The following is a 113,565-nucleotide window of genomic DNA, read 5'->3' as shown; positions in this document are numbered from 1 at the left end:
GCGCCCTCGTATCCGATAGTCATAAGCTGTGCTTTGACGCTATCGCCTACTTGGTCAAACATGGTTTTCTCCCTAACTGGTCAAATCTTATTTTTGTTGTGCAATTTGTAGTACGCAAAGTACGACAAAGGCGACAACGCCGTTACGACATGGGCCAAATGCTGCCCGACTCGTGTCTGTATTGCATCAACGGATCTATGAAAGATTGACAGGTCTCACGGACCGCATCCCAGCACCCTGACCGTTGTCAGATCCTCCGGTTTGGGCCAATCTCGAAACTTTGCAAAGTCCGCTTCCTGCGCTTCGCTGCCATTGGGGCGGGACGCGGCATCAGATCGGGCAGCCTGAAGCCGCTGAGTGTCTGCTTTCGGGAAACCGACCTTCAAATCTCGCAGATGCAGCGTTGGGCGCGAAGCACGCCATATGAGGGACCGCTTTGGGCTGTTAGCAATGCGCCGCTTAGAACACTGAGCCGCCATTTAGATTGGTCGATGTGAACTTGCTTCAGCTACCGTAACTCCAGCGGATCACCAGAGAACGGCAACAAATACCAAGCGCTAGGCTCGCGTATTTCTAGCAAACCTCTCATCGAAGTTTCGGATAATTCACCGGGCACATATATCAAAAGACCAATGTCTCCCGCACCAAAAACAATTCCTGGCTGGTCGAACCTTTCCGAAATTACTCTTGCTTCTTGGCGTTTCGCATGGCGCTCAGCGGCAATGCCTGCAGAATATGCGGAAGTTGAAATCATGGTTGCGAAAAGAATCAATCGCACAGTCTGGTAGTTCTTGATTTCTGCAATCGCGTTTTCATCCTCTACCTTTTTCAGTTTTCGAAGCAAGACCCGATCAGTGGTTTCAAGCAGCATCACTCCAAACAAAACCCACCCTCCGACTATCACTAAGCCTTCAGTCGAAAAATGCAGGAATCTCACCCAAAAAACCAAGATAGCTAAAAGAAGAACTGCCTTAAGCGGTGCCGCAGCGATTTTGATAGCGGCATCGTCAGTTTTTTCGGCTGCATGCTTAAACTTATCTGCATTTAGATTAGACAAAATACCACCGGCTATTGAGACCATCACAGAAATCAGGATCAGCATAACTTTTGCGGAGATATACGAAAAAGCCGCGCCAAACCCTGCTTGCAGCCCAAGTGTCAATGACATGTCTCGCCCAAACACAACAAACACCTCGCGCGGCATATCGGCGGTGTAACCAACAACGAATACGGTCGACAGGCCGATCAGCGCCAGAAAAAATACCCCTATGGCAAAAGGGTAGGAATTCGCTTCCACTGTTTGCTCTTTGCTCTGAGGCACGCTTCACCTTATCGACTAAATCTAGTCTTCAAACATTACATGTCTTGCCCGAAGAGCAGCACAAGAAATGTTCGGATCAGGTGATGGATAAAGCGCATCACGGGTCACACGGAGCCGTTTTCGGAATGCCCATCTTCAAAGGCAATCTCGAAGACAACATTTGTGTTCATCTGCGCTAGAACTAGCCCGCCGACCACTTTTAGAAATTCTTCCGGCGTATCAAATTCACCAGCATCCACCTCGAAAGATTGATTGGGTTGAATTTTCCCATCTTTAAAATGGTGAAACCCTGACATCCCCAGAAGTTGATAACCTGCTTCCAAGCAATCAGCCAGATATCTAAGAGCATGAATCGGCTTCAAGACGGGGGCAATAAATCCTTCGCTATACTTGCGAACCGAAAATTGCATATACTTTTCAGAAATTGCTTCGAGTCTCATATTGGTGCCGCCATCAAGGTATGTATGGATCAGTGATGCTTGGATCAGGAATCCAGTTCGGGTCATTCCGATTGCTCATCTGCACTAGATCACCTGTTACGTTATCGCGGACAACGTAATTACCGCTGTTATCAAAGTAAGCTGTTGCCGGATTTCCTGTCGCGCGATTGGTCGCCGTACTCGTATGAACTGGGCTATTCACTACAGTGTCGATGTAAGACTGATCCCATCCTCTTGAGGTCAACTGGTTGAACTTCCGACCAGAGGTTGGAATGTTTGTCGGCACTACGCTATTTGGGGCATCTAAACAGACATCAAAACCAAAGCTCGCCACTTGGGTTTCATTCCCATGCATGATGATACAGTTGCCTTGCTCAGCAACAGCAGTACCTGTAACCGCAACATTGGTCGCCGCTAACGGTGGTGCGCGTGCTGCGAAGTGAACGCTTGTGTGTTCAGCTACCACCGCTTCTTGATATGGGAAAAATTCAACTTGGTGTGATGCCGATGGCGCAACTGGCATAGCAACCGCACTCAAAATCGAAAGCAGTATCGTAGCAATCAACCCAATGATTTGGCGAAGAAACCTCATGCCTTAGGTTTACACTCCCTAATTGTCTCTATGCATGGCTTTCCATTCGGCAATCAGTTCGAGCACACGCTCGTCCATATCTGCTGTGGTCAGGCCGTGAGTAGTGGTTGCACCTGGCCGAATCCATCGCGATACAAAAGTCCCTGCATGCCTGTAAATGCCTGGAAATTCTTCCATCATAAACCCAGCAAGTTGGCCCCCTGATAAGCTAGGGTCAATTTCCAGTACTTCTAATAAAAGCTCCGACGGTTTAGCGCCATCGTCAACTCTACTTGCCCAGTTCCGCTGCATACTACGGCCTCACGAACTCAAAATCGATAACGTTACTCCCAGGCCTGGTCGTCTCAACAACTTCCGTATAGCCATGGCTGGCTGCGATGCGTCCAGTCCATGTATTCCTGGCTGCGTCGGTTCGAGTCAAACCTGAATTCACATTATTAATGAACTGCGAATAGTTATCGCTGCCCGTACCTGGAATCCAAACCCCTTGCACTCTATCAACTACTACACCGTCACGTTGTAGGCGAAGTATTGCACTATTGAACATGTCTGTCCCTGACCCAAGCGCCGCCGCATCACCACCCGCTGCTACATTGAATTCCAATGAGCCATTTTGAACCGTAATCTCGATTCCATGACCAGAATCAGGGTCTCGGTAAAGGTATTGAGCATCAACATCAGATCGATTGATACGGTTTAGGTCATCAGAAATATCAACACGCGGTGGCAACGGTCCAGTATTTGGGGCTTTTCCAACGATTCTAATGCCGCCACTTGCCGCGCTAAGCACACCGGTTATACCTGTGACAGCGAAGGCACCCTCAATGAAAACCTTGCTACGGATTGCGTTAGCCCTTTTGATTGAATCCGCAGTTCCAAGGGCTTCAAGCCGATCTGCCTCAGCAAGGTCAGCCTTAATACTTTTATCAATCGCTGTGAGTGGATGCAGGAACGCATCCTTGACCAACAGCAATTGAGCTTGTGCCTGAGGGTCACCAGCTGCGGCGCTTAGGGTTATTGCAGCAAGGTCGATTAATCCTGTGGCATTATCAATCGGCAGTTCCAGCAGAGCTGTAGCCGCAGCCTGACTCATTTGGGTACTAAGATAGGTGCCATAAGTATTTGCTACGCCGTTGTCTGGGTCGATATATTCACTCTGTGTTCCATCGTAGCTAAGCGTTCCGTTTTCATATGCGGTTTGATAGCTATCGAAAGCCAGCTTCAATTTTGCAATTTCAACCCTACAAGCAGCACCGCTGGTGTAGCCGCCACCGCAGGCGGTGTCCAATGCCGCATCGCGTTGTTGGTCAAGCTCATTGAGAGCATTAAGCTCCGAAACAATTTCATCACTTTCTTCTGCTGAGCACGCATCTGACGCATCGCATTCATATTTTAGGTTACGCAGTTCTGCGCGCCGCGCGGCTTCTACATGAAAAAGATAGTTATTGCGGAAACCGGACAACGCGATAGCAGAAGCAGTCGAAACGTTTTCAGCCCTGCCTCCGGAGAAAATATAGCCAACGAGCGCACCGGTTAGTTCTGAGTTATTTGCTTGTTGCTGTTCTGTGAGAACTGAACCCTGGTTATAAAGACCGGCCAATATTGCTTGCGAAACGCCACCCGCGGCTCCCGCCCCACAACTCGCGCCCTGCAGTTCCGCCGCAGCACACCCCGCGATGCCATGCAGGAGTACGTGCCCGACCGAGCCTTCACCGCCGTTTTGACCAGCCGCAAAGACGCCGCCAATTCTATTCTGGGTATCGGCAAGACCGAGAGCAACGACGGAGCGGATCAGTGAGTTGCTGAACCCTCTGCCAAAATCATTCCCGTAGACAGCGGAGCTCAAACCGGCATTCAAAGCGCCGTCGAGAGCTTGCTCGGAGAGGTTTGCCAGATTCAGGTTGCGAAGCCCTGGCAGGCTGCCACCGACTTCTCCGTACCGCAGATTGGTCCGGACATAGCTCATCAGCGAATTTGAGTTGTTGACCGCCTCAAGTGACCCTTCGACATCACCGGCAGCGCGTAGGTTTATGGACTGGGCGAGGAAGGATTGCGCAGCAGAAAACGCAGCATTCTTCAGAATGTCGTCCAGTTCCAGCTCGCCGGATACGGCCCCGTTTGTCGCGCCGATAAGGGAGGACGCCGCAAATGCCTTAACTGCATTCCCGGCTACAGAAAGCGAAGTGTTGCTGGTCGCAAGGGCTTTTACGGCGGTTGAAGCGCCAGGTGCCGCTGCGGCATTTAGAATTATCTTTTCGATGCCGACGCCTGCGACAATCGTCGCCAATGCCATGAATGCAGGTGAAAGTGACTTGCTTTCGTCGTAGAAATATTCATCAGCAAGTTCGCGGTCGAGCAGGACGAGGCTGGTCAGTGCCAGCAATTCATCCGGATAAACCTCCGATGCTTTTGGACCTGTAACGTTCGGATCACCGTAAAGCGTAAGGAAACTGTCCCCCCCGACGGTGATGTTTACGTCGCCCTGAGCATTGAACGTGGTCCGGACGGCCGTTTCACGGAACGAATTTTCAGTGACTGTGCTTGCGACAACCGCGCCAAGCTTGCTTTCAAAAAAGTCCGAGCGTTCGCTATTGATCGCGGCAAGCACCCTTAGGTCACCGCCAACGTTCAGGTTCAGGTCGTTGCCAGCAGAGAGTTGCGCGCCGACCAGTTCAGTGTCGGCACCGGAGACAAGAGAGAGATCCAGGGCGGATAATGCCGTTGTTCCTGTCGCAAAGCGTTGCGCTGTCGATGAGTTGCGGGTTGAGCCGAAGAGCCCGAAAAATGATGAGCTCCGAGAAAAGGACGACTGTTCATTGATATCAGTATAGGTCCCTGCGAGAACGTCGCCCTGTGTGGCCGAAATGCTGATGTCGCCACCGCTGCTAACAAGACTGCTTCCCGCGGTTGTGACATTCCCAGTTTGAGATTCAAGCTCTAATGCCCCACCCGCGGATAAGGAAGAACCCTTGTTCGTCACAACCGTACGCGTATTGCGGGTCGTCTTATTGGAAAGCAAGCTACTATTGTAGGTCCGATGATCGTAGTCATAGACGTCTTGCGCAGCGGCAAGGATCAGATTGTTCAGTGCAGCGAGCCTGACTGAGCCTGCTGCGGTTACTTGCGTACCTTCCAGCGTTAGATTGCCCTGCGCCAGGGCTCTGAACGAGCCACCGATGTCAAAGTCTGCGAGATGCGACGTGATCTCTACGCGATCAGTGCCATTTTCTGCATTGCCTGTATGATATTCGATCACGGACTGCGTAGAGGACAGCGTCAGATCTTGATCAGATGTCAACAGTGCGTCCCCGCCGGTCCGCGCCTGCAGACCGCTCAACGTCACATCACCGCCTGCTATGACCGACAGGTCTCCACCGGCATCAATGGATGTCATCTCATGTGAGATAAAGGTCTCGCCAGGGAGGATCGGGCGTGCATCTGTCGCAAGTGTTCCAATAATCAGTGCAGGGTTGGTGTTGCTGTCATATTCCGTGCCAAGGGACATAACCTCCGCATTGCCGCCAACAGCCGCGCCGAAATTATTCTGGGCTTTGGCAAATGAGCCGTAAATCGCGAGGTCGCCACTCCCAATGACATCAACATCCCGGGCGTCGAGGGTGGCTCGTTCAAGAGCAATATTCCCAAGAGACAACACCGATAGTTCGCCCTTGCTCTTAAAGTCACCGTGGGCAAGATGGGCGTTTCCTGCTGTCGACAGAGACAAGTCACCTTGAGATGTCACAAGGGCTCGCGGCGTTTCCGCCAGATCGTTCAGATTGCTCGCAGCACCGAGCCGCCAAGCGGTTGCACCGATAAAGGCATCTTGTTGTGATTTGGTGTCGGAGATGAGAACATTTGTCGAGGGAACGCCATCGAAGTAGGTCTCTGGTGCCAAATATTCTTCTGTCCCCGTAATGACCCAGGTAGGACGGAGTTCCTGAACATAATATGTTTCCCAACGCGGGTAACAAATCTCGTCGCCACCTCTGTTGCGGTGACATTTGGGAACATTTCGTTGTTTGGCGACATTCTGAAGCCGATCCTGATACTCACCAATCTCTCTGCTCGCCGTGACCAACCGGGTTCTGATTTGGTCACCGTCACGAGCATTTTTCAGGAACCCGTCGGCGTCTGAAAACACATCCTGTGTCAGCGCAAGTTCTGGAAAAGCGTCATTCGTGAGGGCAGTTGCAAGCGACTTCTCTCCTTCTACGACGGTCCCTTTCACAATTGCTCCGGCGCGGATTGCGTCTGCAGCTGCTCGATGGCTGACCACTCTTTCCGCTGCCTGATTTGCTGATTGGAGTTGCGCATAGAGCGTGCCCAAAAGGACTTGTTTTTCCTGACCAAGAGCTTCGATATCTGAATAAAAACGCGTCGATCTCGCTGATATTGACTGCGCAATTCCCTCATCGGAAACGGATGCCTGGGTTAAGGCAACATTGGCATCATGTAGACTGTTTATGGCCGCAAGATCTTCGACGCGTAGTGAATTGGCTTGCGCGTCAGCAGCATTCTTGAGTGAGAAGTAGTGAGCATTAGGAGTATATACCCATTTGTAAATGGGATACCGATCGCGACCGCCAGCCCATCGTTCGATCACCTGGTGCCGATCATACAAATAGGGACCATACTGGGCTTGATTGGCGGCAAGAGCAGCCTGATAGGTACTTTCTACTTGTGAGGTATTGACCTGGCGCTCTGCTTCCAAAGTGTCCAACTGGGTTTGGATGGATGCCGTGCGTTCAGCATCACTAAGATCGAGGCGACTTGTAAAGTCCGCGATATCCGAACGGAACTCTTCGTGGCTTTGCGTGATGATCTGATCATGTACTTCGATCTGGCCATTAATCGTATCGGTGACTGTGTTGACCGCTACCTGCGCTTCGGCGTTCAGCGTTTCAAGTTTACTGTTGTCAAACAGTGACGCGTAAGACTGAACCCCCACAGATTTGGCGATGTCTTTGATGTCCGCCCCGGTGTCGGCGCGGCGAAGGGCCTCTACCGCTGTCAGCAAATTGTCGTCTTTGAGCAGTGCTGCGTAGACCGCTGCGTTCTCCTGCCCGGCGCTTTCTGCGGCAGTTTCTGGAGAGGCGAATATCTTTCCAATGTCTTCCTCGGGCAGTTCGACCAGTTCTACGCCGCCAGGGTAGCTGTCGCTCACCTCATTGGGGACATCATTGGCTGAAACCAAAAGAGAGCCTTCGGTCGAAATCAGACTTAGATCACCGGTCGCGACAAGCCGGGTGCCTGGGAGAACGATATCCTCCTTTGCAAGAATTGTTACATTCTTCCCCAGAACGTCAGTGGAAGCGGTCGTCAATTCCCAAGAGCGGCCACCATCGACGGTCACAAAGCGAGTGCTGGTGACGCAATCGCCGTTCTCACTCGACCCGGTACACTTTTGATAAGTTTGGGCGATTTCTCCGGTACTGCTTGCTTCCACGACATCAATGAAGTTCGACAGCAGTACGCGGCCTCCGGCATTGATATCCAGATCCTGCCCAGAGGACAGAACAGATCCGAATGAGACAAAGTCTCGTTCGGCGTCGATTGTCACATCACCATAGAGAGAGACAATATTGCCCCGTCTGAAAATACTCTTCTCCAGGGTCTGTGTGCCCGTGCGCTCCTGGGACTGGTACCCGGTGTAGCGTTGGCACAAATAATCTCTGCCCTCACGCTCACAAGTCTCGGCGCTGTAGGGAACTGCCACCGTAATCGGAATTGTGCCGGTCGCGCTGTAAGTAGACTGCCGCAGGAAGTTGAGAACATCCTGCCCCGCATTTAGGGTGATTAAATTGGCGGCGGCGATATCACTTGCCTGGTTTTCGACATTCTGACCAGCAGACAGTGTCAGATCATTGCCAGCAAGGATTTCCCCTGCAAAAAAGTCGGTTCGATATCCGCAATTTCCTGCCGGACATCCATCGTCTGCCCCCAGTCTGGACCGTAGCGTCAGGAAATTATTGATAATGTCCACGCCCGCAGACAATACGACATCATTTGTTGCACCAACTGCGCCGCCCGTGTTCGTCACGCTGCCCGCATCTGACGAGATCGACACATTCGTGGCCGTCGCTGTTGCGCCGCGATCGACGTATTCTTTGACGATATCATACTGGCTTGCGCGTTGGATCATGTCGGCAGCGATGTCCGCTTCTGCTCCGCCAGCAATCAATTGCGCATAGTAGGCCTGCAGATACTGCTGCAAGGCTGGATCGAAATAGATGTCATATTCGCGCGCTATTTTGCGTTGTTGCGAGAATCCCTCCAAGGCGCTGACGACAAGTTCGCCATCCGCCATCAGAAAGCCGGTATTTGTGAGAGAGCCGTTCGAGACATCAACAGTCACGTCAATGCCCGAAACTTCACCGGCAATCACCACAAAATCTCCGGCATTGATGGAGATATGACCATTGTCTCCTGCCACTGCATCACCGGTGACTTTGTCATACCCCGATGTTATCTTGCGGCCCGAATAAAGGGTGAAGCTCGTCCCATTTACACTCACGTTGCCTGATGCAGCCAGGTCACCGTATTGTCGAATACTTTCGCCGAAGATGGATACCCCTGCTTCTACCTCCACATCTTTGTAAAACAAGTTTCCCGCAGACACGGCTGACAATGATCGAGCGTTCACATCACCGTAGAGGTTGACGCCCTGCCCGGCCTCCCGGTTGACGATGCGAACATTTCCCGAAGTCAGCGTTCCACGCTCAGCGGCGTCGACGGCAAAAGGTGATGTTTTTGATGCAAGACCTGGAGCAGATACAATATCGGTGTCGTTGAGCGCAGCGATCTCGATACTGCTGACACTTTGTGCACCGCCGGAAATCAACAGATCATTCTGTGCTGTTTGTCCGATCGTAGTAACGGGTCCGTTCACAATGACATGCCGTCCAAACACGCCGCCTTGCTGGCCTGCCTCAAACCCGTCGGGACCGATGGTGATCGTACCTTTATTGACCAGTAATCCGACGTTTGAACCGTCGACCGTGGGCACCCCCGTTGCCAGTATGGATGCTGAGGAGTTTATGAATGCGCATCCATTGCAACTAATACCGTTGGGGTTTGCGATAATCACGGCGGCTTCTTGGCCGAACACCTCAATTGTGCCCAGCAGTGACGAGGATGCCGCGCCGGTGATCTCATTGACAATCGTGTTGGCGGGTCCCGACACCATCAGGTTTGGGTTTGCGGTGACGTTTTGACCGATGACACTCATTCCATCAGTCGTGGAGTTATTCAAAACAACTCCTTGGCCGCCTACGTCAAAATTCTTGAACTTATTGACAGAAACACCGCTTTGGGGCGCTGCAATATCAACCTGCGGTGTCCCATTTCCGGTGACCAGAAACGACGTGCCAGGTGCAGAGGGGTCGACAATAATCGCCTGTGCATAGGACTGTGTGACCGCGCTGAGAAGTATCGCAGTAGAAGAAATAGTGACCACCAGAGCATGGCTCATTGAGCGGACCAGGTGGCCTTTGCGATTTCTTAAACTCAGCATATTCACAGTCCCTGTCAGGAACCAACAATCGTTGGCTTCAATTAGTCTTTTTTGTTTTTACGGGCCGCCATGATCGGGCACGTTCTTGCGCGCGTGCGACCTCAGAGGCAGTCATTTGGTTTTGCAGTACGTTGCGGGCTTGTGCAGCCAAGGGATGGTCAAGCGCGGCCGCCAGATTGAAATAGGCATGTGCCTGTATCACGTCCTGATCAACCCCAAGTCCAGCCGCGTGAACCTGCGCTAGCGCAAAAAGGCCGGCTGGACTGCCGCCGTTGGAGGTTTTTCGAAGAAGTTCTACTGCCTGGGTTAAGTTTTGCTCGACAAACCTGCCTTCAATCAAACCCAACGCATACTCGTTTGTGGCGTCGGTATGACCAAGCTCAGAAGCTTTTGCCAACCACGCGTAAGCCGCAGTTTCGTCTTTTTCGACACCGCGTCCTTCGCGGATTAACAGTCCGCAATTATAAGCGCCATTCACGTCCCCCAGACTGGCCGCGTCGCAGACAAGCTGGGCACCTTTTATGAAATCCTGCAAAACGCCATTGCCTTGAATGTGCAAAACGCCAAGACGGTTTTTTGCTGGAGCCGATCCTTTTTCGCTTCCCGCCTTGTAAAGGCCGATGGCAGCTTTTCGGTTTGGGTCACCGGCGACGCCCAGTTCGAGCATCCGCCCAAGATAAAAAGCCCCATCCGCGTCACCTGTTTCAAAGGCCTCGGAGAAATGTGCCGTCGCCGCGCTGAAATCTTGTATCTCCAGAGCGTTCAAGCCTTGAGACACCAGGCTGACATCTTCACTGGATTGCGCCGGTGGCGCTACGAATATCAGGGCGGAAAGGATCAGCTGGGTCGGCGTCACAAAAACTGGAAAAAAGCGGTAAAACAAGGCAGTACTTCTGAATAGTTGACAGTCGTTCGACACGACCGCTCTCTTGAGCGTGATTTTTGTATCAGAATATTTTTATGGTCAATCCCACAAATGCCTGGAAATCATCAACTTCGCGCCGCGCATCGTCTCGAAGAGGAAATGCCAAGGTTCCGTTCAACGAGGTTGCGCCTACCTGCGTGGAAAATCCGACCCCCGCGCTGAAAAAAGAAGCCGATGAGCGAGTGGCACGTGACGTCACGTAACCTGCATCTGCAAACAAGAAAGGCCGGAACCCGCCCTTCGCATTTTGCAACGGATTCCACAGGTTGGTATTTTCGAGAGGCTTCCCGAATCTGCTGAAATCCAAGGAGATGGTTCTAAAGGAGAGCTCGCTGCGGACAAACGCGCCGGAATCACCCGAAGAGGAAAAACCTGAGTAACCGCGTACGCTTTCCCAACCGCCGATAGAGAGTTGTTCGTTAGAAAAAAGCGCGCCATTCGCTAGCTGACCAACAACAACAACCGAAAGCTGCCTGCCTGAGTCAAACGGCCGGATGTAGGTCACGTTGCTCTCAATCTTTCGGAAATCCGTTCGTGGCACACCGGGCAGACGCTCTACAGGATCTCGATCTGCACCAAACAAACCACTTCCAAAGGAAATTGACGTATTTGTCGCGATGACAGACTTCAGCCCACGATACTCAAAGCGATGTCCTACGCGAAAAGATGATCGATGTTGCGGCGTAAGGGCGGCAATATTTACAAAGCGTTCGTTCCAATAGCTGCTGACAGAGATATATCCGAAACTCTTGGTTCGATCATCCCGGGAAAGCAGACGTTCGGCACGTAAATTCAGATTTGCCGTTTGCGTGAACAGATCAGATGTTGGCGTCACGGGTGACAAAGATTCCGAATACGATCCGCTGGCGGAAAACAACCAGCGCCGATAGGGTGCCGAAAGGCCAAATGCGACCGCGTTGCTATTCTCTGATCCTGAGTATGAAAGTGAATAGGTGTCGTTAATGCCCAAGACATCATCTGCTTCCAGATTTAGTCTGATTTGTGTTCGGCCAGTCACCTCATCTCCGCGATTGTCAAAACCGACAGTGCCGCGAACAAGGTCGTTTTTGCGCTCTGTGACGACGATCTGGCTGGTGCCGGGGGCAGCGCCCGCGATCAGATTGGCATTAGCCTGCGATGAGCGCAGGCGGTTCATCTGCTCAAGTCCATGCTCAAGGTCACGCAGTTGAAATACATCGCCTGAGCGTTGCGGGAAGGCACTCTTTATCTTGCGGGGTTTTCCAGGTTTTGAAGGTTTGGTGCCCTGGGTCTGTTGGTAAGCAATGGCCTCAATACGGCCCTCCAATATCTCGATGACCAATTGCCCTGAGCTGACATCCTGGCCTGGTACATAGGCGCGTGACGTGATGTAGCCCTTATTTGCATAAAGGCCTGACAACCGTTCGAGGAGGTGACCTATGCTGACTTGCCCCAGACATTTTTCTTCGAACTCTGCAAGAACTTCAGCAAAACTGGAGGCTGGCAATACGGTCGAACCCTTAATGACGATTTGCTTGATGGGAAAGCAAACCGCCTCCTCAACTGGACCTTTTGCGGCGTCAATTGAAATACTCTGACCAGCACCATTGCGGGCCAGGTTTTCCTGCTGCGCACGCCTTCTTTCTTCCTCTAGAAGACGTTCGCCCGGATCGTTCTCCTGCGCCACAGCCAGTTGCGCCGATACGGTCAGTTGTACTGCCGCCAGAATGGCCAAGAGTCTTCGAAACATGCCCTAGAAAGTACTTCCAAAGAACCCGATCGGTCTGCGTTCGAACACACGCTGCACAGTTGGCAAAGTGGATTCTACCCGGCTTCCCGTCACAATGACTTCGCCCAAGATAAATAAATCTGTTGCGCCCAGGTTCGCATCGCCATTGATGCGAACCGATCCGTTGATCGACCTTAAACTACCATAAGACAAGCGGGTCTGAAGATATCCGCGTCGACCTCGGAAAAATCCCGTCAATCCAGCCGGGTGCTCAATGAGTGCGGCAGAAAACGCTGGAATAAATACCGTTTCGGGAGCGTTGATAAAAATACCAATATTGCCGCTCAGTGTCCCGGCAACGTTTGAAATCTTTGATCCGGCGGTAAGGGTCAATGTCTGTGAGGCATTGACAGCCCCCCCAATCATGCGAAGTGACGACGTTCCGGAAGTTTTGCAGAATAGCTTGCAAGTTTGACGAAAACTGAAGGAGCCGACTTGCTGTGAGCTATTCAAGAAGCTGTTTGCGGCGGTTACAGAAACCGTCGCGCCGCTAACATCCGCGCCGGTATTTTCCACATTATTGGCTTCTATCGACACGTCGCCAATCCCTAATATGAACGACCGCTCGCCAGCGATGGCTTCCTGCCCATATACGGCCTCAGCAACAGTCGTTCGCTTGCGCTTCAAAAATAGGCTGCTGGCCAGCCGCTGACCCTGCAATTGCCGAATTGCAAAGGGCGTTCCTGATCCATTGACGACGGTTGTGTTCAGAACATCGCCACCTGATCTCAACATCACATTACGGTTTGAGAAAAGACGCGCCGTCTCATTCACGATATCGCCGCCCACACTGACAAAAAGATCATCAGCTTCACCAAAAGCCACCGCAAGCCGGTCGACGGAAAGGCTGGTATTTCGGAAATCTCCGGTCGCTCGAATTGTCAATCCTCCGAGCGAGTCAGCATCACTTTCAGTTCGCGCATTCCCCTGCAAAAGACTTCCATAATTCAATATGTTCCCGGACAATGCGCTCAGAACCACACCACCCTCAAATGCTGTGAGCGTGGTTCTAGTCTCGGAACGGATGTCTGATCCGAATTGCAATCTTGATGCGTCAAGGCGAATGTCACTTTGGGCATCCAAAGCCGAGCTGACAATTCTTGTCGCTGCTCCAGAATTCAATCTGAAATCTTTTCCGATGCTGCCGCCCACCGTGCTAAGCGAGATCGACCTGCTTGCCGACACGCGCCAGTCATTGGTGGCTGCCACTTCAACCCCATCAAATACGACGTCCTCACCAGCTGACAGAACAACATCACTGTTATCTAGCTCGTTCGGGAGAATGCCAGCGTCAGAGATCAAGGCGGCGGATCCGAGCTCACCATTTCCTGCATAAATACTTCCCGATGCCGTGAGAGTGACGCCCCCGGAAGACGCCAGACTGTCAGAAGCAATGATGCGCCCAAAAATCCGGGAGGTGCCCAGATCGATATCTCCATCTTGTGCTTCAATCACCACACCGCTTTCTTCCGAAGAAATAGATGAGCCAGACAACTCTGTCGCAGAGATTGTCACCGCGCCAGCACTGACAGCGACCGATCCTCCCGCCTCAATATGACTGTTGGTCAGTTCCAGTTGACCGGAACTCGTCAGGCGAAAACCGCCCGATGTCGCGAAATCTGAATCGGCAATACGCACGCCCGCGCCCTGATCTGTCACTGTCACACTAACGCGTCCGGAGGAGATGCTCCCCGCACCCGTGATATCGACAATCACCTCGCTGACGTTGGAGCTTCCAACTTCAGTCGCGAGCGCCCATGGGAGAATTCCAGAACCATCTTGCCCAAATCCACTCCGGTCTCGATCAAAACTCACACGGCTGTCACCAGTAATTACATTCAGTTGCGAGGCGTGATCTGCTCGGTAAAACGTGAGGGGGCCGTCGATGCGTAACGTCTTTGAAATTAACGCCAGTTCTTCCATTGTGCCGCTGAGCCCAGCCGTACCAATATCAATCGAACCTGACGCAATTGTCGCATTTAATCCACCGCTAGCATCGATCCCTATTGATCCGGTTGTTAGCGCGACATTTCCAGTATTGAAGAACTGGCCGCCATTGACAGTAATGCCATTTGGGTTCGCAACGATGACATCTGCCTCAGGACCGATGACTGTCAGCGGACCTTCAATCCTCGTGATGCTGGACGACGTCACTTCGTTTACAATCGTGGCAGCATTTACCCCCAGATTGTTCAGCTCCACGCCAGCACCCGGGACTGAGAACCCGGAGTATGTATTCAAACTAACTGAGGCTGCATCGGCAGGCGCGAGCTCAACCGATATCACCCCAGAAGCTCCAGTTGAGGTCGTTGTCGCTGTGTTTCCATCTGGAACAACAGATTGTGATTGAGCATATGACGCTGAGGACAAGATCAAGGCCGCAGACGTGCCAAACAGATTTGCTGAAAATCGCGGAGACCCAACTTGCGCAAAAAAGTTTCTACTGATCTTGAACGAAAGTCGGGTCTTCATCTGGATACACAGTCTGCAATTCGTTAACAGATGACATCCTTCGCCTAAATCCGAGCGCTGTTCAAGATGTCTTCACTAGTGAGAATGAGTTTCCAGAGCTTGTTGGTCCTAATGCTATTTCCATCCTTTTCCTATGCTCAGGACAAGCCTTTAGAAGAAGAAAGAACCTTCGACGACTGGTTCGTGACGTGCTCGAGTGGTCAAACCTGTCGGATGGTGCAAACGGTCATACAGCCCTCAACAGGCAGATTGATTTTACAGGTCAAAATCATTGCGGGGGAAACCACCACCGCCTTGTTTACGTTCCCATTGGGGGTTTTGCTAAGTACGGGATGGAGCTACGACATTGATGGTAGACGTCAACGCATCTTACCATTTGAGGTGTGCAACACGGATGGGTGCCATGCCGGGTTGAAACTTTCAATGCGAGAGTTGGACGCTCTGAAACGTGGCAATCACTTGAACCTGCGATTTCATGATGCGGCCGCGACAGAAGTGCCAGTGCAGGTTTCCTTGGCGGGATTTACAAACGCATTTAATGCTTTGAAGTAAAATATTATTTCCACGTAATCCAGATCAACGTGTTGCAATCTTAGTCACTGATGTTGCCGAATATGATGCTTGGACGTCAAAAAGAGCGCGGGCACCCCGGAGGTGCCCGCGCGAATTTTCCCGCCCTTTGCATAACACCCCCAGCACCACGTGGGTGCGGCGCTGGGGGTATTGTTGTTATTCCGCCGCCAGTGCCTCGGCGGGTGCGTCCGCATCGCCTTTGCCTGCCTCCTGCGCGCCGACATACATCTGCATCGGAAAGCGCATATAGCGCGGTGACCAGTTTTTGACCTTGGCTTCGCGTGTGCCATCCAGACAGGCTTGGATGACCGCCTTCTGCACCTTGGCGGTGGAGGTGATGTGCTGGGCGGCAACCTCCTTGCCAGCCAGTTCTGCCACCATCGCGTTAAGGGCGGATTTGTCGCGCATCAGGTCAATGAAGGTTTGATCGGGTGACCAGATGGCGGTCATGTCGATCTCCTGCTCCGCGCCAAGGATTTCAACCAACGCGGAGTGCGCAGGCAGGCATTCTGCCACCACAAAACTCAGGATGCGCATGACGTCTTCATCGCTCAGGCCGCGCAGGGTTTTCATCAGGCCAACAAGATCACGGGTTGCCCCATAATCCTCGCGGCGCGGCACCAGTGTCTGCCCTCCTGCCAGCGGGATGTCCAGCAGTGACGCAATCGCGGCGCGTTCTTTGGCAAATGCCGTTTGCGCTGGGTTTTGCGCCAGACTTTCTCCTGTCGCGTCTTTTGCCACCTTTTGCGGATCGGCTTGGCACTGCCAGAGGTCTGAACCTGCGATGATCTGCGCCATCGCCAACCGCAGGACAAGGCCCTGCTGCGCGATCAGGTTCTGACGCACGGCGGCATGTTTGTGCAGCCCGAGGTAATTCTGCATGGCTTGGGTCAGTTCGGGCTTGGCGATTTTGGGCGCGTCGCCCGTCTGGCGGTCACGTGCCTTGATAGCCGTGAGCGACAGTTGTCCTTCATGGAAGGTCACTTCGCCATCATGCGCGATCTGCACATAGATTTTGCCGCCCTCTGACTTGGCAGTGTCAACATAGTCCCACGACGGGAAGTATTCCCCCAACTCCAGCACAATGACATCAGACCAGCCATCGGCAAGATAGGCATCTTTCGCCGCCGCAATCGCCGTGTTCTGCAACGCCCAGAAAGCTTCACTGTCACCAAAATAGCTGTCCTCGCCAAAAAGATCAGAGACAATCGCGCCCTTGTAATCTGCCAGATCAAACAGCGCATTGTCGGTGACGATCCCTGCCCCACCAAAAAGCCATGCTTTCAGGCGATGCCCTTCGGGCGCGTAATCCTCTTCGCTTTTGAGGAGTTTCAACCATGCGCGTTGTTGTTTCTTGGTTGCCATCGTGAGAATGCGCAGGGTTTCAGGATGTATCTTGTCCTCACGATAGGCGGTCAGGATGGGGCTGAGAAGATTAGCAATTGCCAGTCTTTGTGTCACCAGCCGTTCCGTCACACCGAACTGGCTGGCGATGTCAGCAGGGGTCTGCCCCTGTTTGATCAGTGCCGCGAAGGCTTTATACTGGTCAGTCTCATCCATCGGCAGACGGGCGACATTCTCTGCCAAGGAGGCTTCAATGGCTTTGGCATCATCGCCCGCCGTCATGACCAGACAGGGCACGTCCTGGGGGGTGTCCTGTTCTTCGGCAAGGGCGCAGAGCGCGTGATAGCGGCGCTGTCCCGCAACGATTTCAAAGCCATCTTCCTTTGGGCGCACCAGAAGCGGTTGCAAGAGCCCGTGGGCGCGGATGCTGGGCAGAAGGTCAGCGACCTCCTTACCGCCGCGTTTGCGGACATTGACGGTTGCGGGGGTGAGATCGGTTAATTTGAGGTGTTGTAGTTCCATGAGGTTTCTCCTGTGTTTGGGGGTGAACCGTGCAAAAGCGCACGCCGAAACCGCCGATCACAGCGATTTGGGGGCGCGCTCCTGCTCAGGAGGCGCGGTAGACAAAGCGGTCACCTGCAATGGTGATTTCGGAATACTCAAAGCTCAGATCACGCGCGAAGGCGGCATAATCGAAATAAGGGCGTATGTTGTCGGGAATGTCGCCCAGCATGCCGTCATCAACGAGTTGCTCGGCAAAGGCGCGCAGAGTGTCCACGTTATAGATATCGATGTCGTAGTCAGAGGGGTCTTTGTCCGCATCGAAGGTATAGCCGCACTCCCCCACCGCGAGGATGACGAGGGTTTTTTGCCAGTCCTCCCAATCCTCGCAACAATTGATATATTGCGCCACATTGGCTTGGGTCAGACCAATCGCGGATGCCAAGGCGCAATCCAATTCGTCGCCATCAATGAACTGAATCTCAAATTCCTCGACCCGCTGACCGTGGTCATTGCGCAGGGCGTTGGCTTTTGTGTCGAAGGTGTCAAGGCTGTCAAAGAAGAAGCCAGTGGCGGAGATATCATAGGGTTGGGCATGAAGGTGGGGCATGTCGATTGTGCTTTCTGTTTTGGGTTCTCGCCCCGTCTTTTCAAAACGGCGCGCTTGAACCTCTGCCCAGCGGCGAGCGTCCTGCCCTACTCAAAGAAAGAAATGCCGCGCCCTACGGGGCGCGTCCGCTCAGGACGGCTCGATCAACATGCGGGGATGGGGCAACAGGTTTTGTGGGGGACCGTTTAGATGTTTCCAAAACCGCAAAGGTTTTGGGACAAACATCTTACGGGTAAAACCTGTTGCCGCGCAGCCGGAGGCGTCCCCGCATTTGATGTAAGCTGAAAGTCAGGTTCCAAGCGTGCGACCCGCACGCGCTACAAAGAAAAAGTAGCGGCAGCGCCGCTTCCATCACACTTCGCGCCAGGGACCGACGCCGAATGGCCGAAACCGCGCCCTTCAGCGGGTTCGGTTCACAAGGGCCCGACCCCAAAGGGGGGCGCAAATATAGTTGGTTAAAATCCAATAATACTATAAGCTTAGAAAACTCTGGACGAACAATCATGACCAAAAACACACTGACCGACGATGCCCTAAAACAACTAACCAAACGCCTTGTGGTCAATTGCGTGCGCACCCCTCTGGAGCCGTTCCATGCGGGACGTAGCCCTATCTCCCTAACCGGTGATGATAGCGATGTCTTGGTCACCGATGCCAAAGGTCAGACTTTCGCCCTCAATGAGATATCTCGCCTCTCGGACCCCGAGATGAAGGCGCTGATGCAATCCGTTGTGGATCGGGTCTATACCTTCCTGTCAAATCTCGAAGATCCCGAATTCCTGGAGATGATGTCGCAATACGACGCGTCCATCGCCAGATGGGATACGCCAAAAACCGATCAACGGATGCTGGCACGGAAATATTTCCGCAAACTCAAGGAACTTGACGCTGAAGCTGAAGGATAAATCCACGGATTGTGCGGGGCTATCCAAACGAGGTCGTGCAGATATGCGGCGCCTTTGCGGCTGAGGCATCCTTTGGTTTTGCCGGTGCGGTGGCGGACGGTGGCGAAGGTGCTTTCGATTGGATTGGTGGTTCGGATGTGCTTCCAGTGTTCCGCTGGAAAGTCGTAAAACGCCAGCAGCACATCGCGGTCTTTGACCATTTTGGCGACGGCTTTTTCGTATTTCACGCCATAGGTTTCGACGAAAAAGTCAAAAGCGGCATTTGCTTCGGCGCGGGTCTCAGCCTGCCAGATGTCATGTAAATGGCCCTTGGCTTTGGCCTGAACGGATTTTGGCATGGCGTTGAGTACGTTTCCGGTTTTATGGAACCAACAACGCTGTTCACAGGTGTCTCCAAACACCTCGCGCAACGCGGTCCAGAACCCAAGCGCACCGTCGCCGATGGCCAGATCAGGGGCATGTGAAAGACCGCGCCGTTTCAGATCAATGAGCAGTTCACGCCAACTCTGGGTGCTTTCACGATAGCCGTCCGTCAGGCCCAGAATTTCCTTGCGCCCCCATTCATCCGCGCCGATCAGCACCAGAACGCATTGTTTCTCTTCCATTCTGGGGCGGAAATAGACACCATCCGCCCAGACATAGACGATGCGCCGTGCGCTGAGATCCCGCTTTTGCCAGCGCTCGTAATCCTCCCACCAATCGGCTTTGAGACGCGAGATGGTCGTGGACGACAAGCCCGCCGCATTCGGACCCAGGAGCGCGCCTAGGGCCTCCTGAAAATCGCCGGTGGAAATTCCCTTGAGATACAGCCAGGGCAGTAGTTCCTCAACAGATTTGGCCTTGCGTAAATACGGCGGCAGGATCGACGAGGTGAACCGGACCTTCTCAGCCTGCGACCCACGATCTCGCACACGCGGCACCTTCACGGGGACCGGGCCCGCCGGTCATGATTTCTCGCTCAGGCATGTGGCCATGCCGAACAAGCCGCGCATGACCCGCCGGCGTCCTGTCATCGGAAAACTGGGCAAGCAAAGCGCCCAGCTCAGCCTCAAGCGCCTGTTCAATCAACCGCCGCGCCCCCGACCGGATCAGATCGGTCAATGGATCGGCTGAAAATCCGTTTGGATCAGGCAAGGCGGTCATGGTATCTTTCGTCATGTGGCATATCCCTTTCTCTATGAGAATTGACGGCGTTCTGAACACCGCCATGATATGCCGCCCCTCAGGGCCATCACCAACTTTCAGCTATTTCTCGTTTTCGTGTACGGGATAGTCAAATAGGGTCGGATGGAGTCAAGCAGGCTGGTGCCCGATTTGACGAAATGAAGAGCACCTATCAAGCCTTGATAGATTGGGTGCACGACGAAAACGATTTTCAACCCATCGCACTTCTTGGCGGATACGGTTCAGGTAAAACCAGCGTTGCCAAAAAGATTGCATCTGAACTCGCGAAGCTAAGCGTCCAGGACTACACGGTTAGAAGGCCGATCCTGATTAGGTTAGGCAACATAACTCGGTATTCGGCAGTAGACGGTATTTTGGGAGGCTTGTTTACCAGTGAAGTTCCGGTGCGGAACTTCAATCTCCCGAACTTTCAGAAACTGAACGAGAAAGGGCATTTTCTGATTATTCTCGATGGTTTCGACGAGATGAAACACTCTATGAGCTGGGCAGACTTCAAAGCTCAAGTCCAAGCGTTGTTGCAGCTCCACAAGGAGCGCTCAAAAGTTCTGCTCTTAGGTAGACCAAGTGCATTTCTTAGCGAAGACGAAGAACGCCATATTCTGAAAGGACAGCGTCGGCTGGACGAGAATTGGGTTCGGCTACCAAATTGGCCAAGTTTTCGAGAGTTGGAATTGCGCGAATTTACGCCAGCACAAAGACGCGATTTCGTTGTTAAATACATAGCCCACAATGGTTCGGCGAACCTTGGCCGCTTGATGAGGGCACGGTTTTTCTGCCCGTCGATTTCCAGGTTGCGGAAATGGCGGCACCTGAGCCGAAGCCCGCTCCTGCCGTGCCACTTGAACTTCGCTTGCAGGGCGGACGCTGTCTACGGTTCGATAGTTCCATCGATGAGGTCGCGCTGACACGATTGATCCGAGCGGTAGACGCGGCGTGATTGGTCCGGGAACTGGGGTCACCTATGGCAACATCGTCAACGTATCTGCCGGCGCTGACGAAACCGTCACCGCACTGACCGACGACGGCATCGCAGAGCTGAAGGACATGATCGGCGACGCCCGTATAACCACCAAAACCTGGCATGAATTCCTTGATGACTTTGTAGATGACGCTGAACTTGTCGCCAGGGTCAAGGCTAGATCACTGCGGTAACAATGGAGCGGTTACGGACCAACTAAGTGAAAACAACGATTGTCTATCAGCCTAGCCTGGCATTATCGATCACTGCTTGCGCCTGAGCTACAGTCTCAGAAACGCGTTGTCTGACACCTCCCATGACCACAACAGCGTTCGTATTCGGTGAGGTTTCACTGGCTCTTGGTGCTTCAGCGTCCCTTGCTTTGGTTGCTTCGAACCAGATACTGGCATTGTTAGGTGCATGTAGCTCTGCAAAACTTGGCACCTCAACCATGAGAGCCGGACCGACGACCTCAATTGCCTCAAGCACCAACTGCTTGGGCTTGAAGAGCGCAGTGCCGATGTGGTCAGGTTTTCCGAATATCTCACGTGGAATTGTCGGTCTCGCTCTGGCAATTTCAGATGCGTCGACATCAATTGTAGAACCGTCTGGCCGTGTAAAAGTTGGCATTATCTTGACTCCAATTCACTAATGGAATGGGCGACACGATAACATAACAAGCTGTGCCAGAAACCGTTTTTCCGATGTCGTCCTTGCTGAGCCAAGCTTTAAGCCATCTTTGAAGATCGGCTTTGGGGAAGCTGCGTCGCTGCATCGGCTTTCATTGTGAGCGGTTGCTAAGGGCCGTCCTCATCGCCATAGCCCGCGCTCGACAACATTACTCTGCGCCAGAACAGACGGCGGATGTGAGCCCTATTGACGAATGCTGCGCGCATTGTTGAGTGCCCGCTTTCTCATGATGAGCGAATGCAATGCCAGTTTAGGCTCAATCCTTCAAAAAGATTTCGACCTTTGCGGTTAGGCGACAAAGCTGCATGGTAGCCTTAGATCAAAGCTTTGATCGTCACCATGTGCCTAAGCGGCTTAACCACAACTCCAGGATGCAGAACGCCCATGATTGTAAAGTCGCATAACTTATTGCTGAAGCAAAGATTTGGGTCGTCAGTCCTGAAGCTCAATAGCAACAATCAGAGCTTCGATCACCGGGTCATCTACCTCTGTTAACTTGACATGGAGCGTTATCAAACTTTCTCGAAACTTGCTTTTTTTGAAGGATTTGATCTAATATTTGGTCATTCAATTTAATCGAGGTGATTTATGGCCAAGGGCAAGACAACGAACCCATTAAGCATTAAACGCCGGAAAGATGCTGCTGCCGAGCAAGAAAATTCACATCACATCTATCACAAAAATAGTGTATGTGAGACGGACAGTTTGGGTCACCCAAACCCGCTGATCCCGCGAACACCGACAGAGATCGTCGTCGATGCGACGGATGGATTTATTCCTTTGTGGAAGCAAAACGTTGTATTGCGTTGGCGCTTTCAAGACAGATCAATGAGCGTGTTCAGAGACGTTGAAGCTGCCAAATCATACATCCGAGAGATTTTTGCCGAAGGCATCCTATTGTGGGGCGATGCCGTTCCGGTCAAATTCAAAGAGGTCGGTGTTGGCGATGTCTGGGATTTCGAGACCGTTTTTAGTGCGGAAAGAAAGTGCATTGCTCCTGGTCGTTGCACTTTGGCTAGTGCGTTCTTTCCAGATGGGGGCCGGCACGAACTACGTCTATATCCTAATCTTTTCGAGCAAACTCGGCAGGAACAAATCGAGACAATGGCTCACGAGCTAGGTCATATCTTTGGCCTGAGGCACTTTTTTGCCAACATTACAGAAACAAAATGGCGAAGTGAGATTTTTGGAGATCACGAGCCTTTTTCTATCATGAACTATGGCGAAGACAGCTTCATGACTGAAAATGACAAATCTGACTTAAAGCGACTGTATGAGCTGTTATGGGGCAATAGCCTGACTGAGATAAATGGCACGCCAGTGCGTCAAGTAGCACCATTCAGTTCGTTTGCGTCGAACGTGAACCCCAATCTGGCGTTTCTGAGCATGTAGTTTCAAGGACATCGAGCCAATGCCGTATGATCCAAGTTTCATAAACGGAGTGTCCGTTCCACTACCGCAGCTGTCGGATGCCGTTATTGGCAGCGCGTTGGATGATGGCGGGTTTGTCCACCATTCAAGATTTTCCTTGGTCTTCAATCAAGACCGCGGATTTGCAGCCTGCGTCGCTCATAACGTAGACGGGCAAGCATTGCTCTCAGAACAACAAACCAGTCGAAGTTTTAAATTGGATCCCAAGATATTACCGAAAACTCTACAGGTCGGAAATAACAGGGGGTATAAGCACAACGATTGGGACCGAGGTCATATGGCCCGGAGAAAAAGCCTGTCTTGGGGCGACGAGGATGAAGCTGCTATTGCTGAACGCGAGAGTGATTTCTACTCAAACATTTGCCCGCAGCACGAAAACTTGCATGACGACGCATGGGGTGAAATCGAAGACTGGATGCTCGAACGCGCCATTGATGATGGTCGCGCATGCGTGTTTACAGGCCCGGTTTTTACCTCGAACGATCCAGAAATCATAAATCTACCGGGCCAAAGCCCGATTAAGATTCCGGCAGGCTTTTGGAAGATCATCGTGATTCGGGTTTCGGGTGATTTGCGAGCGGCTTCATTTCTGGTTTGGCAGAGGGATTATGATAGCTCGAGTCCTTTGTCGTTTTCACCGGTTTTGGAGCAAGTTCGCTTAACGACGATCGAAGTGCTAACCGGACTGATGTTTCCCGCGCTTCGCACATTTGATCCACTCTTGTTCGATGGCAATCAGGACTTAATCAGTGACAGTCTTGCTATGGCGCGAAGTTCTTCTGGAGTTGTTTTTGGGCGATCGTCGCCGCTTGAATTGACGGATGAAGCGCTGGTTCGAATTAATGGTCTTCACACCGCTTCAAAATCCGGAAGCAGTGTGTTTTCTCCGCACGATATCGTTATCTAGTTGCTTAGAGGTTGCTGGAAACGAGTGCTCAGCGGCGCTTCCCGGCCAAGAAACTGGTGTTGTTCAGCGACGACACACTGCCTTCGGACTCTCATCCTCCGAAACTTAGCAACTGCATTTTGAAGAAAAGCAGTCATTCAAACAGAAATGATCAGTCGCAACTAAGTCTGCACCCCAGCCCTCGGTCGTCGCTAGCACCGAGCGCGCGCGGCGAACGGCAGCTTTGACGCGCCTCGCCGCAGCATCTTGACCGTAGACTCAAGGTCGGCTTTGGGCCGCCTATCAACACGATTCAGCTGAAACAAAATCAAATTGAAAGGGCGATGATTAGGGCAGGACATATGCTGCAAAGGTGCCTGCACGGCTACTGGTTATAAAATCAAATGGATTCTTGGCGAGTGCGTCTGCGGACCCTGCAGCTTTCCCAATGAAAACGTCGATGTGATTTCCAGTAATGGCACCTCCAACGTCGTCGCACCTGAATTTTCCGTCGTGGACAGTTCCGTCCGGAAGTCGGACACCATCAGCATCTGGTATGTAGATGATTTGCCCAAATTTTGCATACCCACCGTTTAGCCATGGCGTCGAGTTCGACACTGTTCCCAAGTCACAGGCCAACGAAGTCATAGGTACGAGGGGATTGTTGGCGGACCCAACGCCAAATGGATGTTGGGAAACATCCCACCGCACACGTTCGCTTGGATTATGGCTGCAGTCCGCTTGCCGTGGGTTCCGAACACCAGCATAGTTGTAAACGGTATCTTCTATAGAGACAGTACCTTCAATCGCCGCCAGGCACCAGTTTTTCGGAGACAGGGATGGTCCAATGACATTGTTCCTCATATCTCTAAGTGGCACGGCTGAGGCGGTCGATGAAGCTGGTGCTTCAAGAACGTAATAGATCGTCGACCATAGTTCGACCTTGGTTGCAGCGGCCAAATCCATCTTTTCAACAGGTTGGTTTGAGAAACACCCGTCTATTATACACATTTCGACCGACTACTATTCTGCCAAACCTTACCTGAATTCAAGCCGGAGGGATGCAACGGGAGCGCGCAGCGAGCTCCCTTGCCAAGAGGTTTTGTAATACAAAACACAGCTTGCCTCACCAATTTTCACATGACCGGTTCGTCCAAGAATGCTGTCCAGTTTCGTGCAAAACCACTTGCCGGTGCGGCAGCACACAGCTTGCCTCACCAATTTTCACATGACCGGTTCGTCCAAGAATGCTGTCCAGTTTCGTGCAAAACCACTTGCCGGTGCGGCAGCACACAGCTCGCAGCCGGTGCTGATCATTCCTATCCGCAGGATCACGTCTGTCACCAAACTCGCCCAGCACACACGTTCCAGCCTGTGCTGCTTCCTCTTTTCAGAAAGATCAAGCTTCAATCTGCGTACTATCGAGCACACATGTTCCAGCCTGTGATTTCATCCCTTCCCAGAGCTAAGGTACGGCGAAAAACATTGTTATCGCAGGATCAATAGCTCGTTCACCCATCAAGACCATTTAGCCACCCCGAAAACCCCAACTCATTCAAAATATCACCTAATTGCTTTTGAATAACTCCATCCAAGAACGGAACCGCAGCTACAAATAGCTTTACCGCCGCCAAGAGTAACAACGCTCCCATTGCCAATTGTAAGGTTTGTGCAAAAGACTGAAGGAGAAAGTTAGTTAATAGCCAGATGGTGGAGCGCTCTTTAGGCTTGTGACCATTCGCTAACTCCTCCTTAATGATGCCGCGCGATTTGTGCACAAAAATCCCTGTGAGTTCGCCCAGAACCTCTTGGGTCGCATCCTTTTGAATTTTTTGAAGAAACTTTTGGGCTTTTTCGCAGTAATCTTTCAAATCGGAATCGCCCGCGATAGTACGTTTGGTTTGCTCGACCACTTCATCGTCAATTCGGCTTCCATCAATGAGATTTCGAGAAAGCGATATCTTCTTTTTTTTAGAATACGCAGTATAAGCGACACATGCGATTGCTTCGCGCGTAATCTCAGACTGGTCTGCGTAGTGATCATCCACGTAATCCAGCAGTCGAGTCAGTACGAGAGGGGAATTTTCAGATAGCGCACTTGCAGCGTCACGTAGCTCATGTTCTGCCGTCATTTCGACACCACGCCTCTGATCCTACTGAATGATAGACACGATACTAGGGATTGTAAGAAACTCCGAAATAACGCTTCCAGATTCGGTTCATCGCCTGAACCGCTTCACGGTTTATTTCTTCAACCTCTTTTTCGCTACCATCCCCATTATCGGTCAAGATATCCAAAGCTTCGTTCTCCGCTGAATCGAAACGATCTCCGGTGTGAGGTCGGGCGCGTTCAAATGCCTTCGCTGTCATAGTATCTTTATTTTTCATCAAAAATCGTAGCTCACCTCAGATGACAGAAGGAAGTCTGCCAGTCTAGACGAACTGTATTTAAGGTAGCTTAACTTGACATTCAACTCAACAAAAAGTTAACAAAGTTTTGAAACTTTGACGCTTATTTTGAAAGTTCCTGGGAGCGGAGATGACGGCCGCCAAAGATAGTAGCGCTGCAATCATGCCAGACCGGCTAATAGCGAAGCTATGTTTTTTGGCATGTAACGGCAAACTCGATGAAGTTGGCGAGCAACTAAAAAATCTATTGACCATGTACAACAAATTTAGGGGGCAAGATCTTGTGTCTAATTCTGCCATCGGCGGATGGTTTCCTCCAAATTCGTGGCGTCCGACTAGAGCAGAAGCAAGGGGTTTCATATACTTCTTCGTAAGGGAAAGAGTTATTTATGAGGACCTCTCAAATGATCAAAAAAAGGTATATCGACAGATACTTGACGGATTGGAACCAATTGCGCTGAACATATCTGCGGAAACAAAGATTAGCGATCCATCTCCTGGTGTGCATTATCAGAAGAATGGATCACTGGTTCTCCCAGCTCCTCAAAAGGATATGCGCGATGATTTTCTTCGCAGCTGGCAGGGTGTCTATGTTTCCTTCCGTAGAAGGCTTCTTAGCAGCCAAGATCAAGTCATCTCGCGGGAAGTGGTGCAGATTTCCCTCCACAGAAAGCACATACGATACCAGCATTGGCACCTCAAGGACGGCGAAACTCTCTCATTTTTTAGTGGTGGCGTTTGCATTACTAAGACAACTTCCTGGTTTGTGGGCGAGTCTAATGAAGAAAACAGACTTCGTGTATGTCAATTCAAAAACAACACCACGCAGAATCAGAACTTGAATCGGATTCGCTGGGGACTGATGCAGTCTGACATCCCGATTGATTCATCTCGCGATCCGGCAGCCGCTAGGATTGTTTGGATAAAGGAAAGCCAAGCCAACCTTAATTTGCCCAACCACATCAGCAAAACGGTTGGTTATGTCAGCCAAGCTGAGATTCAAACACGATTTAAGGACTTCCTTTTGCCAGCCATAAACAATGCGGGTTGTAGCGATGTGTTGGTTGATGGCACAGTTTTGCGTGACGGTCCCGATCCAATACTACGAGTCAACCAAGCTGCAGTTGAGAATTTTGCTCTTTCAAATTCAAGTTAGCCGTTCCTGATTGTCTTCAGGTCTAAACCTACTAGTTCAAACTGAGTCATAGAAATTTTGAGCTATTCTGAATCCTGTCTTTTGAGATGCTCAGGGGATGAGCATGGCGAACTGGCTCGAAATCGAGATTTGCTTCAAAGTCCCGAATTCGCAAAAAGCTAAGCTGCATGCTTTACGTAGCCAACCCCCTGCCCTACTTCAGGTCGTTTTTGGCCAGCCCGACTGCCGGAGTACGCAGGAATACATCGAGGCAGGAAAGTTTGCGGCGTGTAGGTTTCTGAGGTCGGGAAAATTCTCCATCATTTATGTGGGTAGAACGAAGATCATCAACCAATTTCACCCGCCCATCTTTGTCAGGATTGAGGCAGTTTTTGATCCAAGCATAATTTAGATGGACGAACGCACTCCCTTCGGAATGATAGGTACCGCCTTGTCTTTGGTATTCATCTATTCGTTTCCAAGACAAGTCTACTATAGTTCTGCCCGTAACGACAGGACGGTCAGTCGATTTGAGATTAACACTGTTTGAACGAAGCTGCCTGGCAATTTCATTGATGTTTTCAATTTGCTTGGCGAGTTCTGCTGAATGAATAGCAGAACTGTAGTAAGCGTCATCGTGGATTTGAATTGGCCGTTCAAATGATGGGTTTTTTCGACCGGTAGATCTATTTCTCTCCACCGTCACGCAGGGATGACAAACCAAGCGTCGGCACTCTATGCAGTGTTTTCTAACTCGGGCCATGGCAACCACCCGAACAAAGACCGTCTTCGTCGTTGCGACGAGTCCAGATCCGACGCTTTGTATGTGCTGTAGAATTACTCGTGAGGTTCGTGCTTTTTTTGGAATACTTCATCGTTAGGTCCCTCCAATTGACGCGCAACAACTAAAAGCTGTACGCAATTTGATCATACACTTTTTGAAAGATTATGTAAACTTATGATATTAAATTCCTACATATCGATTTCAGGATTTCGCACAATGGCTGAGGTGACAGCAACAAGATCAGAGATGTCAAAATCATCAATATGCTCACGAAGAACATTGACGATCTTCCTCACTCGGTTTTCAGAAATGTCGGATTTGCTTGGAAGCGCCAAGTCATCCTCTGGGTGTCTGTGCGGACTGATCCACTGCGCGTATGCATTGTACAACATCCCATCCAAAGATCGTAGCGCTGGACTGGTCAGGAGCAGGTGCTCAGGCGGATCATAGTCCTCAGTCCGCAACCATTGAGAGTAGTGCTGCTCAATCCACTGGACCGGTGTGAGACCGCGCTTGCTCTCTCGTTCAGACCAGAGAACTGGTGCTTTTGTAGGCAGTGGCGGAACTGTATTTTCCATTTCCCGCACGAGCAAAACTCGCTCAAGAACGGGCGAAAGTGCCTTTGATGATGCCAAAAAATCTTCAAGAAGGAAAAGGCGCATTTCATCAAACTCAGAAATTGTGTCATTCAAAATCTTTGTTCTTTCGCCCTTTGATTTGGGCGGGCACCAAGGCTGGTCAATGTGTCTTTTCAATGGGGTATATTGATACCCCAAAAAACTTTGCCTTGGCAAGTGCTTTTTATCTTGATAGTCGTTAAGTCTCCAAATGCCGATACCTGTTTTGTGACCCAAATGTTCTTCGGAACATTGGTCTGGATATAGCAGACGTGTTTCCCGTTTAGTTTCCGTTTTCTTATGGTTCGTGATTTTCCGCATCTTGGCAATCTCTTTCAGATCTATGGATTCGCTCTTCTCCAGCGCGTCGTGCGCTTGCGAAACGCTGCTAGGATCAGCGCTCCTAAGACACCAGGTTTGCCCGGTTCTTCGTTGGGACCGTAGCGATCCGGAATGATATATTTCTGCGATGCCGCGTATCCTTCTTCAGGATAGCTGGCTCGATTGACAAGCTCGTCAAAAGCCTTTCTTGTTTTGTCAAGAAGTCCTTTGACACTCATTACGCGGCCGCCGAGAACGATTTGGTTCGGAGCAGATACGGCTGTGATCACCCAACATAAGTGCGCCAAATAGTGTGCTTGCCGGTCCCAAACAAAATGACCAACTTTCTCACAAACAGTATCGAACGGTGCATCCGCCACTCGTTCCAACGCGGCTAAACTTGCACAAGATTCAATTGTTGCTGGATCGCTGACGCGCCATGGATCACCCAAATCCAATCTTTGGTGTTTCTGCCATCTCGGAACATAGACTTGACCGATTTCGCTATGGTAGGTCCCTATTGAGGGTTCGACATCTGAGACGATTGCGCCTCCAATACCCATTGATACTTTTACATATGCAATGACTTGGTCTCGACCATCATGATTGAAGGAAACGTCTTGCTTCCATTTTCCACCGTTGGAAAACACCGCAAACTTGTGACCAAGTGCCGCACATCCAACATCAGTTTCAATGGTAATGCTCGGGAGGCTTGAGTGCGAATGGTTAGACGTCAGCTTCGCGATTGCGCCCTCAAGCTCCTTTCGAATATTGCAACCTTCAAAAAGTCGCCCCATGCCATCACCAACAAGTTGTCCATAGTTTGAATGGCTTGCATCACGTGTTTCAAAAGGTCCGTACACACCAACACAAATTGCATTCACGTTGGGACATAATTGCAGAATTTGATCTGCAATTGCCGCAAACACATCTCCTGGGTTCGAGAACTGATCAAGATGAATCCGCTCTGGACGCCATTCGACCTCATCAGCATCATACCAGCTGATTTTGATGTCTCTCGAACTCCGCACTTCTGGCTCTAAGTCCAGTCCGCACAAAACATCGACAAAACTGCTTGAAATGTATACCCCAGCAAGGTCGGGGTGACCGCGATGCGCCATCGATCTTTCTCCAAATTTCTGACCGATCTATCGCTGCGACATTCGATCTGCTTCAGGGGTGCGCCTGATGCCTTTTGATGGCTCTTGAAATACTCGATGGAGCCATACCATAGAGATCACCGAGCGCGGTCAACGTCATCGTACGAGTCTCGATCTTTTTTGTGATAAAGCAAATGTCTTTCTTTGACAACTTTTCCGGTCTCCCAAGGCGCTTACCTCTCACTCTTGCGGCGGCGAGACCTTCCTTTGTTCGTTGGCTTGCAAGTTCGCGTTCAAATTGGGCAATTGAAGCGATGACTGTATAAATCAACATTCCACTAGGGGTGTTGGTATCAATGTTTAAATTGACGATCTTTAGTGAGACGTCGCGCTGCCGGAGGTTTTCGATTGTTTGAACTGCATCGACGACACTTCGGAAGGCACGGTCTAAGTCCAGAATGATTAGTTCAGATCCTGGCTCCAAACTCTTCAAGACCAATTCGAAAATTGGGCGCTTTAAGGTCGCAGCCGATGCTTTCTCCACATGCAATTCATCACAATGTTTGCTGAGAGCATCGACCTGCCGGTCTGGTCTTTGCTCAACAGTGGAGACGCGCAGATACCCAATCTTCTTCATGAAACTCCTCAATCATCAAAACAACTTCCGCACGCAAGCGTAACCAAATTGACCCTTTCTGTGCGTTTGCCGGAATCCGATTGTCTTGCCACCCCATGTGGCGAAAATCTCAAGTTTTCCGGTTATAAATACATCATACCTTAATTCACAGCGTGTTACAAATTTATGCAACAAAAACCGTCGTTTATGTTGAACAGGGTAGAGAGTATCAGGCGCGGGATGGAAGTACTGGCGTGCAGTCTTGCCCTAATATCTCCTTCGTCAGCGACCGCCACAGAACTTACCGCCGGTTACGTCGCCCTTGAGATGGCACCTGACGCCCGCTTTCCGTTTATTTCCGGCATTGTCGAAGGGATTGCGCAAGTGCGTGTTCGCAGTGACGACGGTGAAACAGAAATGACAGGCTGCATCTATCACTGGTTTTACGAAGAGGAAAAGTCCTACGACATTATTCTGGCGGCCTTTGCGAAGTTTCAGGATCGCGCACCGGGTGCAGTCGTAGATGCGTTGATCCGCAGGAGGTGTGGTGCATGATGACAGATTTTGAAACAGCGCTGGACATGGCCCGAAGCGTCAAGTCGGACGTTGCCGACAAGCTGCGCGAGGAAGGGTTTCGTCGCCAAGGCGAGCGGATAGAAAAACGCGCCGAGAAGACCAGAGACGAGCAGGCTGAAACCTCACATCTGCTGACGGCGATCCTGGCCAGTGGTGACACGAAATACGCGGCCCGCCTCAAGGAATTGAATGATCGCATTGGCCTGCACCACAATGCCGCAATCGAGGCACTTCTGGAAAATCAGGAACGGCTGGATGCGGTTCAACTTCGCGTCGACCAGCTGCTCTCAGAAGCATATGTCCTCCCCGACGGACGCCGGGTCTTTAAATCTCAAGACGGTATTCGGGTCGAAGATGAGTTCGGCGTCGTCGTCACGGAAAGTGAACTAGATCCAAATTCGATTGAAGACTACAGGCCGACATTGGAAGTCTGGGAAGCCACGTGGGAAGAAAAACAAACTCTGAACAAAGAGCGTGAGGAATTGATCGCGTATCAAAACAATCTGGATCAGGCGCAAACACTGATTGATCAAGGCGGCCTCAGCGACGATGACTTTGCCGATCTTGACGATCTGATGACAAGTAATGTGCCAGACGCGGTGCGCTCCCGTCTTCCGGGGTCTGATCCAGCCTATCGTGCTGAGAGCCGACAAGCAGAGGCTCGGAATGACAGCTTTGAATTGGACGGATTTGACACTGGTGACCCAAAATCTTCGCGCTTCGGCTTGAAGTAGCCCAATGCACTGCACTCCGCGTCCCTTAGTTACATGTCACAAAGGAAACGCGCGATCACTGGCCCTCCGAGCTTCTCTCACTGGACATAATCTGTCCGATTTTTATCAGATGGTAGATCAGAAAAATGGTCTCTGAGAGCATCGCAACGGGGCTTTCAATCATGACATTGTATGTGAGCCAAAGTCCGGTGGTGACCACCATGAAGCCGCGCACGACAAGAACATCCTGGAAAAAATTCCCAATCGTTCCCGTCAGAAAGGCCAGTTTCGACAATACTGAGCTGTCCAATGTTTGGGTGGCCCAGGAATAAATAATGCCGACGCAAATGAATATCAGCGGGCCCAACAAACTCCAAAAAGACGTGTCGGAAAGCAGAGATGCTGCGAAGAAGCGGGCCGCTGTGATCAAGGCTGCTCCCGCTCCGATTGGCTCGGACAACAGGAATAGATGAATGGTGTTTGCCAGAGCAGAATAGCACCACCGGCGCAGCATGACATTCCTTGGCATCGTATTGATGGCCCAGATCCCAAGCGCAAACGCCAGAAATGAAAATACTTGCGACATCACCCATTGACCGCCCAGCAAACAGATTGCATCGGATATGGTGCAAAGGATTTCGTCCACAGCCGCCTCCGGTTGATCGACGCAATTCCGCGTTGGACATTGGATACTCTTGGTATTCCGCCCGCTAAACGCCCAGTTCATCACCGCGAGCCTGTCACCTTTGAAGCATCACTTCAAAGGAGAAAACGACATGAAAAAATCTTCCAAGAACGGACGCGATGACACCAGACCACTGAAACGAGTGCCCAAAAAGGTGGGCCTGCCCTATGATCAACGGTTATTGATTTTGGGTCCGCTTATCTCTGCATTGCTGGCAGCCCTGGCAATCCCGGATCTGATAGGTGCTGAGACCGCATTTGACTACGTAAAGGCAATTCTCATCGCGATCTCAGCGGGTTGTATTGCCTACGGTATCAATCGACTCGCAATTGAGCGCGGTGCAATGCACACGGCAATTGGTACGCCAATGGCAGGGATTGTAAGCCTTGGCTCCATCCTTGTTGTCGGCATCGGTCTCTATGCGGCAACCTTCGGCGGCCTCGTCAAAGATGCGACCGACATTCTGCGCTACGAACAATTTGCGCAAAAGATGAGCGTCTACGTCGATGATAACGTTCGATCCGCGCAGACCTCCGCGCAGGTCATGCCCGTCATCGGCGCAATCGTTTCTGATCTCTCCGCCAAGGAAGCTTGCGAGCGTGACAGTGGTTGCCTTGGTCCCAGCAATGTCGGTGGCACAGGGCCGACATATCGCGCCGTGAGCGGCAAACGGCAGCAGGCTGAGGCCATCTCTGCCGCTGTTTTGGAGCTGCAGAAAACCCGCAACACCGCAGCGGCGCGCCTCGCAGGGTTGCTTTCCGAGATGCACAGCATCATCGGCAACGATGATCTCAGCGGCGCGGAGCAGCGAGAGCAGTTGCAGGATGTTGCAGCTGAGATCGGTCAAACGATCAGCAGGCTGAAAGAGGCCGTACCGACGGCGCTGATTGCGTCTTACGCGGAAGATCTGCGTCAGGGGGTGCTGGTGCCGCGCAATGAAGAAGCGTCCCAGAACCTGACGGATATCCTGCGAGGTCACGCCAGAACCCTGTCAGCCGTTCTGAATGCGGCTGAAACACAGGCGGGAACACCGCCGGCATTTCCGGCCAAAACCGGTATATCGGACACGTTCTCCTACATCTTGTTTTTCCTGCCGTTGGCGCTGATCATCCTCGTGGTGGAGCTCGTGTTCCCCAGCGTACTTTTTTGCTACACCGTGTTTGCTTTCAAGCAGCGGGTGACGCGCGAAGAGGACTGATCTGCCGCCTTCAAACACTGCTTAAAGCGCCCGCATCTCACCTATGCGGGCGCTTTTCCGCGGTTAGGTTTCGGGAACCGAAACCCACAAATGCTCAGGTGTCCCCATATCGAAACGAAGAGTTGGTCGGTGGCAACCTACATCAAGCGGCCAAACACATCTTCGGGTCAAAACCGACCACGCCGCTCCGGTCAGGTGAAGAAACATTCCCTACCCGGACGTCTGGAGCAGTGCGCGGTTTCGTCGGGCACCCAGTTTGACGCACCCGATTTACACAAAACCGCCCGGATATCGCCCAGGGGTCTGTCTGGCCCCCGCTAAAGCGGGGGTGTGGGATGTCCCACGATATTTTGAACCTCAAACAGAAAGGACGAAGAAGATGTCTTTTGATACATCAGGACTGCCGGTGACAGGCGGTGTGTTGCTGGCGGCGGCGGTTGTGGTCTGCACAAGTGTTGTCACAGGCCAGGAAATGGCCCGGCGGCAGATTGATCTGTCGGGATGGGATACGCAGTGTCCGGTTGAATTGGTCGCAAACGCCCGTGCGGATCTGCAGGCCAAGCGCAAGCCGCGCGAGATCGTTCCAGAGAAACGTTGCAGTTCCGAAGCAGACAAGCTGATTTTTCTGCCGCGGGAGTATCGCGACCTTGGCGTGGCGATCTGTGACCAATTTGGAGATCCCGATATCAACGGCGCAGCGCGGGAAGCAGAAGATGCGATGCGCTATCGCCTTGATGCGCTGGAGGCACAGCGCATTGCACGTATCAAGGCAAAATCCGGATCGCAGTGCGCCTGCGCCAAGAGTGAATATCTGCAAAGGAGCCTGATCCAGAATGCGGTTCAAGCGGCGACAGTCCGTGTCGTTGCCTTGCCAATGGTGGCCAATCGCAAGCAAGAACTCAAAACCGCGTTGCACAGCACTGCCTGCGCGGCATTGGCGGAGGACATCCAATGACCTTCGGCAAGTTCAGAATTACCCCGCATGCGGTCGAGACCCCGCAGAACAGCTACCGCATCGAGCTCTTGAGCGTTGTATCTGTCCGACGGCCTTTTCTGCCGTTGGGCGTTATCGCTCTCTTTGGCGGCGCGGCTTTTGCCTGGCGGTTCCAGGATTTGCTTTATCCGCATGAGCTTCTCGCCATGGCGGTGGTGATTCCACTGCTGGCAATGGTCGGGGTTGCGCTCGGGCACATGCAGTTCCTGAGCCGGGATCTGCGCGGCACGCCGCAGACTGGGGCCGTGTGGGGCACAGCGCCGCATCTCAATCGCCTGCGACGCCAGATTATGCGCGCACGCGATGAAATCCAAACGGAGCCTCAGACATGAGCGGCGGCGGGTTCATGAATGCTCTGGCATTTCTGGGCAACGGGGTGGCGGCACTCGCCACCTTCGTTGCCTTTCCGCATGTCTATGACTGGAGTTGGGGATGGCTTCTGACACATGTTCTCGGCGGCTACAGCGCGCAAATGCAAAGCTGGGCGCCCTGGGTCTGGAGCGGCATCCTGATCTGGGTGCTCTTTGCCCTGACTAAAACCGGCTTTCTGCTTCTTTTGTCACTCGGCGGGATCATCGCCATCGTCAAGCTATTCTTTCGCAATCGCGAGGATGATGAATGATGTCCAGATCCTCCAAGCGAGATAAAAAACGGTTCGGTTCGGCCCGGTTTTCCTTTGAAGCTGAATTGGAAGCGGCGGGTTGGTTCGACTACGCCGACGACGCGATTTATTGCGGCAAAGCCTTCGGGCGCAGGCTTTGGTACAAAGGTCCCGGCGGCGTAACAATCGTGGCCGGTGCCAGATCAGGCAAATTGGCTGGGCTGCTTGGATACACCATTTGCCAGGGCATTCTCAGCGCGGAAACAATCGTCGCCATCGATATCAAATGCGAACTGGCAGCCATCAGTCAGGATCAGACAGGGGATAAAAAGCACTGCATCTACTGGAACCCACAAGGTAAATTTGGTCTTCCCCAGCACCGAATAAACCCTGTGGGCAATCTGCGATGGTCAAGCACATCTCTAATCTCTGACCTGAAACACTATCTCGCAGGGTTGCTGCCGGAAACCGGTGCGGGCAATGCCAAGTATTTTGAGCTTACTGCGCGCCGCGTCGGCGAAGGACTGGCGCTCAGCCTGATAGAAGCTGTCGGCGTGCTGACCCTGCCGGAACTCTATTATTGCATCTTGGCGCTGCAGGCAGGCGGCAAGGCATGGAAGCCCTATGCTGCAGAAATGCGCTCATCCTCTCATATCGAAGTGCGCACACTGGCTGAAGAAATCGAAGGTGCACGCACAGACACCAGCGGTGGTTGGAAAGGCGTGCTGGGTGAGTTGGGCGCGGCCTTCAATTGTCTGTCCGATCCGCAATTGCGCCGCAGCATTTCGGCCCCGTTTGATTTTCGATTGGAAGACATCACCGCAGACGACCAAAAGTTCCAACTTTATTTGATGTGCCCGGAAGACATGGTTGCGCTTTGGGCGCCCGTCCTGAAAAGCTACATGACAACCATACGCACTCTGAAGGCAAAAGCTCCCGAAGCCCCGCGTCAGACCTGGATCATTGACGAGGCGGCCCGCTTCGAAAACTACCCGGAAATCGCCGATCTTTTTACAATTGGAGCGGGAATCGGCATCCGACCCATCGCGGTGTTTCAGGACATCAGTCAGATGAATGACCTCGCGCCCAATGCGCAGCGCAAGATCTTCTCATCGGCGCAGGTGCAGCTCTACTTTGGCATCCGCGATCTGGACAGCGCGGAACACGTCTCCAAACTGCTGGGCGAAGAGACGTTGGAATATGATGATCCACTCGACCAAGGGCGCGCGTCTGTCGAGCTCTGGCGCTTGCTAGGCTCTTTTCTGAACGGCACCAGCCTGAACGGCATTCTCTTCGGGTTGCGGCAAAAGCACTACGAGACCCGGCACCTCAGCCAGCAAAGCCGCATGCTGGAGACCGCCGATGAAGTGCTGAACATGGCCCCGCAAGACATGCGGATGATCGCAGACGGTTTGCATCCGACCAAAGGGTTTCTGCCGTTCTACTTCACTCAAAGATGGATGGACGGACGATATCTGCCGAACCACTACCATCCGCCGATAGACAAGGTGCTTGTCATGACGCGACGAGGACCGAGATACCGCCCCGTTGTCGCCCGCAAAGTGCCCGAGACGTTCAAGGATTACCCGCAATATGCCAGCGGTACCGGACTTTTTGTCGGAAAGGGAATTGTGCGATGAACCAACTATTTGCGAGTGATCTTACCCTTGATCAAAGCATCTTTGTCGAGATCGGGAAAGCGCGCCTCAAACTCGGTGCGCAGGGTCTTGGCGTCGTCCTCCATCAGATAGCTGTGCTTGTAGAGCGGCACCGGTCCCCCCTTCATCGCCGCCTCGGTGCTGAGCTGACGCAGAATGAAGGTGACCGTCTCGTGGTCCAGGCCAGCAAGCAACACGGCATCAGAGCGTGCGCTGATGTCGTGCAGAAAATCATTTTGAAGTTTGTGTAAATCAGGGGGTTCTAACATGTCGTTCTCCGATGAAATTGATGATGAAAACAAAGACACCATTCTACCTGACTTCGATGACGGCACGCAAATTTGTGATACCGAGAAGCTGCGCCAGCAAATTGCGGCGATAAAGGATGAAGAACAGCGTCAGATCTGCCAAGCGCGGTTCTCAAGTGCCGAAGAGCATATCGAACTCTCCAACCGGCAATACGGGCTTGAGGAAAGCTGGTACATCGACAAGCACCTGAAGCTGGAGCCCTCTTTGGACCTCACCCCGTTGCCGGATGAGCGAACATATGATGAGCGCGTCCAGCAGCTCAAACACGGCTTCGCGCAAACCGAGCGCGCAATAGATCTCCGCGAGTCAGCTGAGGCGCGCACCGAACAACTTTGGTCAAATCTACAGATCTTCGTTGAGACCTTCACGCTTGAAGGCACCCGCACATCGCCTGGGGTTGATCGCGACCAGGACAAATCACAAGACCGTCTGAGTCAGACGTTCCACAACATGACGCGGCACTAGTGGGGCATGTAACCCATTATGGAAAAACAATATTCCTTGAGAATTTATTCCTATCTGTGATATGTTCTATGTTTGTTCTTTCGTGCGCATGGGGGTGGCACGGAAGAACATCCTCTTCAACCCACCCCGCAAAAAGGAGATCCACATGGATCAAAACAGACCAATCGAAACACTAAGAGATGGCAAATTGAAAATCGCTGTTTGGGAGAACACTAGTTCTAAGGGTGAGACCTATTACACGATGACGCCATCTAAACTCCATGAAGACAAGGATGGGCGCTTGCAAGATAGGCACTCGTTTTCACTTGGAGACGTTTCAAGATTAAAAGATCTGATGGCCGACGCTCGCGTTGTGATCAAAGCGCATGACCGCGAATTGTCGCTGGACCGAAACCAGGATCAGGCACCGTCCCGGGAGGGACGGCAGGATCGGTTTCAGGGGCGGTCTGAAGACCGCTCTGGCCCGGGCATGGAACGCTGAGCTGTGAGCACGGCAAGACGGGCGGTTTCTTCACAGAGCCGCCCGTATTTTTCCGATAAAAACGACGAAAGGACGTTGCCATGAAAGAAAAGGACAAGATCCCGCCCCCGTCCGCAAACGATCCTGATGCGCTTGTTGCGCGCTACGGCCACCTGCTGGACCCCGAAGTGCGTGTGCCGCAGCAACCAATCGTTCTGGCCGCTCTTTGCCTCATAATGCAGGGCTTTGTCGATCTGGGCCTTGACGTCGAGGTCGGGAAAAAACTGCACAAAAACAGTGATATCGGCATGGATGATGTGCTATACTATATCTGCCGCGAAGAGACAGCGCCTGAAACAGTGGCTCCCCCAGAATCCCGAAATGGAAAGGAGCCGATATGAGTACAACGTCCCCCCAACGAGCCGTCATTTACTGCCGCGTCAGTTCACGTGCGCAGGAGACCGAAGGCCATGGGCTGCAAAGCCAGGAGACCCGATGTCGGCAATATGCCGACAGCAAGGGCTACGCCATCGCTGCCGTCTTCCCGGATACCTTCACCGGTGGCGGTGACTTCATGCAGCGCCCCGGTATGGTGGCGTTGCTGTCTTTTCTGGATGCCCAGCCGGAACAGAACTTCGTGGTTATCTTCGATGATCTCAAACGCTTTGCGCGCGATACGAGGTTCCATCTGGACTTGCGGGACGCGTTCCGCACACGTGACGCGTCAATCGAATGTCTGAACTTTCGTTTTGACGACAGCCCCGAGGGTGAGTTCGTCGAAACCATCATGGCGGCACAGGGTGCGCTTGAGCGCAAACAAAACGGACGACAGGTCGCGCAGAAAATGAAAGCGCGCATGCAGAACGGCTATTGGATTCACAATCCGCCCATTGGCTATCGCTATGATACGCTCAAAGGCCATGGCAAGCTTCTGGTGCCGAATCCGCCCTTCGACGCTGTCATCCGCGAGGCCTTTGACGGCTATGCCTCCGGTCGATTCCAAGCCCAAGCTGAGGTAAAACGCTTCTTCGAGGGCTTCCCCGATTTCCCGCGCAACAAGCACGGTGTCATTACGCAGCAACGTGTCACCGACATCCTCACGCAACCGGTCTATACCGGCCATATCTGTTCCAAGAACTACGATATCAATTGGCTGAAAGCACAGCATGAAGCGCTTGTGCCACTGGACATCTTCGACAAGGTGCAAGAACGCAGAAGAGGTACCGCCAAAGCACCCAGGCGCGCCAATATAGGGAACGAATTTGCTTTGCGCGGTATCGTTACCTGCGGTAGCTGCAATGTGCCGCTGCGCTCCTCCCTTTCAAAGGGACGGTCAAAACACTACGCCTACTATCTTTGCCAAACGAAGACCTGTGATCACTACGGCAAATCCATCAAGCGTGACAAGATTGAGGATGAAGTGGGCGCATTACTTAAAGAACTCCAGCCGACAGAGGGCTTGATGGCCGCTGCCCGCGCGATGTTCCATGACATCTGGAACGCACGAACTGAGCGGGTGAAAGAGATAAAGCACTCGGCCAAGATGACGCTTCGCAGACTGGAAAAACAAAAAAACGGGCTCGTGGACCGCCTAGTCTCAGCGACAGATCATGCCGTTATCTGCGCGTATGAAGAAAAACTGAGCGAAATCCAGTGCGATCAGGCGCGTTTGCGTGACAGAATTGAAAATCAGCAGCTTCCGGCGGGCAGTTTCGACGAAAAACTAGAACCGGCTCTGACATTCCTCGCAAACCCTTGGAAGCTATGGGAAAGTGGTCACACCGCAATGCGCCGACTGGTGCTCAAACTGGTCTTCGCAGACCGCATCACCTACCATCGGAATCAGGGACCTAGAACCGCTGAAATTGCGTTACCGTTCAAAGCTTTAGGGGTGGTTTCGACTCCGGGAGTCTTTTGTGGTGCGGGTGAAGGGACTTGAACCCCCACGCCTTGCGGCGCCAGAACCTAAATCTGGTGCGTCTACCAATTCCGCCACACCCGCACGGCCCGGCGTACAACACCGGAACGCGCGCTTCCTAGCAAACCCTGTCGCGACTGGCGAGAGCAAAAAGTCAAAGACTTTACGGAAGATTTGACCTAGGGTGACGTTGACCTAGAGGCAGGTTTGAAAGGATAACGCCCATGGAGCCGAAAATGGCCGGGCGCGTGGACGGAAGCTACCGTCCTGCAGGGCAGCGCTTGCAAGCAATATCCCCGTTCGCGGGATTGATTACCGGCACCAAAATCCGCACGCCGGATACCGAAATGGCCGTCCAAGACCTGAAGGCGGGTGATGACGTGATGACCCGCAACGGCGGCGCAGTCTCAGTCTTGCAGTTGGAAACAGTCGATCTTGTTACACAAGCGATCCAGATATCCGCGGGCTCACTCGGGGCGCTGCAGCCTGATCACGATGTGCTCTTGCCCGCAGATCAGATGGTCCTGATCCGGGATTGGCGCGCAAATTCTCTTTTGGGGCAACCTCAGGCGATGATTGCAGCCCTCGCCTTGGTAGATGATGAGTTTATTCAGGACCATGGCGAACAGCTGCTGACACTGCATCGCATATATTGCGGGGCGCCGAGAGTGCTTTATGCAAACGGATTGGAAGTGGCATCTGCCGATGATGCCGTTTCAAACCGGGGGCAACACGCGGCCTAGATCGTCAGGCTCCGGAATACTTTCGGCAGTTCGTCGGAAATATCCTCGGCAATCATTCCCGAACCGAACGAACGCGCGCATTCCACGTGCAACCACGCCGCCACCTCAGCTGCCCGCATCGGATCGAACCCGCGTGCCAGAAGCCCGGTAATGAACCCCGCCAACACATCGCCTGACCCGGCGGTCGCAAGCCAAGGCGCGGCGCGCTCGTATCGGGCCCAGTTGATGGCACATCGCCCGTCCGGAGCGGCGATCACGGTATCCGGCCCCTTGTAGAGCACCACACACCCTGCCCGTTTCGCCGCCTCTCGCGTCGCGTCCACCTTCGAAAAGGCCGGACCGTTGATTGCGCACGCGTTCAACTTCTCGGCAATATCCGGGAACATCCGTGCAAACTCGCCCCCATGCGGGGTCAGCACGCACGTGTCGTGGAGCTTGCCGAAGAGCGCATCGCCCTCATCGAAAAACAGAATGGACAAGGCATCAGCATCCAGCACCGTAGGCCGTTTGGCTCGCAAAGCCGAGACGATGAGCGCCCGTTCGCGAGTGCCCGTCCCGAACCCCGGCCCAAGACAAAGCGCGTTGATACGCCCATCTTCCAGCGCCTGTGAAAGGGCTGCATCATCGTCGGTCCGCTTGAGTATCAGCGCGGTGATCTGGCTCGCGACCTCCATCTGCGCGGCACCCGGCACCCCCAGCGTCACCAGGCCCGCTCCGATCCGCAACGCCGCCCGCGCTGCCAGCCGCGCGGCACCGGTTTTTCCTGGTCCGCCAGACAGAACCAGGGCATGGCCGTGGGTGTATTTGTGGTCTGCGGAAACCTTCTTCAGCCAATGAGCCTCCTGATGCGCCGAGCAGACAATACCCGGCGGGTTTTGTTCCTGCGGTGGCAAACCGATATCTTTTACCACCAAGCGACCCGAATAATACTCTCCATCCTGTAGAACATGACCCAACTTATGACGGTGAAACGTCACGGTCAGCATGGCCCGCCCGCAGCGAAGCCCGTGTTCAGGCACCCCACCCAGAACGCGACCACTATCTGCACAAATTCCGCTCGGAACGTCGATTGCGACAGTTCTGGGTTGCACATGCGCATCCGACCTTCCCACATCAGATTTTGCCAGCGCATCAGTGGCGCCATCGAACAGCCTCAGAACTTCGCAAAGTTCGGGATCTTCGATTGGTCTTGATAATCCTGTGCCGAACAGCGCATCCACCAGCAGATCCTGTCGCAGGTCCAGAGTGGCCGAGGCAGAATTCACAGCGCCGATCTCCCGCCACCGCTTGTAATTCGCCTTCGCATCCGGCGGCAGGGTCTCAGGATCACGGTAGAGGAACACCTCCACATCCCAGCCCCAGAGGTGCAACAATCGCGCCACCACGAATCCATCGCCGCCATTGTTGCCCGGACCACACAACACGAGCGCGCGGTGAGAGGATTTCGCAAGCTCCCGCCATTCTTCGAAAATCGCGTCGACCACGCCCCGCCCGGCACGTTCCATGAGTTCCAACCCCGACACCTTGCCCGACTCGATGGCGGCGTTTTCGAGGGCTCGCATCTGGTTTGCGGTCAGTAATTCGGTCATTGCTATCCTTCGCGATTCAATTCTGCTTATTTTTTGTGCGACATGCTCCGGAAATAGGCGACGTGCGGTCAAAACCCTCCCGGGCCGCTTTCAGATAACGACAATGCATGGACCACTCTGGAGCGAAATGATCTGACACCATTCGGAACATAGGTAGGGAGGCCCCCATGAAGAAGATCGAGGCGGTTATTAAACCTTTCAAACTGGACGAGGTCAAAGAGGCATTGCAGGACGTGGGCGTCCAGGGCCTTTCGGTCATCGAGGTCAAGGGTTTCGGTCGCCAGAAAGGCCATACTGAGCTTTATCGCGGCGCCGAATATGTCGTTGATTTCCTGCCAAAAGTGAAAATCGAAATTGTTCTGGATGACGATATGGTCGACGCCGCCGTCGAAGCCATCGTTTCTGCTGCCAAGACCGAAAAAATTGGCGATGGCAAGATATTTGTCTCGCCCGTTGAGCAGGCCATCCGCATCCGGACGGGCGAAACCGGTTCAGAAGCTCTCTGATCCGCGCCGACACACCATCATTCCATTGCAAAGGGATATAAGAGAATGAGCACTGAACTCCTGAACATGATCAAGGACGAAGACGTCGATTACGTTGACGTCCGCTTCACCGACCCACGCGGTAAATTACAGCATGTGACGCTGATGGCCGATCAGGTCGATGAGGATTTCCTTGAAGAGGGCTTCATGTTTGATGGCTCCTCCATCGAGGGTTGGAAATCCATCGAGGCCTCTGACATGAAGCTTATGGTTGATGTAAACAGTGCCTATATCGACCCCTTCTACGCGGAAAAAACCCTTTGTGTGCATTGCTCCGTTGTGGAGCCGGACACCGGGGAAGCCTACGAACGCGATCCGCGCGGGACGGCCCAGAAGGCCGAGGAATATCTGAAGTCCACCGGCATTGGTGACGTCGCCTACATGGGGCCGGAGGCGGAATTCTTCCTGTTTGACAACGTCAAGTATTCCAACACCATCAACAAGGTTTCCTACGAGGTGGATGCGTCGGACGGCTCATGGAACACCGACACGGATTACGAGATGGGCAACATGGGGCATCGCCCCGGCGTCAAGGGCGGCTATTTCCCGGTGAACCCGATTGACGAAAGCCAGGATCTGCGCTCCGAGATGCTGTCGACCATGAAACGTCTGGGCATGAAGGTGGACAAGCACCACCACGAGGTAGCCTCCTGCCAGCACGAGCTTGGCCTGATCTTCGACAGCCTGACCAAACAGGCCGACGAGCTGCAAAAATACAAATACGTGATCCACAACGTGGCCCACGCCTATGGCAAATCGGCCACTTTCATGCCCAAGCCCATCGCTGGCGACAACGGCACCGGCATGCATGTGAACATGTCGATCTGGAAAGATGGCAAACCGGTTTTCGCGGGCGATAAATATGCGGACCTCAGCCAGGAGGCGCTTTATTTCATCGGCGGCATCCTCAAGCACGCCAAGACGCTGAACGCCTTCACCAACCCGGGTACCAACAGCTACAAACGCCTGATCCCGGGCTTTGAGGCCCCTGTTCTGCGCGCCTATTCCGCGCGCAACCGGTCAGGCTGTGTACGCATCCCGTGGACCGAAAGCCCCAAGGCAAAACGCGTCGAGGCGCGCTTCCCCGATCCATCCGCCAACCCATATCTGGCCTTTGCGGCCCTGTTGATGGCTGGTCTTGACGGCATCCAGAACAAGATTGATCCGGGTGAGGCGATGGACAAGAACCTCTATGACCTGCCGGCGGAAGAACTGGAAGGTATCCCGACAGTCTGTGGCTCCCTGCGTGAAGCGATGGAAGCTTTGACGGCGGATCATGACTTCCTGCTCAAAGGGGATGTGTTCACCAAGGACCAGATCGATGGCTACATCGAGCTGAAAATGGAAGAGATCGAGCGCTACGAACATACGCCGCACCCGGTTGAGTTCGCAATGTACTACAGCTGCTAGGACCTCGCGGAGATACCCTCCGGCTCAAACGTTATTTTCAGAAAGGCGTCCTCCTGCGGGGCGCCTTTTTTTTTGGCGTCGATGATCCCGATGCGCCGCTTGCGGGATGCGGCGGGCTAAGCTACCCAATTTCCATGCGCGTTCTTGAAAATATCATTAGCGACCGAGGCTCAAAATACGCGGTATCAGGCGCACCCTGCGCAGATGAGGCGGAAGCAAAAGCGCTGATCAAAGCGCTTTTGCGCAGAAAGAAGTTTGCCAAAGCCACGCATAATACATGGGCATTGCTGACCGAGAACGGACCACTCAAAAACGATGACGGCGAATCCGGAGCCGGATTGGTCATCCTGCGCATGCTCGAACGAGAAGCGCTGCACAAGCACCTGATCATCGTAACCCGCTGGTTCGGCGGCAAACATCTGGGGGGCGATCGGTTTCGTCATGTTCAGGAAGCCGTGCGCATTTATCTGGCGGATATGGATCGCTGAAATATTGCGCTTGTCCTTGCTTTGGCTGGCACAGAAGCCTATGACGCGCGGCATAGGGTCCCGTGGCCCCTGCCGTTCGCACCTTGGTGAAGCCACGCATCGATATTCTGTTCTGATCCTTCTCTGGTCGTCTCAGGCATGGCAATGCGAACCCCGTCCTTCTCTTGCGACCGACAGGAGACGAAAATGGATGTATCTCTTCCCTCTCGTGACGCGCTCAAGGCGCAGGCGAAACGATTGCGCGCTGGACTTGCCGCCAACGGCCATCAAATCACCCACTCACAAGCGCTCGAAGCAGTGGCCCACCAATGGGGTGCGCGCGACTGGAATACGCTCTGTGCGATGGCAAAAAACACACCGCAACCAACCTATCGCCCGGGGCAGGCGGTCTCAGGCCGATACCTGGGACACCCTTTTACCGGATTGGTGAAAGCGGCAAATGCACGGGGGCGTGACTACTGGGGATTAACCTTGCGATTTGACGCGCCGGTAGATGTGGTGAAATCGGCGCACTTCTCCGCGTTGCGCCAGCAGATCACCTGTGTGATCGATGCATCGGGCTGTAGCGCGCAGAAAACCTCGGACGGCACACCCCATGTGGTTTTGCACGATCATTGGTCAGCGGCGTAAGCCACGCAGCGACAAAAAGGGCGGTGTATTTGGCAATATGCCGCCCGACTCTGTTTTGATCCATTCAGGGCGATCTACTCAAAGGCTGTTTCCGGTTCTCAACGGCAAATCACTCATGTTTCTTGACATTTGCATTGCAGAATTTCGGGCGTTTGCCAGCGCGAACCGGGCTTGCCCGTAGAAAAACGACCCCTCGCCGTGTCGCATTCGGGCAAACCTGGCCCAGTGATTCCGCGCAATCTTGACCCAAGCTTGATCCGACGAGGCCGACATGAACCAGCATTACCGCGACAGTCGCAAGATTGACCCGAACAGGGGGCCAACTTTGGGCGATGGCAGTCCAAACGATATGGACCGCGTGGAAATCGGACCGACAAGACTGGCATTTGATGAATGGGCCGCCGCCGGTTTGGAATTGCCTGATCTCAATGCTATGCGGGCTTACCGGCATGGACGTCTGACCCAACATATCGTCGCACGCGGCTATGCCGGTCTTTTGATGTTTGATCCGCTGAACATTCGCTACGCGACTGACAGCACCAACATGCAGCTGTGGAACGCCCATAACCCGTTTCGCGCGGTATTGCTCTGCGCGGATGGATATATGGTGATGTGGGATTACAAAAATGCGCCTTTTCTCAGCGAATTTAATCCCTTGGTGCGCGAACAGAGGTCGGGTGCGGATCTCTTCTACTTTGATCGCGGTGATAAGGTTGATCTGGCGGCGAACAGTTTTGCCAATGAAGTCCGGCAATTGCTGGATACACATGCGCCTTCGGAGAAACGCCTCGCGGTTGACAAGGTTATGCTGCACGGGTTGCGCGCTTTGGAAGCCCAGGGTTTCGAGGTGATGGACGGCGAGGAAGTGACCGAGAAATCCCGCTCGGTCAAAGGCCCTGATGAGATCAAAGCAATGCGCTGCTCATCACATGCCTGCGAAGTGGCCGTGCGCTGCATGGAAGACTTTGCCTGTGCCCGCGTGGGTGACGGGACGACCTGCGAAGACGATATCTGGGCGATCCTGCACGCCGAAAACGTGCGCCGGGGCGGCGAATGGATCGAAACGCGGCTTTTGTCATCCGGGCCCCGCACCAATCCATGGTTTCAGGAATGCGGCCCACGCATATGTCAGCAAAACGAGATCATCAGCTTCGATACTGATCTGGTTGGCAGCTATGGCATTTGCACAGATATCTCGCGCAGCTGGTGGATTGGCGACAAGAAGCCCCGCCCGGACATGATCTATGCAATGCAGCACGGGGTGGAGCACATCATGACCAATATGGAGATGCTCAAGCCGGGTGTGATGATCCCCGAGCTTTCCGCCGGAACACATGTGCTGGATGAGCAATTTCAGAAACAGAAATACGGCTGCCTGATGCATGGGGTGGGATTATGTGACGAATGGCCACTTGTCGCCTACCCCGATCACGCTGTCGAAGGCGCCTACGACTACGCGCTGGAACCCGGCATGACACTTTGTGTCGAAGCTCTGGTCTCTGCAGAGGGCGGTGATTTCTCCATCAAACTCGAAGATCAGGTATTGATCACAGAGACCGGGTTCGAAAACCTCACGACCTATCCTTTTGATCCGGCCCTGATGGGGCAATAGCCTGCGGGCCTGGGCGAATCCCTGCAAGCGAATTCGACCACCAACGCCCTGTTTTTGCGGTCGTTGGTTTGGACAAATTGAACCAGTTCCCGTGCCAGACGCGCATTGTTCTCAGGCCCGATACGATTAACGATAATTTTATGCAAATAGAGGAAAAATCTTAAAAATTCCCCTTTTGCTCGCTCTGTGGTCCCTGTAGAGATCGACCAGAATTCCGGTCTCGCTATCAGGGTGGTTGTGAGGTCGGCTGTGTTTCGGGGTCCAAAGACCTCGGTTGTAACAAGTAGGAGGCTCTATTTTGAAACTAGCAGCAATCGCGGCTGCCGCCGCACTTTCCATCGCAACATTTGCATCGGGCGCCCAAGCGGCCACGCTTTCCGGCATTTTTGAAGTGAAAGTTGTCAACTTCAATGCGGGCGGCACCGGCTCCGGTGCGCGGGCAAATATCGAGAATTTCAATGCACGCTATGCGGCTGCAGATGAAACCCGCAAAGACACCTTCACCTATTCCGGCTCACTCGATTTCTTCGTACCGAACCCGACCAATCAGGATCTCGAAACGATTTCCGATTTTCTGGCGACCAATGCGCTCGGTAACGTTTCTGGTCTGGACGCCGGCGTGGGCGGCCTGCGGTTGAGCAACCCACGTTTCCAAACCACCACGCTCTTTTCCTTCACCGAGGTGTATGAGAACGCCTTTGAGACCGTGGTGACACATGACGATGGTTTCAGCATCTATGATGACGGCGCAGCCCTCTTCAGCTTCGCCAATCCCACCGGAATCCGGACCACACCCAAAACCGGAACCGAGACATTCACCGGTGGCGAGTTCAACCTGATCTACGCGGCGGCCAACGGTAACCCCTCCCGGTTGCTCGTTGAAGGCGACGGCGTCCCGGCCGTTCCTCTGCCAGCGTCCGCGCTATTGCTGATGGGTGCCATGGGCGGCTTTGGCGCACTTGCTCGTCGCAAGGCTCGCAAGAACGCCTAAGGTCGGAAAAGACGTTATTACTGGGACGCGCCTCGATTTCGGGGCGCGTTTTTTCGTGTAACGCCGGGAAATACGCGCGCGTCGTCACCTCCGCGTGAGAACCGTAACACAGACCTTGCCTCTCCTTTCAATGATCCCCACTCTGGGAGGTGAAGGAGCGCTGCCATGCCCACTGAACGTATCAAATTTCCGGGCCATGACGGCTCCGACCTTTCGGCCCGACTGGATTTGCCCGAGGGTCCACATCTCGCAACCGCGATTTTTGCCCATTGCTTCACCTGCGGGAAGGATATCCCCGCAGCGCGCCGTATCTCCGCGCGACTGTCCTCGCTTGGCATCGCTGTTTTGCGGTTCGATTTCACGGGATTAGGCCATTCGGGAGGTGAGTTTTCCAATACCTCCTTCACCTCCAACGTCGATGATCTGATTTCCGCGAACAGCTACCTGAAGGCCCGCAGAATGACGCCCTCCCTGATCATCGGGCATTCTCTGGGCGGCGCGGCTGTCCTGAAGGCGGCAGCACAACTGGACAATGTCAAAGCGGTAGCCACTCTTGGCGCCCCTTTTGATCCTGAACACGTGACCCATAATTTCGCTGACGCCCTACCGGAGATCATCTCCAAAGGCGTGGCCGAAGTATCGCTTGGAGGGCGCCCTTTCCGGATCGGCAAAGGCTTCATAGAGGATGTGGCCCAGGGTCAGCTCACCCCATCGATCGGCGCTCTTGATGCCGCGCTGCTGGTATTGCATGCGCCACGGGACGAAATTGTGTCCATTGATAACGCAAGCCAGATTTTCCTGGCTGCCAAGCACCCCAAGAGCTTTGTAACGCTGGACAGCGCTGATCACCTGATCAGCCGACCTGAGGATGCCGAATATGCAGCAGAGGTCATCGCCACCTGGGCACAGCGTTATATCGCGCTGAAGCAACCTGCACCGCCGCCCGGTGCGCCTGAGGGCGTTTTGCGGGTCTCGGAGGCTGATCCCGCTGGCTATCTGAATGACATCACCTCATCTGACGGACACCATTTGCTGGCGGATGAACCTTTGGCTTATGGGGGCACGAACAAGGGCTTGTCCCCTTATGGTCTTCTGTCTGCGGGCTTGGGGGCATGCACCTCGATGACAATCCGGATGTATGCGCGGCGCAAGGGCTGGCCGTTGGATCATGTCTCTGTCGATGTCAGCCACAACAAGGTGCACGCCCAAGATGCCGAGACCTCTGTTGGCGAGAAAATTGACACCTGGCGGCGCAGGATTTCCCTTTCTGGGAAACTCGGCGAAGAACAGCGCGCGAGATTGCTTGAAATTGCGGATAAATGCCCAGTGCACCGCACTTTGGAACGCAGCTCAACAGTCATCACCGAACTGGTCGAATAGGTCTAAACATATATGGTCATAAAAAAAGCCAGTGCGCAGGCACTGGCTTTTCTTTTGCAAGCGTTTGAGACTGTTGTCTACCGGCGCGCAGTTCCGATCAATTTCCACAGCGCAGGCAAAAGGGCCGCGGCAAGTGCCAGTTTCAGGAAATCGCCCAGCAGGAAGGGCGTCAGACCCCACTCAAGGATCGGTTTGTCCCAACCGTAAAGGGTGCCGAGCCACAAAAGCCCTGGAACATAGATCAACACATTGCCGAGCAGCATAGCAACGGCCATCCCGCCCGCAGAACGGTCCCAGCCGCGTTGCGCCAGAGCGCCCAGCAAAACGGTCGCCATGACGTAGCCCACAAGATAACCGCCAGTGCCACCCATCATGTATTCCAGACCAAACTTCTCAGCCGTCGAGCCCGCGAAAACGTCAAAACCCAAGGCACCGATAATCATGTACCCGAGGATCGTCACCAGCCCGAGACGGGCACCATATGCAGCACCGATGGTGAGAACGGCAAAGGTCCCCATGGTGATGGGCACCGGCCACATAGGCACTTTGATCTTGGCGGCCACCGCCAGCAACATGATGCCCAGAACCACCAAGGCGGCCTGTTTGACGCGCCGTGCAGCACCTTCGGATGGCCCGAAAACCTCTGCCAGAACGGAATGAGAAGCGGACAATTGCATGGAATGATGTCTCCCGTTGAGAATTTCTTGCTCCCTGAATGCCGCAGCCGCAGCATTAGCGCAAGGCCTCTTGCGCTAACAGCGCTTGTATTCGCTGCGCATCGTGTAGGATTTCTTCGGCCCGGACACCTTCCAGATGGCGGTGAAATGCGGCCAGCGGGAAAAATCATAAGTGACATGATAAGTATCCGGGTCGCACCAATGCGTGGCATCACCGCCGCATTCCGGCACCTTGTGAAAAAATCTGCCGTCATCGAAATAAACGTTCAGGCCGGGCCGCCAGAGATACTGACGTTCTGCCTGAAAGGCCGGCCCCTGTGCCATCTGCAATTTGCCGATCTCGCGGTAGATCAATCCGCCCGGATCGTGCGCCCACTGCGCTGTGCCGGTGAATTCTGCCGTTGTACCATCGGCGTGAGTGATGTGCCGGGTGATGCCCCATGCGCCTTCGAAATCTTCCAGAACGCGGGGCGCGGGCTCAGTCGGCATATTCCGCATCGGTGATGTCCCCGCCCTGCCCGATAAACCGCAGCCTGTCGCCGGATTGTGCCATATCATAGCAGGCCCAGAGATCGGAGGGCGGCCACTGGCTGCAATATTGATCCTGCTGCACCCGCCAGTACCCCCAACTGTCCGCACCCGCGTTGTAAAGCGTGCGCCCGGACGCGCGAAACTCCTGCCATGCGGTCGCATATTGCAGTTTTCGGTCGGTCAAAACGGTTTTGATCTGGTCGCCCGACAGCGCCGTCCACTCCTCGGCACCGGTCAGAACCGGGCAAAAAATCATTGCCGCTGCCATCAAACTCTTCATTTCGTCTGCTCCCGCCTTGTGGCCCCTGCCGGGTCAGTCTATGAGCGCGGCAATCCCAAGCAAATACCAAAAAGGTGAGCCGATGATCCCACGTTACTCCCGCCCTGACATGGTCGCGATCTGGTCCCCTGAAACGAAATTCCGCATCTGGTACGAGATCGAGGCCCATGCCTGTGACGCCATGGCCGATCTGGGTGTGATCCCGCGCGAAAACGCCGAAGCCGTATGGAAAGCCCGGGATGTCGAATTCGACGTGGCCCGCATCGACGAGATCGAGGCCGTCACCAAACATGATGTCATCGCCTTTCTGACCCATCTGGCCGAACATGTGGGCAGTGACGAGGCGCGTTTTGTGCATCAGGGCATGACCTCGTCTGACGTACTGGACACCTGCTTTAACGTTCAGCTGACCCGCGCTGCCGACATTCTGATCGCCGATATGAAAGCTCTGCTAGCCGCCCTGAAACGCCGCGCCTTGGAGCATAAGGACACGGTGCGCATCGGGCGCAGCCATGGCATTCACGCAGAACCCACCACCATGGGTCTGACCTTTGCGCGTTTCTATGCGGAAATGGACCGCAACCTCATCCGCCTGGAACGCGCGCGCGAGGAGATTGCCACTGGGGCCATATCCGGAGCCGTCGGCACCTTTGCCAACATCGACCCGCGCGTGGAAGAACACGTCTGCGCCAAACTTGGGCTGGCGCCGGAACCGATCAGCACCCAGGTGATCCCGCGTGACCGTCATGCCGCGTTCTTTGCCGCACTCGGCGTTGTCGGCAGCTCCATTGAAAACATCGCGACCGAGATTCGCCACATGCAGCGCACCGAAGTGCTGGAGGCGGAGGAGTTTTTCTCCGCCGGGCAAAAAGGCTCTTCGGCCATGCCACACAAACGCAACCCGGTGCTGACCGAGAACCTCACAGGGCTTGCGCGTCTGGTGCGCATGGCGGTCGTACCTGCGATGGAGAACGTGGCGCTATGGCACGAGCGCGACATCTCGCACTCCTCCGTTGAGCGCAACATCGGGCCTGACACCACGATCACGCTGGATTTCGCGCTGGCCCGTCTGACCTCCGTGGTCGACAAACTGGTCATCTATCCCGACAACATGCTGGCCAATATGAACAAATTCCGTGGGCTGGTGATGAGCCAGCGGGTGCTGCTGGCCCTGACACAGGCCGGTGTCAGCCGCGAAGATGCCTATAAGCTGGTACAGCGTAATGCGATGAAAGTCTGGGAAGAAGGCAAGGATTTCAAAACAGAACTTTTGGGCGATGCCGATGTTCTGGCGGCTTTGAGCGTGGACGAGATCGAAGAGAAATTCGACATCGGCTATCACACCAAACATGTGGATACGATCTTTGGCCGGGTGTTCAAGGATTGAGCGCCAACAGATCAACAGTGCTGCGTGAGAGGCATTTTTGTTGACCCGATGCAGATCACTGCTACCTTGAGCCTACCAATCAAGGAGACCCGCAATGACGATCAAGACTTTGGCCGCTGCGGTGGCCCTGACGCTTGCCCCGGTTCTGGCCTTCGCTGAAGGCTGCAATTACGGACAGAAAGTGACCATGTCCTGCGCTGAAGGCATGGTCTACGATTCCGAAACAGGCACCTGCGTGACCAACACCACCAGCTGATCTGCGCGCGTTTTATTCGATCACGTCAGAGTGATTGAATAAAACCGCCTGCTGACGCGTTATACAGTTACAGACGTTGTTTGAGTTAGGAGTTTTGGAATGACGCGTTTTTTTCTTATTGCCGCTTTCTCGCTGCCCACGGCCGTGTTGGCGAACGGGGGCGATAACGATGCCCCACCCCCAAAGCCTGCCGTCACTTGTGAAGGCGCGCAGGTCTACGACAAGAAATCGAAAAAATGTGTCAATCCGCAAGAAAGCAGTTTGCAACGCGATCAGCTGTATCTTGCTGTACGCCAACTCGCCTATGCGGGTCGCTATCATGATGCACAGGCAATTCTCGACGAGATGCCTGAAAATGACCCCGGACGCCTGACGTATATGGGCTTTACGCATCGCAAGCTGGGCAATGTTGATCTGGGTATGGTTTTCTATCAAAAAGCGATTGATCATGACCCTGGGAATATCCTGGCGCGATCCTACATGGGCCAAGGCTTGGTCGAGGCCGGTGATGCCGCAGGGGCGATGGTGCAACTGCGGGCCATTCGCGCCCATGGTGGGGCCGGTACATGGTCAGAAACCTCGCTGCGCAATGCATTGGAAACCGGCACAACCTATAGCTACTGATTTCAGCCAATCTTTACCTTTTTCTGTCAGAACAAAAGGAGTTCAAAGACAGGCGGGTCAAGATGACAGATATGGTTCCTATGGCTCCGTTCCCGGCTTTGCCGGGTGCGGGAAATCCAACACCAGTTTCGCTAAGCCGAAAGGCAAAGGCGGCAGTTGTTGTTCGGCTTCTCCTGAACGAAGGGGCGGATATTCCGCTTGAGGACCTGCCCGATGAGTTGCAGGCGCAATTGACCAAGCAGATGGGGTCGATGCGACTGGTGGATCGCGATACCCTGTCCAGCGTAGTCTCCGAGTTTGCAAATGAACTTGAAAGCATTGGTCTGTCCTTTCCCGGTGGCATTGCGGGGGCTCTCGATTCTCTGGACGGCCGGATTTCGAAACAGACAGCCGCGCGGCTTCGCAAGGAGGCGGGCGTACGCCAATATGGCGACCCCTGGGCGCGGCTCAAGGATCTGAGCGCGGAGAGACTTTTGCCCGTACTGGAAAACGAAAGCACCGAAGTCGCCGCTGTTTTGCTGTCCAAGATTAGCGTTGCCCGCGCCGCAGAGCTTCTGGGCAAACTACCCGGACCAAAAGCGCGACAAATCACATACGCAGTATCTCAAACCAGCGCCGTGACACCCGATGCCGTAGACAGAATTGGTCTTTCATTAGCGACCCAGCTCGACGCCGAACCGCTCAAAGCGTTTGACAGCGGCCCGGTGGAACGGGTTGGCGCCATATTGAATTCGACACAATCCATCACCAGAGACGATGTTCTGGAAGGCCTCGACGAGACCGACGCGGGATTTGCGGATCTTGTGCGCAAGGCCATCTTCACTTTCGCCAACATCCCCAAACGGATCGCGCCACGCGATATTCCAAGAGTTGTGCGCGAGCTGGATCAGGATATGTTGCTTACCGCACTGGCGGGCGCCGAAGCGGCGGGCATGTCGGAATCAGCCGATTTCATCCTTGAAAATATGTCCGGCCGAATGGCTGACCAGCTTCGTGAAGAGGTCGAGGAACGAGAAAAGGTCAAGGCGTCGGAAATGGAAGAGGCGACCGCAAGTATTGTCAGCACAATTCGCGAAATGGAAACCGCCGGGGAACTTCTACTGGTCGTCGATGACGGCGACGAAGACTAGGCCTGCGCTGGAATGTCGGGTCAGGTGCAAGGACCAACGGCCCTTATTCAACACGTGCTGCGGCTAGAATTGGCCCCATGTCAGCGGCCTGAATAAGCACCACGGCCGGAGCTTCGCCTGGCGCCATGGCGGACATGGAGAGAGGCGCTCGCCCGTCCCATTCTCGAACCACGTTCCAATCCTGCGTCACATTGGCATAAGTAATTGTGCGGCCGGCATTCTCGCCTCGCGTAATGCGGGATTCCCGCTCAGGCCGGTAGCGCAACAACTGAACCACCATCGGCCCGGTGCCCGAACGTAACACCTCCGCATCAATCTGCACGCGGTCGCCTGCGCGGGTCGCATTCACCTTGACCGCCTGGGGATATTCCTTGTGGATTGCGATTGCCTTGGACACCTCCATCGGCTTTGCCCCCACGATGTCGGTGACGCCATTGACAATCATTTCCGGTGTATAGATCGACCGCCGTCCCGCGACCGTCGCATAGGCCCGTTGGCGTTCTGCGTTGCGAGGATCGGCAAATTCATCTTTCCAGCCGATGTAGTCCCAATAATCTACATGAAGGGCCAGAGCGATAACATCGTCTCGCTCGGCCAGTGCGTGCAGCATCTCATCTGCCGGCGGGCAGGACGAACACCCCTGCGATGTGAACAACTCGACAACCACCGGCGAGTTTTGCGCAAATACCGGCGCTGCCATAACGCAAAGCGCTGCAATACCTTTGAACAAACGGATCATGTGATTCCTCATTTTGGCCATTGGGCCTTTGCATCACCGTAATTTCTCTGCGCTGTAATGGCCAATCAAGGTTTCTTGAGAGATTGAGAGCCCATTTGCCTTGAAACGGTACACAATGGTATACATTTCTGCAAAACAGCACTGATTCCAGTTGAACTGCCCTCTCCCATAGGGCATTGAACGCGCAACCCACAAGATGATCCAGCTCAAGCCAGAGGAAGCCTCTTATGCCCATTACCGTTGGTCACGACACCTCCAAGACACGCAAGACACTACAGGTCGGTACGCAAAGCGTTGACTATTACTCCATTCCCGCCGCAACCAAGGCCGGTCTGGGCGATTTCGCCAAACTGCCCGCCGCCCTCAAAGTGGTGCTGGAGAACATGCTGCGGTTCGAAGATGGCAAGACGGTCACGACCGACGACATCAAAGCTTTCGCCGAATGGGCGCAAAAAGGCGGCAAAAACCCGCGCGAGATTGCGTACCGCCCTGCCCGCGTGCTGTTGCAGGATTTCACCGGCGTGCCAGCCGTTGTTGACCTCGCCGCGATGCGCGACGCGATCATCAGCCTTGGCGGTGACGCGGAAAAGATCAACCCGCTGAACCCGGTCGATCTGGTGATCGACCACTCGGTCATGATCGACGAATTTGGCAACCCGCGCGCTTTCCAGATGAATGTCGACCGCGAGTATGAGCGCAACATGGAACGCTACACCTTTCTCAAGTGGGGGCAAAAAGCATTCAACAATTTCCGCGTTGTGCCTCCCGGCACCGGTATCTGCCACCAGGTGAACCTGGAATATCTGGCGCAAACCGTCTGGACCGACACGGATCAGACCGGCGCCGAAGTGGCCTACCCGGATACATTGGTCGGTACGGACAGCCACACGACCATGGTCAACGGGGCTGCGGTTCTGGGCTGGGGTGTTGGCGGTATCGAGGCCGAAGCGGCCATGCTGGGTCAGCCGATTTCGATGCTGATCCCCGAGGTCATTGGCTTTGAGTTGACCGGTTCCATGATGGAAGGCACGACAGGCACGGACCTTGTACTGAAAGTGGTAGAGATGCTGCGCGCCAAGGGCGTCGTGGGCAAATTCGTCGAATTCTACGGAGAGGGTCTGGACCGTCTGCCGCTGGCGGACCGGGCCACGATCGGCAACATGGCTCCGGAATACGGAGCGACTTGCGGCTTCTTCCCGATTGACAACGAAACCCTGCGCTATCTGCGCACGACAGGTCGTGACGAAGACCGTATCGCGCTGGTCGAAGCCTATGCCAAGGAAAATGGTTTCTGGCGCGGCGACGATTACGCCCCTGTTTATACAGACACGTTGCATCTCGACATGGGCACCATCGTTCCTGCCATCTCCGGCCCGAAACGCCCGCAGGACTACGTGGCGCTGGATCAGGGGCAGATCGCCTTCCGCCGCGAAATGGAAGAAACCTTCAAGCGCCCGATGGGCAAAGAGGTTGCCGTCGCGGGTGAAGATTACACGATGGAAAGCGGCAAGGTCGTGATTGCCTCGATCACCTCCTGCACCAATACGTCGAACCCCTACGTGATGATCGGTGCGGGCCTCGTGGCACGCAAAGCGCGCGCTTTGGGGCTGAACCGCAAGCCCTGGGTCAAGACATCGCTGGCGCCGGGGTCTCAGGTCGTCTCTGCCTATCTTGAAGCCGCCAATCTGCAAGAAGACCTCGACAGCATCGGATTCAACCTCGTGGGCTACGGCTGCACCACCTGTATCGGCAACTCCGGCCCGATCCAGAAAGAGCTGTCGGACGCCATAGCCGAAGGTGATCTGGTGGCCACATCGGTGTTGTCGGGCAACCGTAATTTCGAAGGCCGGATCAGCCCGGATGTGCGCGCCAACTATCTCGCCTCACCACCGCTGGTCGTGGCCTATGCGCTGGCCGGAACACTGGACATCAACCTTGCCGAAGACGCCATTGGCACCGACAAGGATGGCAATGACGTCTTCCTGAAAGACATCTGGCCCACGAGCCAGGAAGTGGCCGAACTGGTCGAACAGACGGTCACGCGCGAAGCCTTCCAGACCAAATACGCCGACGTCTTCAAGGGCGACGACAAATGGCAGGGCGTCAGCACCACGGACAGCAAGGTCTATGACTGGCCGGTGTCCTCGACCTACGTGCAGAACCCGCCCTATTTCCAAGGCATGGGCAAAGAACCCGGCACGATCAGCAACATCGAGAACGCCTCGGTGCTGGCCATTCTCGGCGATATGATCACGACCGATCACATTTCCCCAGCCGGATCGTTCAAGGACACGACACCTGCGGGCAAATACCTGATTGAGCGTCAGGTGCCGCAGCGCGAGTTCAACTCCTACGGCTCCCGGCGCGGCAACCACGAGGTGATGATGCGCGGCACTTTTGCCAACATCCGCATCAAGAACGAGATGCTGGAAGGCGTCGAAGGCGGCTATACCAAAGGCCCCGATGGCGACCAGACGTCGATCTATGACGCTGCCATGGCCTATCAGGAAGCGGGCACGCCCCTGGTGATCTTTGGCGGCGAGCAATATGGCGCGGGGTCGTCGCGTGACTGGGCTGCCAAAGGCACCGCCCTTCTGGGCGTCAAGGCGGTGATCGCGGAAAGTTTCGAGCGAATCCACCGCTCCAACCTCGTCGGCATGGGCGTGATCCCCTTTGAATTCACCGGCGGTGACACGCGTAAATCGCTGGGCCTGACAGGCGAAGAAACCGTCTCGATCTCCGGCCTCGATACGATCCAACCTCTGCAAGAAGTGCCCTGCACCATCACCATGGGCGACGGCAGCACCAAAGAGATCACGCTGAAATGCCGGATCGATACCGCGATCGAGATCGAATACATCGAACACGGCGGCGTTTTGCATTACGTGCTGCGTAATCTGGCGCAGGCGGCCTAGGCCTCAAAGACTCGAAAAGGCTTTGACATCAGTCCAAAGCCTTTTCGAAAAACCGCAGGGCCTGCCGTGCACGCGTTGGGAGGGTTTACCCGTCCGACATGGCCTTTTCGAGAGCGGGCAGGAACCGCTGTTCGTAGTCACTGCCCACCAAGGGGCCGGCGAATCGAAACAAGACTGTGCCGTCCGCATCCAGAATGAAGGTTTCGGGCGGCGCGGTAACGCCCCAATCAATGGCAGTGCGTCCCTGAGGATCGTAAGCCACTGCTTTGAAGGGGTTCCCATCATCATCCAGATATGAGCTTGCGGGGCCTTCGGTGTCTTTGAAGTTCACCCCTATGATCGGCATCCCCTCACTGGCCATTTTAAGCAGATTGGGATGTTCGGCGCGACACGGCGGGCACCAGCTCGCCCAGAAATTGACCAATGTGACCTCACCTGTCGCCATCGCCTGTGGTGTAACGGGCGGGTAGTCCCCCAATGCGTCTTCGGTAATCGCGGGCGCAGGTTGGCCGATCATTGTGGACGGCAAGCGGTTGGGATCGTCCCGAAACATGCCGATCCCCGCAAGAGCAACAAAGCCCGCGAACAGAAGTGGCGGTGCGATCATCAAGGGAGAGACCTTAGCCATTTGTCTTGCTCCTTTTTTCCACATCTTCCAGTGCCTGACGCGCGGCGCGGCCCTTGCGTAACGTAAAGATCACGAGAAGCAATAGCAGCAACGACGACACACCGTAGGCCGACAGGACCGCGTCTGCATATTTCCCCAGATCGGGCATCAGGCACGCCCCTCCCGCGCTTGAAGCGCCCGGGTCCGCCGCAGGCGGATTTCAGTGCCCGTGCGATACAGGACCAGAGCAATAAACAATAGCACGAAACCCGCGATGCAGACCAACAGGGGTATGTAGAACACGTCTGCCACGTTTTCCTCCTTGTCGAGGCTCAGTGAAGCGCCCTGATGCAGGCCCTGATTCCAGAAGTTCACAGCGTATCGTGAAAGCACCGCAAAAACCGAGCCAACAAGACACAGCACAGAGGTGAGATCCGCCGCCGTATCCGGATCCTCGATGGCCTCCCAGAGCGCAATGTAGCCGAGATAGAACAGGAACAGGATCAGGAACGATGTCAGCCGCGGATCCCAGGCCCACCAGGTGCCCCACATGGGTTGCCCCCAGATAGCACCGGTAAAAAGAGCGATCAGCGTCATGACCACGCCAACAGGAGCGGCTGCCTTGGCTGCCAGCGCAGACACGTGGTGACGGCGGACCAGCCAGATCAACGAGGCCACCAGCATCATCACCCAGGCATTGATTGCCATCATCGCTGAGGGCACATGCAGGTAGATAATCTTGACCGTGGAGCCTTGGCGGAAATCATCCGGCGTAAAGAAAAACCCCCAGATCAGCCCAACCATCAGACAGGCCACCGCGAGCCCCCAAAAAACAGGCAAAACGCGCGCGCTTAGGTTCAGAAAACGAACCGGATTTGCATATTCCCACAAAGACATGCGCTTTACCTAGTCGCTTGCCGGACGCGGCTCAATGGACAAATGGCCGCGATCACCGCAAGTTCACCCGCAAGGCAACGGCCGAGGCAAAAGGCATGACGGCGATTGTACCGGCCGTGATTCCGGCCAGCATCAAAAGGGGCATGGTTGGGTCGAGCTCCGCTGCGCCGCGCCGGGCTGCTTCGGCCCCGAAAATGAGTGTCGGGACATAAAGCGGCAGGACCAGCAGCGACAACAGCAAGCCACCCCGTTTGACGCCGACGGTCAGCGCCGCGCCAAAGATGCCAATGACAGAGAGGGCCGGCGTTCCAAGCAGCAATGAGATCACCAGCCAGAAATATCCCGCTCCCGGCAGGTTCAGCAATATGCCCAGAACCGGTGATGCCAGAACCAGTGGCAGACCGGTTGTGAGCCAATGGGCCAGGGCCTTGGTGCTCAGTGCAGCCTCAAGGGGCAATGGCGAGGTGGCCAGCAAATCCAGCGTGCCGTCCTCCCAATCCAGTGCCAGAAGCCGGTCCAGTGACAGCAGGCAGGCCAGCAAAGCGCCGAGCCATAATATGCCTGACGCGATCCGGGCCAGAAGCTCCGATTGCGGGCCAACCCCGAACGGGACCAGAACCGTAACGATCAGGAAGAAAGCCAGTCCAAGGCCAAACCCACCGCCCGCCCGGAACGCCAGCTTGAGATCTCTGATCAGCAGTGCTTTCACAGGAAGGCCTCGTCACTTGCACCGGCTTTCACATCAAGCTTTGCCCGGTAGGGCGTGACATCGAGAACCTGCGCTTCAAGGCCAAGGTCGATATGCGTCGCGATCAACGCCGCACCACCTGACATCAGATGAGCCTGCACGGCTTGGGCAAACTGGGCAACCGCCTGAGTATCGAGCGAAACCGTTGGTTCATCCAACATCCAGATCGGGCGGGCCGTGACCAGCAATCGCGCAAGGCCAAGCCTGCGTTTTTGTCCCGCAGACAGGGTGCCGGCGAGACGTTCCGCCAGCGGCTCCAGCGCGTAGGCCTTCATTGCCCGATCAATCCCTTTCTGGCCAAAGACCTCTGCCCAAAAGGTAAGGTTTTCGGCAACGGTCAGCATCGCTTTCAGACCGTCCGAATGACCTGAATAGGCAATGGTCTCCTGGGTTCCGCTGATCTCCCCACCAAGCGCGGGTTGCAGCCCCGCCAAGGTGCGCAGAAGTGTGGTTTTCCCGGCTCCATTCGGACCCCGCAAGATCAGGGCCTGCCCTGCTGCAAGGTCGAATGACAGGCCTGTCAAAACGGGTATACCCCCCCGCTCAACACTCAGATCGCGCACTTCCAATACCATATTGCCAGCGTTAACCGATTGCACAGATGTACAAAAGCCCGATCACACCGGGATCATGGCCAGAGCGATACGGCGACCTTCACTCAGCAGAACATTGTAGGTGCGGCAGGCGGCAGGTGTTGCCATCACCTCAACGCCCATCCCTGCCTCTTCGAGTTGCGTGCGTAACTCCGTGGGCAAATGGGCCGTTTCCGCCCCGGTTCCCACGAAGAGCACATCGATGTCATCCACCAGATCCAACAGGCAGGCGCTATCCTTGTATCCGCCCCATGACTGTGTGCCACGCGGCCCTGCGAGGATCGGGCCCTGAAGAACCTTACCCCCGATCCGAAAGAACCCCGGCCCGTAACCTTCGACCGGTTTTGCATCGGTAAATGAGATTTCATTGAGACGCATGGGCCCTCCTATTTCCAGATCGGCAAGCCCAGAATAGCCGATGCGGCAATGACCAGATAGGCCACACGGCGGAAAAGCGCCTCGGCATCAGGGTCAAAAAGGCGCGCTCCGATGATATTTGCAATCACATTCGGAATGCCTGCGATCAATCCAAGGACCGCTACTTCCCAGACGAACAAGCCACTGCCCCAGAAAACCGCGATCATGACCACGTCAATGGCCAGAAGATAGAGCAGGAAATTGGCGCGAATGACAGCGATTGGCAGTCGGCTGGACATATAGAGCATGATGACCGGGGGGCCCGGGACACCCGCAAATCCACACATGAGCCCGCCGAGTGCGCCTGTTCCCACCGTCAGTCTTGGGGTCAGTTCCCCTTTGTACCGCCAGCCGGTCATCAGCAGGGACAATAGCGCAAGCACGGTGATGGAAACCACCCAGCCGAATGCATCGCCCGACACGTTTGCGAGAAACCAGATACCAACGGGGACGGCGAGCGTTGCGCCGATCATCAACCGGCCGACATCGCGCGGCGCACCGTCTCGCCAGGCCGCGCGCAGGTTAGGCAAGGGTCCAAGTAACTCCGCCATCATCATGAAGATCACGGCTGATACCGGCTCCAGAACCGACGATCCCACGGCCATGATGATCATGCCGCTGCCAAAACCCGCAAATCCACGCACCAGACCCGCCGCGACAACCGCGCCAAAGAGCCAGATCAATCCCGGGGTCGTGAAGACCTGCGCCAGTGCGTCAGGCATCTATATTGGCGTATTGGTTCCCGGCGTTTGCGTCTGGTTTGGACCAGTCCCGTTTCACGCCCAGATACAGCAGGGCGGCGGAGGCGACGAAGATCGAGCTGTATGTGCCGACAATCACACCCCAGATCATGGCAAAAACGAACCCGCGGATCACATCGCCACCAAGGACGAAGAGCGCAATCAGCGCCAGCAAGGTGGTGAAAGAGGTCATGAATGTCCGGCTCAATGTTTCATTGATCGAAATGTTCAGCACCTCGGCCAATGGCTTTTTCTTGAACTTGCGCAGGTTCTCCCGCACTCGGTCGAAAACGACCACAGTATCGTTCAGCGAATAGCCGACGATGGTCAGAAGTGCCGCAATAATCGCAAGGTCAAAGCGGATTTGCACCTCCGAAAAAACACCGATTGTGAGGATGACGTCGTGCACCAGGGCCAGCACCGCGCCAAGGGCAAACTGCCATTCAAACCGCAGCCAGATGTAGATAAGAACAGCCCCGATGGCCAGGACAACCGCGATGGCCGCGGTTTGGATCAGCTCGCCCGAAACCTTTGGACCCACTGATTCCACCGAGATGAATTTGATGTCCGGGCGAACAGTTTTCAGTGCTTGCTCGACAGCCTCGATGACATCCGCTGTCACGGCTTCCTGACCATCTTGCGCCTGAATACGGATCATCGCCACGTTCTGATCCGCCTCAAATGTCGGATCGAACACTTCGGTGATCGACACGTCACCCAGCTCCAGCGTCGCGATGGCGTCGCGATAGACACCAATGTCGACCGGCATCGGGCTCTCGGTCCGGATCGTCGTGCCGCCCCGGAAGTCAATGCCAAAATTCAGACCCTGGATCATGAAGGACGCAAAGGCGACAACCATCATAAGGCCTGAAATGCCCAGCCACATCTTCCAGCGCTTGAAGAAATCGAAGTTCGTGTTCTGCTTGACCAGTCTCAGACGCATATCAGACCTCGATTGTTTTCGGGCGCTTGCGCTCGAACCACATGACCACGAAAAGCCGGGTCACAAAAATTGCCGTGAAGACGGATGTCAGGATGCCCAGACCCAGCGTAATCGCAAAACCGCGCACCGGACCGGAGCCCATCGCGAAGAGGATCACCGCTGTGATGAAAGTCGTGATATTGGCGTCCAGAATAGCACTGAGAGCCTTCTCATAACCCAACTCAATGGCGCGCGCAGGTCCTTTGGACGTTTTGAGTTCCTCGCGGATACGCTCAAAGATCAGCACATTTGCGTCCACCGCCATCCCGACCGTCAGCACGATGCCCGCGATACCCGGCAGCGTCAGCGTGGCCCCGATCAGGCTGAGCAGGCCAAAAATCAGCCCGATGTTGATGATCAGCGCGATATTGGCGAAGAACCCGAACAGGCCATAGCTAAGGAACATGAACACCAGAACCGCCGCGAAGGCCACGACCGTCGCAATCTTGCCGGCGTCGATACTGTCCTGGCCAAGTTCAGGGCCAATCGTGCGCTCTTCCAGAAACACCAGTTCCGCAGGCAAGGCCCCTGCCCGCAGCAGCACGGCCAGACGGGTCGATTCCTCAACCGTAAAGCGGCCGGTGATGATACCCGACCCACCCGGGATATGACTTTGGATCGTCGGGGCGCTGACAACTTCATCGTCAAGGACAATGGCGAAGGGGGACCCGATATTCTCTGCGGTGTAGTCGCCGAATTTGCGCGCGCCAGAGGTATTGAACCTGAAATTCACCGCCGGACGGCCGTTTTGGTCAAATGCCGGTTGTGCATCAACAAGCTCTTCGCCTGTGACCACCGCGGCGGCCTCGATGGTGTAGAATGTGCCTGGCTCATCGATCGATGGAACAATCTTGTTGCCGATACCCGCCGATGCATCAGGGTCTGTTCCGCGCGTTACAACCGGGTTGAAAGTAAGTTGCGCCGTGGTTCCGATCAATTTCTTCAGCTCTGCCGCCGAACCGATGCCCGGAACCTGGATGAGCACACGGTCTGCGCCCTGACGCTGGATCGTTGGCTCGCGCGTTCCGGCCTCATCAATACGATTGCGAATGATCTCAAGGCTTTGTTGGATGGTGCGCTCATCCGTCGCCAGTCTTTCCGCTTCAGAAAGATTGACGATCAGCACGTCATCTTCAGCGCGCACTTCAATGTCGTTTGCCCCCACGCCCGTGAGGGTCTGAACCGGACGCGCGAGACCGCGCACGATCTCCAGCGCTTGGGCCATGTTTTCCGGTTGGCTGATGCGGATTCGCAACTCATCATCATCAGAGGGTTGGCGCCGAATGGTGCCAATGGTCGCGCGCTCTTGCGCCAGTGCCCGGCGTAGCTCCGGCCATGACGCTTGCATCCGCGCCTCGTAGACATCCTCCACCTGAACTTCGGCCAGCAAATGGGCACCACCACGCAGGTCAAGCCCCAGATTGACCAGCCCCGAAGGCATCCATTCCGGCCAAAGGCTCAGGTCACCGGCAAATTCGGTTGCGCTGCCGCCCAACTCGATCGCGGCGACCGCATCATTGTGTTTTTCAACATTCGTGTAAAAGGCGTTTGGAACGGCGAGCCACAGCCCGACCGCGCAGGTCAGCCAAATCGTGATCCGTTTCCAAAGATCAATCTGGAGCATAAGGACGCCTTTTCAAAGCGTTGAAGGGCGGTATTACTTCGCCGGTTCGGTCTTGGAGAGGACGGTCGCAATGGTGGATTGCACCACACGCACTTTCACGCCATCGGCGATCTCAAGTTCCAGCTCGCCATCGTCTTTGACCTTGGCAACTTTTCCGATGATGCCGCCCTGCGTAACCACCTGATCACCCCGGCGCAATGCGGAGACCATCGCCTGATGTTCCTTGACCTTCTTTTGCTGAGGCCGGATGAGCAGAAAATACATGATCCCGAAGATCAGAATAAGGGGCACAAATTGTGCGAAAGCTTCCATGTAAAATGTCCTTCTGGAGTGATCGAGACCCGGCAGATGCTGGCTCCGAATTTTGGCGGAACCTATGGTCTGTGACGCTGCTTTGCAAGGGACCCTGTGCAGGTTAGTTGAGCTTCGTATCCGCCCTCTGGCAAGCGCAAAAACGCCCTTGTGTAGCTTGGCGTGCAACGCAGCAGCCCATTCGCAGTCGTCAAAACTCAAACTCTTGGTTACGTGTCGGTAAAAGATCGGTCATAAGCTCGTGGCAAAGACGACTCAGACGAAGGACAGCAGCCATGCATGACATCCGTGCCATTCGCGAAAACCCCGAACGCTTTGACGCCGCTCTGGCGCGACGCGGTGATGCTGCAATTTCCTCAGATATCCTTACTTTGGATGAAGCGCGCCGCGGCAAGATCAGCGCGGCTGAAACCGCGCAAGCCGAGCAGAACAAGGCGTCCAAACAGGTGGGCGCCGCCAAAGCTGCCGGTGACGAGGCGGAATTTGAGCGGCTACGCGCCCTGGTTGGCGACAAGAAGGCCGAGGTCGCAACCATGCAGGCCGAAGCCAAGGAACTGGACGCCAAACTGACAGACATGCTGGCGCGCATTGCCAATATCCCGGCGGAGGACGTGCCCGAGGGCGCCGATGAAGAAGACAACGTTGAAGTGGCCCGTTGGGGGGAACTGCCCACCTTCGATTTTGCGCCAAAGGAGCACTATGAGATTGCCGGTGTTGCTGCCTCGATGGATTTCGAGACGGCGGCAAAAACATCCGGGGCGCGCTTTGTCATGCTCAAAGGGGCCGTTGCCCGCATTCACCGTGCGCTGGCGCAATTCATGATCGACACCCATGTGGATGAAAATGCGCTGACCGAGCATCAGACACCGGTATTGGTGCGTGACGACGCGATGTACGGTACGGACAAATTGCCAAAATTCGGCGATGAGAGCTACCAGACGACAAACGGCTGGTGGCTGATCCCGACCTCGGAGGTCACCCTGACCTATTCCGTGGCCGGTGATGTGCTTGAGGAAAGTGACCTGCCCCGCCGCATGACCGCGCACACGCTCTGTTTCCGTTCGGAGGCCGGATCGGCGGGGCGTGATACCGCAGGCATGCTGCGCCAGCACCAGTTTGAAAAGGTGGAAATGGTCTCCATCACCCATCCCGATGCGTCGGACGATGAACAAAAGCGCATGCTGCGCTGCGCCGAAGACCTACTGGAGCGGCTTGGCATCCCTTACCGCACGGTCATTTTGTGCACCGGTGATATGGGCTTTGGCGCGCGGCGCACCTACGATATCGAAGCCTGGTTGCCCGGTCAGAACGCATACCGCGAGATTTCGTCTGTCTCCACCACAGGCGATTTTCAGGCCCGGCGTATGAATGCCCGTTTCAAACCCGCAGACGGCGGCAAACCTCAATTCGTGCACACGCTCAACGGATCAGGATTGGCCGTCGGGCGCTGCCTGATCGCGGTTCTGGAGAACGGCCAACAAGCCGATGGGTCCGTCAAACTGCCCGATGTACTGGCCCCCTATCTCGCGGGCAAGACCACGCTGTCTGCAAACGGCGCTCTGGTCTAGCGATTAGGCGTCACCTCGTATCCGGGCTCTTCCGGCTCGTCATCCACGAGTTCCTGAGGAAAGCCCGGAGCGAGAACGCTTAGGCCTGTCGCTTCTTCCAATCGTTCGATCATGCGATTGGATTGCGCACGATCCCCATATCTGCGTTGCCCGTCGGACATCATTTCGATGAGCAAAGGCGAAATTTCCAAAGGCACGTCAAAGGTATCCGCCAGTTTTTGGAACAGACCGATATCCTTTTGCACGAGATCCATAGTGAAGTTCACGTCACGAGAGCCAGAGAGGATCAGTTGGCTCTCCGTTTCGTGCACAAACGACGTGCCCGAAGACATGGCAATCGCCTCGTATGTCATGCCCAAATCCATTCCGGCGGCCTTCATGACCGTCAGGGCCTCACATAGTGTCAGCAGGTTCGCGGTGGCAAGATAATTGGTCATCACTTTGAGAACGCTGGAATTTCCGACATCGCCCACGTGCAGAATACGCCGCCCCATGCAGGTTAGGATCGGCAAAACACGATCAAAGGTCGCGCGATCACAGCCGGCGTAGATGGAAATATTGCCGGTGTCGGCGCGGTGACACCCCCCGGAAACCGGACAATCCACCGCTGATCCACCGCGTTCAGCAACACGGGCTGCGAGACGTTTGACCTCGGCAGCATCAGTCGTCGACATTTCCATCCAGATCTTGCCCGGCTGCACATGTGGCAACATTTCTTCAAGAACGGCTGAAGAGGCAGCGGGCGTCGGCAAGCAGGTGATTACCGCATCACAGGCCTGCATCATCTGACTGGGGCTTTGCCCGTCCTGCGCGCCGAGGGCCTCCTTTTCTGACACGAATTCCGCATTTAAATCATGCACCTGCACATCGATCTTGTTGCGGATGAGGGAGCCGCAGAGCTTGCCACCAACGTTTCCCAAGCCAATGAAACCTACCTTCATCACAGTCTCCAGACATCTATAATTTGCGTCAGTTGATGTGGCCGATGTCTCTGAGTCGCGTCTGTTTGCGACCTTAGACATTGACGCATTCAATCCGCTGCGTAGGCTTGCCAGCATGCAGGATACTTCAACGCCACACGCCTCTGATGCTCAAGCCGGCATCGAAACCACCGATGCATTCGAACCGTTTGCGCAGAAAAACGACATCTTTACGCGCGCTTTTTGGGATTCGTCGGTTCAAACCAAACAGACAGATGCATTTTTTGCCTCCTATCGGATGGAAGCCATTCCAAGGCGCGGAGACGGATTTGGCCAGCGTGATTTTGCGTTGAGAAATGCCTCGTGGCTGATTTCTGACATCATGACCGACCGACATGCACAGGACGGTCGCCGGGAAGGGTTTCAAGCCCCCATCAGCTCGGACACGCCTGTGGCGCCTGAGAAGGTCAATGTTGATAGCTCGGCAGAAATGTCAAAAGAGATCAAACGCATATCGAAGTTCTTTAAAGCTGATCTTTGCGGCATCACCGCAATGGACCCGCGTTGGCACTACAGCGCCCGTGTGGACGTCAGAGACATGTCTGAGGTCCCGAATGATCTTCCCGAAGGCATCACATCCGTCATCGTTCTGGGTCACGAAATGGACGCAGATCTGGTTGCCACATATCCAGCGGCTCTGGCAGGGGCTGCCACCGGGCGCGCCTATAGTCAGGAGGCCGCGACTGTGATGCAGATCGCCGCCTATATCCGCAACCTGGGGTACGAGGCCGTCCCTTCGATGAACGATACCGCATTGGTCATTCCCTATGCTCTCAAGGCCGGGCTGGGCGAATATGCCCGCAATCAACTGGTGATCAGCCCTGAGTATGGCCCTCGCTTGCGCTTTTCCAAGATATTCACCTCGCTCCCCCTGGAACACGACACGCCGCAGCCTTTGGGCGTTAGGGCCTTTTGCGATATCTGCACCAAATGCGCAGACGCCTGCCCTGTCAAAGCATTGCCATTTGGCGCACCCGAGATCGGAGGAGCGAATATTTCTGCATTAAAGGGCGTGCGAAAGTGGACGTCTGATGCCGAGAAATGTTTTGGGTTCTGGGCCAAACTCGCATCGGATTGCGCCATTTGCATGCGTGTCTGCCCGTTCAACCGAGATTTCAGCAAATGGCAAAACCGGCTCTGGCTTCGGATCGCCTTATCCCCCTTACGGGCCGTCGCGCTTTGGCTGGACCGAAAACGCGGCGGCCGCAAGAAACCGAATGATTGGTGGGCAAATCAGTCGTCACCGCGGTGACGAAGAACGCCGCACATTTCCGTGCCAGTCTTCGCCATGAATGGGATCAACCTGTAGCCCGTCTTCCCAATTCGCTGAAGCGGACCGCTCCGGTGCCTGAGCCAGAATCAATCCAAACAGAACCCCAAACCCAACCAAGAGAACGGCCTGCGAGAAATTTGCTATCGCACGATTGGCCAGTCTTTTGCCCGGTATAGTCGTTTCATAAACCATGTGATCATCCTCTTCGAAACTTGCCCGATAAGCGGACACCCCTCGATATAGAGGCAGGCAACAAATTCTTAAAACGAATATATATCATGTATTGCATCACATATGTTGATTAAATGAGGGGTGCTGACACCCTTCAATCACGGCGCTGCGCCAGAACCGCCTTTCGCACCATTTGCCAGTATTGCCCTTCAACGTCTTTCAGCGAAAGGCGACCGCCTGCGCGAAACCACGTGTTTACGCCCGTCAACATCGCAATCACCGCAAGCGTTGCGATTTTCGTGTCAGGAACATCAAAGTCTCCTGAAGCAACACCTGCCTGCAAAATGGCCTCTAACCGGTCTTCATAGGTCTTTCGCAGGATTTCGATCCGGGAGAAATTTTCCGGCGTCAGGTTTCGCAATTCCATATATGCGATGAAAACGGCATCTGGGCGCTCATGATGAAACTGAATGTGGAATTGTACAAAGCTGCGCAGGCGCTCTTCGGGCCTCCTTATCGGATCATCCGTAAATGCCTCCAGCAAAGCGTCCATATGCCCACGCATCAGATCATACAGCAGTGTTTGCTTGTCAGGTGTGTAATTGTAAAGCGCACCAACCTGCACGCCCACTTCGCTTGCAATCTGCCGCATTGAAACAGCGGCAAATCCATGACGCGCAAAAAGCGTCATCGCCGCATCGCGCACCCTGGGGCCGGTTGTGCCTGAATGTGATCCTGCCGTGCGAGCCATACCACCACGTTAACTGAACGAACGTTCAAAACAACCCTTCTTGCGCCCTGTTGCCGCTTCGGGCAAGAGTGGAAAGACCAGACGGAGTTCGCCTCATGCGCATTCAAGCCCTGATAATTTTGGTTTTGTTGACCACGGGCTGCACGCAGTTCCCCGAAGTCGAAAACGCCACCGGCGCCGAGGCCGAGGCAGCCGATTACCCGGACCTCGTGCCCTTGGATCCGTTGCTGAGCCAGGTGGTCGCATCGGAAACAGATTTGGCTGCCGAAGAAGAACAGTTGCAGGCAAGGGCGTCGGGTTTACAAGCACGCGCCAACAGGTTACGCGGCTCGGTTTTGGCAAGCGAAGAACGCAACCGTTTGGAAGAAAGCCTGCAATAGACCCAAGCGCGTTGCACGGGCAGGCCGAACGGGTTAAAGGGCGCGAAACAACTCTCCTGCCACTCTTCAAAGGAATTGTAGTCATGCCTGAACCTCTTCGCCTTGGAATCGCCGGATTGGGCACCGTGGGCGTGGGCGTGGTTCGGATCATCCGGCAACACGCCGACTTGTTGAGCGCGCGTACCGGTCGGCAAATTCTGATCACGGCCGTTTCGGCGCGTGACAAATCCAAGGATCGCGGCGTGGCGCTTGGCAGCTACGATTGGGAAGATGATCCCGTTTCTCTGGCCACCCGCGACGACGTCGATGTTTTCGTCGAGCTTGTTGGTGGCGACGAGGGGCCCGCCAAGAAGGCTGTCGAGGCAGCACTCGCCGCGGGCAAAGATGTCGTGACAGCCAACAAGGCGCTTTTGGCGATGCATGGGCAGTCACTGGCAGAAGCTGCCGAACAAAAGGGGTGCGCGCTCCGCTACGAGGCGGCGGTCGCTGGCGGCATTCCGGTCATCAAATCCCTGACTGAGGGGTTGGCTGCAAATGACGTAACGCGCGTCATGGGGGTGATGAACGGGTCATGCAACTACATCCTGACACGGATGGAAACCGCCGGGCTGAGTTACGCTGAAGTGTTTGCGGAAGCCGATGGGCTTGGCTATCTGGAGGCCGATCCACAACTGGACGTGGGCGGGATTGATGCAGCCCACAAACTGGCCATTCTGGCCACACTAGCCTTTGGCACCAAGGTGGATTTCGACGGGATCGTGCTGGAAGGCATTGACCGCGTCAGCATCGAAGACATTCGTGCGGCCGCTGATATGGGATACAAGATAAAACTTCTTGGTGTCGCACAGAAAACCGGCCGTGGGCTCGAACAAAGGATGCAGCCCTGCCTGGTTCCGGACAGCTCGCCTCTTGGGCAGCTTGATGGCGGCACCAACATGGTTGTGCTGGAAGGGGATGCCGTGGGTCAGATCGTCCTGCGCGGACCCGGCGCGGGCGAAGGCCCCACCGCCAGCGCCGTCATGGCGGACGTTTGTGACATCGCCAAAGGCTGGCGCGGTCCGGTATTTGGCCTGCCTGCCGGTCAACTGACGACCGCCACACCCGCCAGAACGCAACTGCCCGCGCCCTACTATCTGCGCATGTCGCTCGACGACAAACCCGGTGCCCTTGCGAAGGTCGCTAAAGTCCTGGGCGAAGCGGGCGTTTCAATCGACCGGATGCGGCAATACGGTCATGAAGATACTTCCGCGCCGGTCCTGATCGTAACACATAAGACCACGCCCGACGCATTGCGCACCGCGCTTGATGCAATGCAATCAACGGACGTTCTGGCGGGCAGCCCGGTTGCGCTGCGCATCGAGGCGGTATGACCAACGGTTGTCTGTACGGTCTCGTAAAGCTAGACCTGACACCATAACAAACACCCAACAAGGACGATTTCATGCCTTCCCATGCCGAATTTCAGGACCGTATGCTTTCTCTTGGGCTTGCCCGGGTTTCTGAAGCCGCCGCTTTGGCTTCTGCCCGTCTGGTTGGTCACGGAGACGAAAAAGCAGCTGATCAAGCGGCGGTCAACGCCATGCGCGAACAGCTCAACATGCTTGATATCGCCGGTGTTGTCGTCATCGGTGAGGGCGAGCGCGACGAAGCCCCCATGCTTTACATCGGCGAGGAGGTAGGCACCGGCAACGGACCGGGCGTTGACATCGCACTTGATCCGCTCGAAGGCACAACGTTGACGGCAAAGGACATGCCAAACGCCCTGACCGTCATTGCGATGGGTCCTCGCGGTTCGATGCTGCATGCCCCCGACGTCTACATGGACAAGCTGGCAATCGGCCCCGGCTATGACACAGATGTTGTCACCCTCGATATGTCTCCGGGCGAACGCGTTACGGCACTTGCAAAGGCCAAGGCCTGCGACCCGGCGCATGTAACCGTATGCATTCTGGAACGTCCCCGCCATGAAGAAATGATCAAGGAAGTTCGCGCTACCGGTGCTTCCATTCGGTTGATCACCGACGGCGATGTTGCCGGTGTGATGCACTGTGCCGATCCGTCAACCGGCATCGACATGTATATGGGTGCCGGCGGTGCACCAGAGGGCGTTCTGGCGGCAGCCGCATTGAAATGCATGGGCGGCCAGATGTATGGTCGGTTGCTCTTTCGCAACGATGATGAACGCGGTCGGGCGCGGAAAGCGGGCATTACCGATTTCGACCAAATCTACCGCCGCGATGACATGGTCACCGAAGATGTGATCTTTGCCGCCACCGGCGTCACCGACGGAAACATTCTTCCCGCGGTCAAACGTGAGCCGGGTTGGATGACCACCGAAACGCTGATCATGCGGTCCAAGACCGGCTCGGTACGCCGCATCAACTACCGCACACCGGTCCACGCCAGCTGATCGCGACCGGAGAAGAGATCGCGATGCCCTCCCTGAGCGCAAGAATGATCCCAAGGGAGATCAGGTGAGCTTTCTCGGCGTTGAAAAGAGCCTGACGGGTCGCCGGTGGGTGGGACCGACCCTGGAGGTTGACCGAGCCGCAGAAACTATTTCTCAGCATTCAGGCCTGCCCCGCCCGGTTTCGCAAATCCTTGCCCGTCGCGGCGTGGCCCCACAAGAGGCGGAAGCTTTTCTTACGCCGTCCCTCCGGGACCTGCTGCCGGATCCGCATACCCTGAAAGATGCAGAGAAAGCTGCGGCCCGCATCCTGGCAGCCGTTGAAAAGCGCGAGAAAATCGCCGTTTTTGCCGATTATGATGTGGATGGCGGCGCTTCTGCGGCGCTGCTGTTAAACTGGCTGCGCGCGTTGGGACATCAGACGACCCTTTATGTGCCGGACCGGATTGATGAAGGATACGGCCCCAACGACGCAGCCATGGCGCAATTGGCAGCCAGCCATGATTTGATCATCTGCGTTGATTGCGGCACCCTATCCCATGGTCCGATCGCTGCCGCGAAGCAAGCCGATGTGCTGGTGCTCGATCATCACCTTGGGGATGAGACCCTCCCCCCGGCATACGCCGTCGTAAATCCGAACCGGCAAGATGAAACCGGCGCACTATCGCATCTTTGCGCCGCCGCAGTCGTTTTTCTGATCCTGGTCGAATTGGGTCGACAGCTGCGCGCACTTGGCAAGGTCGGGCCGGATCTGATGGCGATGCTTGATCTGGTTGCTTTGGCAACTGTTGCAGATGTCGCCCCGCTTGTTGGCGTCAACCGCGCATTTGTGCGCCAGGGGTTGCGCGTTATGGCCCAACGGTCGCGACCCGGTTTGGCGGCCCTTGCCGATGTTGCGCGCATGGACACGGCCCCGACGGCATATCACCTGGGGTTTCTTTTGGGCCCTCGCGTCAACGCGGGCGGACGCATAGGTGCCGCGGATCTGGGCGCAAGACTTCTGGCCACAAACGACCCCCATGAAGCGACAGCCCTTGCTGAAAGGCTGGACGTCCTCAATACAGAACGCCGGGACATCGAAGCATCGGTGCGCGCGGCTGCGTTGGAACAGGCCGAACAGCGTGGGTTGGATGCTGCGCTGGTCTGGGCAGCGGGTCCGGGATGGCACCCTGGCGTTGTGGGAATCGTGGCGTCGCGCCTAAAGGAAACCTCCGGTCGTCCGAGCATTGTCATCGGGGTTGAGAATGGTATCGGCAAAGGGTCGGGGCGCTCTGTTTCGGGGATCGATCTGGGACAACCCATTCAGCGGCTGGCCGCAGAAGGGCTCTTGGAAAAAGGTGGCGGCCATAAGATGGCGGCCGGTCTCACGGTGACAGAAGAAAAGATCGAAGCGGCAATGGCACGCCTCACGGAATTACTGGAAAAGCAGGGCGCGCATTTGGTTGGCGCCGCGGATTTGAAGCTTGATGGTCTGCTGATGCCCGCTGCTGCCACGATTGAATTGTCCGAGATGGTCGAGCAGGCAGGCCCCTTTGGCGCCAGTGCCGCCGCACCTCGATACGCTTTTGCGGATATGGCGATCCGGTTTGCCAAACGCGTTGGAGAAACGCACCTGAAGATCACTTTTGGTGACAGCGCCGGTGCGACGATGGAAGCGATCTGTTTTGGTGCCTTCGACGGCCAGATCGGTCCCGCCCTCGAGAACCACGGTGGTGCCCGTTTTCATCTTGCGGGACGGTTGGATATCAATACCTGGCGTGGGCGCAAATCGGTGCAGCTACGACTTGAAGACGCCGCGCCGACCTAAAGCGCCCCCTTGCTCAAGTTTCTTTCAAGATCGTGAAATTTCCACTTGCGCCGCAGGCACGGATTGCCTAATCAACCGCTCACAGCCAAGTGGCCCGTTCGTCTATCGGTTAGGACGCCAGGTTTTCAACCTGGAAAGAGGGGTTCGATTCCCCTACGGGCTACCATTTTTACTTGAAATCAGTATCTTACAGCATTCTCTCTCTCATCGAGAGGCCGTTATATGGCGCGGTGAGTTAGAAGCGGAATTGTCCACACTTTTCCAAATCCATTCCAACTCCAGCGATTCAAAATCCAATCCCGTTGCGGGCATCGGCAATAAACACGCGCGTTTGACAACAGCGTTCGTTCCTACCTCATACAAAACCAATCACTTGGACATTCTGAAGAGAATCGACCCTGATGGGGCAGTCAGAGATTTTTTTGCGTGATTGAAACGAGCTGGATCTTCGAACGTTTCTTCAGGGTCCTGTTGATGTACCGATCTTCAAGACAGCCCGAGGACGAAGCTTTCCCGGAACGGAGCCATCAAGCTTGCTTTGTCAAAGCATCGTCTTTTTGGTGTTGCACCGGATTTGTAGCGTTTTCGACCATACTGGGTGCGAAGAACATATGTCGACCGCGTCCATCTCTTTTACTTTGATAGAGTGCGAGGTCGGCATCGATCAGCATCTGATCAGCAGAAACGATGTCGTAATCCGACGACATCGCGGTCCCTGCACTCGCCGAGATTTTGCATTCCAGTCCTTCGAAAATCATTGGCTCCGAAAGCAGGTCTATGATTCTCTTTGCAATGCGTTCGGCCTTGACGGGATCGTCAATCTCGCGGAGCAGCAAGACAAATTCGTCCCCTCCCACACGCGCAACCACATCCCGACTACGTGTTTCACGCAGCATTATTGAAGCAACTTCTTCCAAAACGAAGTCGCCAGCGGCATGACCCAGCGTATCGTTGACCGCTTTGAAAAAATCCAGATCAATCAACATTGCGGCGAAATTATCGCCAGACGCGACCAGTTCTTCGAGAGCTTGATCCATGGCGCGCCGGTTCTTCAGGCCCGTCAGAGTATCGGTAAGCGCCTGCGCCTCGGCCTCAACCCGCGCGCCTTGAAGCCGGAGGTTCAATTGACGTGACGCCTCCATGGCAGCGGATTTCGCCTCCACCAGATAGAGCATCTCAATTGTAAGATCTGTCGGCGCGAAATCTGCGGCCGTCAGTTTGTAATCCTGAACGGCGTCGACAACAGAAATGCCGAAAGACAGATTGACCGTCATCTGGTCACGCTCGGGGCCTTCCATCAAAACCCCTTTGAGCGAGCGGTTGGGATAATTCCGAAGTCGCAAATGCAACTTCTTGCCAGCCTTCGCCAGCAGACCCTCAATCGTTGAAATCTCATGTGGGCGATTGATCTCAAACAGTTCCAGAAAGGCTTGACCGACTATTTCTTGATCAGACAACAGCTTTTCTGCCGTGGGGCCCGCGTGAGTGATTTGACCGCTTCGATCAAGGACAACGTGCATGGGGCACATGACGTTCAACAAATTTTGAGAGAGTTCACAGTTCGTCACGTCACACCAACTCCCAGCTCGAACCCCTTGTCTTCTGCAAATTCCGCCTCCAACAGCGATATTGCGACGGTTTCGACACCGTCCTTCGACCCCTTGTGTTCGAGAAAGACCAAGGCCCCGTAATCATCGGCCATCGCCCGCAAAACCCCGGTGAATAAATGCCCATAGCCTGGAAGGTCCCCTTGGCAATTGAGGCTATAGCTGTTGGCCGAGTGCTCACGCAATTCAAGGTGGGGCAGCATCAAATCCGAAACGGCAAGTCGCGCCCGATCGTGTAAATCGTCAAGCGAATGCAAAAACTCAACAAAATTAACGCCGCTGAACCGCAATAACCGACGCGGTGCGGCCAGGTTTGGATGGGACACCAGATAGGTCCCAATATCCTCCATCAATTCGTCGTAGGGGCGGTCCAGCACGTCACAGACTGCGGCAAGCACCCGCGGTGTGAGCTCATCTTCATAGGTCCACATCGCTTCGAATTCGGTAAAATCAAGATTCGCGCGTTTGGCCGAGGCTGCCCATTGAGCAGTCCCGTAGGTATCAACGACAAAGCGTTGAATCGCCCTATTCACAAGCCCGTGCATGAAGTCCTCATTCCCATATACACAGGAAACGATGGCGCTTTTCGGTTAAGATTTGACGAACATGTGCAATTCTAATGAGTTGGATTTATCGCAGTTTGATCAAAAATCGGTCGGTGCGCCGCCTTCGGCCTTTCTGCGCGCGACAAAATCCGCCAGCTCATCCCGAATGGCAATATCCAGCGGGGGTGCCTCAAAGCTGCCAATGATCTCCTTGAACATCAGATGTGCGCGTTCAGGCGTCCAGACAGCCCCTGCAACCTCCCACCCTTCGTAGTTCTTCCAATCGCTCAGGAACGGTTGATAAAAGGCTGTGGTATAGCGATCCTGCGTATGTTGGATTCCGAAGAAATGACCTGCGTTTCCAACAGATTTGATCGCGTCCAGCGCGATTTCATCGGGGCCTGTCTCCGTGATCTGAGGATCCATATATCGTTGTATTTGCTGCAGTATCTCGCAATCCATGATAAACTTTTCTGGGCTGGCAATCAATCCGCCTTCGAGCCAGCCGGCGGCGTGGTAGACCATGTTCGTACCTGACTGAACAGCGGCCCAGAGGCTGTTCGACGTCTCCCACATCGCCTGACCATCCGGCACATTCGCGGCACAAACCCCACTGGACCGCATCGGCAGACCGTAATACCGGCTCAGTTGCCCCGTCATTTGGGTTGCGCGCATGTATTCCGGTGTGCCGAACGCGGGCGCGCCCGACTTCATATCAACGTTCGAGGTAAAGGTGCCAATCGCCACTGGGCATCCCGGATTGATGATTTGCGCCAGAACAACCGCGCAAAGGGCCTCGGCCAAAGACTGCGCAACGGCACCTGCCATCGTCACTGGGGCCATCGCCCCTGCAAGCGTGAAAGGGGTTACCACCAGCCCCTGTCCGCGTCGCGCCAACCGCATCCAGCCATCCAACATCGGAAAGTCGTGCTTGAGCGGCGAGGTAGAGTTGATGTTGGTGTACATGCGCGGGCTGGCGTCGAATTCTTCATGGGTGAGCCCCCCCGCGATACGCACCATTTCCATGACGTCTTCGACACGTTCTTTGCCCAGAGAGTAGGCATGCATGACCTTATCCGTCAGGGTAAGCTTGTCATAGAGGACGTCGAGATGCCTGACTGAAGCGTGTAGGTCGACCGGTTCTACAGGATACCCACCGGCAAAGTGGATGCAGTTGAAATATTGTGTCAGCTTGAGCAGGTTGCGACACATCTCACGCGTGCCCGGGACCTTCGTGCCCAGTTCCATATCCCAGTAGTTGGGTGGCGAAGAAACGTTACCAAAGAGCAAATTCCGCCCGCCCACGGTGATTTGCCGATCGAGATTTCGCGGTGTCAGGGTGAATTCGGAAGGCGCGCGCGCCACCCACTCCATAACAAAATCGCGGCCCATCCTGACGTTTTCGCCGTCTATGTCACATCCGGCCTTGCGCAGAATATCTACGGCTTCGGGATTGAGGAAGGCGACACCGATCTCTTCCAAAATGCGCATGGCACCATCATGAATTGCCTCGACCCCTTCGGGTGTCAAAGGCTCCGTCGGTCGATCAAGATTGACCGGCGGGTTCCAGGGCATTTGCTCGATGACGGCCGTACCGCGCCGGTTTGCCGCGCCGGCGCGCCCGCCACTTCTTGTCCTGCGACGATCCGATGATCTGGCCATGTCTTGCTCCCTGCACATCTGATCCTTTCATAAAGGGCAGAGCGCTGGTGCCGTCGCCGTCTCAATTGCGACGTGATGCGTCGCTTTTGAGGAGCTGATTACATATGGAATTGTCTGAACTTGTTAGGACCGCGCCGCGATCCAGTCCGTCAACCCGCCAACATCGTCTAGTACGACCTCGGAAAGCGGCTCCAGGTCGTGGCGTTCCGCCAGGCCGGTCAAGACGCCAACACACCGCATCCCGGCGGCGCGACCGGCGATAAGGTCGTGCGTACTATCCCCCACCATCACAACAGCCTCAGGGGCGATTGAGAACATCCGGGCAAAGGCCAGCAGTTGACCGGGATCAGGTTTCGCCCCATGGCCGCTGTCGAAACCTGCGATGAAATCGAAAAGCTCGGTCACCCCTGCAGACTTCAGATGCGCCCGCGCCGGTGCTTCGGCATCATTTGTCGCAACACCAAGACGCAGACCGCGCGCGCGCAGATCGTTCAGGAACGGGACCAGCGGGATCGCCTCGACCTGCGGCGCCATCTCCGCCTCCTCGTTCAAGATGTTCAGGACGTCCTGAAAAGAGGCCCCCGGCAGGAATGGCATCAGGGCTTGCGCAACCTCTCCGGGTGTTCCCGCGATGACGAGACTATCTGGTGAAAACCTCTGAGCTGCATAGTCAAAGCCGATCTGCGCGCCCAGATGTGCGGCGTCTTCCGCGTTCCCGGTCATGCGTTCCAAAAACCCGACCGCCCAGACCTCCCAGGTTGCAGCGAAGTCGAAAAGCGTGCCGTCCTTGTCAAAAAGGACCCCTTTGATACCGCTCATGTCCAGTTCACCTGCTCCCCGCCTGGCAAGGCCTGACGGGCCTGCATCGGACTGTCATATTTGGCGCCGATCGCATCACATGCCGCGATAACCCAGGCGTCATCCATGGTGACAAAATCCAGTACGGATCCCAGAAAGGCAGGATCGCTTGCCCCTGCCCTGAGGTCTGTCTCAGACGCGCCCGTCGCTCCTAAAAATACCGGCAGCAACTCTTCATTCCCTGCCAACCACCCCAGAATCTGGAGGGCCAGAACCTCGGCGGATTCCCGCGTGTACATGGCGTACCTACCCATAATTGGCGTTACATTCGCAACCCTTTGTTAACCAAATTGAGTGCAATGTCGAACAGCGGTTGTTCACCCTTGAAAGGACGCGAAGAGCGTGCAGGGAAAAATTCTCATCGTAGACGCGATTTCGACCAATCGCATTGTACTTAAAGTAAAACTTGCCTCGGCATTTTACGAAGTCGTACAGGCGGCAACGGCCGACGAGGCCTGTGTTGCAGCGCTTCGCCATGACCCCGACCTGATCATTTCAGCGATGGCTTTGCCCGATTGTGACGCGGCTGAGCTTTGCCGCCGGTTGCACCGCAGCGCCCAGACCCGCGCCATTCCGATCATGGTGGTGGGATGCCGGCCCAATGCAGATTCTCGCCTCAAAGCTCTGGAGGCCGGCGTTCAGGACGTCATGCTGAAACCGATTGACGACACCCTTCTATTGGCGCGCGTTCGAAGCCTCATTCGCGCGCACAACTCTGCGGCGGAATGGCAAATGCGCGACGATACCTCAAGAGCCCTTGGTTTTGCGGAAGACACCATGGATTTCGGTCCGCCGGGACGCGCGGTTCTGGTGGGATCGGACGCAAACACGGCGCATAGCTGGATCAGCCAGCTAAGACCCCTCCTACGCACGGACCTGAGCTTTACCGCCCCGGAAACTGCGCTGCGGGACCTCTCTCCCGGCAAAGTGCCCGATGTGTTCATCTTATCTCTGGCCGGAGATGACGGCAGCAACAGCGACGTTCTGCGCCTGCTTGCCGCCATTCGTGCCACCGCGATAACACGCCACGCCGGAATTTTGGTGCTGCAGTCCCGTCCGGATCCCGGCTTGGGGGCTTATGCGCTGGATTTAGGGGCCGATGACCTGATGACCGACGGCTTCGAGGCCGCTGAACTGACGCTCCGGGTCAAAGCGATGCTACGACGCAAGCGTATTGCAGATCAGTTGCGCGCAACCGTACGCACCGGGCTGAAAGCCGCTGTTTCCGATCCGCTGACCGGGCTGCACAATCGTCGTTACGCCATGCCTCATCTGGCTCGGGTGGCCGAACACGCCGCGGCCACGGGCAGAAGTTTTGCGGTGATGGTGGCTGATCTGGATCATTTCAAGCAGATCAACGATCTTTATGGCCATGCTTCCGGAGACGCTGTGCTGGTAGAAGCGGCCCAGCGCTTACGGGATAACTTGCGCGGTGTTGATCTCGTGGCCCGGATCGGAGGCGAGGAATTCCTGATCGTCATGCCTGCAACCCCGCTCACGGAAGCCCGTGTCGCCGCCAGCAGATTGTGTCGCAAGATCGGCGGGCGCGGATTTGTCGTACCCGGGGCAGACGAACCGATCAAGGTGACGGTGTCAATCGGTGTGACCATCGGCGGGCTGCGGTCCAAACAGGACCGCGCGGAAACCCTCGACGCCAATGTGCTGCTGGATGCGGCTGACAAAGCGCTTTATTCCGCCAAAATGCAGGGCCGGAACCAGATCAATCTCAACCGCCCTGCTGCCTGAGCAGGACGGATAAAGCATCCAGGCCTACTTGCGTCGGCGGGGGCCTCGGCGCAGCACTTCTTCGACATCCTGAGCGTAGTTCTCACGCTCTGCATCAGTCATACCGCCGACAACCTCCATCCAAGCGCCCAATGCGGCTTCCTGTACGGCAATCGTTGTCGAGGCCTGTCGTTCGACAGCCTTTGAGAGTTTTTCAGGATCGTAGGGAACGTGGCGCAAGGCGCTCAGGACTTCCGCATAGAGTGCCCGTCGCGCAGCCCGATCTGGAAACCCCTCCGGGCTCCCCTCGCGCGCGGAATGAATCACCGCGCGCCGTTCATGATGCGGGAGCGCCATCATGTAAGGCAGTCCATAAGCCCCCAATCCCGCCATCCGCAACCCTCCGCGCCCGCCTTCACCGTGGCGCAAGAGAGTTCCGGCCACCAATCCCACGACAGCGAGATTCAGCGCCAATGAGACGCCAAGCAATATCTTGATACGACGCGACGTGCCTGACTTGCGTTCCATTTCAGTCTGCATGATCTATCCCTCGTCCAGATCCCAGCCAAAGCTGGTCAATTCTGCTGTCGAACTCTCCTCCACGCCCGCCTCATACCCAAGTATCAGGGCACCCGCATCGGGAACCGATGCAGGCGGGCTGAACCCTATCCACACACCAGCGCAGGTTGCCGCGACCAGTCCGCCCATACCTTGCCACCCACCAAGCGCCTCGCTCAGCCGCGCCCAAAGCGGTCGAGCCGGCATCGGTGGGCGCGCCGGTTGCGATTGGATCGCATCAGCATCGGCCAAAACCCGTGCCATCAAACCTGATGGCAGGTCCGGCTCACCATCACGCGCCGCTTTCAGCAGCCGATCCACCTGGGTCATATCGTCATCATCATGAGGTGTCATCGTCGTATCCCAGTTCTGCACGTTTACCGGCCAGAAGAGCCGCCAACGCCCGTTTACCCCGCGCAGTCAGGCTTTCCACCGCCCGTGGGCTGATTTCCATTACGGCAGCTATTTCAGGGTTTGCCAGTCCCTCAATATGTCGCAGGATCACGGCCTGTCGCTGCCTTTCCGGCAGTGCATTCAAAGCCCTTTGCAGCGCATCATCACGAGACCGTTCCTGCATTTTTCTTTCGGCACCCGGCATCGGGTCCTCCGGTTCTGCGATCTCGTCCAGGGCGACATGGCGCCTTTTGCGTAACCGATCTGTGCACAGATTGGCACAAACCCGGTAAAGCCAGGTGCTCACCTGCGCCTCGCCTTGTCGCCAGCGGGGCGCAATTCGCCACAACCGCACCATTGCCTCCTGCGCGACATCCTCAGCCTCACCGTCATCACCGAGCATCCGCCGCGCCTGGCCGAAAACACGGGGCAGTAGTCGCCCTGCGAGGGCGCGTGCAGCAGCGGGATCGCCGTTGGCGTAAAGCACCATCAAAGCGTCATCGCTCAGCGTCGAAAGCGTATCCCGTGGCATATCCATCCAAAGCATCGTTAGATACTGGCGGCACACCGATCAAGGCATGCCGCCACCAGCGAAACTATTGTTTACTCAGAACGCGCCCCACCCTTGTGGTGCTTTCTCATCTTGGCAATTGCCGCATCGAACTCGGCTTTGGTCACAGCGCCATCTCCGTCCTTATCCGCCCGTTGGAAACGGCGCTCCGCGCGACCGGGACTTTCCAACTCCTCGGTCGAAATCTTGCCATCTTCATCCGCATCCAGACGATTCATCATTCGGCTTGCGCGCTGCTTTGCGCGCTCACTGGCCGCCGCCTCGATTTCTGGCAAGGTCAAAAACCCATCGCCATCCGCATCAACCTTGGCCAGACGTGCGGCACCATGTGCCTGCATCTCTTCAAGAGTGACCCGCCCGTCGCCATCGCTATCGAGGGTCTCGAAATCGATGGGCGCGCCATGGCGATCACCTTTTGCAAAGGCCGATCCAGCCGCCAGACTTATGGAAGTTGCTGCAATCAAAGCGATAAATACTGTATTCTTCATGGTACTACTCCTAACCGTTACGTCCCTTTGGGAACCCGTTTTTTGGGCCCGGACATTCCTTGAACGTGCAGCGCAGCAATTTCCGTCGAATTTATTTTCCATTTTCGCGACATCCCGCCGCAGCGACAGGACAGCACCTTTTAATTGCCATCCTAAAGGCGCATGTAGAAGCCACTCCAAAGGATGTGAGCAATGACAGATACCGCCCAAGTGCCTTCCGGGCTGACCCACGCACCAGCGCCCAGCGTCACCGAGACAGAGGAACGTGATACCAAACGTTCCATTCTGCGCGGCTGGCGTCGCAAGTGCCCAAACTGCGGAAGCGGCCCTCTTTTGAAGTCCTATCTGAAGGTCAATGATACTTGCTCGGTTTGCCGCGAGGAGCTCTTTCATCACCGCGCTGACGACGGGCCCGCTTACCTGACGATCTTTCTGGTCGGGCATCTGATGGCGCCGCTGCTGCATTTCGCTTTCGTGAAATGGCGCCCCGAACCGCTTACACTCTTCACCATTTTTGCGGTTGGCTGCGTCGGCTTATCGCTCTACCTTCTGCCCAGGTTGAAGGGAGCCATTGTCGGCTACCAATGGGCGCGCGGTATGGGTGGCTTTGGCAAGCCAGACTGATCCGGCGTCCCCGCCAGAACAGGTTGGAACATGCCAGCAAACTCCAGTGAAGACAAAACGGCCATTCGGGACGCAGCAACGATCATAGCCCTGCGCGACCGACACAGCAAACCGCGCATCCTCATGGGTCAACGCGGTGCCAAAGCAGCGTTCATGCCGAACAAGTTTGTTTTCCCGGGTGGTGCTGTCGACCCGGAAGACCGGCACATTCCGCTTGAGGGCTCTCTTCCGGACCTGTGCAACCAACGGCTGACCGAAGACGCCGATGCCGGGATGGCGCACGCCTTGTGTATCGCCGCCATTCGCGAACTGTGGGAGGAGACAGGCCTTGTGCTCGGGAACAAAGGCCCCTGGTCGGGACCTGTTCCATCAGAGTGGCAGGATTACGCCCGAACCGGCCACGTACCCTCAGCCACGACCCTGCAGTTTGTTTTCCGGGCGTTGACCCCTCCGGGACGGCCCCGGCGTTTTGATGCGCGGTTTTTTCTGGTTGATGCCGATGCCATCTCGGGTGATCTGGATGATTTTTCAGCCGCATCTGACGAGCTTTCTCACCTGCAATGGGTGCCCCTCCAAGACGTCAGGGGCTTTGATATGCCCTTCATCACCGAAGTGGTCCTCTCCGAGATCGAAGCCCGGGTGACAAGATCTGCGCCACCGGAAAGCGTACCTTTCTTCAAAAACGATGACGAAGAGAGCCTCTTCTTGCGTCTGCGCGGCGTGCCCGGACCCTCTTAAGACATCGCATTTAACGCCGCCCGGGATCAGACCACCAGAATCAACGTCAGGATCGATACGCATAATACGGCCATACCTGCCAGTTCTCGCTTGCTCGGTCTTTCTTTGAACAGCAAGACCGATGCCAACAAACTCAGGATCAGTTCAACCTGGCCAACGGCCTTGACGTAGGCGGCAGTTTGCAAGGTGAAGGCAATAAACCAGCCCATTGAGCCCCCCATTGACATCAATCCGATCCAGCCTGCGACACGGCGCGCGCGCCAGACCGCGTTGATCTGCCCCGGGTCTCGTTGCATCAACCAGAGCGCCATGCCCAACATTTGGGCACCGGTGACCGCAGACAGGGTGACACTGGCTCGTACGATCGGGTCGAACGCGTCGATTTCCAGTGACGCGCCCCGATAACAAACCGCTGAAACGGCAAAAAGAACGCCCGAAGAAAGCCCCAGACCTACGCTGCTGTTCCACATCGAGGCCCACCCCCAACCGGTGACGCCCGGTGGCGTTGACAGCAAAAGTACACCGATCAGCCCTAGGGAAATCGCACCGAACGCCAACCCGTGCACCCCTTCGCCGAGAAGGATCAGGCCGATCACGACGGATAGGATGACTTCGGTTTTCATCAAAGTGACACCCACCACGAAGTTACGTGATTTGAAGAGGGTCACCACGCATATGGTTGCCACGACCTGCGCCAGCCCGCCAGACATCGCATAAGCCCAGAAAGCTGGGCCCATTGATGGCAGGGCATGGTCGGTCAGCCGCAGATAAACAGCCGTCAGGATTGCAATCAGCGGTGCTGAATACAAAAACCGCGCGAATGTGGCACCTGTGGGCGAAAGCGTCGCCGTCGCCAGCACTTTTTGCAAAATGAAGCGCAGGGTTTGGAAAACCGCGGCCGCAAAGGTCACGATAACCCACAGATCCGGAGATAAAAAACTCATGGCTTCTCATGGACCAGATCAGCGCTGCCCGCCAGAGGCAACTGGTTCACAGTTTGGGGTCTGGATTTTCCGTGTGGCCGTCAACCGCAATGACCTGCCCTGAAACCAGCTGTGCCGCATCTGAGGCCAGGAAAACCGCCATGTTCGCGATATCATGCGCTTGCACAAATTTCTGCATCGAAGTGCCCTGGGCGTAACCCGCATAGACTTGGTCGCGTGTCATGCCCTTGGCAATTGCTTCCCGTTCGAGAACGCCCTCCATGCGTGGCCCTTCGACGGCGCCGGGACAGATGGCATTGGCGCGAATACCGTGTGGTCCCAACTCCATCGCCAGCGTTTTCATCAATCCAATCACCGCCCATTTGGCAGCCGAATAGGGCGCGCGGTTGGGATATCCATAGAGCCCCGCGGTTGATGAAGTCAGGATGATTGCACCAGACCCTTGCGCCTTCATGCGCGGTGCCGCATGTTTCGCCGCCAGAAAGGCCCCCTCGACATTGACGGACATGCAGGCGCGCCAGTCTTCAAGCGCAATGTGCTCGACCCGGGCAGTTGGACCGGCTATGCCCGCGTTGGCACACAGAACATCAATCTTCGCCATCTGTGATACAACTTCCTGCACCGCCATTTCATCCGTCACATCCGCCTGCAACCGGTGCCAATCTTCGGGGCAGGATGACAGCGCCGCGCTGTCTATATCCGTAACCCAGACCTCATAACCCGCTTGCGCGAAGCCCTCGCCCATCGCCCTGCCGATGCCAGACGCACCGGCGGTGACCAGAGCCCGTTTCATGGTCGCGCGCCCACCGATCGCCCGACACCCTCCGGCATGGGCAGCGTTGCCTGAGCCTCAGCAAACCGACGCAAGGCCCGATCTATTTCCGGACTGGCATCCGAGGGGCGGCGCGTCTCCAGACTGACGTGGAGCAGGAAATGCTCACCGGTCGCCAGCAGCCGGTCCCCTTCATACATCTCATGCCAGAGGTGCATCTTCTTGCCGCCGCCACTCAGCACGCGGGTGCGCACATCAATGATCGCCCCGGCATGCACTTCATCCAGATGCCTGATATGGGTCTCAGCCGTAAAATAACTGCCGCCGGATGCGATGTATTCGGCGTCGCATCCGATCAGTTCCATGAACCGATCCGTCGCATCGCCAAATGCCTGCAGGTATTTGGCTTCGTTCATGTGACCATTGTAGTCGGTCCAGTCGAGCGGCACCGCGCGATGTATCGTCAACACAGGCGCTGATGGATCAGAGACCTCCACCGCACTCTGGCCCAATACCGAACGGGCACGGATGCTCTTTTCCTGAGCTTCCAGAAGCGCACCGGCCCCCCAGTTCTGTGCTTTTAGCGCGCGCATCATCGCAACAAGGTTGTTGTCACGGATGCGCTCCAGCTCCCGGATTGAATGGTGACCGGATTGTACATCAGACTGGCCCGCGATCAAATCCACGAGCTCATCTGTAAACTCTGGAACATCCATCAACTTGGTCCAGGGCCATTTCAACGCCGGTCCGAATTGCGCCATGAAATGCTTCATTCCCGCTTCGCCGCCGGCCACGCGGTAGGTCTCAAAGAGACCCATCTGCGCCCAGCGGATACCAAACCCATAGCGGATCGCATCATCGATCTCTTCGGTGGTGGCGATGCCGTCTTTGACCAGCCACAAGGCTTCACGCCACACAGCTTCCAGAAACCTGTCAGCGACATGGGCGTCTATCTCTTTCTTCAGGTGCAAAGGATGCATGCCCAGATCGACGAGGATACCCTTTGCGATGTCCACGATCCCGGCATCAGATTGCGCTGTCGTGACCACTTCGACCAGAGGCAACAGGTAGACGGGGTTGAAAGGGTGGCAAACCATGATCTGCCCCGGCTCTCTCGCATTCTGCAGCAACTCGGACGGTTTGAAACCAGATGTCGAAGATCCGATCACGGCCGCTGCGGCGCAAGAAGCCTGAATCTCCGCGAAGGCCGCATGCTTGACATCCAGTCTCTCCGGGACACTTTCCTGTATCCACGTCGCGCCCTTCACAGCATCGGCGATCGTTTCATGAAACGACAAGGTGCCTTCGGGCGGCAGGGCAACATCCAGAAGGCCCGGCAGCGAACGCCGTGCATTGGCCAGAACTTCGCCAATCTTGCGCTGCGCCTCCGGGTCGGGATCAAAAACGCGCACGTCCCAACCGTTCAGCAGAAAGCGCGCTGCCCAGCCACCGCCGATCACACCCCCGCCGATGATTGCCGCCGTCTGGGTCATGGTAAAGTCCTTCTCAGCTGACTGATATCCCAGCCATAAAATGCCAATACGTCGCGGGCCGCCGCAGCCCTGTCGCCCGGCGTGTCACTACCTCTGTTCAGAACCGCGCCAAAATCTCCGGCCACGGTACCGATGGCCGCTGTGCGGAAAGCTTCATCAACCCACATGACCACCAGCGTGTTTTCAGATCTGGCCGAGTCGCGCAGCACACCCGGGTCGCTCACAAAATAGATACCGGCCCGATCTGCGATCACATCACTGGTCAGTGTCAGGGTTTGACGCGCTGGATCATGGGAAAAGGCAACGGCGCCTTCGCGCCGCGGCGCAAAGCTGGCGACCAACACCCACTCACCAGCAAAATCCGCTGCGTTGAACCGCGTCGTTGCACCGATTGGGGCATCTACGTCACGATAGCTCGTAGGCCCCGATGCGCCAAAGGGGACACAGGCGGCAATCGAAACGGTCAGGCAAAGCGCCAAGCACGGCCCGACAGCACGCCTTCGCAACGCAGAGCGGCCTTTCTCCCGGAAAATGTTCATCATGCGACGGGGGCCTGCTTGATCAGCTTCAGCCTTTCGCGCACCTCGGCTGGACCAATGACCCTTGCGCCCATATTCTCGATCAGGGAATGCGCACGCTCAACCAGTTGCCAATTCTCGGCAAGAACACCTTTTTCAAGCCAGAGGTTGTCTTCGAGGCCCACGCGGACGTTTCCCCCTGCCAAAACGGCTGCGGCCACATAGGCCATCTGATTGCGCCCCAGCGAAAAGGCCGAAAAGGTCCAATCCGGCGGCACGTTGTTGACCATCGCCATGAGGGTATTGAGATCATTGGGGGCCCCCCAAGGGACCCCCATACATAACTGCACAAGCGCCGGCGCCTCCAGCACCCCATCTTCAACCAGTTGTTTTGCATACCACAAATGACCCGTGTCAAAGGCTTCTATTTCCGGTTTCACCCCCAGCTCCGTCATCATGCGGCCCATCGCAGACAACATACCCGGCGTATTGGTCATGACATAATCAGCTTCGGCGAAATTCATGGTTCCGCAATCGAGCGTGCAAATCTCCGGCAAACACTCGGCCACATGTGCCACCCGTGCACTTGCACCGATCATATCCGTGCCATCGGTTTTGAGCGGGAGGGGGTTCTCGACATCCCCAAAAATCATGTCTCCCCCCATACCTGCAGTCAGGTTCAGGACAACGTCGACGTCAGCGTCGCGAATCCGATCCGTCACTTCGCGGTAATAGGTCAGTTTGCGGCTGGGCGCCCCGGTTTCAGGGTCTCGGACATGGCAGTGGACAATCGCAGCTCCCGCCTTGGCGGCAGCAATCGCGCTATCAGCAATTTGTTTCGGGGACCGGGGCACATGTGAACTGCGATCCTGCGTGCTACCTGAACCGGTGACCGCACAGGTGATAAATACCTCATTGTTCATATTCAGTGGCATGACTGTCTCCCTTGTATTGACTCAAAAAGTGGCGCAAAAGGCGCCACCACACTTGTTCTAATGCGAAAAACTATTGATGAAATTCGCAAATAACCTTCATGCCACTGTTTTGGTTCTGGATGAAACCAACACATTGTCCTTTGCCGCCGCCGTTGATCCCATGCGCGCCGCAAATCGCCAGGCGGGCGCCAAGCTTTTTCAATGGCGGTTTGCAACACCCAATACGTCAGATGTGGTTTTGACCAGTGGTCTTGCCGTGTCGGCTAGCCCCCTGCATCTTGTCGATCATTGCGACGTACTTCTTGTCGTGGCGGGATTTGATCTTGAACGACAGGCCACCCCCGCGCTGCTCGCCGGATTACGACGTTTGGCAAAAACGTCAAAGCTGGTCGCTGGAATTGATGGGGGCCCGTGGATCATGGCGTGCGCCGGGTTGCTGGATAATCACATGGCCACGACGCATTGGGAGGATCTCGACGCCTTCGCCCGAACTTTCCCCAATGTAGCGGTGTCGGATGCCCGTTTTGTCGTCAGCGGGAACCGGTTGACCAGTGGGGGCGCGGCCCCCGCCATAGACATGATGTTACATCTGATTTCGACACTCTTTGACGCGGCACTCGCTGACCGGGTCGCCGGCAGCTTTATTTACGATGCAAACGCATCATCGGTCCGCCCGCAGATGCGCAACCCCCTGCGCAAGCGACATTCCCCTTTGACAGCACGCGCTGACGAGATCATGCAATCCCATCTCGAAGACCCCGTCAGCATCGAAGAAATCACACGGCGATTGGGTGTAAGTGCGCGCGCCCTGCAACTTCAGTTCCGGAGCCAGCTCCGCACAACACCGCAAAAACACTATCTTGACCTGCGTTTGACCGAGGCGGACAGACTGGTGACCCAAACCACAACAGCCCTTCAGGAAGTGGCCCTGAGAAGCGGCTTCGCGTCGCAATCAAGTTTCGCCCACGCTTACGCGCGGCGATTTGGCAAGTCGGCATCCGCGAGACGGAAACAACTTCAATAGGGCATTGGGTGCGCCCGATGTGCTGCGTCAACCTCGGCAGTTACTTCATCCCCCAGAGACAGATCAGCCGCGCCCAGACTTACCTCCAGTTGATCCATTGTCGTTGCGCCGAAAATGACCGAGCCCATGAAAGGACGGCTCTTGCACCACGCCAAAGCCATCTGGATAGGATCGAGATCATGACGCGCCGCAATTTCCAGATAGGCGGAAACAGCATCGAAAGCCCGGTCCGTTTTACGCCCCCCAAGATCATCGTTCAGCGTCATGCGCGATTTGGGCGGGACTGCGCCCTCTTGATACTTGCCCGTCAGCAACCCCGCAGCCAAAGGCGAAAATGCCAAAAGAGACACCTCCTCCTGGACACTCATTTCGGCCATGTCGGTATCATAAAGACGGCACAGCAAGGAGTATTCGTTTTGAACCGACGCAACCCGTGGCCCGCCGGTCCGTTCTGACGCCTCAAGCCATTTTGTTGTGCCCCAGGCGCTTTCGTTGCTCAGGCCGAAGGAGCGGATTGTACCCCTGGAAACCTCATCCTGAAGTGCGCCCAGCGCATCATCCATATGCTGCTTGGTATCAAGCATGAGTTGACCCGAGGGGTCATATGTCCAGTTCTTGCGAAACATGTAGCTGCCCCGGTTGGGCCAATGGAACTGGTACAAATCAATGTAGTCGGTTTTCAGCCTGCGCAATGACCCCTCTACCGCCTCGGGTATCGTCTGTAACGAAATCGGCGCGCCATCGCGAACGATTGCAAGACCCTCGCCGGAATGTTTGGTCGCCAGAACGACCTCATCCCGGCGCATGTCGCGTTCAAACCAAAGCCCAATGATCCTCTCTGTACGCCCGACAGTCTCCGCACTGACCGGATTGACGGGATACATCTCGGCTGTGTCGATAAAATTGATACCCGCATCAAGAGCTCTGTCGATTTGGGCGTGCCCCTCTTCGGCTGTGTTCTGAGTGCCCCAGGTCATCGACCCCAGGCACAGCTCAGAAACCTCGATATTGGTGCGGCCCAATCGATTCATCTTCATTGCGGAAATTTCCTTTTGTATCTGGCGCAACTCTAGCCTGTCGCCAGCGCGCTGCAAGCAGGTTTGAAAATCGGGCGAACGCGCCAGATACGCAAAACAGATGCCCCAAATAGGGGCAGCTTCACCCTGCAGGAAATGGAGCAAAACTGGCAATGTGCCGCGCCCAAATTCCCGAATGCAGATCAAGACCGCGTGAACATATTGGTAACCAACCGCAAAATCATATCTAAGGGGAACTCATAGGAGTCACCTCGCCATGTCGTTATTGATTTCCCGCCGTCTGCTTGTTGCTTCAGGTTTGGCGGCGTGGGCAACCTCGGGGTTTGCCGCACCACGGCGATACGATCTGGTGCCCGGCCGGTCTCGTGTCGCGTTCATTTTCAATGTAAGCGGGACACAACAAACCGGAACTGTGCCCGTGCAAAGTGCCGACATCCGTGTCGATCCCGGTAACCTTGCAGCCTCCAGCGCCAATGTTACTTCGGATATTCGCTTGGCAAAGACCGGTATGCTCTTCGTCACTCAGGCACTCCTCAGCGCATCCGTGCTTGACGCCGACACCCATCCCTTGGTGCGATACGAATCCACCAAGATCATATTGGGCCAATCAGGTCGTATTTCGGAAGGTGCTAGAATTGACGGCCGCTTGACCCTGAGGGGCATCACGCGGCCTTTGCAATTGGCCGCGACGTTGACGCGTCCTGCCGGGTCCGCAGCGAATGATCTGTCCATCCTGAACATACAACTGAACGGAACGCTAAGCCGTCGGGCATTCGGGGCTGTCGGATACCCAAAGCTTGTCGATGACCCGGTTGACCTCGATATCCGTGCAAAAATTCGAGCCCGGGGCTGAAAACGACCCATCTGATGTCGAATAACTGACAGGATAGCCCAGACAACTCGCTAGGTTGGGCGTGTCATGCGTTTGCTTATCTCCTTTGCCGCCCTGTTTCTCTCGGTCCTGCTTTTGCAGCTGTCGTCAGGTGGCGTTGGCCCACTGGATGCCTTGTCCGGTCTCAAACTGGAATTTTCGAAAAAAGAAATCGGCCTGCTGGGATCCGCTCATTTCCTTGGTTTTTTCATCGGGTGTTGGTGGGCGCCGCGCCTGATGGGCAGTGTCGGGCATTCCCGCGCTTTTGCAGCATTCACGGCCGCCGGCGCGATCGGACTGATGAGCCACATGCTCATTATCGACCCCTACGCCTGGGCTCTCATGCGCGTCGCATCGGGGATCTGTGTCGCGGGATGCTATACCGTCATCGAGGCCTGGCTACAGGCAAAGGTCACAAATCAGACGCGTGGGCGCACGATGGGTGTTTACCGCGTCGTCGACATGACCGGTTCCATGGCCGCCCAACTGATTATCGGGGTTCTCGAACCGGCCAGCTACGTATCCTACAATTTGCTTGCGATTGTCTGTTGTGCTGCTCTTTTGCCGCTGACGCTGACCACCGTGCGGCAACCTGAAACACCGGCGTCACCGCGATTGCGCCCGCGTCTCGCCTATGATCGCTCGCCGCTGGCGGCTGCTGGCGTACTTGCCGCGGCACTGTCCTCCGCTTCTTTTCGAATGGTCGGGCCGGTTTATGGTCAGGAGGTTGGCCTTAGCATAGATCAGATCGCGTATTTCATGGCCTCCTTCGTTTTGGGCGGTGCCTTGGCGCAGTACCCCGTGGGCTGGCTGGCCGATAAATTTGACCGTCGCTGGGTGCTGATTTGGCTCTCGATAGCCGCCATTGCCAGTTCGACCATTACAATTTTCGCCTCTGGTCTGGGCACAACGGGCGTTATGTTAACTGCTGGCCTCTTTGGCTTGACCACATTCCCGATCTATTCAGTGGCCGCATCCCACGCACATGATTTTGCAAGCGACGCAGAACGGGTGGAGCTTTCCGCCGCGTTGATGTTCTATTTCGCATTGGGCGCGATTGCAGCACCCTATTTCGCCTCGTACCTGATTGATGCTTTTGGGCCCAAGGCACTGTTCATCATGATTGCTGGAGGGCATGTCCTGCTCGTCGCATTCGGTCTGACACGCATGCGGGTACGTCCGTCGCCCGCAGATCGCACACGCTACACCTACGCACCACGGACCTCCTTTACCATCGGGCGGCTCATGCGGCGTAGCCGGGCGAATTCACAAGATTAATATTCCCCTTTGCTGCGCTATGAAAACTGGCCCTTGGCGCAAACCTAAGGTACAGGGGATCAAATTCCGCGATCAAAAAGGCTTTGCCATGGCACGCCATCTCATCACTTCAGCCATTCCCTATATCAACGGCATCAAACATTTGGGAAATTTGATTGGAAGCCAATTACCGGCCGATCTCTTTGCACGCTACCTGCGCGCGCGCGGGCACGAAGTGCTCTTTTTGTGTGCGACAGACGAGCACGGAACGCCCGCTGAACTCGCCGCGGCCAAAGCCGCTAAACCTGTCGCAGAGTATTGCGCTGAAATGCATGCAGTTCAGGCCAGAATCGCCGAAGGCTTTCGCCTGTCATTTGACCATTTTGGGCGATCCTCCAGCCCACAAAACCATGCTCTGACACAGCATTTCGCAGGACGGCTCGCCGATGCCGGGTTGATCGGTGAGGTAAGCGAAAAACAGGTCTACTCGATCACGGACGGTCGGTTTTTACCAGATCGCTACATAGAAGGCACTTGCCCGAATTGTGGGTATGATAAAGCACGCGGCGACCAGTGCGAAAACTGCACCAAGCAGCTTGATCCAACCGACCTGATTGATGCACGATCTGCGGTTTCGGGATCTACAGATCTGGAAGTGCGGGAAACAAAACATCTTTATTTGCGACAATCGGAGTTGAAGGACGAACTGGACGCTTGGATCGATTCCAAGACGGAATGGCCAATCCTTACGACTTCAATTGCCAAAAAGTGGCTGCATGATGGCGACGGGCTGCGAGACCGCGGTATCACTCGTGATCTGGATTGGGGTATTCCAGTGCAAAGAGGAACCCAACCTTGGCCAGGCATGGAAGGCAAGGTGTTCTATGTGTGGTTTGATGCTCCCATCGAATACATCGCTTGCGCCAGCGAATGGGCTGCAGCAAATGGGTTGACAGACGCCGAATGGCAGCGCTGGTGGAGAACCGACAAAGGTGCTGAAGATGTCCGCTACACACAATTTATGGGTAAAGATAACGTTCCTTTTCATACATTGAGCTTTCCGGCGACCTTGATTGGATCTGGTGAGAATTGGAAGATGGTCGACCACCTCAAATCCTTCAACTATCTGAACTATGATGGGGGTCAGTTTTCAACATCGCAGGGCCGCGGTGTATTCATGGATCAGGCTCTTGAATTGCTTCCGGCTGATTACTGGCGTTGGTGGTTGCTCAGCCATGCCCCAGAAAGTAGCGATTCAGAATTCACTTGGGAAATTTTTCAATCCTCCGTCAATAAAGATCTCGCCGATGTTCTTGGCAATTTTGTCAGCAGGATCACAAAGTTCTGCCGTTCAAAATTCGGCGAAGAAGTACCTCAGGGCGGGGCCTATGGGGAGATAGAGACAAATCTGATTGACGATCTTTCCGAGCGCGTCGACCGATACGCCCGGCACATGGAGAAAATGGAAGTGCGAAAATCCGCTCAGGAACTTCGAGCGATTTGGGCATGTGGAAACGAATATCTTCAGACCGTCGCTCCTTGGACCACCTTCAAGACAAATCCGGAGCGCGCCGCAATGCAAACCAGATTGGGTTTGAATTTGGCCCATCTCTATGCGGTGCTATCTGAACCTTATCTTCCGGACACCACAGACCGCGTTCTCGCCAGCCTCAATGTCGAAAAGACTTCTTGGCCGGAGGATATAGCAGAGTTTTTGCAGCGCCTTTCGAGTGGTCATTCATTCCAAACCCCGGAAGTTCTGTTTGCAAAAATCACTGATGAGCAACGCGAAGACTGGCAGCGTAAATTTTCGGGAACGAGGAATCCTTAGCGCCGCGAACTTCTGCAAGCGCTTTTAAAATTCCTCCCAACCGGTATCCAAGTCGATATTTTCGTCAGCCTTCAAGGCAACGTTCCCGACGACCAAGCCCTCTGGCGTACTTGTTTTTTCGGGGGTTTCTACTTCTCCGCGCTCAGGGGAAGAGGGGGCGGCACTAACCACCTGTGAGAGGTCCAAACGGAACCGGGCGACTGCCGCTGCCAGCGCATCGGCTTCAGAGGTCAGCGCATGACTTGCCGCCGTTGTTTCTTCAAACATTGCCGCGTTTTGCTGGGTGACATGGTCCAATTCATTTACTGCGGTGTTGATTTCGTTCAAACCCGCTGATTGCTCGCGCGCGGACGCAGCAATGTTAGAAACCCGCTTAGAAATTTCTGATACCGATGTCACGATCGAAGCTAAGGCTGCGCCTGTTTTGTCAACCAAATCAACACCCTTCTCAACCTGATCTCCCGAACTTGAAATGAGTGCATTGATCTCTCGTGCAGCATCAGATGACCGCTGTGCCAAAGCGCGCACTTCCGTGGCCACGACCGCAAAGCCGCGCCCGGCCTCCCCGGCACGCGCTGCTTCGACACCAGCGTTCAATGCCAAAAGGTTGGTCTGGAATGCGATATCGTCGATAACCGTCGTAATCTTCGAAATCTCCTGGGACGAGGTTTTGATCTCGTCCATTGCATCGACAGCTTGTCTTGCGACCTCGCCGCCTTTCTCAGCATTCGACTGTGCATCTGCTGACATTGAGGATGCTTCGTCCGCACCTTCAGCTGCGGATCTGACGGAGCTTGTCAATTCATCCAGTGCTGCTGCGGTTTCTTCAAGAGTTGCAGCCTGTTTTTCTGTCCGTCTGGACAGATCGTCTGCTGCCGAAGTAATTTCACTGGTCTCATTTCGGATGGCATCCGAATTCTGCATGACTGCGGCCACCGCCTCTTTCAATGCAGCGACTGCGGCATTGAAATCTGCGCGGAGTTTTTCGTAATCTTCTGGAAATACTGACGTAATCTCGCTTGTCAAATCCCCCTCCGACAAACTTTGCAGACCAATTCCAAGCGCACTCACAACACTTTGCTGCTCCTCGGCCACACGCGCTTTTTCCGCTTCCGCCATTTCCTCGGATTCTGCGATTTTCGTCACATCCGTGCCGAGGAATATTGCACTTTCCACCTGGCCACCCGGAGTCATGACAGCGGAGAAGCTACCTTCTACAACCAAATCACTTTCTCCAGAAGCGTCTTTTACATCAAATCGACCAAAAACGGGTGCGCCACTCAATACTTCCGAACAAAGATCGGAGGCATTTTGGGAACCATCCGCAACACCCATGAAGAGATCACGCAAATTGATTGTCGAATACTCACCAGTCTGAAGTCCCAGAATGGCTTCCACGTTCCCATTGGCACCAACCAATTTGCCATCCGCATCGAATTCAATGCGCAACTGATTTTCATCAATGGTTTTCAACACCGCTGCATTGCGAGCCGCCTCCGACTGATCCGCCCATTCTATGACGGCCCCGATTGTCGCGCCCGTTTCATTCAGTGCCGCGTTGATATTGATTTCGACAAGCGCACCGCCAATTTTGGCAATGTGGGAAACCGGAAGAATATCGAAGCCCTCGCTCTTTATTCTGTCGGCCAAAACCTGCAATTCATCAAAATTGGAAATATTGGCCCCAAGAACATTCCCGTTTTCCAAATCCGGCCAACCCTTCTTGAGATCTTCCGACAATGTGTCGCACAATGACTGGCACGCCGGATTGATAAACAGAATGGAGAGTGTTTCATCCACCATCATCATGGGTGCAGCAGATCCGACAAATGCCGCACTTTTAAACGCACTTTCGCGCTCGGCCTCTTTGGCAAGCGACAGCGTTTCCCGAAACATGTCCAAGCTCCGCGCCATCTGACCAACCTCATCGCCGCGACCGGTGAAGGGAACTTCCGTATCATATTGTGCGTCGGCGATGGCCCCCATCGAGCCTTTAATGCGCACAAGCGGTTGCGAAATCTGGCTGCGCAGGAAGTAGGCCGACAGCGCAACCGCCACCAGCATTACGACAAAGCCCGCACCCAAAGCCTTCCTTTCCATTTCAGCCAAATGCGCCAGTTGGTGCGTTTTGGTCCATCCCGTGACAACCACTCCCGCGATCTCGTTGGCATCACCAAACACAACCGGATACGCTGTCATCAACCCATCTTCGGAAAGGGTTGCCTCCTCTGTTTCAAGGGCGGTTTGGGCCAGCGCCTGAGCCCTCTCAACTGAAAATTCCGCGGATTCCCGACTAAAGAGCACAGCACCGTTGTACCGAACAACCAGACCTCCTACCGCGTCGGGCTGCGCAGCATCCAGCACGCCGCTAACGAGGCTTTCCACCGCGACAGCATTGCCAAACTTGATGGCTCCGCCCAGTTGCATGGCCATCAACCCAGTGACTTCGCCAGCACGAACACCAAGCGTATTGCTGGTCAGCTCCTTTGTCATGCGACTTTCTATGAAGGAAACCGACGCTACCACTGAAATCACGCAGACCACCACCATAAGAACACATTTAGCGAACAGGCTGTTAACAGCGTTTTGCAGATTTCCGGAGCGGCTCAGAAGCGACATCGAAGAGTCCTCTTATGTGTAAATGGACGGCACCTACGGGAGCGGCGGCTAATGCGTGCCGTCTTGGATGCTCATTGCTTACAAGTCAGGTCTTACAGAGCCCTTAACATTCGGCTTTCCAATCCTGCCATTCATCCGACTGACACCAACGATCGAGGCCCGAGGTGCGGCGCACCTGCGTCCTCAGGTCAATGATCGACAAAAATCTTCAGGGACTCCGGAAAGTGGTCTAGCAAAGCGGCAAACAAGCTGCCAACCTTCGAAAACAGGCCCTGAAATCAACAGTTGTGAACATTTTGAATGTCGAGACGCACCACTGAAGAAAACAATGACAGGGTTCTCGAACGGGAACTGAACGCCGTCGAAATCGAGGGGGCAAAGATACTTGAGGCCGTAAAGATCACCAGAGGAGACCAGCGCTATGCGCGGATTCTCTTTGAAACCGGCACGGCGCCTGAAGGGATTTCGCCCTCATCAACAGACAAGAACTGGATATTGCGCAACTACGGTGGCGCACCGGTTCTCGACATCGAGATCGACCCGCTGCAAGAAACCACGACACTTGAGGTCCGTGGCCAAAACCACGACATCACGCTTCACCAGGGTGAAGGAGCACTATTTGCCGATCTGAACGTTGTGGTTGCGGTCCGGAATGGGGAAACCGTCGAGGCCGCGGCCGATTGGCTCCGCTATCATGTTTCACAACATGGCATGGACGGGGCCGTTATTCTCGACCAAAACCCATCGAAAGATAACCGGGGGTTTGTTCGGAGTCTAAACAAAAAAGCTCATAAAATTGCCGGACTGAAGCGACTTGTCATTCTTCATTGCAGCGTTCCCTTGGGCAAGGCGGGCCTGCCTGCGGAAGCACACCCGTTCAACGCCCCCAGGGCACCCGGCAAAGATCGGATGGAAATCCCCCCGGAAGACCCGTGGCGTGCGCCTCTCGGCGAATACCTGATTTACGAGATCATCAGGGCGCGTTTTTTGTCGCGCGCGCGCGCCGTTGCGAACATCGACCTTTTCGACCTTCTGGCTCGGGAAGGTGGAAAATCTATTTTTGACAGCGCTGTTGAAGCGCCGAGCGGCTGTATCCCCCTTGAAGGCGTCCAGGCATATCCCTGGCGGGTACGGAAGGGGGCGCAACCCAGGTTTGCGGATCACATCTGTACACAATTTGACACGACCGAAATTCGGCGACGCTGGTGCCTTGCACCGAACAAAGCACCCGGTGATTGCATCTGGCGTCTGATCAGGGTGGTTGGTGTCGAACCGGACACCAAGGCGCGCAGGCGCTTTTACCGGTGCATGGCATTGCGTCATCCCTCGGCGTCAATTTCAAAAATAGTCCCAAAAACCAGCCTGATCGAATCCCCTGAACTGATTGACCTGGTTCAGAACTATTTCAAGGCAAATCCGGTACGTATTCCCGAAGAGCGGCCCACCGACCGGAAAAATAAAGCGCCAAAGACAACCATTGTCACGACCATGAAAAATGAAGGGCCCTTCATCATCGAATGGCTGGCCTATCACCGGATGATCGGAGTGGATGATTTTCTGGTCTACACAAACGATTGTACAGACGGCACTGACACTCTGCTGCAATTGCTCGAAACAAAAGGCTTCGTGCAGCATCGGGAAAACCCCTTCAAGACGACGGATCTGAAACCGCAGCACGCAGCCCTTCGAGCTGCGGATGATGAACCGATTATCCGCAACGCCGACTGGGTGGTGTGCATGGACGTTGATGAATTCATCAACATCAAATGCGGCGCCGGCCGGTTGCCAGATCTCTTCGATGCGATTGGCGATGCCAACATGATTTCAATGACCTGGCGACTATTTGGCAACAGCGACGTATGCGAATATGCCGACACGCCAATCATCGGTGAATTTGTCCGGTGCGCCCATGAGCTCACCCGCAAGCCGCACCAAGCGTGGGGTTTCAAGACGCTGTTTCGCAACGATGGGATATTTAAGAAACTGGGCGTGCACAGACCTAAGGGCCTAAAGCCTCAACTTTGGGAAGAAATCAGCTGGGTCAACGGCTCCGGCACCCCCATGCCGCGAGACATGTTTCGCAACGGCTGGCGGTCATCTATGGACACTTTTGGCTATGATCTGGTTCAACTCAACCATTACGCGGTGCGCAGCGCAGAGAGTTTTCTGGTGAAGCGGGATCGGGGCCGCGTAAATCATGTTGATCGCGATCAGGGGCTTTCTTACTGGTTCAGAATGAACAACAACGCCGAAGAAGAGCGTTCCATCCAGCGCATGATCCCTGCGCTGAAAGCGGAAATGTCAAAGCTTCTGAAGGATCCCGAGATTGCCGCCGCTCATGCGTATTCCGTCAACAAACACCGAGAGAAAATTGAAGAGTTGAAGAAACAACCAGAATTCCTATCTCTTTTTCAGGAGCTTACAGGAACCAAGTTGAAGCATCTGTCGCGCATGCACGCGCATTTCGGTGCGAATGTGTTTCTGAACGGCCCCGGTGTCATTCCGGATGAAATTGCACAGAAAAACCCCGGTGACGACTTCTGGTTCAGCGTCGAAAAAGGCAAAACCACTCACTGAAACAATGTGGATGCAACGGAGGAGAACCGAGACCCCGCATTGACAGAGTCTGGGTCTGCCAGCAAAGTAAAACAAAAAAAATTCAGCTGAATAGCTGTTGTATATTGGGTCTGAGAGCGAGCGGCCATGTCACTTCCAACGATCGGAACACTCTGGGTCGGGAAAGAGCTAAGCTGGCTGGAACAGCTTTGCCTGAAATCCTTTCTGGATCATGGCCATGACGTGGTGCTGTTTACCTATGATGACGTCGAAGGTGTCCCCGATGGCGCCAGGATTGCGGATGCAAATGAGATTTTGCCCGCAGATCGCATCCTGCGTCACAAAAAAACCGGCAGCCCCGCATACCACGCAGATGTCTTTCGGCTGCACATGATGCAAAAGACGGATTTCATCTGGGCCGACACCGATGCATTCTGTTGCCAGCCGTGGGTTGTCGAAGGAAATCATTTTCATGGCTGGATTTCTGATGACAAACCCATTGTGAACAATGGTGTTCTAAGGTTGCCCAAATCCTCCCAAACCTTGGCAGCGATGTTGCGGTTCACTGATGATGAATTCCCGATCCCCCCCTGGTACAGCCCCGAAAAGCAGGCGGACCTACAGGATCGAAAGAACAAGGGACAGGGCGTACATGTCTCTTTGTTGCCTTGGGGGGTCTGGGGACCAGACGCGCTGACCTGGTTCCTACGGGAGACCGGAGAGGTCAGACATTCACAACCCGGTCACGTCATCTACCCCGTTCCGTTCAAACAGGCGGGCACGGTTCTGATCCCAAATCGCCTGAACAAGGCGCGCGGTTTTTTGAAAGCGGATACATTATCAATCCATTTTTGGGGCCGCCGATTTCGCAACGTAGCGGCAAAATACGGAGGTGTCCCAACCCCGGGCTGTTTGGTACATGAGTTGCTGCAAAAACATGAGATTGATCCTGTAAAGACGCAGCATCTCTTTGCCCCCGCCCCACAGAGCAAGACCGCTACCGTGCCGATCGATCCGAACGCCCTGGATTTTTCCATGTTCGGTACCCACGATGTTGCGAACATTCTGCTGCAACGATCTGAACTTGCAAATTCAAACCAGACGATAACCCGCTGGCTTGAAGGGGATGATGCCCCCCTGCTCGAACAGGCACAGGCTGATCGGGAACGTATACTGCGTGACGCCGTGGGTATTGCCGCACGCGAATGTAATCTTTTCATGCCATCACTTGATGAACGGCTGCCTCACCGTATCGCCGATATCGGCTGCGGCTATGCCTTTGCGGGGCTGGTACTGTACCGCACTTTCGGTTGTGATCTGGTTCTCATCGATATCGAGGAAGGTGAAGGACGCCGGTTCGGGCTACGCAGTAAGGCTGCTGGATATGCCGATCTCGCGACAGCGCGTGCCTTTCTGCAAGCGAACGGTGTTCCTGACCAAAAGATCACCACGGTAAACCCCAAGAAAGAAGATACGGATGACCTGGGCGATTTCGATCTGGTACTGAGCCTTGCATCTTGTGGATTTCACTATCCCGTAAAAACCTATGAAACCCTGTTCAGCGACCAAATCAGCGAGGGCGGCGCGATCGTTCTGGACATCCGCAAGGGGTCGGGAGGCATAGGTGCCATGAAATCCTTTGGCGCGGTTGAGGTTTTGGCAAAACACAGCAAATATTCCACCGTCATTACCCGCACTGGACAGACCCCTTGACCGAAATCCTAGAGACCCACGGGGTCAAAATTCCACTCGACAAGGGCGTTATCACACCGAAGATTGAACGCTCCATTCGAAAGAACCGATATGAACTTGATGAAGTGTCCGGCACGCCAAAGTTCATAAAGAGCGACGACCGGGTCATCGAGTTGGGCGCAGGTATTGGTTTCATCTCCTCCTTCCTGTCGGTTAATCTCGGTGTCCAGAACATCCTGTGTGTCGAGGCCGATCCCGCGCTTTGCGATTTCATCTCGGATGTGCACAAATTGAACGGGCTCTCAACAGCGCAGGTCCGCAACTGCATCGCTCTCAACGACGCCGGACAGGCAGGACCAGTCCCCTTCTTCGTGCGTGAGCAATTCTGGTCTTCCTCGATGGATAGCGACAGCCCTTATCAAAAATCTATCGACGTGCCGGGCATTCACCTGTCCAGGCTGATTCAGGATTTCCAGGCCAATACGCTGATTGTCGATATCGAGGGCGGTGAGCGAGATCTCTTTTCACCGGTTGACCTCACGGGAATCGACAAGGTTTATCTGGAAGTTCATACCCGGAAAATCAAACGGATCGGGATCAAGCAGTGTTTCGACGCTTTGTCGGACAATGGATTTGCCTATGATCAACAGGTTAGCAGCGGCGGCTCGGTCCTGTTCCGCCGCATTCCGAGATGGCAGCTGAAGCAGCATGCCGGGTAACCTCCTGGATATCAAATCGGTCCTTGCGGCGCTGGATCTCGATGACGTCGGACATGTTGCAGACATCAATGCGCGATCTGTTGAACTGGTCATTGCACTGCATCAGCGTTACGGCAGCACGATCGATGTCATCTGCCTGAACGACCGTGGTGCGTTTTCACATGCGCCCGTCGATCACCTTGAAGAGTACCTGGAGACACTTCAAAAAGCGGGCGTGGTAATGACCGCTGTTCGGATTGTCCAAGAGCCCGCAGCTCTCAAACAATACGATGTTCTAGCCTCTTTGGATGGGTTCGGCGCCAGAAGCCGAATTCGCAATCTCAAACCCGTCCTTGATGCGGCGCTGCATCCGTTGAGCCGTGTTATCGTTGAAATTCGTAAAGGCTCCGGCAGCTACCCGTTTCTCAACACCTATGGCAGCTGCAATACGCTTCTTTCACCGGATGCGGATCGCAACGGATTGGCCATCCTGTCGGTTGAACCACAGCAAATGGAACGCCCCGCCGAGACCTGGTCGCGGTTGGCAAAAGGCCTCGCTGGTCCGGACGGTTTTTATTCTGACCTGGGCGAGCATTCGTTTCTTTATGTGCCGCGCGGCGATACGCTGGTCGTCACTTTTGACAATCTCGATATCGCGATGACCAAACGCGAAGAGCGGCGACCCTGGGGGTATGATTTCATCGAAGCCAATGGCTGGTCGATGCTGGGGGTCATGGCCAATGGCTGGACGTGGTTTCGCGACGTGGAAGTAATCCAAAAATTTCTGGAACTCCGAGAGAGCGGGTTTTTCTCAGACTTCGCACGGGTGGTGTTTTATGGTGCCTCGATGGGCGGCTATGCAGCCGCCGCTTTTGCGGCGGCAGCCCCCGGCGCGACCGTATTTGCAATCAGCCCGCAGTCCACGCTCGACAAGTCCCTCGTCCCTTGGGAAATGCGATACCAGAAGGCCTGGGGCAGAGATTTCTCGGGCGATTTCGGGGATGCAGCTCTCTCCAGCCAAAGCGCCCGGGACGTCCATATCATGTTCGACCCCTATATCACCGCCGACGCGTCCCACGCCCGCCGTTTTACGGCAGACAATGTCACCTTCTGGCGGTGCCCTTTACTGGGACACCGTTTGGGCTCCTCGCTGTCGCAGATGGGCATTCTGCCACGCATTTCCACCGACGCCATCTCTGGCGAACTGACACGCCCGCAGTTTCACCGTCTTTTGCGCAAGCGCCATACGTTTCCACGCTTCCAACGTGAACTGGCAAATCTTGCTTTAGATCGCGGCCACCCCAATCTTGCCAAAATTACCTGCCAATATGTGTTACGCCAGCGGGATGATCCTTACTTCCAAAAAATGTTGGCACGAATTGAGGCAGCATGAGGCGATTGCGCGGGGTTCATACATATCGCGGGCGCATTCATGTCATTGACAGAGTACGGGAATGGCCAGGAAACCGACCAGCGCCAACTTACGCGATATCGAAATCGCACTATATATAGGCGCGCCGCAAACAGATGATGGCCAGCTGACGTGGTCTTTGCGAAAAGACGCTCAAGCCCTGTTGGAGCAAGGTGTCATGATCCGGCGCCCGGGCACCTACAACAAGGCCGTGACCCAAATTCTTGGAAAACAGGCAGAGGGCTCAATCTCTGACGAGGACCGGGATAATTTGCTTGCCAGCATCGTTAAGGAACGACCGGTATCACGCCTCATTTTGGCGAATTCGAATTATTTAGGCGTCCCCGCATGGATGCTGAATGGTGGCCGCCTTTATAAGAACGCCGGTAGAAACACCGCCGAATTGAAAAGCCTGTTTCCAGACAACAAATGCGTGTTTTTTCTGGCGTTGCGAAACCCGGCCACATTGATCCCGGCGGTTTTTGAGGCACAATCCCAGAAATCCTGGGATGCTTTCCTGTCTGGTTCAAACCTGCTTTCCCTGCGTTGGTCAGATGTCATCTCGGACATTCGAACCCACAACCCTGATTGCGAGGTTGTGGTCTGGTGCAATGAAGATACGCCGGTTATCTGGCCAAATGTGCTGGGCAAAGTGTCAGGCCTTGGGTCTTCATTCCGGTTCAAGGGAGAACTTGACATCATTCGCAGAGCCATGTCCGAGATTGGTTTCAAGCGACTGGAAAGCTATCTGGCGCAGCGCCCCGAGCTTTCGGATATGCAGCGGGCCCAGGTCCGTTCACTCTTCCTGCATTACTTCCACTCTGAGGAAGTGGTCGAAGAAGAAATCGATTTGCCGCAATGGTCACAGGAAACCGTTGACGAGATTTCCGAAAGCTATGCGGAAGACATTGACATGATCAAGGAAATCCCAGGCGTGACGCTGTTGTCATGAAGCAGATCTTCGGCGGTCAGAGAGATTGACGCCAGTTTAGATAGCCCCGCCGCATTTCATAGAGACAGTTGTGCAGCGCCGGTATGACGCCCACTCTTCAATCCTACGATCCCTGCACCCCCGCAGCAAAAGTCATAATTGTTGAGCCCGTGGAACAAAGCTTTTGTGACATCAGAGAAGCCGACACGGACGACGTAAACCGGCTTGCAAAGGCGCGCTTGCAGATGAACAATCTGATGTCCTCGGTCAACCGCCTTGATTTAGCGCCAGAATTCTCTTCTATCAATTGGACACCTGCTGGACGCGACAGCAACGACACAGAGTTTGGGCCGCATGCAAGCGCTATATGATAAATACCCGGAACTGAGGACGGTCGAAAGGCACGGGCGGCATCGTCTCGGCGTTCGCAAGGCCGTCCTGCGACATGCGCCAAAACATTCAATAGGGGCTGAAATCGGTGTGTTCACCGGCCTGTTCGCGGATGTGCTTGCAGAGGAAATCCCTTCCGAATGCATCTACCTCGTCGATCCATGGGCGAAGCTGCATGGGTCTCATTTTCCCAATTGGGGGAGTTACACCGCACAGATATCTTTGAGCACCCAAGCCGCAAAGGAAGCGGCAGTCTGGCGCGCCGAGACTGCCGACTCGCGATGCATCGTGATTGAAGACTTTGGCGCCCACTGGCTGCAAACGCATGAAAAACCATTTTTGGGCTGGGCCTATCTGGACGCCAATCATAGCTTTCAGGCCGTCATCGAGGACCTGCGTGAAATCGAACGATGCTTATTGCCCAACGGCACGATCATGGGGGACGATATGTGGCTGAGCGATGAAGGAGAAATCTCGGAGGTCTATCTTGCGGTACGCGAGTTTTGCAAATCGGCAAATTTCGATCTCGTTCATGCCGACCAACACGGGCAATGGGCGGTCAGGCGAACGGACTACATAGATCAGCTGTCGTCACCGCAGAGGCGGGAATACACAAATGCCCCTCCGTCCTCTCAACAACCCAATGACAAGGAATAACAAACGACTTCTGGACTCATGATCCGATTGAACCCGATTATTTTCCAATGAAAGACGCTGACATCGCATTCGTGCTAACGTGAAAGCGAGCCTTCCGGGCGTTCTACGTTCCAATTAGCCATCAACAACCAACTCCCATGAATCACTGCGAAAACACTACAGTCCGATTTTTTTGCATCAGGCCGCTTTCGCTTGTCGCCGCGCTTTGTACAAAGGATCGGAAAAGGGAGGGCGAGTGGCACGATGGCTAGGTCAATTCTGCACATTGGCGCACACCGAACGGGCACAACTTCGCTCCAGAGGTTTCTGCACGAGAACGCCGGCACCCTGAACTCAAATGAGATCGAATTTCTGTGCCCGCCCGAAAGCCGAACAAACTCCATTCCACAGGCCGTCGCCCTGACGTTGGAACGGCGATCCCCCTCGCCCACAGGGAAACTCGTCATCAGCGAAGAAAACCTGTTGGGCACGATGGAACACAACATTCAGACAGGCACGCTCTATCCAAATGCAAAAAGTAATCTGGAAAGGTTAAGCACGATCTTCCAACCGGATGTTGTCATGTTGTCCATCAGGGAACTGGGTGACTTTTGGACCTCGGCCATCCTGTTTTCACTTTCAAGAAGCGACATGCCGTTCCCGAGTAAAACGAAACTTGGCGCCCTTTGTCAGGCGTCGCGAACATGGACGGATGTTATTGACGATATCGCGCCGGTTTTTCCAAAGGCCAAACTTGTCGTGAGAGAATTCGACCACCTGAAGGATAATCCCAAAAGGTTTCTGAAAATCGCATCCGGTTGGCCGGATTGGAATGAAACCAAGCTGAACCGACGCCCCCAGAATATGCGCCCTGCTGAAGATGAAATCGTGTCGGTCTTATTGGAAAGACGCGATTTTGACGCTTTATCGCGGTTGGGCGATACATGGGACACCCAGATTTTCTCCGCTGAGCAAAGAGATATGATGTATGCCAGCTATCAATCCGACCTGGAAAAATTATGGGCAAAACTCGGATCGGCACTTCTGGAAACCCGGGAGAACCCCATCCGTCAGCGTTCCGTTGAAGCAACATGGTCATCCTCGCACGCCCCTAAAACCGCAGATCAAACGGTTTTCTTGCATATAGGGAAAACCGGGGGAACCTTCTTGAAATCGCTCGCCGCGGCAGCATCGGATGCGCCTGAAAATCTAACACTGGGCAGTCACGGCGATACTTTGATCAGCACCATAAAAAAGTTCGGAAGAAAGAGAAAACTGGTGTTTTTCTTCCGTGATCCGCAAGACCGGTTCATATCTGGATTTAATGCCCGCCTTCGTCAGGGGCGCCCGACTTACGATGTGACTTGGACCACGGCAGAAGCCGTCGCGTTTTCTTTTTTCAAAACACCGGTTGCGCTTGCCGAAGCCCTCTATGCGAGCGACGAGCACCTGAAGTCCGCTGCCAGATTTGCCATGTCATCCATATTTCATCTCAAACACAATTATTCCCACTTTCTTCACTCTCCAGACGCCCTTCGATATGAACTGGAGGCGAACAACATCCTGATGTGTTGCGAGACCGAAAAGATAGACGCAAATCTCGACAAGATCATGAGCGCTTTGGGCCTCTCTTCCGCTTCCGGATCATTGGCAGACAGGAACCACGCCCCCAATCCAACCTGCAGCTTCAGTGAGCGCGCCAGTGAAAGTCTGAGGCGGTTCTGGGCCAACGAATTCGAAATTTTCGCCGCCTGCAAACTGGCTGCTCAACAAATGGGGCAGTCTTGATGCCACCGGACCGTCGTGAGCTGCACGTGCACCTCGGCATTGACAGCGTTGTCGAGGACCTTTTCGAAAACCTTTTCACACAGAATATACTGAACGCGCAAAACACTGATGTAAGATATGTCACAGCACAGATTTATCGCCGGGAACTGCGCGACGCAGTAGACAATGCCTCCATCCCGGTCACCCAATTTCCTAGACAGATGGCCGGCCACAATCTGTTGCTTTCAAGACCACGGATGATCTTTCCCGGTATTCCTTTGAATTGCATCGGCAAAGGTTTGCAACTGGCCTACAAGCTCAAACAACTTCAACACATCTTTGTTGAGCACAAAGTGTGTTTCCACCTGTTCCTGACAGATCACCTTTCTTACTTGTTTCACCATCAAAAATACGTTGCCTCAAATTCCGAACGCGCAATGTCCGCGACGTGGCGCCCACTGATAGATGTGGTCTTGTCGGGAGTCTTTGACGGCAATGAACTATACGTTTGGAATTCAGAGGAACTTACCCACTTCCTTCCTGACTTTTTACAAGACGTCCTCAATGTTTCGGAGAACGATTGTCTGAAGGTCCTGAACTCCCCGCCGGGTTTGCAATCCAATACCCCACCAGCAGAAGCGCTGGCAAAGTTCAGAGAACGGTTTGGCTTGGATCAAGATCACTTCGACTACGTCTATGAAGAGGAACTCAGGGAACTGGAAATTCTCTAATGTCTCCCGAAACGCGGCTTCTAAATCCAGCGTGCTCCAAACTTTGGTTTGGTCCCCTCGAAACCGCTGGCCTCTGTGCTGGACGTGCGAGTGCCAGTGGCCATAAGATTAGGCCGCTGTGACAGCAGTGTTGTACCTGCAATCTCGCTCGAACTGATTGGTAGATGGAACAGCTGAGACAGAAGACGAAACACCAAGGTGTTGACATTACGAGAACCAAGTGCGCGGCCATAGCGACGTCCCATCCTAATGTTTGTATATCGGCGGATTGGCAATCTGGGGGTAGGGTAAGATTTGATTACACCGTCCTTAACGACGCGAGTTTTAAAGGGGCTGATAATGTGCTCAATGCAGATTTTGAAGGAGCGTTTGTATCTACCGATGATGAACAGACAACGGTTCCCGCGTTGCTTGACCGCTTACTCGACCGAAACATCGAGCTCAAGAAATCGTTTCAGGACAAGTGGATGCAGAAGATGATTGTTCCCTCTGATCATCCCTACCTACACGTTACGGCAACCGACCCACCTGTTTATCGCGTGTTGAGCAAACGAGAAGGAACCGGATTAATGCTCAGCCATCTCGATGAAAAATCATTACATTCTGCGGCACAGAAGTAGCGAACCATAAACTATTGTAGTGGCTATAGAGGCGTTGTCAAAAATCTCCCCTGCAAAGTGCCTCGAGAGTGGGAAACCGACATCAATTATCCCGCAGCACCCGCACTTTGGGCCCGTTGTTGATGTCGGTAACGCGGACAATGTGAATTCACTGCGGTCGGGCCAACGTCGGCTTTTGGCCTGTTGGCTACAGTTCCAACATCAGAGGGCAGTGATCCGAGACCTCGGGGTTGTAGATTACATCGAAACTCGTCACCTCCTGCTCTCGATTGATGAGCATATAGTCGGCGTACCGCCCCGTTTTTTTGTAGTGGGAGTTTCGAGTGCCGTTGAAGCCTCGCCCGGTCACCAGCTCAGACATGCCAACTTGGGAAAGGATCGAGAGCGTTTGACTATCCGGCTCAACATTGAAGTCACCACAGATCACCTTCAGGTCATCCGGTTCGGACACCTGACGTGACAGATTCAGCAACTTTTGTGCCTGAGCCAAACGCTCTGGCGTGTCCATCTTGCCATTCAGATCCCGCAGTCCATGCATGTGGGTCACGCTCACGGGTCGGTTCGCGCTATAGTCAAAAACACGAAAGCCGTGAGCGCTGCGCGACCTTGGATGTTCTCCGTATCCGACCGGCGAGAAATCTTTGTGCACAAAAGCCTGGACCTGTCCGACAATGGGCAAAGAACGATGCACGAAAGTCGCGAGGCCCCATTGTGACGGGACGGATCGTGCCTCGTCCCATAAAACACCCTGCGCTGCCGGGCAAAAAACTGCTACGTGTTCTGGTAATGCACGCCGCACATCCCGAAAGAAGTTCGCCCTTTGCGGAAGTATGTGATTGCCGTCGCGATAGGTCAGCCAATCTTTCTCGGTCTCGGGGCTATTCACGACCTCCTGAAGGCACAGAATTTCGGGGGCCGTAATCTCAAGGTAAGGCAGAAGCTCTTCGTGCAGTTTGCCGCCCCAACCGTTCAAACACATGATCTTCATTACTCGCCCTCCTTTACGAAGCAGACTTACGCTACGACGAAGAAAAGAAGCAATTTGGACTCACAGCGGGCCTTGGTCAATTACGCCTGCTGCAAAAAAATCTAATTTGACCGGGCCAAACGCTTCTTAAGGTGAATGCGACGTTCTGCATCAAGTTTGGCCTGAGCGACTTTCGCAGTCAGGCCATTTCTGGAGGTGAGGCTTTGTCAGGTATTGTCCAATTGTCTGGCCGAACGGAGCAGTGCTTTGTCAATCTAAGCCGGAATGTAAAGTATCCGCCAATCAAGCTGAAACTCGACGCCCGAACCCAAGCAACTCAGAAGGCTAAAATTCCATCGAATGATAGTGGAAATAAAGGTGGATTGAAACTCAATCGAAATCCAATAAATTATTGATAAGTAATAGTGATATTGGAAAATCTGGTGCGGATGAGAAGACTCGAACTTCCACGGGTGTTACCCCACAGCGACCTCAACGCTGCGCGTCTACCATTCCGCCACATCCGCACGCTTTAGAAGGTGAGCAGTCTTTAGCCTGACAATGCCGCCTTGTGAAGAGCCATTCGCACGAAAACGCCCCGACGAAACATATTCATCGGGGCGACAAGAAATATTCAACAGCAACAAAGGTGCTTTAGGCCTATTCCGTAACGGAAAAGACCGGCATGACGCCCGCTTGCGCAGGTGGCTTGCCCGCCAATTGCAGCGAGGCTTTGCGCAAGATATCCGTCCGCTCAGGCTGACCCGGAACAAAAACAGCGTCGGCACCCGCATCCGTCGCTGCAAGTGCTGCTTCGTACCACGGTCCAGCTGCATTGACGTTTTTCTGTGTGCCAAAGCCAAGCGCCAGGTGATGGCCCATCAACTCGCCATAGACTGTCTCGCCCAGTGAATAGAGGATCAACGCCGATCCCAAAGCAACGGTCATATTGTCGGTGCGATAACCAACACCCATGCATATCTTGGCGGTACCCGCCAATTGCTGAGCCGACGTTCCTGACGTCAAGACAAAACCGGAAACCTCCTGGGAGACAACATCACGCGGTTTAAGCGCCAGACCTTCCACGTAGGGCTGGACAACCGGACCAAACCCTTCGCATTGCGTCGCAATTTGCTGCGGGGTCAGCCCGCCAACTTTGCTTATCAGTTCCTCACTATTTGCAATAGCGTAGGTGCGCGCAAGGCAGAACTGTTCATTCAATGCTGCTGTCGGGTCAGTCATGGAAGCCGCAGTTGTATACCCATTGGTACTGGTCAGTAGCGATACGGTATTACAATGCGACGCCAGGGACGCTTCGGGGGCACCTCCCTCAAAGAAGTTCGGAAGCGCCGTGCCCTGAGGTTCCTGAACGGCGGCTGTCACCGTTGGGGCCGCAACAACAGCCTGGGGTTGAGGTGCCACGACCTGAGGCTGGGGTGCTGCCACGACAACGGGTGCCTGAGGCGCCTGTTGGCCCGCCAATTCCGCGCGATAAGTTTTCAACAGACCGCGCGGGCCTTCTGGATTAGCCGCAATAAGCTGCGTGGTCTGATACCCACCAGCCTGTGCACGGTTATAAGAGGTGATCAGCAAATCCTGCTCGAACGCGCTGAGTTGCCCGGTTGCCGGGTACCCCATGTAGGCCTGATAGGAAGCGACGGCATTGCGTGACTGACGTCCCAGTTGGCCATCCACACGCCCCGCGTTGAACCCGAAGTAGTTCAGCGAAGACTGAATTTGACGACCCTCATGGGTCGACGGAATGCCCGACCTGTAAGTGCGCGTCTGCTTTCTTTTCTGGTTATTCTTGGTCACCGCATGACCCACGACACCGCCAATCAAAGCACCCGCGATGAAGTCACCTGCATCGGCGCCAACCCGCGCGGCAGGCATCATTGCCACGGATGCAGCCAATGCTGCGACGGTCAATCGTTTGGTAAACATGAAAAAATCTCCAATGAAATCAACATATGCGATGACGCTATCACAGGTTCCGATTCGACCGAAGCCCGAGTGCGCAAGCAATTGCCGGTTTTTCCCTTGTTTTTTAGCTGTGCAGGCCTGATTTTTGAAGCAGGAAATCGCACTGGAACCATCAATGTCGCAACCAACTGCTCAGAATGACACCATTCAGGTCGACATTGTGTCAGATGTCATGTGCCCGTGGTGCATTGTCGGATTCAGACAGCTCGAAAACGCGCTTGCAGCAATGGAACAGACTGCACGGGTTCGCTGGCATCCCTTTGAACTGAACCCCGATATGCCCGCTGGCGGTCAAAAACTATCTGACCATATGGCGGAGAAATACGGTGCAACGCCGCAACAAAGCCTTGAAAACAGAAACAGACTAAAGGATCTGGGCGCCGAACTTGGCATCCCATTCAACTTCACCGACGAAAGCCGCATCTTGAATACGTTTCTGGCGCATCAGTTGCTGGATTGGGCCGAAACTCATGGAATGCAGCATCCTTTGAAGATGGCATTGTTTTGCGCGTATTTCACCGACGGTCGGGATGTTTCGGACCCCGATACCCTCGCTCAGATTGCCCATTCAACCGGGTTGGATGCGGAAGCGGCAAAAGCAGTTCTGCAATCTGGCGAAAATGCAGAGGCCGTCCGTGCCAAACAGCATTTCTGGACATCGCGCGGCATATCTGGTGTCCCCTCCATGATCTTTGGGGGAAAATATCTGTTGACGGGTGCGCAGGGAGAAAACGCCTACAAAGACATATTGCGCAAAATGCTCAAAGACGCGAAAGCGGCCTGAGGATGTCAGGAGAGTTTGGAAGGGAAAGCCTGCAAAGTGATTGAATGGATCGTCTCAGAAGGGTTGACCGACTACCGGCAGGCTGAGGACTGGATGGAAACACGCGCCAACGCCATAGCCGCGGGTCGAGCATCAGAATGCATCTGGCTGGTAGAACACCCCCCTCTCTACACTGCCGGGACGAGCGCTAAAGAAAGAGATCTGGTCGATCCGGGCCGCTTCCCTGTCCACCGCACGCGCCGCGGCGGCCAGTATACCTATCACGGCCCGGGGCAGCGCGTGGTCTACGTTTTGTTGAACGTGGGGGAGCGGGGACGAGACGTGCGCCGGTTTGTGCAACAACTGGAAGCCTGGGTAATCGCCACGCTGGATCAGTTCAATGTCCGAGGGGAAATTCGTGAGGGCCGCGTCGGTGTGTGGGTGGAACGGCGCAATAAGCCTGCAATGCCGGACGGGCGCGCCGCAGAGGACA

109 protein-coding genes, 3 tRNA genes and 2 pseudogenes (2 of these 114 running past the window's edge) are annotated in these 113,565 nt (G+C 54.9%); 56 read left to right on the top strand and 58 right to left on the bottom strand.

From position 1 onward, the window contains the following. The 8 genes from ACOTTU_RS17225 to ACOTTU_RS17190 form a co-directional block, all read right to left on the bottom strand. Nucleotides 1–62: the start of a DUF488 family protein gene (locus ACOTTU_RS17225; protein ID WP_425659847.1), read on the bottom strand. It extends 430 nt beyond the left edge of the window; 62 of the gene's 492 nt are visible here — the first part of the coding sequence; its start codon is at nt 60–62; the stop codon falls past the left edge of the window. 446 nt (nt 63–508) lie between these two features. Further along, nucleotides 509–1,297 carry a hypothetical protein gene (locus tag ACOTTU_RS17220; protein ID WP_425659845.1) on the bottom strand — a complete coding sequence of 263 codons (789 nt, stop codon included), beginning with the start codon at nt 1,295–1,297 and terminating at the stop codon, nt 509–511. Nucleotides 1,298–1,425: 128 nt separating this feature from the next. Continuing rightward, a complete protein-coding gene (locus tag ACOTTU_RS17215; RefSeq protein ID WP_425659843.1) occupies nt 1,426–1,761 on the bottom strand; it encodes a hypothetical protein in 336 nt (111 codons plus the stop codon). A gap of 13 nt (nt 1,762–1,774) precedes the next feature. Further along, a complete protein-coding gene (locus tag ACOTTU_RS17210) occupies nt 1,775–2,353 on the bottom strand; it encodes a colicin E5-related ribonuclease (protein ID WP_425659842.1) in 579 nt (192 codons plus the stop codon). Between the two features lie 292 nt (nt 2,354–2,645). Further along, nucleotides 2,646–9,824 (bottom strand): hemagglutinin repeat-containing protein, encoded by a 7,179-nt coding sequence (locus ACOTTU_RS17205; protein WP_425659840.1) that lies wholly within the window; start codon nt 9,822–9,824, stop codon nt 2,646–2,648. 79 nt (nt 9,825–9,903) lie between these two features. Beyond that, entirely contained in the window at nt 9,904–10,722 is an 819-nt protein-coding gene (locus ACOTTU_RS17200; RefSeq protein WP_425659838.1) for a tetratricopeptide repeat protein, read from the bottom strand. Nucleotides 10,723–10,813: 91 nt separating this feature from the next. Beyond that, a complete protein-coding gene (locus tag ACOTTU_RS17195; protein WP_425659836.1) occupies nt 10,814–12,505 on the bottom strand; it encodes a ShlB/FhaC/HecB family hemolysin secretion/activation protein in 1,692 nt (563 codons plus the stop codon). An 18-nt stretch (nt 12,506–12,523) separates the two neighbouring features. Further along, nucleotides 12,524–15,031, bottom strand: coding sequence for a filamentous hemagglutinin N-terminal domain-containing protein (locus ACOTTU_RS17190; RefSeq protein ID WP_425659834.1), 2,508 nt, complete (start codon nt 15,029–15,031; stop codon nt 12,524–12,526). A 66-nt stretch (nt 15,032–15,097) separates the two neighbouring features. Here ACOTTU_RS17190 and ACOTTU_RS17185 point away from each other — a divergent pair, with 66 nt between their 5' ends. Then, nucleotides 15,098–15,583, top strand: a complete 486-nt coding sequence (locus ACOTTU_RS17185) for an invasion associated locus B family protein (RefSeq protein ID WP_425659832.1) — start codon at nt 15,098–15,100, stop codon at nt 15,581–15,583. A gap of 177 nt (nt 15,584–15,760) precedes the next feature. Here the strand turns inward: ACOTTU_RS17185 and ACOTTU_RS17180 are convergent, their stop codons facing one another. After that, a complete protein-coding gene (locus tag ACOTTU_RS17180) occupies nt 15,761–17,470 on the bottom strand; it encodes a ParB/RepB/Spo0J family partition protein (protein WP_425659830.1) in 1,710 nt (569 codons plus the stop codon). Between the two features lie 85 nt (nt 17,471–17,555). After that, nucleotides 17,556–18,059: an antirestriction protein ArdA gene (locus ACOTTU_RS17175; protein WP_425659828.1), complete on the bottom strand. Its 504-nt coding sequence runs from the start codon at nt 18,057–18,059 to the stop codon at nt 17,556–17,558. A gap of 503 nt (nt 18,060–18,562) precedes the next feature. Between ACOTTU_RS17175 and ACOTTU_RS17170 the strand changes: the two genes are divergently transcribed. Beyond that, entirely contained in the window at nt 18,563–18,964 is a 402-nt protein-coding gene (locus tag ACOTTU_RS17170) for a hypothetical protein (RefSeq protein WP_425659827.1), read from the top strand. A gap of 2 nt (nt 18,965–18,966) precedes the next feature. Here the strand turns inward: ACOTTU_RS17170 and ACOTTU_RS17165 are convergent. Then, nucleotides 18,967–20,122: pseudogene (locus ACOTTU_RS17165) on the bottom strand (IS256 family transposase); the annotation flags it as partial. 164 nt (nt 20,123–20,286) lie between these two features. Here ACOTTU_RS17165 and ACOTTU_RS17160 point away from each other — a divergent pair. Both ACOTTU_RS17160 and ACOTTU_RS17155 read left to right on the top strand, forming a co-directional pair. After that, nucleotides 20,287–21,054, top strand: a complete 768-nt coding sequence (locus ACOTTU_RS17160; RefSeq protein ID WP_425659826.1) for an NACHT domain-containing protein — start codon at nt 20,287–20,289, stop codon at nt 21,052–21,054. 28 nt (nt 21,055–21,082) lie between these two features. Then, nucleotides 21,083–21,301 carry a hypothetical protein gene (locus ACOTTU_RS17155; RefSeq protein WP_425659824.1) on the top strand — a complete coding sequence of 73 codons (219 nt, stop codon included), beginning with the start codon at nt 21,083–21,085 and terminating at the stop codon, nt 21,299–21,301. Between the two features lie 46 nt (nt 21,302–21,347). Here the strand turns inward: ACOTTU_RS17155 and ACOTTU_RS17150 are convergent, their stop codons facing one another. Further along, on the bottom strand, nt 21,348–21,737 hold the full coding sequence (locus ACOTTU_RS17150) for a hypothetical protein (protein ID WP_425659823.1): 390 nt from the start codon (nt 21,735–21,737) through the stop codon (nt 21,348–21,350). A 648-nt stretch (nt 21,738–22,385) separates the two neighbouring features. Between ACOTTU_RS17150 and ACOTTU_RS17145 the strand changes: the two genes are divergently transcribed. Then, nucleotides 22,386–23,189, top strand: coding sequence for a reprolysin-like metallopeptidase (locus ACOTTU_RS17145; RefSeq protein WP_425659821.1), 804 nt, complete (start codon nt 22,386–22,388; stop codon nt 23,187–23,189). Nucleotides 23,190–23,208: 19 nt separating this feature from the next. Further along, nucleotides 23,209–24,135 carry a DNA/RNA non-specific endonuclease gene (locus tag ACOTTU_RS17140; RefSeq protein ID WP_425659819.1) on the top strand — a complete coding sequence of 309 codons (927 nt, stop codon included), beginning with the start codon at nt 23,209–23,211 and terminating at the stop codon, nt 24,133–24,135. A gap of 1,490 nt (nt 24,136–25,625) precedes the next feature. Here the strand turns inward: ACOTTU_RS17140 and ACOTTU_RS17135 are convergent. Next, nucleotides 25,626–26,246 carry a hypothetical protein gene (locus ACOTTU_RS17135; RefSeq protein ID WP_425659817.1) on the bottom strand — a complete coding sequence of 207 codons (621 nt, stop codon included), beginning with the start codon at nt 26,244–26,246 and terminating at the stop codon, nt 25,626–25,628. Between the two features lie 43 nt (nt 26,247–26,289). Further along, nucleotides 26,290–26,502 carry a hypothetical protein gene (locus ACOTTU_RS17130; protein ID WP_425659815.1) on the bottom strand — a complete coding sequence of 71 codons (213 nt, stop codon included), beginning with the start codon at nt 26,500–26,502 and terminating at the stop codon, nt 26,290–26,292. Between the two features lie 151 nt (nt 26,503–26,653). On the opposite strand from ACOTTU_RS17130, the gene ACOTTU_RS17125 reads away from it, so the two are divergent. Next, nucleotides 26,654–27,679: a hypothetical protein gene (locus ACOTTU_RS17125; RefSeq protein ID WP_425659813.1), complete on the top strand. Its 1,026-nt coding sequence runs from the start codon at nt 26,654–26,656 to the stop codon at nt 27,677–27,679. A gap of 193 nt (nt 27,680–27,872) precedes the next feature. On the opposite strand, the gene ACOTTU_RS17120 is transcribed toward ACOTTU_RS17125, so the two are convergent. From ACOTTU_RS17120 to ACOTTU_RS17105, 4 genes are all read right to left on the bottom strand, one after another. Next, entirely contained in the window at nt 27,873–28,421 is a 549-nt protein-coding gene (locus tag ACOTTU_RS17120) for a hypothetical protein (RefSeq protein WP_425659812.1), read from the bottom strand. Between the two features lie 209 nt (nt 28,422–28,630). Next, nucleotides 28,631–29,380 carry a hypothetical protein gene (locus ACOTTU_RS17115; RefSeq protein ID WP_425659810.1) on the bottom strand — a complete coding sequence of 250 codons (750 nt, stop codon included), beginning with the start codon at nt 29,378–29,380 and terminating at the stop codon, nt 28,631–28,633. Nucleotides 29,381–29,400: 20 nt separating this feature from the next. Then, nucleotides 29,401–30,501 (bottom strand): ROK family protein, encoded by a 1,101-nt coding sequence (locus tag ACOTTU_RS17110; protein ID WP_425659808.1) that lies wholly within the window; start codon nt 30,499–30,501, stop codon nt 29,401–29,403. A gap of 52 nt (nt 30,502–30,553) precedes the next feature. Then, nucleotides 30,554–31,117 (bottom strand): recombinase family protein, encoded by a 564-nt coding sequence (locus tag ACOTTU_RS17105; RefSeq protein WP_425659806.1) that lies wholly within the window; start codon nt 31,115–31,117, stop codon nt 30,554–30,556. A gap of 186 nt (nt 31,118–31,303) precedes the next feature. Here ACOTTU_RS17105 and ACOTTU_RS17100 point away from each other — a divergent pair, with 186 nt between their 5' ends. Together ACOTTU_RS17100 and ACOTTU_RS17095 are read left to right on the top strand one after the other, a co-directional pair. Next, the gene (locus tag ACOTTU_RS17100) at nt 31,304–31,651 is read left to right on the top strand and encodes a hypothetical protein (RefSeq protein ID WP_425659805.1); all 348 of its coding nucleotides are present in this window, start codon (nt 31,304–31,306) and stop codon (nt 31,649–31,651) included. After that, complete coding sequence (locus tag ACOTTU_RS17095) at nt 31,648–32,406, top strand: hypothetical protein (protein WP_425659803.1); 759 nt, start codon at nt 31,648–31,650, stop codon at nt 32,404–32,406. The genes ACOTTU_RS17100 and ACOTTU_RS17095 overlap by 4 nt, the downstream gene beginning before the upstream one ends. 55 nt (nt 32,407–32,461) lie before the next feature. Here ACOTTU_RS17095 and ACOTTU_RS17090 read toward each other — a convergent pair whose 3' ends face one another. Continuing rightward, nucleotides 32,462–33,031: a YgjV family protein gene (locus tag ACOTTU_RS17090; RefSeq protein WP_425659801.1), complete on the bottom strand. Its 570-nt coding sequence runs from the start codon at nt 33,029–33,031 to the stop codon at nt 32,462–32,464. Nucleotides 33,032–33,161: 130 nt separating this feature from the next. Between ACOTTU_RS17090 and ACOTTU_RS17085 the strand changes: the two genes are divergently transcribed. From ACOTTU_RS17085 to ACOTTU_RS17065, 5 genes are all read left to right on the top strand, one after another. Next, nucleotides 33,162–34,268, top strand: coding sequence for a hypothetical protein (locus ACOTTU_RS17085; RefSeq protein WP_425659799.1), 1,107 nt, complete (start codon nt 33,162–33,164; stop codon nt 34,266–34,268). A 379-nt stretch (nt 34,269–34,647) separates the two neighbouring features. Further along, nucleotides 34,648–35,223 (top strand): hypothetical protein, encoded by a 576-nt coding sequence (locus ACOTTU_RS17080; RefSeq protein WP_425659797.1) that lies wholly within the window; start codon nt 34,648–34,650, stop codon nt 35,221–35,223. After that, complete coding sequence (locus tag ACOTTU_RS17075) at nt 35,220–35,594, top strand: hypothetical protein (RefSeq protein ID WP_425659796.1); 375 nt, start codon at nt 35,220–35,222, stop codon at nt 35,592–35,594. The genes ACOTTU_RS17080 and ACOTTU_RS17075 overlap by 4 nt, the downstream gene beginning before the upstream one ends. Beyond that, nucleotides 35,591–35,884 (top strand): hypothetical protein, encoded by a 294-nt coding sequence (locus ACOTTU_RS17070; RefSeq protein ID WP_425659794.1) that lies wholly within the window; start codon nt 35,591–35,593, stop codon nt 35,882–35,884. Before ACOTTU_RS17075 ends, ACOTTU_RS17070 begins: the two co-directional genes overlap by 4 nt. Next, nucleotides 35,881–37,503: a type IV secretory system conjugative DNA transfer family protein gene (locus ACOTTU_RS17065; RefSeq protein ID WP_425659792.1), complete on the top strand. Its 1,623-nt coding sequence runs from the start codon at nt 35,881–35,883 to the stop codon at nt 37,501–37,503. The genes ACOTTU_RS17070 and ACOTTU_RS17065 overlap by 4 nt, the downstream gene beginning before the upstream one ends. Nucleotides 37,504–37,508: 5 nt before the next feature. On the opposite strand, the gene ACOTTU_RS17060 is transcribed toward ACOTTU_RS17065, so the two are convergent. After that, nucleotides 37,509–37,790, bottom strand: a complete 282-nt coding sequence (locus ACOTTU_RS17060; protein ID WP_425659790.1) for a hypothetical protein — start codon at nt 37,788–37,790, stop codon at nt 37,509–37,511. Here ACOTTU_RS17060 and ACOTTU_RS17055 point away from each other — a divergent pair. The 4 genes from ACOTTU_RS17055 (at nt 37,789) to ACOTTU_RS17040 (ending at nt 40,694) form a co-directional block, all read left to right on the top strand. Continuing rightward, nucleotides 37,789–38,295, top strand: coding sequence for a hypothetical protein (locus ACOTTU_RS17055; protein ID WP_425659789.1), 507 nt, complete (start codon nt 37,789–37,791; stop codon nt 38,293–38,295). The two genes, ACOTTU_RS17060 and ACOTTU_RS17055, sit on opposite strands and share 2 nt — an antisense overlap. 334 nt (nt 38,296–38,629) lie before the next feature. Continuing rightward, nucleotides 38,630–38,776, top strand: coding sequence for a hypothetical protein (locus tag ACOTTU_RS17050; protein ID WP_425659787.1), 147 nt, complete (start codon nt 38,630–38,632; stop codon nt 38,774–38,776). Between the two features lie 80 nt (nt 38,777–38,856). Next, complete coding sequence (locus ACOTTU_RS17045) at nt 38,857–39,156, top strand: hypothetical protein (RefSeq protein WP_425659785.1); 300 nt, start codon at nt 38,857–38,859, stop codon at nt 39,154–39,156. Further along, complete coding sequence (locus ACOTTU_RS17040; protein ID WP_425659783.1) at nt 39,153–40,694, top strand: recombinase family protein; 1,542 nt, start codon at nt 39,153–39,155, stop codon at nt 40,692–40,694. The genes ACOTTU_RS17045 and ACOTTU_RS17040 overlap by 4 nt, the downstream gene beginning before the upstream one ends. On the opposite strand, the gene ACOTTU_RS17035 is transcribed toward ACOTTU_RS17040, so the two are convergent. Beyond that, nucleotides 40,673–40,757, bottom strand: a tRNA-Leu gene (locus ACOTTU_RS17035). The two genes, ACOTTU_RS17040 and ACOTTU_RS17035, sit on opposite strands and share 22 nt — an antisense overlap. Before the next feature lie 140 nt (nt 40,758–40,897). Here ACOTTU_RS17035 and ACOTTU_RS17030 point away from each other — a divergent pair. Beyond that, nucleotides 40,898–41,416, top strand: coding sequence for a Hint domain-containing protein (locus ACOTTU_RS17030; RefSeq protein ID WP_425659781.1), 519 nt, complete (start codon nt 40,898–40,900; stop codon nt 41,414–41,416). Here the strand turns inward: ACOTTU_RS17030 and ACOTTU_RS17025 are convergent. Next, nucleotides 41,413–43,005, bottom strand: a complete 1,593-nt coding sequence (locus ACOTTU_RS17025; RefSeq protein WP_425659779.1) for an NAD(P)H-hydrate dehydratase — start codon at nt 43,003–43,005, stop codon at nt 41,413–41,415. The two genes, ACOTTU_RS17030 and ACOTTU_RS17025, sit on opposite strands and share 4 nt — an antisense overlap. Nucleotides 43,006–43,172: 167 nt before the next feature. Here ACOTTU_RS17025 and ACOTTU_RS17020 point away from each other — a divergent pair, with 167 nt between their 5' ends. The 7 genes from ACOTTU_RS17020 to ACOTTU_RS16990 all read left to right on the top strand — a co-directional run bounded on the left by ACOTTU_RS17020 (nt 43,173) and on the right by ACOTTU_RS16990 (nt 50,061). Then, complete coding sequence (locus ACOTTU_RS17020) at nt 43,173–43,511, top strand: P-II family nitrogen regulator (RefSeq protein ID WP_298921408.1); 339 nt, start codon at nt 43,173–43,175, stop codon at nt 43,509–43,511. Between the two features lie 45 nt (nt 43,512–43,556). After that, nucleotides 43,557–44,960 (top strand): type I glutamate--ammonia ligase, encoded by a 1,404-nt coding sequence (glnA, locus tag ACOTTU_RS17015; RefSeq protein ID WP_298921406.1) that lies wholly within the window; start codon nt 43,557–43,559, stop codon nt 44,958–44,960. A 134-nt stretch (nt 44,961–45,094) separates the two neighbouring features. Next, a complete protein-coding gene (locus ACOTTU_RS17010; protein ID WP_298921404.1) occupies nt 45,095–45,448 on the top strand; it encodes a YigZ family protein in 354 nt (117 codons plus the stop codon). A gap of 186 nt (nt 45,449–45,634) precedes the next feature. Next, entirely contained in the window at nt 45,635–46,078 is a 444-nt protein-coding gene (locus ACOTTU_RS17005) for a glyoxalase superfamily protein (RefSeq protein WP_425659777.1), read from the top strand. A 271-nt stretch (nt 46,079–46,349) separates the two neighbouring features. Next, a complete protein-coding gene (dddP, locus tag ACOTTU_RS17000) occupies nt 46,350–47,690 on the top strand; it encodes a dimethylsulfonioproprionate lyase DddP (protein ID WP_425659776.1) in 1,341 nt (446 codons plus the stop codon). Nucleotides 47,691–47,988: 298 nt separating this feature from the next. Further along, the gene (locus ACOTTU_RS16995) at nt 47,989–48,681 is read left to right on the top strand and encodes a VPLPA-CTERM sorting domain-containing protein (protein ID WP_425659774.1); all 693 of its coding nucleotides are present in this window, start codon (nt 47,989–47,991) and stop codon (nt 48,679–48,681) included. A gap of 165 nt (nt 48,682–48,846) precedes the next feature. Continuing rightward, the gene (locus ACOTTU_RS16990) at nt 48,847–50,061 is read left to right on the top strand and encodes a bifunctional alpha/beta hydrolase/OsmC family protein (protein ID WP_298921397.1); all 1,215 of its coding nucleotides are present in this window, start codon (nt 48,847–48,849) and stop codon (nt 50,059–50,061) included. A 77-nt stretch (nt 50,062–50,138) separates the two neighbouring features. Here the strand turns inward: ACOTTU_RS16990 and ACOTTU_RS16985 are convergent, their stop codons facing one another. The 3 genes from ACOTTU_RS16985 to ACOTTU_RS16975 form a co-directional block, all read right to left on the bottom strand. Continuing rightward, entirely contained in the window at nt 50,139–50,738 is a 600-nt protein-coding gene (locus tag ACOTTU_RS16985) for a biotin transporter BioY (RefSeq protein ID WP_298921394.1), read from the bottom strand. A 75-nt stretch (nt 50,739–50,813) separates the two neighbouring features. Then, nucleotides 50,814–51,236 (bottom strand): DUF6314 family protein, encoded by a 423-nt coding sequence (locus ACOTTU_RS16980; protein ID WP_425659773.1) that lies wholly within the window; start codon nt 51,234–51,236, stop codon nt 50,814–50,816. Continuing rightward, nucleotides 51,217–51,549 (bottom strand): hypothetical protein, encoded by a 333-nt coding sequence (locus ACOTTU_RS16975; RefSeq protein WP_425659771.1) that lies wholly within the window; start codon nt 51,547–51,549, stop codon nt 51,217–51,219. Before ACOTTU_RS16975 ends, ACOTTU_RS16980 begins: the two co-directional genes overlap by 20 nt. Nucleotides 51,550–51,631: 82 nt before the next feature. Between ACOTTU_RS16975 and purB the strand changes: the two genes are divergently transcribed. The 4 genes from purB to ACOTTU_RS16955 all read left to right on the top strand — a co-directional run bounded on the left by purB (nt 51,632) and on the right by ACOTTU_RS16955 (nt 54,946). Then, nucleotides 51,632–52,936, top strand: a complete 1,305-nt coding sequence (purB, locus tag ACOTTU_RS16970) for an adenylosuccinate lyase (RefSeq protein WP_425659770.1) — start codon at nt 51,632–51,634, stop codon at nt 52,934–52,936. 94 nt (nt 52,937–53,030) lie between these two features. Next, on the top strand, nt 53,031–53,192 hold the full coding sequence (locus ACOTTU_RS16965) for a carbohydrate-binding module family 14 protein (protein WP_425659768.1): 162 nt from the start codon (nt 53,031–53,033) through the stop codon (nt 53,190–53,192). Nucleotides 53,193–53,291: 99 nt separating this feature from the next. Then, a complete protein-coding gene (locus ACOTTU_RS16960; protein ID WP_425659766.1) occupies nt 53,292–53,816 on the top strand; it encodes a tetratricopeptide repeat protein in 525 nt (174 codons plus the stop codon). Between the two features lie 62 nt (nt 53,817–53,878). After that, on the top strand, nt 53,879–54,946 hold the full coding sequence (locus tag ACOTTU_RS16955) for a flagellar motor switch protein FliG (RefSeq protein WP_425659764.1): 1,068 nt from the start codon (nt 53,879–53,881) through the stop codon (nt 54,944–54,946). Nucleotides 54,947–54,989: 43 nt separating this feature from the next. Here ACOTTU_RS16955 and ACOTTU_RS16950 read toward each other — a convergent pair whose 3' ends face one another. Beyond that, nucleotides 54,990–55,685, bottom strand: coding sequence for a DUF1223 domain-containing protein (locus ACOTTU_RS16950; RefSeq protein WP_298921383.1), 696 nt, complete (start codon nt 55,683–55,685; stop codon nt 54,990–54,992). Nucleotides 55,686–55,912: 227 nt separating this feature from the next. On the opposite strand from ACOTTU_RS16950, the gene acnA reads away from it, so the two are divergent. After that, nucleotides 55,913–58,600 carry an aconitate hydratase AcnA gene (gene acnA, locus ACOTTU_RS16945; protein WP_425659762.1) on the top strand — a complete coding sequence of 896 codons (2,688 nt, stop codon included), beginning with the start codon at nt 55,913–55,915 and terminating at the stop codon, nt 58,598–58,600. 85 nt (nt 58,601–58,685) lie between these two features. Here the strand turns inward: acnA and ACOTTU_RS16940 are convergent, their stop codons facing one another. The 10 genes from ACOTTU_RS16940 to yajC are packed head-to-tail and all read right to left on the bottom strand — an operon-like array spanning nt 58,686 to nt 65,520. After that, nucleotides 58,686–59,228 (bottom strand): DsbE family thiol:disulfide interchange protein, encoded by a 543-nt coding sequence (locus tag ACOTTU_RS16940; protein WP_425659761.1) that lies wholly within the window; start codon nt 59,226–59,228, stop codon nt 58,686–58,688. Then, nucleotides 59,221–59,376, bottom strand: coding sequence for a heme exporter protein CcmD (ccmD, locus tag ACOTTU_RS16935; protein WP_298921376.1), 156 nt, complete (start codon nt 59,374–59,376; stop codon nt 59,221–59,223). Before ccmD ends, ACOTTU_RS16940 begins: the two co-directional genes overlap by 8 nt. Next, the gene (locus ACOTTU_RS16930) at nt 59,376–60,104 is read right to left on the bottom strand and encodes a heme ABC transporter permease (protein ID WP_425659759.1); all 729 of its coding nucleotides are present in this window, start codon (nt 60,102–60,104) and stop codon (nt 59,376–59,378) included. The genes ccmD and ACOTTU_RS16930 overlap by 1 nt, the downstream gene beginning before the upstream one ends. A 52-nt stretch (nt 60,105–60,156) precedes the next feature. Continuing rightward, nucleotides 60,157–60,813 (bottom strand): heme exporter protein CcmB, encoded by a 657-nt coding sequence (gene ccmB, locus ACOTTU_RS16925; RefSeq protein ID WP_425659757.1) that lies wholly within the window; start codon nt 60,811–60,813, stop codon nt 60,157–60,159. Beyond that, complete coding sequence (ccmA, locus tag ACOTTU_RS16920) at nt 60,810–61,427, bottom strand: heme ABC exporter ATP-binding protein CcmA (RefSeq protein WP_425659755.1); 618 nt, start codon at nt 61,425–61,427, stop codon at nt 60,810–60,812. Before ccmA ends, ccmB begins: the two co-directional genes overlap by 4 nt. Nucleotides 61,428–61,469: 42 nt before the next feature. After that, nucleotides 61,470–61,823 (bottom strand): Mth938-like domain-containing protein, encoded by a 354-nt coding sequence (locus tag ACOTTU_RS16915; protein WP_298921367.1) that lies wholly within the window; start codon nt 61,821–61,823, stop codon nt 61,470–61,472. Between the two features lie 8 nt (nt 61,824–61,831). Beyond that, nucleotides 61,832–62,584 (bottom strand): sulfite exporter TauE/SafE family protein, encoded by a 753-nt coding sequence (locus ACOTTU_RS16910; protein ID WP_298921366.1) that lies wholly within the window; start codon nt 62,582–62,584, stop codon nt 61,832–61,834. Next, complete coding sequence (gene secF, locus ACOTTU_RS16905) at nt 62,577–63,545, bottom strand: protein translocase subunit SecF (RefSeq protein WP_425659752.1); 969 nt, start codon at nt 63,543–63,545, stop codon at nt 62,577–62,579. The genes ACOTTU_RS16910 and secF overlap by 8 nt, the downstream gene beginning before the upstream one ends. Before the next feature lies 1 nt (nt 63,546). After that, nucleotides 63,547–65,208, bottom strand: coding sequence for a protein translocase subunit SecD (secD, locus tag ACOTTU_RS16900; RefSeq protein ID WP_298921363.1), 1,662 nt, complete (start codon nt 65,206–65,208; stop codon nt 63,547–63,549). Nucleotides 65,209–65,241: 33 nt separating this feature from the next. Continuing rightward, the gene (gene yajC / locus ACOTTU_RS16895; protein WP_298921361.1) at nt 65,242–65,520 is read right to left on the bottom strand and encodes a preprotein translocase subunit YajC; all 279 of its coding nucleotides are present in this window, start codon (nt 65,518–65,520) and stop codon (nt 65,242–65,244) included. A 275-nt stretch (nt 65,521–65,795) separates the two neighbouring features. On the opposite strand from yajC, the gene serS reads away from it, so the two are divergent. Then, a complete protein-coding gene (serS, locus tag ACOTTU_RS16890; RefSeq protein ID WP_425659750.1) occupies nt 65,796–67,088 on the top strand; it encodes a serine--tRNA ligase in 1,293 nt (430 codons plus the stop codon). Here serS and ACOTTU_RS16885 read toward each other — a convergent pair. Continuing rightward, a complete protein-coding gene (locus tag ACOTTU_RS16885) occupies nt 67,085–68,029 on the bottom strand; it encodes an NAD(P)-dependent oxidoreductase (protein ID WP_425659748.1) in 945 nt (314 codons plus the stop codon). The genes serS and ACOTTU_RS16885 overlap by 4 nt on opposite strands. A 115-nt stretch (nt 68,030–68,144) precedes the next feature. On the opposite strand from ACOTTU_RS16885, the gene ACOTTU_RS16880 reads away from it, so the two are divergent. Continuing rightward, nucleotides 68,145–69,320, top strand: coding sequence for a 4Fe-4S double cluster binding domain-containing protein (locus tag ACOTTU_RS16880; RefSeq protein WP_425659747.1), 1,176 nt, complete (start codon nt 68,145–68,147; stop codon nt 69,318–69,320). Nucleotides 69,321–69,666: 346 nt separating this feature from the next. On the opposite strand, the gene ACOTTU_RS16875 is transcribed toward ACOTTU_RS16880, so the two are convergent. After that, nucleotides 69,667–70,263, bottom strand: coding sequence for a TetR/AcrR family transcriptional regulator (locus ACOTTU_RS16875; protein ID WP_425659745.1), 597 nt, complete (start codon nt 70,261–70,263; stop codon nt 69,667–69,669). Between the two features lie 95 nt (nt 70,264–70,358). Between ACOTTU_RS16875 and ACOTTU_RS16870 the strand changes: the two genes are divergently transcribed. The 5 genes from ACOTTU_RS16870 to ACOTTU_RS16850 all read left to right on the top strand — a co-directional run bounded on the left by ACOTTU_RS16870 (nt 70,359) and on the right by ACOTTU_RS16850 (nt 75,023). Continuing rightward, complete coding sequence (locus ACOTTU_RS16870) at nt 70,359–70,643, top strand: hypothetical protein (protein ID WP_298921350.1); 285 nt, start codon at nt 70,359–70,361, stop codon at nt 70,641–70,643. 83 nt (nt 70,644–70,726) lie between these two features. Continuing rightward, nucleotides 70,727–72,013, top strand: a complete 1,287-nt coding sequence (locus ACOTTU_RS16865; RefSeq protein ID WP_425659743.1) for a homoserine dehydrogenase — start codon at nt 70,727–70,729, stop codon at nt 72,011–72,013. A 71-nt stretch (nt 72,014–72,084) separates the two neighbouring features. Next, nucleotides 72,085–73,053, top strand: a complete 969-nt coding sequence (gene glpX / locus ACOTTU_RS16860) for a class II fructose-bisphosphatase (RefSeq protein WP_298921347.1) — start codon at nt 72,085–72,087, stop codon at nt 73,051–73,053. 64 nt (nt 73,054–73,117) lie between these two features. Next, a complete protein-coding gene (gene recJ / locus ACOTTU_RS16855) occupies nt 73,118–74,857 on the top strand; it encodes a single-stranded-DNA-specific exonuclease RecJ (RefSeq protein WP_425659741.1) in 1,740 nt (579 codons plus the stop codon). A gap of 91 nt (nt 74,858–74,948) precedes the next feature. Continuing rightward, a tRNA-Glu gene (locus tag ACOTTU_RS16850) sits at nt 74,949–75,023 on the top strand. 361 nt (nt 75,024–75,384) lie between these two features. Here ACOTTU_RS16850 and ACOTTU_RS16845 read toward each other — a convergent pair. From ACOTTU_RS16845 to ACOTTU_RS16825, 5 genes are all read right to left on the bottom strand, one after another. Next, on the bottom strand, nt 75,385–76,425 hold the full coding sequence (locus ACOTTU_RS16845; protein ID WP_425659739.1) for a diguanylate cyclase domain-containing protein: 1,041 nt from the start codon (nt 76,423–76,425) through the stop codon (nt 75,385–75,387). Beyond that, nucleotides 76,422–77,009 (bottom strand): heme NO-binding domain-containing protein, encoded by a 588-nt coding sequence (locus ACOTTU_RS16840; RefSeq protein ID WP_298921342.1) that lies wholly within the window; start codon nt 77,007–77,009, stop codon nt 76,422–76,424. The genes ACOTTU_RS16845 and ACOTTU_RS16840 overlap by 4 nt, the downstream gene beginning before the upstream one ends. A 99-nt stretch (nt 77,010–77,108) precedes the next feature. Beyond that, nucleotides 77,109–78,671, bottom strand: a complete 1,563-nt coding sequence (locus tag ACOTTU_RS16835) for a trimethylamine methyltransferase family protein (protein WP_425659737.1) — start codon at nt 78,669–78,671, stop codon at nt 77,109–77,111. 123 nt (nt 78,672–78,794) lie between these two features. Further along, the gene (locus ACOTTU_RS16830; RefSeq protein WP_425659735.1) at nt 78,795–79,490 is read right to left on the bottom strand and encodes an HAD family hydrolase; all 696 of its coding nucleotides are present in this window, start codon (nt 79,488–79,490) and stop codon (nt 78,795–78,797) included. Next, nucleotides 79,487–79,783, bottom strand: coding sequence for a DUF3572 domain-containing protein (locus ACOTTU_RS16825; RefSeq protein ID WP_425659733.1), 297 nt, complete (start codon nt 79,781–79,783; stop codon nt 79,487–79,489). Before ACOTTU_RS16825 ends, ACOTTU_RS16830 begins: the two co-directional genes overlap by 4 nt. An 88-nt stretch (nt 79,784–79,871) precedes the next feature. Between ACOTTU_RS16825 and ACOTTU_RS16820 the strand changes: the two genes are divergently transcribed. After that, nucleotides 79,872–81,275 (top strand): diguanylate cyclase, encoded by a 1,404-nt coding sequence (locus tag ACOTTU_RS16820; RefSeq protein ID WP_425659731.1) that lies wholly within the window; start codon nt 79,872–79,874, stop codon nt 81,273–81,275. A 24-nt stretch (nt 81,276–81,299) separates the two neighbouring features. Here the strand turns inward: ACOTTU_RS16820 and ACOTTU_RS16815 are convergent, their stop codons facing one another. The 4 genes from ACOTTU_RS16815 to ACOTTU_RS16800 all read right to left on the bottom strand — a co-directional run bounded on the left by ACOTTU_RS16815 (nt 81,300) and on the right by ACOTTU_RS16800 (nt 83,264). Then, on the bottom strand, nt 81,300–81,794 hold the full coding sequence (locus ACOTTU_RS16815; protein ID WP_425659729.1) for a periplasmic heavy metal sensor: 495 nt from the start codon (nt 81,792–81,794) through the stop codon (nt 81,300–81,302). A gap of 3 nt (nt 81,795–81,797) precedes the next feature. Then, entirely contained in the window at nt 81,798–82,166 is a 369-nt protein-coding gene (locus tag ACOTTU_RS16810; protein WP_298921330.1) for a hypothetical protein, read from the bottom strand. Next, nucleotides 82,153–82,743, bottom strand: a complete 591-nt coding sequence (locus tag ACOTTU_RS16805; RefSeq protein WP_425659727.1) for an RNA polymerase sigma factor — start codon at nt 82,741–82,743, stop codon at nt 82,153–82,155. The genes ACOTTU_RS16810 and ACOTTU_RS16805 overlap by 14 nt, the downstream gene beginning before the upstream one ends. A gap of 65 nt (nt 82,744–82,808) precedes the next feature. Further along, entirely contained in the window at nt 82,809–83,264 is a 456-nt protein-coding gene (locus ACOTTU_RS16800) for an EF-hand domain-containing protein (protein ID WP_425659725.1), read from the bottom strand. A gap of 192 nt (nt 83,265–83,456) precedes the next feature. Between ACOTTU_RS16800 and ACOTTU_RS16795 the strand changes: the two genes are divergently transcribed. Together ACOTTU_RS16795 and ACOTTU_RS16790 are read left to right on the top strand one after the other, a co-directional pair. After that, a complete protein-coding gene (locus ACOTTU_RS16795; protein ID WP_298921324.1) occupies nt 83,457–83,888 on the top strand; it encodes a DUF983 domain-containing protein in 432 nt (143 codons plus the stop codon). A gap of 30 nt (nt 83,889–83,918) precedes the next feature. Continuing rightward, nucleotides 83,919–84,626, top strand: a complete 708-nt coding sequence (locus ACOTTU_RS16790; RefSeq protein ID WP_425659723.1) for an NUDIX hydrolase — start codon at nt 83,919–83,921, stop codon at nt 84,624–84,626. 26 nt (nt 84,627–84,652) lie between these two features. Here ACOTTU_RS16790 and ACOTTU_RS16785 read toward each other — a convergent pair whose 3' ends face one another. The 5 genes from ACOTTU_RS16785 to ACOTTU_RS16765 are packed head-to-tail and all read right to left on the bottom strand — an operon-like array spanning nt 84,653 to nt 89,288. Then, entirely contained in the window at nt 84,653–85,570 is a 918-nt protein-coding gene (locus ACOTTU_RS16785; protein WP_425659721.1) for an EamA family transporter, read from the bottom strand. 46 nt (nt 85,571–85,616) lie between these two features. After that, nucleotides 85,617–86,363: an SDR family oxidoreductase gene (locus tag ACOTTU_RS16780; protein ID WP_425659720.1), complete on the bottom strand. Its 747-nt coding sequence runs from the start codon at nt 86,361–86,363 to the stop codon at nt 85,617–85,619. Further along, the gene (locus ACOTTU_RS16775; RefSeq protein ID WP_425659718.1) at nt 86,360–87,835 is read right to left on the bottom strand and encodes a carnitine 3-dehydrogenase; all 1,476 of its coding nucleotides are present in this window, start codon (nt 87,833–87,835) and stop codon (nt 86,360–86,362) included. The genes ACOTTU_RS16780 and ACOTTU_RS16775 overlap by 4 nt, the downstream gene beginning before the upstream one ends. Next, nucleotides 87,832–88,377, bottom strand: a complete 546-nt coding sequence (locus tag ACOTTU_RS16770) for a hypothetical protein (RefSeq protein ID WP_425659717.1) — start codon at nt 88,375–88,377, stop codon at nt 87,832–87,834. Before ACOTTU_RS16770 ends, ACOTTU_RS16775 begins: the two co-directional genes overlap by 4 nt. Beyond that, entirely contained in the window at nt 88,374–89,288 is a 915-nt protein-coding gene (locus tag ACOTTU_RS16765) for a 3-keto-5-aminohexanoate cleavage protein (protein ID WP_425659715.1), read from the bottom strand. The genes ACOTTU_RS16770 and ACOTTU_RS16765 overlap by 4 nt, the downstream gene beginning before the upstream one ends. A gap of 76 nt (nt 89,289–89,364) precedes the next feature. On the opposite strand from ACOTTU_RS16765, the gene ACOTTU_RS16760 reads away from it, so the two are divergent. Then, nucleotides 89,365–90,312, top strand: coding sequence for a GlxA family transcriptional regulator (locus tag ACOTTU_RS16760; RefSeq protein ID WP_425659713.1), 948 nt, complete (start codon nt 89,365–89,367; stop codon nt 90,310–90,312). On the opposite strand, the gene ACOTTU_RS16755 is transcribed toward ACOTTU_RS16760, so the two are convergent. Beyond that, nucleotides 90,306–91,349, bottom strand: a complete 1,044-nt coding sequence (locus tag ACOTTU_RS16755; protein WP_425659712.1) for an aldo/keto reductase — start codon at nt 91,347–91,349, stop codon at nt 90,306–90,308. The genes ACOTTU_RS16760 and ACOTTU_RS16755 overlap by 7 nt on opposite strands. A 256-nt stretch (nt 91,350–91,605) precedes the next feature. Between ACOTTU_RS16755 and ACOTTU_RS16750 the strand changes: the two genes are divergently transcribed. From ACOTTU_RS16750 to metG, 3 genes are all read left to right on the top strand, one after another. Beyond that, entirely contained in the window at nt 91,606–92,202 is a 597-nt protein-coding gene (locus tag ACOTTU_RS16750; RefSeq protein ID WP_425659710.1) for a YceI family protein, read from the top strand. Between the two features lie 66 nt (nt 92,203–92,268). After that, nucleotides 92,269–93,498, top strand: coding sequence for an MFS transporter (locus tag ACOTTU_RS16745; protein WP_425659708.1), 1,230 nt, complete (start codon nt 92,269–92,271; stop codon nt 93,496–93,498). An 88-nt stretch (nt 93,499–93,586) separates the two neighbouring features. Then, complete coding sequence (gene metG, locus ACOTTU_RS16740; RefSeq protein ID WP_425659866.1) at nt 93,587–95,308, top strand: methionine--tRNA ligase; 1,722 nt, start codon at nt 93,587–93,589, stop codon at nt 95,306–95,308. Nucleotides 95,309–95,332: 24 nt separating this feature from the next. Here metG and ACOTTU_RS16735 read toward each other — a convergent pair whose 3' ends face one another. Both ACOTTU_RS16735 and ACOTTU_RS16730 read right to left on the bottom strand, forming a co-directional pair. Beyond that, a complete protein-coding gene (locus ACOTTU_RS16735) occupies nt 95,333–97,114 on the bottom strand; it encodes a methyl-accepting chemotaxis protein (protein WP_425659865.1) in 1,782 nt (593 codons plus the stop codon). A gap of 84 nt (nt 97,115–97,198) precedes the next feature. Further along, nucleotides 97,199–97,372: pseudogene (locus tag ACOTTU_RS16730) on the bottom strand (HAMP domain-containing protein); the annotation flags it as partial. 855 nt (nt 97,373–98,227) lie between these two features. Between ACOTTU_RS16730 and ACOTTU_RS16725 the strand changes: the two are divergent. The 9 genes from ACOTTU_RS16725 to ACOTTU_RS16685 all read left to right on the top strand — a co-directional run bounded on the left by ACOTTU_RS16725 (nt 98,228) and on the right by ACOTTU_RS16685 (nt 109,359). Continuing rightward, nucleotides 98,228–100,504, top strand: coding sequence for a glycosyltransferase family 2 protein (locus ACOTTU_RS16725; RefSeq protein WP_425659706.1), 2,277 nt, complete (start codon nt 98,228–98,230; stop codon nt 100,502–100,504). A gap of 126 nt (nt 100,505–100,630) precedes the next feature. Beyond that, nucleotides 100,631–102,196: a class I SAM-dependent methyltransferase gene (locus ACOTTU_RS16720; RefSeq protein ID WP_425659704.1), complete on the top strand. Its 1,566-nt coding sequence runs from the start codon at nt 100,631–100,633 to the stop codon at nt 102,194–102,196. Next, nucleotides 102,193–102,894: an FkbM family methyltransferase gene (locus ACOTTU_RS16715; protein ID WP_425659702.1), complete on the top strand. Its 702-nt coding sequence runs from the start codon at nt 102,193–102,195 to the stop codon at nt 102,892–102,894. The genes ACOTTU_RS16720 and ACOTTU_RS16715 overlap by 4 nt, the downstream gene beginning before the upstream one ends. Further along, entirely contained in the window at nt 102,884–104,266 is a 1,383-nt protein-coding gene (locus ACOTTU_RS16710) for a hypothetical protein (RefSeq protein WP_425659701.1), read from the top strand. Before ACOTTU_RS16715 ends, ACOTTU_RS16710 begins: the two co-directional genes overlap by 11 nt. 61 nt (nt 104,267–104,327) lie before the next feature. After that, a complete protein-coding gene (locus ACOTTU_RS16705) occupies nt 104,328–105,236 on the top strand; it encodes a hypothetical protein (RefSeq protein ID WP_425659699.1) in 909 nt (302 codons plus the stop codon). A gap of 333 nt (nt 105,237–105,569) precedes the next feature. Further along, a complete protein-coding gene (locus ACOTTU_RS16700) occupies nt 105,570–106,262 on the top strand; it encodes a class I SAM-dependent methyltransferase (RefSeq protein WP_425659697.1) in 693 nt (230 codons plus the stop codon). Between the two features lie 243 nt (nt 106,263–106,505). Then, on the top strand, nt 106,506–108,029 hold the full coding sequence (locus tag ACOTTU_RS16695; protein ID WP_425659696.1) for a hypothetical protein: 1,524 nt from the start codon (nt 106,506–106,508) through the stop codon (nt 108,027–108,029). After that, nucleotides 108,029–108,739, top strand: coding sequence for a hypothetical protein (locus ACOTTU_RS16690; protein ID WP_425659694.1), 711 nt, complete (start codon nt 108,029–108,031; stop codon nt 108,737–108,739). Before ACOTTU_RS16695 ends, ACOTTU_RS16690 begins: the two co-directional genes overlap by 1 nt. 341 nt (nt 108,740–109,080) lie before the next feature. Further along, the gene (locus tag ACOTTU_RS16685; protein WP_425659692.1) at nt 109,081–109,359 is read left to right on the top strand and encodes a hypothetical protein; all 279 of its coding nucleotides are present in this window, start codon (nt 109,081–109,083) and stop codon (nt 109,357–109,359) included. A gap of 187 nt (nt 109,360–109,546) precedes the next feature. Here the strand turns inward: ACOTTU_RS16685 and ACOTTU_RS16680 are convergent, their stop codons facing one another. From ACOTTU_RS16680 to ACOTTU_RS16670, 3 genes are all read right to left on the bottom strand, one after another. Continuing rightward, nucleotides 109,547–110,347: an endonuclease/exonuclease/phosphatase family protein gene (locus ACOTTU_RS16680; RefSeq protein WP_425659690.1), complete on the bottom strand. Its 801-nt coding sequence runs from the start codon at nt 110,345–110,347 to the stop codon at nt 109,547–109,549. A gap of 420 nt (nt 110,348–110,767) precedes the next feature. Beyond that, a tRNA-Leu gene (locus tag ACOTTU_RS16675) sits at nt 110,768–110,853 on the bottom strand. Nucleotides 110,854–110,986: 133 nt separating this feature from the next. Next, a complete protein-coding gene (locus tag ACOTTU_RS16670; protein ID WP_298921262.1) occupies nt 110,987–112,270 on the bottom strand; it encodes a peptidoglycan-binding domain-containing protein in 1,284 nt (427 codons plus the stop codon). A 154-nt stretch (nt 112,271–112,424) separates the two neighbouring features. Between ACOTTU_RS16670 and ACOTTU_RS16665 the strand changes: the two genes are divergently transcribed. Together ACOTTU_RS16665 and lipB are read left to right on the top strand one after the other, a co-directional pair. Continuing rightward, nucleotides 112,425–113,093: a DsbA family oxidoreductase gene (locus ACOTTU_RS16665; protein WP_425659688.1), complete on the top strand. Its 669-nt coding sequence runs from the start codon at nt 112,425–112,427 to the stop codon at nt 113,091–113,093. Nucleotides 113,094–113,108: 15 nt separating this feature from the next. Continuing rightward, nucleotides 113,109–113,565, top strand: partial view of a lipoyl(octanoyl) transferase LipB gene (lipB, locus tag ACOTTU_RS16660; RefSeq protein WP_425659686.1) — the 5' portion only. The gene runs 269 nt beyond the window's last position; only the first 457 of its 726 coding nucleotides appear in the window; its start codon is at nt 113,109–113,111; the stop codon falls past the right edge of the window.

This window comes from Roseobacter sp. EG26, from assembly GCF_049830555.1.
GTDB lineage: Bacteria > Pseudomonadota > Alphaproteobacteria > Rhodobacterales > Rhodobacteraceae > Roseobacter.
Note: the sequence above shows the minus strand (reverse complement) of the source record. Positions and strands in the feature narration are given on the sequence as shown.

Excerpts from the sequence above, each read along its gene's own strand:
- ACOTTU_RS17100 (WP_425659805.1), top strand. The coding sequence starts at position 31,304 with ATGTTGAACAGGGTAGAGAGTATCAGGCGCGGGATGGAAGTACTGGCG.
- ACOTTU_RS16880 (WP_425659747.1), top strand. The coding sequence starts at position 68,145 with ATGCAGGATACTTCAACGCCACACGCCTCTGATGCTCAAGCCGGCATC.
- ACOTTU_RS17020 (WP_298921408.1), top strand. The coding sequence starts at position 43,173 with ATGAAGAAGATCGAGGCGGTTATTAAACCTTTCAAACTGGACGAGGTC.
- ACOTTU_RS17085 (WP_425659799.1), top strand. The coding sequence starts at position 33,162 with ATGAAAAAATCTTCCAAGAACGGACGCGATGACACCAGACCACTGAAA.
- ACOTTU_RS17160 (WP_425659826.1), top strand. The coding sequence starts at position 20,287 with ATGAAGAGCACCTATCAAGCCTTGATAGATTGGGTGCACGACGAAAAC.
- ACOTTU_RS16980 (WP_425659773.1), bottom strand. The coding sequence starts at position 51,236 with ATGCGGAATATGCCGACTGAGCCCGCGCCCCGCGTTCTGGAAGATTTC.
- ccmD (WP_298921376.1), bottom strand. The coding sequence starts at position 59,376 with ATGCCCGATCTGGGGAAATATGCAGACGCGGTCCTGTCGGCCTACGGT.
- metG (WP_425659866.1), top strand. The coding sequence starts at position 93,587 with ATGGCACGCCATCTCATCACTTCAGCCATTCCCTATATCAACGGCATC.
- ACOTTU_RS17150 (WP_425659823.1), bottom strand. The coding sequence starts at position 21,737 with ATGCCAACTTTTACACGGCCAGACGGTTCTACAATTGATGTCGACGCA.
- ACOTTU_RS16725 (WP_425659706.1), top strand. The coding sequence starts at position 98,228 with ATGTCGAGACGCACCACTGAAGAAAACAATGACAGGGTTCTCGAACGG.
- ACOTTU_RS16840 (WP_298921342.1), bottom strand. The coding sequence starts at position 77,009 with ATGCACGGGCTTGTGAATAGGGCGATTCAACGCTTTGTCGTTGATACC.
- ACOTTU_RS17125 (WP_425659813.1), top strand. The coding sequence starts at position 26,654 with ATGACGGCCGCCAAAGATAGTAGCGCTGCAATCATGCCAGACCGGCTA.
- ACOTTU_RS17055 (WP_425659789.1), top strand. The coding sequence starts at position 37,789 with ATGTCGTTCTCCGATGAAATTGATGATGAAAACAAAGACACCATTCTA.
- ACOTTU_RS16770 (WP_425659717.1), bottom strand. The coding sequence starts at position 88,377 with ATGATGAACATTTTCCGGGAGAAAGGCCGCTCTGCGTTGCGAAGGCGT.
- ACOTTU_RS16915 (WP_298921367.1), bottom strand. The coding sequence starts at position 61,823 with ATGCGTCTCAATGAAATCTCATTTACCGATGCAAAACCGGTCGAAGGT.
- ACOTTU_RS16965 (WP_425659768.1), top strand. The coding sequence starts at position 53,031 with ATGACGATCAAGACTTTGGCCGCTGCGGTGGCCCTGACGCTTGCCCCG.
- ACOTTU_RS16705 (WP_425659699.1), top strand. The coding sequence starts at position 104,328 with ATGGCCAGGAAACCGACCAGCGCCAACTTACGCGATATCGAAATCGCA.
- secD (WP_298921363.1), bottom strand. The coding sequence starts at position 65,208 with ATGCTCCAGATTGATCTTTGGAAACGGATCACGATTTGGCTGACCTGC.
- ACOTTU_RS16930 (WP_425659759.1), bottom strand. The coding sequence starts at position 60,104 with ATGTCTTTGTGGGAATATGCAAATCCGGTTCGTTTTCTGAACCTAAGC.
- ACOTTU_RS16825 (WP_425659733.1), bottom strand. The coding sequence starts at position 79,783 with ATGGGTAGGTACGCCATGTACACGCGGGAATCCGCCGAGGTTCTGGCC.
- ccmA (WP_425659755.1), bottom strand. The coding sequence starts at position 61,427 with ATGGTATTGGAAGTGCGCGATCTGAGTGTTGAGCGGGGGGGTATACCC.
- ACOTTU_RS17050 (WP_425659787.1), top strand. The coding sequence starts at position 38,630 with ATGGCCGACGCTCGCGTTGTGATCAAAGCGCATGACCGCGAATTGTCG.
- ACOTTU_RS16680 (WP_425659690.1), bottom strand. The coding sequence starts at position 110,347 with ATGAAGATCATGTGTTTGAACGGTTGGGGCGGCAAACTGCACGAAGAG.
- serS (WP_425659750.1), top strand. The coding sequence starts at position 65,796 with ATGCATGACATCCGTGCCATTCGCGAAAACCCCGAACGCTTTGACGCC.
- ACOTTU_RS17190 (WP_425659834.1), bottom strand. The coding sequence starts at position 15,031 with ATGAAGACCCGACTTTCGTTCAAGATCAGTAGAAACTTTTTTGCGCAA.
- ACOTTU_RS16865 (WP_425659743.1), top strand. The coding sequence starts at position 70,727 with ATGCCTGAACCTCTTCGCCTTGGAATCGCCGGATTGGGCACCGTGGGC.
- ACOTTU_RS17040 (WP_425659783.1), top strand. The coding sequence starts at position 39,153 with ATGAGTACAACGTCCCCCCAACGAGCCGTCATTTACTGCCGCGTCAGT.
- ACOTTU_RS17130 (WP_425659815.1), bottom strand. The coding sequence starts at position 26,502 with ATGAAAAATAAAGATACTATGACAGCGAAGGCATTTGAACGCGCCCGA.
- ACOTTU_RS17005 (WP_425659777.1), top strand. The coding sequence starts at position 45,635 with ATGGATGTATCTCTTCCCTCTCGTGACGCGCTCAAGGCGCAGGCGAAA.
- ACOTTU_RS16960 (WP_425659766.1), top strand. The coding sequence starts at position 53,292 with ATGACGCGTTTTTTTCTTATTGCCGCTTTCTCGCTGCCCACGGCCGTG.
- ACOTTU_RS16755 (WP_425659712.1), bottom strand. The coding sequence starts at position 91,349 with ATGAAGATGAATCGATTGGGCCGCACCAATATCGAGGTTTCTGAGCTG.
- ACOTTU_RS16990 (WP_298921397.1), top strand. The coding sequence starts at position 48,847 with ATGCCCACTGAACGTATCAAATTTCCGGGCCATGACGGCTCCGACCTT.
- acnA (WP_425659762.1), top strand. The coding sequence starts at position 55,913 with ATGCCCATTACCGTTGGTCACGACACCTCCAAGACACGCAAGACACTA.
- ACOTTU_RS16870 (WP_298921350.1), top strand. The coding sequence starts at position 70,359 with ATGCGCATTCAAGCCCTGATAATTTTGGTTTTGTTGACCACGGGCTGC.
- ACOTTU_RS17215 (WP_425659843.1), bottom strand. The coding sequence starts at position 1,761 with ATGAGACTCGAAGCAATTTCTGAAAAGTATATGCAATTTTCGGTTCGC.
- ACOTTU_RS17095 (WP_425659803.1), top strand. The coding sequence starts at position 31,648 with ATGATGACAGATTTTGAAACAGCGCTGGACATGGCCCGAAGCGTCAAG.
- ACOTTU_RS16805 (WP_425659727.1), bottom strand. The coding sequence starts at position 82,743 with ATGGATATGCCACGGGATACGCTTTCGACGCTGAGCGATGACGCTTTG.
- ACOTTU_RS17135 (WP_425659817.1), bottom strand. The coding sequence starts at position 26,246 with ATGACGGCAGAACATGAGCTACGTGACGCTGCAAGTGCGCTATCTGAA.
- glpX (WP_298921347.1), top strand. The coding sequence starts at position 72,085 with ATGCCTTCCCATGCCGAATTTCAGGACCGTATGCTTTCTCTTGGGCTT.
- ACOTTU_RS17145 (WP_425659821.1), top strand. The coding sequence starts at position 22,386 with ATGGCCAAGGGCAAGACAACGAACCCATTAAGCATTAAACGCCGGAAA.
- ACOTTU_RS17045 (WP_425659785.1), top strand. The coding sequence starts at position 38,857 with ATGAAAGAAAAGGACAAGATCCCGCCCCCGTCCGCAAACGATCCTGAT.
- ACOTTU_RS17175 (WP_425659828.1), bottom strand. The coding sequence starts at position 18,059 with ATGCCCCACCTTCATGCCCAACCCTATGATATCTCCGCCACTGGCTTC.
- ACOTTU_RS16800 (WP_425659725.1), bottom strand. The coding sequence starts at position 83,264 with ATGAAGAATACAGTATTTATCGCTTTGATTGCAGCAACTTCCATAAGT.
- ACOTTU_RS16815 (WP_425659729.1), bottom strand. The coding sequence starts at position 81,794 with ATGCAGACTGAAATGGAACGCAAGTCAGGCACGTCGCGTCGTATCAAG.
- ACOTTU_RS16765 (WP_425659715.1), bottom strand. The coding sequence starts at position 89,288 with ATGCCACTGAATATGAACAATGAGGTATTTATCACCTGTGCGGTCACC.
- ACOTTU_RS16700 (WP_425659697.1), top strand. The coding sequence starts at position 105,570 with ATGCAAGCGCTATATGATAAATACCCGGAACTGAGGACGGTCGAAAGG.
- ACOTTU_RS17060 (WP_425659790.1), bottom strand. The coding sequence starts at position 37,790 with ATGTTAGAACCCCCTGATTTACACAAACTTCAAAATGATTTTCTGCAC.
- purB (WP_425659770.1), top strand. The coding sequence starts at position 51,632 with ATGATCCCACGTTACTCCCGCCCTGACATGGTCGCGATCTGGTCCCCT.
- ACOTTU_RS17105 (WP_425659806.1), bottom strand. The coding sequence starts at position 31,117 with ATGAAGAAGATTGGGTATCTGCGCGTCTCCACTGTTGAGCAAAGACCA.
- ACOTTU_RS16665 (WP_425659688.1), top strand. The coding sequence starts at position 112,425 with ATGTCGCAACCAACTGCTCAGAATGACACCATTCAGGTCGACATTGTG.
- ACOTTU_RS16775 (WP_425659718.1), bottom strand. The coding sequence starts at position 87,835 with ATGACCCAGACGGCGGCAATCATCGGCGGGGGTGTGATCGGCGGTGGC.
- glnA (WP_298921406.1), top strand. The coding sequence starts at position 43,557 with ATGAGCACTGAACTCCTGAACATGATCAAGGACGAAGACGTCGATTAC.
- ACOTTU_RS16745 (WP_425659708.1), top strand. The coding sequence starts at position 92,269 with ATGCGTTTGCTTATCTCCTTTGCCGCCCTGTTTCTCTCGGTCCTGCTT.
- ACOTTU_RS16790 (WP_425659723.1), top strand. The coding sequence starts at position 83,919 with ATGCCAGCAAACTCCAGTGAAGACAAAACGGCCATTCGGGACGCAGCA.
- ACOTTU_RS17140 (WP_425659819.1), top strand. The coding sequence starts at position 23,209 with ATGCCGTATGATCCAAGTTTCATAAACGGAGTGTCCGTTCCACTACCG.
- ACOTTU_RS17075 (WP_425659796.1), top strand. The coding sequence starts at position 35,220 with ATGACCTTCGGCAAGTTCAGAATTACCCCGCATGCGGTCGAGACCCCG.
- ACOTTU_RS17065 (WP_425659792.1), top strand. The coding sequence starts at position 35,881 with ATGATGTCCAGATCCTCCAAGCGAGATAAAAAACGGTTCGGTTCGGCC.
- ACOTTU_RS17025 (WP_425659779.1), bottom strand. The coding sequence starts at position 43,005 with ATGACCGAATTACTGACCGCAAACCAGATGCGAGCCCTCGAAAACGCC.
- ACOTTU_RS16875 (WP_425659745.1), bottom strand. The coding sequence starts at position 70,263 with ATGGCTCGCACGGCAGGATCACATTCAGGCACAACCGGCCCCAGGGTG.
- ACOTTU_RS16750 (WP_425659710.1), top strand. The coding sequence starts at position 91,606 with ATGTCGTTATTGATTTCCCGCCGTCTGCTTGTTGCTTCAGGTTTGGCG.
- ACOTTU_RS16985 (WP_298921394.1), bottom strand. The coding sequence starts at position 50,738 with ATGCAATTGTCCGCTTCTCATTCCGTTCTGGCAGAGGTTTTCGGGCCA.
- ACOTTU_RS17030 (WP_425659781.1), top strand. The coding sequence starts at position 40,898 with ATGGAGCCGAAAATGGCCGGGCGCGTGGACGGAAGCTACCGTCCTGCA.
- ACOTTU_RS17210 (WP_425659842.1), bottom strand. The coding sequence starts at position 2,353 with ATGAGGTTTCTTCGCCAAATCATTGGGTTGATTGCTACGATACTGCTT.
- ACOTTU_RS17120 (WP_425659812.1), bottom strand. The coding sequence starts at position 28,421 with ATGGCCCGAGTTAGAAAACACTGCATAGAGTGCCGACGCTTGGTTTGT.
- ACOTTU_RS17205 (WP_425659840.1), bottom strand. The coding sequence starts at position 9,824 with ATGAGCCATGCTCTGGTGGTCACTATTTCTTCTACTGCGATACTTCTC.
- ACOTTU_RS16950 (WP_298921383.1), bottom strand. The coding sequence starts at position 55,685 with ATGATCCGTTTGTTCAAAGGTATTGCAGCGCTTTGCGTTATGGCAGCG.
- ACOTTU_RS17010 (WP_298921404.1), top strand. The coding sequence starts at position 45,095 with ATGCGCGTTCTTGAAAATATCATTAGCGACCGAGGCTCAAAATACGCG.
- ACOTTU_RS17115 (WP_425659810.1), bottom strand. The coding sequence starts at position 29,380 with ATGCGGAAAATCACGAACCATAAGAAAACGGAAACTAAACGGGAAACA.
- ACOTTU_RS16955 (WP_425659764.1), top strand. The coding sequence starts at position 53,879 with ATGACAGATATGGTTCCTATGGCTCCGTTCCCGGCTTTGCCGGGTGCG.
- ACOTTU_RS16795 (WP_298921324.1), top strand. The coding sequence starts at position 83,457 with ATGACAGATACCGCCCAAGTGCCTTCCGGGCTGACCCACGCACCAGCG.
- ACOTTU_RS16780 (WP_425659720.1), bottom strand. The coding sequence starts at position 86,363 with ATGAAACGGGCTCTGGTCACCGCCGGTGCGTCTGGCATCGGCAGGGCG.
- ACOTTU_RS16830 (WP_425659735.1), bottom strand. The coding sequence starts at position 79,490 with ATGAGCGGTATCAAAGGGGTCCTTTTTGACAAGGACGGCACGCTTTTC.
- ACOTTU_RS17080 (WP_425659797.1), top strand. The coding sequence starts at position 34,648 with ATGTCTTTTGATACATCAGGACTGCCGGTGACAGGCGGTGTGTTGCTG.
- yajC (WP_298921361.1), bottom strand. The coding sequence starts at position 65,520 with ATGGAAGCTTTCGCACAATTTGTGCCCCTTATTCTGATCTTCGGGATC.
- ACOTTU_RS17185 (WP_425659832.1), top strand. The coding sequence starts at position 15,098 with ATGTCTTCACTAGTGAGAATGAGTTTCCAGAGCTTGTTGGTCCTAATG.
- ACOTTU_RS16760 (WP_425659713.1), top strand. The coding sequence starts at position 89,365 with ATGAAATTCGCAAATAACCTTCATGCCACTGTTTTGGTTCTGGATGAA.
- ACOTTU_RS16940 (WP_425659761.1), bottom strand. The coding sequence starts at position 59,228 with ATGGCTAAGGTCTCTCCCTTGATGATCGCACCGCCACTTCTGTTCGCG.
- ACOTTU_RS16785 (WP_425659721.1), bottom strand. The coding sequence starts at position 85,570 with ATGAGTTTTTTATCTCCGGATCTGTGGGTTATCGTGACCTTTGCGGCC.
- ACOTTU_RS16835 (WP_425659737.1), bottom strand. The coding sequence starts at position 78,671 with ATGGCCAGATCATCGGATCGTCGCAGGACAAGAAGTGGCGGGCGCGCC.
- ACOTTU_RS16695 (WP_425659696.1), top strand. The coding sequence starts at position 106,506 with ATGGCTAGGTCAATTCTGCACATTGGCGCACACCGAACGGGCACAACT.
- ACOTTU_RS16690 (WP_425659694.1), top strand. The coding sequence starts at position 108,029 with ATGCCACCGGACCGTCGTGAGCTGCACGTGCACCTCGGCATTGACAGC.
- ACOTTU_RS17180 (WP_425659830.1), bottom strand. The coding sequence starts at position 17,470 with ATGGAACTACAACACCTCAAATTAACCGATCTCACCCCCGCAACCGTC.
- ACOTTU_RS16735 (WP_425659865.1), bottom strand. The coding sequence starts at position 97,114 with ATGATGGTGGATGAAACACTCTCCATTCTGTTTATCAATCCGGCGTGC.
- ACOTTU_RS16720 (WP_425659704.1), top strand. The coding sequence starts at position 100,631 with ATGTCACTTCCAACGATCGGAACACTCTGGGTCGGGAAAGAGCTAAGC.
- dddP (WP_425659776.1), top strand. The coding sequence starts at position 46,350 with ATGAACCAGCATTACCGCGACAGTCGCAAGATTGACCCGAACAGGGGG.
- ACOTTU_RS16885 (WP_425659748.1), bottom strand. The coding sequence starts at position 68,029 with ATGAAGGTAGGTTTCATTGGCTTGGGAAACGTTGGTGGCAAGCTCTGC.
- ACOTTU_RS17170 (WP_425659827.1), top strand. The coding sequence starts at position 18,563 with ATGACCAAAAACACACTGACCGACGATGCCCTAAAACAACTAACCAAA.
- ACOTTU_RS16975 (WP_425659771.1), bottom strand. The coding sequence starts at position 51,549 with ATGAAGAGTTTGATGGCAGCGGCAATGATTTTTTGCCCGGTTCTGACC.
- ACOTTU_RS16670 (WP_298921262.1), bottom strand. The coding sequence starts at position 112,270 with ATGTTTACCAAACGATTGACCGTCGCAGCATTGGCTGCATCCGTGGCA.
- ACOTTU_RS17070 (WP_425659794.1), top strand. The coding sequence starts at position 35,591 with ATGAGCGGCGGCGGGTTCATGAATGCTCTGGCATTTCTGGGCAACGGG.
- ACOTTU_RS16810 (WP_298921330.1), bottom strand. The coding sequence starts at position 82,166 with ATGACACCTCATGATGATGACGATATGACCCAGGTGGATCGGCTGCTG.
- ACOTTU_RS16710 (WP_425659701.1), top strand. The coding sequence starts at position 102,884 with ATGCCGGGTAACCTCCTGGATATCAAATCGGTCCTTGCGGCGCTGGAT.
- ACOTTU_RS16910 (WP_298921366.1), bottom strand. The coding sequence starts at position 62,584 with ATGCCTGACGCACTGGCGCAGGTCTTCACGACCCCGGGATTGATCTGG.
- ACOTTU_RS17110 (WP_425659808.1), bottom strand. The coding sequence starts at position 30,501 with ATGGCGCATCGCGGTCACCCCGACCTTGCTGGGGTATACATTTCAAGC.
- secF (WP_425659752.1), bottom strand. The coding sequence starts at position 63,545 with ATGCGTCTGAGACTGGTCAAGCAGAACACGAACTTCGATTTCTTCAAG.